This is a genomic window from Micromonospora sp. DT48, from assembly GCF_049844495.1.
Taxonomy (GTDB): domain Bacteria; phylum Actinomycetota; class Actinomycetes; order Mycobacteriales; family Micromonosporaceae; genus Micromonospora.
The window spans coordinates 1-111731 of record NZ_JBNCLE010000010.1; the positions used below are offsets into that span (position 1 = coordinate 1).

Sequence of the window (111731 nt, forward strand, 5' to 3'; positions counted from 1 at the left end):
CCCTCGGCGCGCGCCGCGCGCCGAGGCGTGGGGAGGCGTGGGAAGGCGCGGGGAGGCGACAACTTCGGGGAAACTGCGCGGATCTTGTGGAGCCGGGGTGGCGGGGTGGTTCGCGGCGGGAGCGCTCGACCTGTTAGCCTTGTCGCCGGCCCGCCCGGTGACAGCCGGGTGGGACCGACGCCGGTCGACCGGCGGAGGGGCTGTGGCGCAGACCGGTAGCGCACCTCGTTCGCATCGAGGGGGTCAGGGGTTCAAATCCCCTCAGCTCCACCCACACCATCAATGACCAGCGGAAACGCTGGCCATTGATCATTTGGCACAGATCCGGCACAACTCAACCCAAAAACGCGGCCTCGAGCGTGCTTCAGATGTTCGGCCTTGGGTCATGACGCGGTGAGTCAGTATTTCCAGGTCGGCGATCTTGTGTTGTGGAATCCGTCCAGCACAGTCGCGCAACTGTTCGCCCGCATGACCGCAGCGATGGTGCTGATCGCTGGGCGCCCGTCAGGCGTCGGACCCGGCATCCGACGGGACGAGTACACCATCGACCCGGACGTCTTCGCGGCGTTCGTGGACGCCCTGACCGCGCAAGCCCAACCGGGAAGCGATTCCGCACGCTCTACACGCCGACGGCGAGCCGCCGAATTTGAGAGTCCTGTCGGAAGACTCACTCCCGGACATCGGGTCGGCTGTGGCGGTCGGTCGGTTCAGGCTCTGTCGCCCCAGCGTCGCGCTGGGCTGTGGGATGGCTGAGGTCGGAAAATCAGGTTGCCTGAGGGGCGACGGGTTTGAGTAGTGTTTGCGTCATGTCGAGCCCTGAGGCATCCAAGGTGGGGGCTTTCGGTCACGCCGTCAGCCCCCTGAACCACTGAGTTCCTAGGTCGCTGCCCAGCAGTCTGCGCTGCTGGGGCATGCGCATGCGCGCGTACGCCTGTTGGGGCGCTGGCCGCGGTGACGAGACGCCTTCCCTTCCTCTCGCTCACCTCGGAGTTGTCGATGCCTCTTCCGCTCTACCTGCTTGCCGTGGCGGTCTTCGCCATGGGTACCTCGGAGTTCATGCTCGCCGGCCTGGTGCCGGACATCGCCGCGAGCCTCGACGTGTCGGTCGGGGCTGCTGGGCTTCTGACCTCGGCGTTCGCCGTCGGCATGGTTGTCGGCGCGCCGTTGATGGCGTTGCTGGCGCGTCGCTGGCCTGCCCGGGCCAGCCTGTTGACCTTCGTGCTGGTCTTCGCCGTGGCCCATGTCGCGGGCGCTCTCACGACGAGTTTCGCGGTGCTGCTGGTCAGCCGCGTGATCGCGGCACTGGCCAACGCGGGCTTCCTGGCGGTGGCCCTGACCACGGCCGCGACGCTCGTCGCGGCTGATCAGAAAGGGCGCGCCCTGGCGGTGTTGCTCTCGGGTACGACGGTGGCCACCATCGCCGGAGTACCCGGCGGCGCGCTGCTCGGCGCGATGCTCGGCTGGCGGGCGACCTTCTGGGCGATCGCACTGCTCTGTCTGCCCGCTGCCCTCGGCGTCGTGAAGGGCATCCCCGCCCGCGTCGGTGGGACCGATCTGGACGGTGTGCCCACCTCGTCACTGTGGGAGGAGGTCGCCCAACTCACCAGGCCGAGGCTGGCCCTGGTCATGCTGCTCGGTGCCCTGGTCAACGCCGCGACCTTCGCCACGTTCACCTTCCTGGCGCCGATTGTGACCGACACCGCCGGGCTGGGCGAACTGTGGGTGTCGGTCGCCCTGGTGCTCTTCGGGGTCGGTTCCTTCGTCGGTGTCACCGTCGCGGGGCGGTTCTCCGATCGGCGTCCCGGGATCGTGATCGCAGTCGGTGGCCCGGCGCTGTTGCTCGGCTGGGTCGCGATGGCGAGCCTGGCCGCTCGGCCGATGGCGCTTCTGCCGCTGGTGTTCGTGCAGGGTGCGCTGTCGTTCGCGCTGGGCAGCACCCTGATCGCCAGGGTGCTGTACGAGGCGGCCGGCGCACCCACCATGGGTGGTTCGTATGCGACTGCGGCGCTCAACATCGGTGCTGCCGGCGGGCCTGTCCTGGCCGCAGCGGCTCTCGGCGCCGATTCCGGCGACCTCGGCCCGGTGTGGGTCAGCTCCACTTTGGTCGCAGTCGCGCTGCTCATCGCCCTACCGCTGCTGCGACTCGTCGCGCGGAGCCCCGAGCGGGCGGTGCTGGCCGGCTAGGCGAACTGTGGCGGCTCGGCGGCGACATCACGTGCCGCCGAGCCAGCCCAGGTCACCGACGGGTGGAACCGGCCGAGCAGCGCGGCCCGGGTGAGTTCGGCCTTGTTGCTCACGCCGAGCTTGGCGCGGATGCGTTTGACGTACGTGTCGACGGTGTTCGGGCTGAGGCCGAGCCGGGTCGCGATCTGCCAGTGGGTCAGGCCGTGCGAGATCTGCGTCAGCACCTGACTCTCCCGTTCGGACAGTGCGCGGCCGGGCGGGGAGTCGTCGACGTGGTCCGTCCCACCGAGGGTGCGTACCGCGTCGACGATCTGGTCGGCCGGCGCGTGCCGGTCGACCACCCCGAGGGCACCGGCGCGTAGGTAGGCCGTGCGGTCGTCGGCCGGGCCGCCGTCGAGCACGAGTACGCGTAGCCGCCGGGCGGCGTCGGCGATCGCGCCGACGCCGTCGGAGACCGGAAGCCCGTCGAGGTCGACGATGGCGGCCTCGGCTGAACCGGCCGGTTCCTCGGCGGGTGAGCGACGTACGCCCACGACCTCGACTCCGGCGGCGGCGAGCGTGTGGACGAGACCGATGGTGTAGATGGGAGAGCGGACGAGCAGATCGGTTCGGATCACGTATCACCTGCCTCGATGCCTGCTCCGGCTTATCTGGGTACAGGTGTCGCAGGGGCGGCGGCAAGCCGTACGAGTCGTCGCGGTCGCCGTTCATACGCCCGGCGCTGCCTGACGGCGGGGGTGATCGGTGGCATCATCGCCATCGTGACCCTCCCCGCACAGCAGAACGTGGGCCGGCTGCGCCAGCGGCAGGAGTGGCAGTTCTTCGCCACGACGTTCCGGGCGCGGCCGGGGCTCGCCGGGCTGTGGTGGGCGATCGTGCTGCTGCGTGGCGCGCTCCCGGCGGGCTTCGCGGTGGTGATGGGGTGGCTGATCGGGGCGATCGACGACGGCGCGCCGCTCACCGCTCCGCTGGTCGTCACCGGCGTGATCTTCCTGGGCATGCAGGTGCTCGGCCCGATCCACATGGCGCTGAGCCGTAACCTCGGTGACCAGACCGCCGCCTGGCTCTACGACCGGCTGACCGACTACTGCCTTGAGCCGCCTGGCCTCGGGCACCTGGAGAGCCCGGAGTTGGCCGCCGACCAGGCGGCAGCCCGGGACTTCGATCTCGGCCAGAGCGCGCCGCCGCTGCGGCTGGCGATGGGGTTCATCGCCGACGGCATCGTCTCCTTCGTCAGCGGTGTCGCCTGTGCGTTGGTGCTCTTCGGCTACGCCTGGTGGGCGCCACCGATCCTGGCCGGTTGCTGGTTGGCCACGCACTGGCTGCTGCGGGAGAGTGGGGTCTGGCGGGACCGCAACACCGACGTGGTGCGGCGAGCGCAGCAGGAGGCGGAATACCACTACCGGTTGGCCGTTGATCCCGCCCCGGCCAAGGAGATCCGCCTCTTCGGGCTGGCCGACTGGGTGCTGAATCGGTTCGTACTGCGTCGTCGCAGATTGCACGAACTTCAGTTCGAGGCCACCCGGCTGCGCGAGCGGTCGGTGTTGGCGAGCCTGGCCGTCGTGTTGGCAGGCAACCTGATCGTGTTCGGCGCGATCGGCCGGGACCTGGTCGGGGGCGGGCTCGCGCTCGGCGCGGCGGTGACGTTCGCCCAGGCGGCGATCGGGGCGGTCGCGATCGCGTTCGGTGGGCTCAACTGGTCGCTCGACTCGGCTGCCGCCCCGGTCGCCGCCGTGCTGCGGCTACACGCGCCGATGATGGCCGCCGGTGCGCTACCGGGCCCGCCTGGTTCGCTGACCCCGCAGCCCGTTTCGGGCAGCGGAGAGTTGCGGCTGCGCGGCGTGACCTTCAGCTATCCGGGCACCGACACGCCGGTGCTGCGCTCGCTGGACCTGACGGTGCCGGCCGGCTCGTCGGTGGCGATCGTCGGCCGTAACGGCGCCGGCAAGACGACACTGGCGAAGCTGATCTGCCGCCTCTACGACCCTGACGAGGGCAGCATCGAGTACGACGGCGTCGACATCCGACAGTTCGACGTCAGGCAGTGGCGCGAGCACATCTCGGCGGTGTTCCAGGACTACATCCGGTTCGAGTGGCCGCTCCGCGACAACGTCGCGCCGACCGGTGCGCCGGACAGTGCCGTGTCGGCGGCGTTGGCCGCAGCCGGGGCACATGGCCTGGCCGACCTCGACACCGTGTTGGCCAAGGGCTATCCGGGTGGCATCGACCTCTCCGGTGGCCAGTGGCAGCGCGTCGCGTTGGCCCGTACGTTGGTCGCGGTCCGTGGTGGTGCCGGGGTGGTGCTGCTCGACGAGCCGACCGCGCAGCTCGACGCCCGCGGCGAGTTGGAGATCTTCTCGCGGGTGCTGGCCGAGACCCGGGGCTGTACCACCGTGCTGATCTCCCATCGGTTCTCCACCGTCCGGATGGCCGACCTGATCTGCGTGGTCGAGGACGGCGCGGTGGTCGAGGCGGGCAGCCACGACGAGTTGATGCGGGCGAACGGGCGGTACCGCACCATGTTCGACCTACAGGCCCAGCGTTTCGACGACCCGCAGGAGGCCGGTGACGATGTCCTCGCCTGAGCGGGAGGTCCCACTGCCGCCGCCGTTGCGGTCGATGTGGCGGGTGTGCCGGTTCGGTCTACGCCACGAGCCCCGGTTGATGCTCGCCGCGCTGGGGATCGCGCTGCTGGCGGCGGTACCGGATGCGCTGTTCGCGCTCTGGCTGAAGCTGCTCAGCGACGGTGTGCAGACGGGTGACCGGCGATGGATCTACGCGGCGCTGATCGGTCTGGGTGCGTCCGCGGCGCTGACCTGGTTCCTGTCGGTGATCTCGGCTCGGGTACAGCGCCGGTTCCGCGATCGGGTGACGATCGAGCTGGAGTCGCACGTCGCCCGGCTACAGGCCCGGGTGTCCACCATCGCCCACCACGAACGGCCGGACTACCTCGACCGGCTGGCCGTGCTGCGGGACCAGGTCTTCGTGCTCGACCACATGTACCTGTCGGTGTTCACCACGCTGGGCTGGATCCTGCGGCTGGTCATCACCCTCGCGCTGCTCGCCTCGATCAGCCCGGTGTTGATCCTGCTGGCGGTGTTCGCCGTTCCGACCCTGGCCATGGCCGGCTGGCGTCCGGCTGTCGAGCAGGCCGCCCACGAGCAGGCCGCCGCCGCCGGGCGGCTGGCCCGGCACCTCTACGTCACCGCGACCACCGCCGGGCCGGCCAAGGAGGTACGGGTCAGCGGCGTCGGCCCACGGCTGAGCCGGGAGCGCCGCGCGGCCTGGGACAGGTGGTACGCGATTGTCGCCCGCCCCCGGAACAGGTCGGCGGTGTGGCACTCGTTCGCCTGGATCGTGTTCGGGCTGGGCTACGTGGGCGCCATCGCCTACGTCGCGGAGGTGCTGCGGGCACCGGCGGGCGATGTGCTGTTGGTGCTGGCTGCCGGTGCCCGGCTGTCCGCGTACGTCAGCGCGACGGTGGGGGAGATCGGCTTCCTGCGCGGCATGTGGATCGACGGTGCCCGTCGGCTCAGCTGGCTGGAGGACTACGTGGCGTCCTTCGACCGGGATGCCGAGGCTCCCGCTCCCGATCGCCTCGTCGACGGGATCCGACTGGAGAACGTCTCGTTCGCCTACCCCAACAGCGACCGGCTGGCGCTCGAAGACGTGACGTTGACGCTGCCGGCCGGGTCCGTGGTGGCGTTGGTCGGCGAGAACGGTGCCGGCAAGAGCACCCTGATCAAGCTGTTGTCGAAGTTCTACTCGCCGACCAGCGGCCGCATCCTGGTCGACGGCCGTGACCTCGACACCATCTCGGCGGAGTCCTGGCGTACCCGGCTGGCCGGTGCGTACCAGGACTTCTACCGTTTCGAGCTGCGCGCCGGGCAGGCGATCGGCGTGGGTGACCTGCCCCGGGTCGAGCAGGAGCCCGCGATCGTCGGCGCGGTGGCGCGGGCCGGTGCCGACGAGGTGGTCGCCGCGCTGCCCCGGGGCCTGGACACCCAGTTGGGTAAGGAATGGCCGGACGGCGTCGAAGTCTCCTTCGGACAGTGGCAGAAGGTCGCGCTGGCGCGTGGGTTCATGCGGGACCAACCGTTGCTGCTGGTGCTCGACGAGCCGACTGCGGCGCTGGACGCGGAGACCGAGCACGCCCTGTTCGAACGGTACGCGGCCGGCGCGCGCAGCGACACCGGAACCGGACGGGTCACCGTCCTCGTCTCGCACCGGTTCTCCACCGCCCGGATGGCCGACGTGATCGTGGTGCTCAACGGGGCCCGGGTGGCGGAGGTGGGCAGCCACGAGGAGTTGATGGCCGCTGGCGGCCGGTACGCCGAGCTGTACGCGATCCAGGCGGCCGGCTACCGCAGCGGCTGACCCCGACGAGGTGGCCGGAACCGTTCGTACGCACGGATTCCCGCACACGCACAGTGTCGCCTAGCATCGGCCGCCATGCGGCTGCACGATGACGAGCAGGAGGCGGAGTTCCGGAAGAACCTGCTGGTCTGGCTGCGTGAACACCTGCCGCCCGCGCCGGAGGTGGGCACCCGCCGATGGACCCCGGAGCAACTACGCGCGTGGAACCGGACGCTCTGGGCAGGCGGGTACGCCGGGCTGGCCTGGCCGGTCGCGTACGGCGGTCGTGGCGCACCACCGGCCATCCAGGAGATCTTCGTCGCGGAGTCGGCCCGAGCCGGTGCACCCGACCACGCCAATCTCGTCGGACTCAACATGGTGGGGCCGACGGTGATCCGCCACGGCACGGCCGCCCAGCGCGACACCTACCTGCCGGGGATCCTCCGTGGCGACACCCTGTTCTGCCAGGGCTTCTCGGAACCGGAGGCCGGCTCGGACCTCGCCGCCATCCGCACCCGGGCGATCCCGGCTCCGGACGGCGGCTACCGCATCACCGGGGAGAAGGTCTGGTCCTCGTACGCCGACAGCGCCGATGCCTGCATGTTGCTGGCCCGTACCAGCGGGTCGGCGGGTCGACACGACGGCCTGACCTGTTTCCTCGTCGACATGTCGACGCCGGGCGTGACGGTCCAGCCGTTGCGTCGGATCTCCGGTGACGCCGCCTTCAGCCGGATCACCCTCACCGACGTGGCGGTGCCCGAGTCGGCGGCGGTCGGCCCGGTGGACGGCGGCTGGCGGGTGGCCATGACCACCCTCGCCCACGAGCGCGGCACCCTCGCCGTGACCCTCGTCGCCCGGCTGGCCGTGCAGTTCGACCGGCTGCGGCGGACCGTGGTGGCGGCCGGTGTCGACCGGGACCGTTCGGTCCGCGAGCAGGTGGCGGCCCTGTACGTGGAGGTGGAGGCGCTGCGGTGCACCGCGCACCGGGCGGTGGCCTCCGCGCAGGGCGGCGATCCGGCTCCCGAGGCGACGGTGCTGAAACTCCGTTGGTCCGAGGTGGACCAGCGGGTGTGCGCCCTCGGCTTCGAGGTGGCCGCACCACGGTCGCCCTGGCGGGCCCACTGGGAGCGGGAACTGCTGTGCAGCCGGACGTCGACGATCGAGGGAGGCACCTCCGAGATCCTGCGCGGCATCGTGGCCGAGCGGGTGCTCGGCCTGCCCCGGTCGCGGTAGGGCCTGGTGGAAGTCCCTGGCCGGCTTCGACACAGGAGCTAAGCCCGACAGGCAACGAGGAGCCGGAGGTGGACTGGTGGATCTGACTCTCACCCGCGATCAGCTCGACCTGCGGGAGGCGGCGCGCCGGTTCCTACGTGCGGCCTGTTCGCCCGCGACCGTCGCCGTACTGGCCGACAACGGCGGGTGGGCCAGCGGCACCTGGCCCGAGTTGATCCGGCAGGGGTGGGTGGATCCCGAGCTGTCGGCGGTGGAGCTGACCCTGCTGGCCGGGGAACTCGGGTACGCGCTGCTGCCGGTGCCCTGGTGGACGACGGTCGGGCTGGCGCTGCCGGCGTATCACGCGGCGGGTGAGTCACCGCCCGGACCGGCGACCATGGTGGACGGTCAGGGCGGCGGTGCGACGGTGCCGGCCGCGAGCCGGGACTCCGGTGGCTGGCGGATCGACGGCGTGGCGTCGGCTGTCGACGCCGCCCCGGCGACCGAGTTCGTCGTCGTCGCCGTCGCCGACGGCGAGGTGGCGCTGTTCGCCGTGCCGGCTGGCCCGACCGGCCCGGTCTGTGCCCCGGCCGAGGGCATCGATCCGTTGCGGGTGGTCAGCGATCTCACCTTCGACGGTACGCGGGCGCGGCTGCTGGCCGGTCCGCCCGACGCCGCCGGTTTGCTGGCGCGGATCCGGGATCGGGCGGCCGTGCTGCTCGCCGCCGAGGCGGTCGGGGTGGCTGAGCGGGCGCTGGAGTTCGCCGTGGAGCACGCCAAGGTCCGTACCCAGTTCGGTCGGCCGATCGGCTCCTACCAGGCGGTGAGTCACCGGTTGGCGGAGTGCTACGCCGATGTCGAACTGGCGCGGTCACTGGTCTGGCGGGCCGCTGCGGCCCACGACGGACCGGCGGGGGGACCGGCGGACGCCACCGCCAGCGCGGTCGTGGCCGCCCGCCGGGCAGCGGTGCTGACCTGCGAGGCGGCCGTTGGGGTGTTCGGTGCGATGGGAGTCACCTGGGAGTTCCCGGTGCACTGGTGGTATCGCCGGGCCCTGTCGACCGGCGGGTCGAAGGAGTCGCTGGCCGCGATCGCCGATGTCGTGTTCGCGGGTGAGGCGCGCTGAGCGACAGCGGGGGAGCGTCGGGACCTCGGCGCTCAAGCGGTACGGGCCGACCGGTGGGCGAGGTTCTTCGAACACCTCGTCACCGGCGGCCCGGTCCGTTGGTTCTCCTACGTCAGGAGAGAGCTTTCATGAACGACCAGAGGTGGCCCTCCGGGTCCCGCGCGCTGTACTCGCGGTAGCCGTACTCCTGGTCGACCGGCTCGTGTTCGATCGCGGCACCCTTCTCGCGGGCGTGCCGGAAGTGGGCGTCGACGTCGTCGACGAGGATGGCCATGCTCGCGGTGGCCGCGCCGACGGAGCTGGGCGGGGCGAGCTTCATGTCCTCCTGCACCGGGTGCAGCCAGATGACACCGTCGCCGGCGGTCACCTCACCGTGATCGACGCGGCCCTGGTCGTCCCGGATCACCACACCGGCCTCCAGTCCGAAGACCTCGACCAGGTAGTCATGGGCGGCCGCGATGTCGTCGTACATCATCAACATGATCCGGCCGCGTACGATCGTGTCCGGCATGGTCGGTCCTTCCCAGTCGGGGCAGTAGCAGGCCGTCACCGTACGGCCGGCCACCGGGAAGGCCGCAAGCGTCGCTGCCGAACGCGGGCCGACGCCGCCGGGCCGTTCGACTGCCTCGGCTGCGCAGTCGAACGTTCACCTTGACCGCCGGTACCGGTCCCGGTTGAGCATGGACGCATGAGCATCGAGTCATCTCTGGTCAGATCCCGTGGACTCGTGAAACGTTACGGCGACCGGGTTGCCGTGGCCGGTATCGATCTCGATGTCGCCCGCGGCGAGGCCGTGGGCATCCTCGGGCCCAACGGTGCCGGCAAGTCGTCCACCATGCGGATGATCGGCTGCGTCACCGACATCACCGATGGCGAGTTGACCGTCCTCGGGCTCGATCCACGTCGTGACGGACCGGCCATCCGGGAACGCCTGGGGGTTTGTCCCCAGGAGGACAGCCTCGACATGGACCTGTCGGTTCGGGACAACCTGGTCACCTACGCGCGCTACTTCGGCTACTCGCGCTCGGAGGCACGCCAGCGGGCGGACGCGCAGCTCGAATTCATGCAGCTCGCCGACCGGGCCGACAGCCGGATGGACCAGCTCTCCGGCGGCATGCGCCGCCGACTGGCGATCGCGCGTGCGTTGGTCAACGACCCCGAGCTGCTGATGCTGGACGAGCCGACCAGCGGTCTGGACCCGCAGGCCCGGCACCTGCTGTGGGAACGGCTGTTCCGGCTGAAGCGACGCGGCGTGACGCTGCTGCTGACGACCCACTACCTCGACGAGGCCGAGCAGCTGTGCGACCGGGTGATCGTCATCGACGAGGGCCGGATCGTGGCCGAGGGGGCACCGGCGGCGTTGGTGACGGAGCACGCCCCACGGGAGGTGGTCGAGCTTCGTTTCGGCAGCGACGACCTCGACGCCCACGCCGACAAGCTGACCGACGTCGGCCAGCGGGTCGAGGTGCTGCCCGACCGCATCCTGCTCTACGTCGACGACGGTGACGCCACCGTGCCGGCCGTCTACGCCCGTGGTGTCGCCCCGACCGGGGTGTTGGTCCGGCGGGCCAGCCTTGAGGACGTCTTCCTCAAACTGACCGGTCGCACCCTGGTGGAGGCGTAGATGGCGACCAGCGCCCTGACCCGTGGCCGGGCGGTCTTCGAGTACCACGTGGCGTGCTACCGGCAGACCTGGCGCGGCACGTTGGCCAGCTCGTTCCTCACCCCGGTGCTCTTCCTGCTGGGTCTCGGCGTGGTCCTCGGCGAGTACGTCGACCGTACTCCGGTGCTCGGAGTGCCGTACGCCGAGTTCGTCGCGCCCGGTCTGCTGGCCCACACGGCGATGCAGGTGGCCATGATGGACTCGGCCACCCCGGTGATGAACAACTTCCGGTGGCAGCGGATGTACCACGTCATCGCGGCGGCCCCGCCCGGACCGTCCGACCTGGTGGTGGGTCATCTGGCGTACGCCGCGCTGCGGGTGCTCGTGGCGACGGTGTCCTTCCTCGTGGTGATGGTCGTGTTCGGCACGGTCTCGTCGTGGGGCGCGTTGCTGGCCCCGCTGGTCGGCCTCCTGGTCGGTCTGGCGACGGCGGCCCCGATGTGCGCGTTCTCCGCCACCGCCGAGGACCCCGGGGTGATGGCCATGGTCAACCGGTTCGTGTTGCTGCCCATGATGCTGTTCGCGGGGATCTTCTTCCCGGTCTCCGAGATACCCGGGGTGTTGCAGCCGTTGATCTTCGCAACGCCGTTGTGGCACGGAGTCGAGCTGGCACGGGCCGCGACCGCGGCCACCGAGACCGCCTGGCCGGTGCCGGCGCACGTGGGCTACCTGCTGATCTGGGCGGTCGGCGGCCTGCTGCTGGCCCGGCGTCAGTTCGCCGAACGTCTGGGGGCGTGATGCTGTCGACCGCGATCCTGGCTCGATCCGCCGCGGTGACCGGACGCAACGTCCGGGTGCTGCACACCAAGAAGGGCTACTGGCTCCTGGTCGCCTCGGCGTTCGTCGAGCCGCTGCTCTACTTCGTCGCACTCGGGTGGGGTGTCGGCTCCCTCGTGTCGACCGTGCCGCTCGGTGACCGTTCGGTCTCCTACCTGACGTTCATCGCCCCGGCGATGCTCGCCGCCTCGGCGATGAACGGCGCCGTCGCCGAGGCCACCACGAACTTCTTCACCAAGGCCAAGTACGCCCGGCTCTACGAGGCGGCACTCAACACCCCGCTGCGGCCGGTGGAGGTCGCCTGGGGGGAGCTGGGCTGGGCGACCATCCGGGGCACCCTCTACAGCACGGCGTTCCTGGTGGTGATGACCGCCCTCGGGGTGACCACACCGCTGCGGGCCCTGGTGGCGCTGCCGGCCGCGGTGCTGGTGGGAGTGACCTTCGGCGCGGTCGGGCTCGCCCTGGCCACCTACATGAAGAGTTGGCAGCACTTCGACTACGTGACGCTGGCCCAGATCGCGCTGTTGCTCTTCTCCGGCGCGTACGTGCCGGTGAGCACCTACCCGGCGGTGCTGGAGGCCCTGGTGGCCTGCACCCCGCTCTATCACGGCATCGAACTTCTGCGTGGCGTCACCGTCGGCACGCCGGGGTGGAACACCGTAATCAGCATCGGCTACCTGCTCGTGCTCGCGCTGGTGGCGGTCGGCGTGGCCGGTCGCCGGACGGCGCGGTTGCTCCGCCGCTGAGTCGCGGCGAAACCAACGGCGCGGCGAAACCAAAGGAGAAGAGAATGTCCTCGACAGTCATCCACGTCCTGGCCTACCACGACGCGCCGAAGGCGATCGACTGGCTGGTGGAGGCGTTCGGATTCGAACGCCGCCTGGTGATCGACGCGGGGCCGAGGAAGGTGGCGCACGCCGAACTGACCTACGGCCCCGGCATGCTGATGATCGACTCTGTCGGTGACGACGCGGCACCCCTGGACGCCGACCAGAACCGGCCGGGCGGCGTCTACGTGATCGTCGACGACGTCGACGCGCACGCGGCGCGGGCCGTCGCCGCCGGTGCCCGCATCGTCGACGAGCCGACCGACCAGCCGCACGGCGGTCGGGCCTACTCGTGCGCCGACATCGAGGGATACGTGTGGGGGTTCGGCTCCTACGACCCGTGGAAGGTCTGACGGCTCAGGCCATCAACCGGTAGAGGCGGTGGAAGCGGTCCGGGACCGGCACGACCACGGTGGCGGCGTAGCCGGCCCGGGCGGCCATCGCGCGTACGTCGTCCGGGCGCAGCACCGTGCCGTGACCACCGCCCTCGACCGACCGCGCCGCCGGCAGGCAGTGCAGCACACTCGTCGCGTACTGGAACTGCTCCACGTCGTCGCCGGGCGCGGTGAAGGCCGGTGCCACCTTCGCGTCCATCACCAGCATCGTGCCGTCGGCGGCACACAACTCACGACAGGCGGCCAGCACGCCGACCGGGTCGGTCAACTCGTGCAGCGCGTCGAAGAGGCAGACCAGGTCGTACCCCTTCGTGCCGTGCTGGGCTGCGGCGTCCCCGACGGTGAAGCCGACCCGGTCGGCCAGCCCCGCTCGGGCGGCGTTTCCGGTGGCCAGGGCGATCGCGCTGGCGCTGATGTCGATCCCCGTCACGCTCAGCCCCGGATAGGCGCGGGCGAGGGCGATGCTCGACCAGCCGACCCCGCAGGCCACGTCCGCCACCCGCCGGCCCGGCTCGCAGAGCCGCGCGTGCAGGTCGGGCAGGTAGGTCTCGATCCAGCCGGCGAGCTGATGCCGGTAGAGCGCGCGGTTGGCGCCGGAGTGGCCGTGCAGCCAGTCGTCGCCGAAGACCTCGTCGGCGACCCGGCCACCGGTGCGGTAGGCGTCCAGCAGGTGCGGGAGCGCCATGGCGATACCGCCGACGGGGAGCACGGCCAGCGCCGCCATGGACGCCGGATCGTCGGATTCGGTCAGCACCGTGGCGTGGGTGGCCGGTAGCGCGTAGCGCCGCCGGTCGGGGTCGGCGTCACCGGGAGCCGTGACGGCGACCAGGATGCCCGCCGTGGCCTGCTGCTCCAGCCATTCCCGGGCGTAGCGGGGGTCGACCTCGGCGGCCTCGGCCAGCTCTGCCGGAGTGCGGGGATCACCGTCGCGCAGGGCGTCGTAGAGCCCCAGCCGGACACCGAGGTAGACGGTGAACATCTCCTGGGTGGCGAGCATCGTGCGGAACAGTCGTAGCGAGAACGCCAGGGTGCGGGGATCGGGTTGCGTCATCACGGCCTCACGGATTCCCGGACTAGGGTGTCCACCGTGCACCAGCGCCGTCGATACGACCAGGGTAGCGAGGTGGACGATGACCAACCGACCCGTCACCGTCGATGTCCCGCCGGGCGCGGGCGACGTGGAGTGGGTACGGCACCGACGCGGTGAACTGCGGACGCTGCTGCACACCACCGGGGCGGTGTTGCTGCGCGGACTGTCGGTGCGGGACGCCGCCGACGTGGCCGGGATCCGGGCGGCGCTGGTCGACGTCGCCGTGGGATCGCACGAGCCGTTCGCGCCCCGCCCCGCCCACGGACACGACGTGCACGGCGACTTCCAGTGGCCCGCCGACCGGGAACTGTGCCCGCAGCACGAGCAGAGCTACCGGCTCAGGATCCCCCGGGTGGCGCTGGTGGCCTGCCGTCGTCCGGCCGACTCCGGCGGGCAGGTCGTGCTCGCCGACGCCCGCCGGGTGCTCGACCGGGTCCCGGCCGAGGTCCGGGACCGCCTGCGTACGCAGGGCTGGCTGTTGGCGCGTACGTTCCGGGAACGGATCGGGGTCGGCTGGCGGGAGGCGTTCGGCGTCGACACCCGGGCGGACCTGGCCGAGGCGCTGCGCCGCGAACTCGTCGACCATCGCTGGCTCGACGGGACGACCCTGCGGACCGTACGGCGACGGGCCGCCGTGGTACATCACCCGGAGACCGGAGAGCCGTGCTGGTTCAACCACGCGGGGTTCCTCAACGAGTGGGGACTCGACCCGGTCGAGCGGCAGGTGATGCGCCAGGCGTTTGGGGACGACCTGGCGTTCAACACGCAGGCCGGTGACGGGTCGCCACTGACCGCCACCGAGGTCACCGGCATCGAGGCCGCCTACGCCGAGGTCGCCGTCGAGGTGTCGCTGGCCGCCGGTGACGTGCTCGTGCTCGACAACATCCTGACCGCGCATGGTCGGCGTGCCTACCGAGGTCGGCGGGACGTGCTGTGTGCCTGGGGCGAACCGCTGGACGTCGCCGATTGCCGACCGACGACAGTGGTGTCATCACCGGTGATCTGCTTCGATACCGAGTGACCAGGGCGGCGAGACGACTTGAGGTGCCGACGTGACCCTCCCCGTGCCCAATCCCTCCCAGAACCTGCGGCGGTTCGCCGAGATCGCGGCCGAGCTGCCGGAGTCCGAGTGCGTGGTCGTCGAGGGCTGGGGCGGCGAGCCCACCTTCCGGGTACGCGGCAAGGTCTTCGTCTTCGTGTCACCGCCGGGCACCACGATCTGTGTGAAGCTGCCCCGCGACGAGGCGGAGGCGGTGGTCGCGAGCGACGAGTCCGTGGTGCCGATGCGCTACGGCCTCGGTCGGCACGGCTGGGTCCAGGTCAGCGTCCGCGCCGACGAGGACGACGAGAAGCGCTGGCAGGAGATGTCCGAGTGGATCCGGATCTCCTACACCCTGGTCGCACCGAAGAGCCTGGCCCGGCGCGTCGACGGCCCGCAGTCCAGGTGACGGGGGGTCGGCATGTCGGTCGTCCAGTTCACCGCCGAGTCGCCCTACCTGCGTCGGGCCCGGCGGGCCGCACCCACCCACCGGCTGTTCTGCCTGCCGTACGCCGGTGCCGGTGCCTCCGCCTACCGGGACTGGCCGGCCGCCCTGCCCGACCACGTCGAGGTCGTGGCGCTCCAACTGCCGGGACGTGAGGACCGGCTCCGGGATCGGCCGTTCACCCGGATCGAGCCGCTGGCCCGGGCGGTCGCCCAGGTCGTGCGACCCTACCTCGACCTGCCGGCGGTGTTCTTCGGGCACAGCAGCGGCGGGTTGCTCGCGTACGAGGTGATGCGGGTGCTGGCCGGTCGGGTCGCGGCCGACGGGCCTGATCTGCGGCTGGTCGTGTCGGGCTGTCCACACCCGCGACGTCGCTCCCTCGGCCGTCCGGTGGCGGATCTGCCCGAGGACGAGCTGGTGGCGGAGATCGCCGCGCTCAACGGCACCGCCATGGAGGTCATCGACAACCCGCAACTGCTCAGTCTGGTGGTGCCCGCGTTGCGGGCCGACGCGGCGATGACGGAGTCGTACCGGTTCCGAGCCGGGGCGCTGCTGCCGTGGCCGGTCACCGTGTTCGGTGGCGAGTCGGATCCGCACGTCGACCCGGCCGACCTCGCCGGTTGGGCGGACTACACGAGCGCGCCGTCGCAGGTGCGGTTTTTCCCCGGAGGCCATTTCTTCCTGACCGAATCCGCCGCGGCGGTGTACGCCGCTATCGCATCGGAGTTGACGTGAGCGAATCGTCGTCCCAGCCGGAAGCGGTGACCGTCGACCAGGTCGCCGCCGAGATCGTGTCCCCCGTGTTGGGCGTGCCGAGCGTCGCGCCCGACGAGGACTTCTTCGACCACGACGCCACCAGCCTGCACCTGGTGCGGATGGCTGCCGACGCGTACCAGCGCTACGGCGTGGAACTGCCGCTGCCCGAGCTGTTCGACGAGCCGACCGCCCGCGGCCTGTGCCGGCTGATCCGGGAAGAGCTCGGAGCGGCTGCCGGGACGCCGTGATGAGTCTCGCGCTGTACTGGTTCATCCCGGCCCACGGCGATGGTCGTGACGTGGCCAAGTCGGCCTCCGGTGAGCCGCTGGCCCGCCCGCCGCGACGCGACCCGGACCTGGCCTACCTGACCCAGGTGGCGCTGGCCGCCGACGGGTTGGGCTTCACCGGGGCGCTGGTGCCGTTCGGCATGTTCTGCGAGGACCCCTGGCTGGTCAGCGCCGCGTTGGCCACGCAGACGACCCGGTTGCGGTTCATGCTGGCGCTGCGCACCGGGCTGATCGCGCCGCCGCTGGTCGCGCAGATGGCCGCCACCCTGCAACGGATCAGCGGCGGGCGGCTGCTGTTCAACGTGGTGACCGGCGGGGACCACGACGAGCAGCGCCGCTACGGTGACGCGTTGCCGCACGACGAGCGCTACGCGCGTACGGCCGAGCTGCTCCAGGTCCTCGACCAGGCGTGGGCCGGGCGTGAGTTCGACTTCCGGGGCGAGCACTACCAGGTCGAGCGTGGCCGGTTGACGCGTCCGTACCCGCTGCGTACCCCCATCTTCGTGGGCGGTTCGTCGCCGGCCGCGCAGGCGGTGGCCGCCCGCCACGCCGACGTCTACCTGGCCTGGGGGGAGTCACCCACCGGCCTGGCCGAGCTGATCGGCGCGGCCCGGCGGCTCGCCGAGGAGCACGGCCGGACGCTGGCCTTCGGCACCCGCTACCACGTCATCGCCCGGGACACCGCCGACGAGGCATGGCAGGTCGCACAGGAGTTGCTCGACGGCATGGAGCCGAGCCGGATCGCCGAGGCGCAGGCCCGGTTCCGGCGCTCCGAGTCGGTGGGGCAGCGCCGGATGACCGCGTTGGCGCAGAGCGCGGTGGGGCTGACCTCGCACCCCAACATCTGGGCGGGTTACGGCCTGGTCCGGCCGGGGGCGGGAGCGGCGCTGGTCGGCAGCCACGACGAGGTGGCCGACCGCATCGCCGAGCTGCACGCGTTGGGCGTCGACCATCTGATCCTGTCCGGTCAGCCGCACCTCGAAGAGGTCTACCGGTTCGGCGAGGGAGTCCTGCCCCGTCTGCGGGCGCGTGGCCTGGTGACCGAGATGGAGCCGGCGCGATGACGGCGGTCCGCGCCACGGTGAGCCCGGCGGCGTCCACCGTGGTGGCGTCCCCGCCCCGGGTGGGGGTGGTGGTGGGCAGCGCCCGGCCCGGGTCCCGGACCCGTGGCATCGCGCTGGCGTTCGCCGCCGCGATCCGTGCCGGGCTGGAGCCGTCGAACGGCGACCCAATGGCCCAGTGCGACGTGATCGACCTGTCCGACCTGCTGCCCGCGCTCGGCCTCCACGTGCCCGGGGTCGATCCGGTCGCCGCCGACCCGGTCACCCGGGCGCTCGCCCGTACCCAGGCCGCGCAGCTGCTGGTCGTCGCCAGTCCCACGCTCAAGGGCAGCTACTCCGGTGTCCTCAAGCACTTCCTCGACCTGCTGCCGAGGGCCGGGCTGACCGGCACGGTAGCGGTCGGGATGATGACGGCCGCCAGCGCCGAGCACCGTTTCGCCGTCGACCTGCACCTGCGGGCCCTGCTCGTCGAACTGGGGGCGCGGGTGCCGACCCGGGGTCTGTCCGTGCTGGAGCGTGACTTCGAGCGGTTCGACAGCCACCTGGACCGATGGCTGTCGGAGAACCTGCCGACGTTGTCCGCCCTGCTCGCCGGGGCCCGTTGACGGGGGCGGTGAGCCCCGGCGCGATCTGTGCGGCGAGGCCCCGCCCGGTCCGACTGGTCAGGCCCTCGCCTCGGTGACCATGGCGACCAGGGCGGCCTTGTCGATCTTGCCAACTCCGGTACGTGGCAACCCTCCGACGACGACCAGGCGGTCGGGCAGCTTGTAGTCGGCGACTCCGCGTCCGGTGAGCCAGTCGCGTAGCGCCGCGAGCGTCGGCGGTTCACCGGCGGCCACCACGGCCGCGCAGGTCTTCTCGCCCAACACCGCGTCGGCGATCCCGATGACCGCCACCTCCCGCACCTGATCGTGGGTGAGCAGGTGTTCCTCGACCTCCTCGGGTGGCACCTTCTCACCGCCCCGATTGACGACGTCCTTGATGCGGCCGAGCACCACCAACCGGCCGTCGGCGTCGAGGCGTACCCGGTCACCGGTGCGCAGGTACCCGTCGGCCGTGAAGGCGCGGGCGTTGTAGTCGGCGGCCCGGTAATAGCCGCGCAGCACGGTCGGCCCCCGGGCGAGCAACTCGCCGCTCGCGCCCGGTGACACCGGGCGGTCCTCGTCGTCGACCACGAGGATCTCGTCGGCAGCGGACAGGGGAAGGCCCTCGGTGCTCGTACGGACCTCCAGCGGGTCCTCGCGCCGGGTGAAGACCAGCAGCCCCTCGGCCATGCCGAACCACCGGGTGATCGTGCAGCCGAGCGCCGCCTCGGCCCGCTGGGCGACGGCCGGTGCCAGTGGCGCACCGCCGACCTCGATGGTCACCGCCGACAGGTCGGCGCCGAAGACACCGGCCAGGTCGGACCAGAGCGGCAGGTACGCGGGCATGAGGGTGGTCAGGGTGACCTGCTCCCGGGCGACCAGCGGGAACACCTCGTCCGGGCTGGGACTCGACGCCAGCACGGCCCGTCCGCCCACCCGGAGCGCGCCGAGCAGGCCAGGACAGCCGAGCGCGGCATTGTGACTCACCGGCAGGGCGGCCAGGTAGACGCCGTCGGCGTCGAAACCCATCTCGGCCGCCGTCGCCCGGATCTGGAAGTCGTAGTCCCGATGGGTACGCGGGATCAGCTTCGGCGTGCCCGTGGTGCCCCCGGAGAGCAGGAAGAAGGCCACCTCGGCCGGGTCGACGTCGACCCGCACCGGCGGGCCGTCCACGGCGGACAGCGGGGTGAACTCCCCGGCGTCGTCGTCGGCGATGAGGATGTGACGCAGCGACGGCACCTCCTTGCGCACCTCGGCGGCGAGCCGCCGATGGTCGAAGCCGGCCACCGTGCCCGAGGTCAGGTAGGCGACGGCGTCGGTGTGTGCGCAGAGGTACGCGATCTCACTGCGGCGGTGGGCCGGCAGCGCGAACACCGGAAGGGCACCGAGCCGGAACGCGGCGACGGAGACCGCCGCGAACTCCGGGACGTTGGGCAGCTGCACCACGATCCGGTCGCCGCGCCGGATGCCGAGACGGTGCAGACCACCCGCCAGGCGGTCGGCCCAGGCATCCAGGTGGGCGTAGCTGACCGTCCGAGATCCGCAGACCAGCGCCACCCGGTCCCCGTCGGTGGTGGCCACCTCCCGGAGCAGATCGGCGAGCGTCGCGTCACGCCAGTAACCCGACCGGCGGTAGCGTTCGACCGCCTCCGGTGGCCACGGCTCACAGCCGTCCAGCACCGCGCACCTCCTCGATCGGTTGCCGGGCCGATGCCGACAGGACCCAGCCCAGCGCCTCCGGTAGGTGGTCCTGCCAGGTGGCGAACGTGTGCCCGCCTGGACCGGCCACATGACGGACCGGATTGCCGGCGGCGGTCAGCGCGTCGGCCAGCTGTACGCTCCAGGCGCGGATACGCGGATCGTCACCCTCGGCCGCGTACACGTGGAACCGGGTGCCCGGGGCGGCGTCGCTTCGACGCAGCAGCCAGCCGGGCTCCTCACCGGCTGGCGACCACCACAGCGGACCGGACAGGGCCAGCACGCCGTCGACCATCCGTGGGTGCCGCACGGCCGCGGTGACGGCGGCGACGGCACCGAGGCTGGCACCGGCTGCGACGACCCGTACCCGATCCGGGTCGAGCCCGAGCCACTCACAGGCCAGCGGCACCGCCTCGGCCATCAGCGCGTCGACGAAGGCGACCCCCTCCGACAGTTCGGCCTGGCGTGTCGACCAGTCGGGGTGGGAGACGAACAGCGCCGGAGTCGGTGGTATCCGCCCGGCGTGGGCGAGGTCGTCGAGGACGCCCGGCGCCCGCATCACGTCGACGAAATCCGACCCGTCCGGGGCGACCAGCAGGGTGTCTCCGGCAGCTGGCGAATAGCCCGGCGGCACGTACAGGTCGACCCGCCGGAGGGTGCCCAGCAGTTGGCTGCGCCACTGTCGCCGATGGACGACACCGGTCGGCCGCTCGCCGTCCTGCCGCAGCCGCTCCAGCGCGGCGGCGTACCGGGCCACCGACGGGTGGTCGAAGAGCAGCCGCAGCGGCACGTCCCAGCCCAGGTCGGCGCGGAGCCGATCGGTGGCGTGCACCACGAGCAGCGAGTGTCCGCCAGCGGCGAAGAAGTCGTCGTGCACCCCGACCTGCCGGCCCAGCACCGCCGACCAGACCTTCGTGACCTCACCCTCCAACGAGGTACGGGGTGAGCCGGAGTCCGGGGCCGCCTCGATCCGGGGCTCCGGCAGGGCGTCCCGGTCGAGCTTGCCGTGGATCGACAGCGGGAGGGTCGGCACCGTCTCCACGACCGCCGGCACCGCGTACGGCGGCAGCAGGTCGGCGAGGTGGCGGCGGATCTCCTCCGGATCGGTGGTGGTGCTGTCGTCCTCCGGCACGAAGTAGCCGACGAGGACCGGGCCGGTCTCCGCGCGGTGCACCTTCGCGGCGGCGAACCGCACCTGCGGGTGCGACCGCATCGCGTGCTCGATCTCCTCCAACTCGATGCGGTACCCCCGGATCTTCACCTGGGTGTCCGCCCGGCCGCCGAACTCCATCACCCCGTCCGGACGTTGCCGCCCGAGGTCGCCGGTGCGGTACATCCGGGAGCCGGGGGGACCGAACGGGTCGGGCAGGAACCGGTCGGCGGTCAGGTCCGGTCGGCCCAGGTAGCCACGCGTGACCCCCGCGCCGCCGATGTAGATCTCGCCGCGTGTGCCCCGGGGGACCGGCCGCATCCGGGAGTCCATGACGTACCAGTGCACGTTGGCGACCGGTCGACCGATCGGCACCGGCCCGGTCATCTCCCCGTCGTCGAGGTCGTCCCCGGTGAGGACGGAGGCGATCACCGCGGTCTCGGTCGGACCGTAGACGGGCATGAGACGCCGTGGTGGCTCACCGCAGTGCAGGGTGTTGAAGCTCGACGTGGCGATCACGTCGCCGCCGGAGACGATCCGGCGCAGCGGGGCCAACCTGGCCACGCCCCGGTCGATGGCCAGGTCCAGCAGCGGCGGGACGAGGAAGACGACGGTCACCTGGTAACGGTGCACCAGCGTGGCGAGATCATCGGCGAGCACGTCGACCGGCGCGCTGATGGTGGCCGCGCCCGCGCACAACGGCGCCAGCAGTTCGAGAGTGGCCACGTCGAAGGTGTGCGGGGCGAGCTGGAGCATCCGGTCACCCGGTGCCAGGGCGAGCCAGTGCCGGGCACCGTGGAAGAAGTTGGCGAGAGCGCCGTGCGGTACGGCCACCCCCTTCGGCGTACCCGTCGAACCGGAGGTGAACAGGACGTTGGCCAGGTCGTCCGGGCCCAGCTCGACCTCGGGTGGCGTCGGCGGTTGACCGGCGACGGCCGGGTCGTCGGGTTGGTAGTCGCGCACCGGCACCTCGTCGGTGGCCAGCAGCGAACCCAGGTCGTCGGCGACCAGGAGCGCCGGGCGGGCCTGCTGGAGCGCATGGTGGATGCGGCGCGGCGGGTGGGTGGGGTCCAACGGAAGGTAGGCGGCACCGGCCTTGAGGATGCCCAGCAGTACGACGACCCGGTGGACGTCGCGTCGTCGGCACACGGCGACCACGTCGCCCCGACGGATCCCCGTCTCACGTAGATGTCGGGCGTAGCGGTTGGCCCGCGTGACCAACTCGGCGTACGAGAGGCAACCGGTCTCGTCGACCACCGCCACCGCGTCGGGATGCCGGGCCGCCTGGTCATCGATCATGGCGACGGGCGAGTGGAACGGGACCGGTTCGACCGGCCCGGCGGCCAGCCGTGGTTCGGGCCGCTCCACCGGGCGGACGTCGGACAGGGCCCGGTCGGGCTGCTCGACGACCGCGACGGCGAGGGCGTTCATCCGGTCGAGCAGGGCCCGCATGTCGGCGGTGTCGTAGCTGGCCGACCGGAAGATGACGACGAGCGCGAGCGTGTCGTCGAGCAGTGTGGTGTGCACCTCCACGCCGAAGCGCGGCCCCACCGCCATCGGTGGCTCGTCGCCAGGTCGGTCGAGGGCCGCCGCCAACTCGTCGCCGGAGTGAGCGGTGTGCACCAGCAGCACGTCGGACAGCGGGTTGCGTCCGCCGTCGGACTGCCCACCCATCGTCGGGACGACCAGCTCGTAGGGGGTGTCCTGATGCTGCTGGGCGGTCATCGTCTCGGTGCGCATCCGGCGCAGCAGCGTGCGGAACGACGGGTCGTCGGTCGCGTCGGCCCGCAGCATCACGGTGTTGGTGAGCAGACCGACCAGGTCGGCCATCTCGGCCAGCAGCCGGCCGGTCAGGCTCGACCCGAAGACCACGTCACCGCTGGTGGTGTAGGGGGCCAGGCAGGCCGCGAGGAGGCTGGCGACGGCCGCGTACGGGGTGACCTGTTCGCTGGCGGCCAGCCGGAGCAGACCGGCGGTGACCTCCGGATCCCACCGGGCCGTCACCATTCCCGCGTCGGTCGAGGGGCTTCCGGAGGTCCTGCGGGGGCTGGTCGGCAGTTCCAGTGGTGGGGCACCGGCCAACCGCTCCTGCCAGTACCGCAGCTTCTGGTCGAGCACCTCGCCGGTCAGTTGGCGACGCTGCCAGTGCGCGACGTCGGCCATCTGCGCCGCCGGTTCGGGCAGGGTCTCGCCCCGGTACGCCGCCCGCAGCTCGCGGGTCAGCACCGCCCGGGACCAGGCGTCGACCGCGATGTGGTGGCAGGCCAGCAACACCGTGCAGGCGGTCCGGTCGCGCACCACGATGCCGCGCAGCACCCTCCCGCCGGCCAGGTCGAAGGGCTCGGTGTAGACGGCGGAGAACAGCTCGGAGGTACGCCGCCGCGCCGCGTCGTCGGTCAGGTCACGCAGGTCGTGCCAGGCCAGAGCGGGTGGGTACGGGGCGATCACCACCTGGTGTGGAGTGCCGTCCGGGCCCGCCTCGTAACGGGTACGCAGGGCCTCGTGGCGGCGGATCAGCGTCGCCACGGCCTGCTCCACCCGGTCACGGTCGGCGTCGGCGGCCAGCCGGACGCTGATCGGCACGTTGAACGCGTGCTGTGCCTCGCCCAGCTGGTCGAGGATCCAGAGCGCCTCCTGCCCGTGGGTCAGCGGTGCTGGCGCGTGCCGGTCCGCGTCCGGTCGACGCAGCGGCGACGGCCCGTCGTCCCGGTCGGCCAGATGGCGGGCCAGGTCACGCACGGTGGGGAAGTCGAAGAGCGACGCCAGCGGCAGGGTGATGCCGGTGGCGTCCTGGACCCCGCGCAGCACCGGCAGCGCCAGCAGGGAGTGACCTCCGACGTCGAAGAAGCTGTCGGTGACGGTGAAGTCGTCGATGCCGAGCACCTTCCGCCACACCTCGCCGACCAGGCGTTCGTAGCCGGCGACCCGCTCCGGGTCGGGCGCGGCCTCGGCCCGACGCAGGCGGGCCAGCAGCGCGGCGTGATCCGGCTCGGCGGGCAGGTCCGGTGCGACCTCGGCGTGCTCGGGCAGTGCCGCGCCACCGACCGCGCGGGCGGCACCGGCCAACACGCCGGTGAGCTGTTCGGGCGCGGTGTCGACGAACGCGGCGAGCCGGGTGCGCCCACCGGAGCGGTGGCTGACCACCGCCGCCCGGCGCACCCGTGGGTCGTCGGTCAGTACCCGTTCCACCTCGGCGAGGTCGACCGGGACACCGCCGACGGTCACTCGGCGGTCGCGGCGGTCGAACCAGCGCAGGTTGCCGTCGGTGTCGACGAACGCCCGATCGCCGGTGTCGAACAGGCGCCCACCCGGCGGTCCGAACGGGTCGGGTCGGTACCGCTCGGCCGTGCGGGCGGGCTGCCCGTGGTACCCGACGGTGACGCCCGACCCTCCGAGGTAGAGGCGTCCCACCATGCCCGGCGGCACCGGGCGCATCCGCTCGTCCAGCACGTGGGCGGTCGCGCCGTCGACCGGCGTACCGATGATCCGAGGCTCACCCGCCGGGGCGGTGCACGCGGTCGCGATCCCGGTCGTCTCGGCGCGGCTGTGGGTACGCCGTACCGGCTGGGGCACCGGCAGCTCGGCGAGCGCCACCGGGTCACCGGCGACGACGACGGTGTCGACCGGATCCAACGCGTCGGGGTCGGCGTCGATGACGTCGGCCAGTTGCTCGGCGGTCAGCAGCAGGGTCGACGGCGCGTGCCGGGACACCTCGCCCACCACGTCGCCGCTGTCGGCTAGCAAACAGGTCCCACCGGCCCGCAGGACGGCCCAGAAGGCGAGCGGGAACCCGTCGAGGAGCAGCACCGGCTCGTCCGGTCCCAACTCGACGCCGGCCGACACGGCCGCGAGATTGCCGTGGTCGACCAGCACCGGGCCGTCCGGGGTGACCTGGAGGACCGCCACGTCCAGCGGCGTCGGCCAGTCCTCGCCGGGGTCGGCGTCGAGAGCCGCCACCGTGTCGGCGTGGTGCGTGACGCCGGGGACCGGCGGATCGCCCGGGTCGACGAGCGTGTAGGCCGCGCCGCAGCGTAGGACGGCGAGCGCGTCGACGATCGCCTCGGGACGGAGCGGTCCGGACACCGCCACGACGTCGCCTCGACCGACGCCCGCCTGCCGCAGCCCGGCGGCCTTCCCCTCCGCCGCGTGCACGAGTTCGGCGTAGGTCAACGCGCCGGAGTCGGTGGCCACCGCCTCGGTGTCGGGGCGGTGCCGCGCGTGCTCGGCGATGGCCGCGAGCAGCGTGACCTCCGGGGCGGGTGGCGGCTCGGCGGGCAGTCCGGCGGCCAGGTCACCGGTCAGCGGCAGGTCGAACAGGGGCGTGTCCGGCTCCCGGGCCACCTGCCGGGCCAACGCCACCAGGTGGTCGCGGAGCCGTTCGATGGTCGGCGCGGCGAACAGGTCGGCCCGATAGATGAGCAGGCAGGAGAGCTGACCGTCGACCACGGCGGTCTCCGCGTCGAGGTCGAAGTGACTGGCCACGACGGCGGCCGTCTCCTGAGGTTCGAGCCGGATCGCCCCGTCGTCGTCGGCCGCCGCGCCGGTGAACTCCTGATGCGCGATCACCACGTTGAACACGGGCTGTCGGTGCAGGTCGCGTCGGGGCGCGAGGTCGGCGACGACATGGTGGAACGGGGCGTCCGCGTGTCGCATCGCCTGGAGGACCTTGGTGCGGACCCGCCCCAGCAGTTCCCGGAACGACGGGTCGTCGGTCAGGTCGACCCGCAGCGCGACGGTGTTGACGAAGTTGCCCACCACGTCGGTGAGGGCGGCCATGGTGCGCCCGGCGGTCGCGGTGCCCAGCAGCAGGTCACGCTCGGACGTCCAACGGGCCAGCAGCGCGGCGACCAACGCGGTGGTGGCGACGAACCCGGTCGCGCGGGCCGATCGGGCCACGGCGAGCAGGTCGGCGGTGACCTCGGCGGGCAACATCATGGTGGCCACGGCCGCGGTCGCGGTGGTCATCGGCCCCGGCGTGAAGTCGGTAGGCAGCACCAGCGGGGTCGAGGTGGCGAGTTCGTCCCGCCAGTAGGCCACCTCGGCGTCGAGCGCCTCGCCCCGCAGCCAACCGCGCTGCCAGGTGGCGAAGTCGGCGAAGGTCACCGGTAGCCGGGGCAGTTCCGTCCCGGAGTGCAGCGCGGCGAGGTCACGTGAGATGAGCCGTACCGACCAGCCGTCGGCGACGATGTGCGGGATGGCCAGGCACACCCGGTGTCCACCGCCGGGTGCGGGTGCGCCGACTCCGCGTACGAGGCGACCGCTGGTCAGGTCGAAGGGTTCCCGCATGACCTCGGCGACCAGCTCGTGCCACCGGTCGTCGTCGACCGTCTCGTGCCAGCGCACCTCCGGCAGGTAGCCGGGGCCGACGCGGAGGGTCGGCGCGTCGCTGCCGTCGGCCTGGAACCGTAGCCGCAGCGCGTCGTGCCGGTCCACCAGTGCGGTGAGAGCCGCCTCGAAGCTCGTCCTGGTGACCTCGGGGGCCAGCCGCAACGACAGCGGGACGGTGTAGGCGGTGTTGGCCGCGTCGAGCTGCTGGAGGAACCAGAGCCCTTCCTGCGAGTACGCCAGCGGGGCGCTCTCCGGCGCCGGGTCGGCCGGTAGCAGCGGCGGTTTCCGCGTCATCGCACACCCTTCGGATAGTGGCGGACCCCGGCACCGAAGTAGCGTTCCCGCTGGGTGCTCTCGGCCGGGTCGTAGGCGGTACGGAACAGCCCTCGGCGCTGCAACTCCGGCACCAGCAGGTCGCAGATGTCGTCGATCGCGACCGAGGGTGGGCAGGGCACCAGGTTGAATCCGTCGACGTCGGCGATTTCGAGCCACTGCTCCATCCGGTCGGCCACCTCCTCGGCCGTGCCGAACAGCATCATCGGCGCGTCACGGCGGGCCCGGCGGGGCCGGGAGGCGATGTAGCGGATGTCGCCGACGGTCCACTCCCGGTCGGGGCTCAGCCGACGCAGGAAGTCGAGGAAGGAGTGGCTGGCCTGACCACGGATGTCGCTGACCGGGGCGTCGTCGGGATACGCGGCGATGTCGAAGTCCATCCAGCCGCACCACTTGGCCAGCTGTCCCTCGCCGCTCCACAACTGGGAGTAGAGCTTGGCCCGGGCGCGGGCCTGCTCCCGATCGGCGCCGACCATCGTCATCGAGCCCTGCAACGCTTTGATCGACCGGGGATCGCGGCCCGCCCGGCTCGCCGCCTGCCGCAGCTCGGCGACCTTCTTCGCCCCGGTCTCCGGATCGGCCAGGGTGAGGAAGACGACCTCCGCGTGGCGGGCCGCGAACTCGATGCCCCGGGGTGACGCGCCCGCCTGGAACAGCAGTGGTGTCCGCTGTGGTGACGGCTCGCACTGGTGTGGGCCCCGGACGGAGAACCACTTCCCGGCGTGGCCGATCTCGTGCACCCGGTCCGGGTCGGTGAAGGTGTCGTTGGCCGCGTCGCGGACGACCGCGTCGTCCTCCCAGCTTTCCTCCCACAGCGCCCGCACGACCTCCACGTACTCGTCAGCGCGGTCGTAACGGACGTCGTGGTCGAGGAACTCGCCCATCCCGTTCTCGGCCGCCGACCGCAGATAGGAGGTGACCATGTTCCAGCCGACCCGGCCGTCGGTCAGGTGGTCGAGCGAGGAGAACAGTCGGGCTGCCTGGTAGGGCTGGTGATAGGTGGTGGAGTAGGTGACCGCGAAGCCCAGGTGCCGGGTGACCGCGGCCATCGCGGGCAGCAACAGCGTCGGATCGATCATCGGGACCTGCACACCGTGCCGGACGGCCGCCGCCCACGACCCCTGGTAGACGTCGTAGAGGCCGAAGACGTCGGCGAAGAACAGCGTGTCGACGCGGGCGTCCTCAAGCCGTCGGGCGAGCGCGGTCCAGTGGGACAGGCTCTTGTAACCCTCTGCGGTGCGGTCCTGCGGATCCCGCCACATGCCCTTGAACTGCGGTGCGGGCGAGCACTGGGTGAACACGGCGAGATGCATGCGTGTTGTCCCCTCGTCGGGCCGAAGATCGAGCGAAGTCTACGGTCGACGCCCGTCTAGGACACCGGTGTGCGAGCTGCGCGCAACCGCACTGGGCAGGGACGACGATTAGCATCCGGGCTGTGGCCGTTCTCGATCCACCGCTCGACCGCATCCCCACGAGCGCCGTCCTGATCGGCGGGGACCACGTCCCGTCGGCGACCGGCGGCATCTACCGTCATCACTACGCCGCGACCGGTCGACCCACCGTCGAGGTGGTCGGCGGCGGGGCGGCCGAGATGTCGGCGGCGGTCGCCGCCGCCCGTTCCGCCCTGCCCCGTTGGTGGGCGATGCCGCCCGCCGGTCGACGCGACGCGCTGCTGCGACTGGCCGACCTGATCATCGAAGACGCCGAGACGCTCACCGAGTTGCAGGTCCTGGAGATCGGCCTGCCCCGTCAGTTCGCCGCCGCCACGCCCCAGGTGGCCGCCGACTTCCTGCGCTACAACGCGGGCTGGATCGACAAGTCCGGCGGCGAGGTGGTGGCCGGGGCGGTCGGTCACGGCTGGAGCCACACCCTCGACGAGCCGTACGGTGTGGTGGCCGCCCTGCTGCCCTACAACGGCGCGGTGGCCATGCTCGGGCAGGTGCTCGGGCCGGTGCTGGCGGCCGGTAACGCGGTGGTGGTGAAGCCGTCCGAGTTGGCACCGTTCACCGCGGTGCGGATCGGTGAGCACTGCCGGCGGGCGGGCCTACCGACCGGCCTGGTCAACGTGGTCACCTCCGACGCCGTCGGGGGCGAGGCGCTGGTGCGTACCGCCGGGGTCGACAAGATCCACCTGACCGGCGGTGTCCCGACCGCCCGCCGGATCCTGACCGCCGCCGCCGAGCGGCTCACCCCGGCCAGTCTCGAACTCGGTGGCAGCTCCGCCCACCTGATCTTCGCCGACGCCGACCTTCGGGCGGCGGCCCGGCAGGCCCTGTCCGGTGCGGTGATCCTCAACGGGCAGGCCTGTGCGCGGGCCAGCCGGATCCTGGTCGAGGACTCCGTCTACGACCGGGTGCTCGACCTGGTCCTGAGCCGGCTGTCGAAGCTGGTGGTCGGCGACCCGCAGCGGCCGGGCACGGTGCTCGGCCCGCTGGTGTCCCAGGCGGCCGTCGACCACTGCACCGAGGTCATCGACCGGGCCCGCCGGGACGCCGCCGTGGGCAAGTTGGTCATCGGGGGCGAGCGGCTCGGCGGCGACCTGGCTGACGGGTACTTCGTGGCTCCCACCGTCTTCTCCGGCGTCGAACCGGCCGCCGAGCTGGTGCAGGAGGAGGTCCTGGGGCCGGTGCTGGCCTTCTCCCGATTCTCCACCGAGGACGACGCGGTGGCCGTGGCCAACGGCACCCGCTACGGGTTGGCGGCCTACCTGCACACCACCGACCTGCGTCGGGCGCACCGCCTGGTCCGGGCGTTGGACGCGGGGGCGGTGTGGGTCAACGGCTTCTCCGGGCTGTCCCCCGCGACGCCGTTCGGGGGGACCGGGCACAGCGGGTACGGCCGACTCGGCGGCCGGGCCGGTGTCGAGGAGTTCCGGCGTCCGAAGGCCGTCTGGTTCGGCCGCTGAGCGCGTGTAGAGCAGGGCACACGCTCCTACAGAGACGTCACCGCCAGCGGGACCTGGTGGTGTCCACGCAGGTTGAAGTGGGGGCGGAGTACCGCCTCGCCGGCGGGTTCGAGCGAGTCGACGCGGGAGGCCAGCCGCTCGAACACCACCGTGCCCAGAGCCCGCGCCAGCACCGTACCGAGGCAGGTGTGCGGGCCCCCGCCGAAGCTGACGTGCGGGTTGGGGTGGCGGGTCAGGTCGAGCCGGTCGGGGTCGGCGAAGCGCCGTGGATCGCGGTTGGCCGAGGCGAGCAGCAGCAACACCGCACGGTCCTTACGGATCGTCCGGTCGGCGATCTGCACCGGCGCCGACGTGAGACGGGCGACCCACTGGATCGGCGCGTCGTAGCGCAGCAGTTCCTCGACCGCGTTGGCCGCCAGCTGCGGCCGACCACTGAGCTGCCGCCAGGCGTCGGGATGCCCGGCCAGAGCGGCGCAGCCTCCGGCAACCAGGTGGATCGTGGTCTCGAAACCGGCGAAGAGCAGGAACACCGCGTTGTCGACGATCTCGTCGTCGGAGAGCACGGTGCCCTGGTGGCGTACCCGGGTGAGACGGGAGATCAGGTCGTCACCGGGCACGCGGCGTCGGGCGGCGACCAGCTCGGCCACGTAGTCGCGCAACCAGCCGATCGCCTCGTGCTGCGCGGCGATCCCACCTTCGGCGACGTACGGGATGAGGATGAACGCCCGGCCGACGTCGATGGCCCGGCGGACGATGTCGGGCCGGTCGGCAGCCGGTGCGCTGAGCAGCTCACACGCGACGGCGGTTTGCAGCGGTAGGGCCAGGTCGGTCATCGCGTCGAATCCGCCGCGCTGTACGGCGTCGTCGAGGAACCGGTCCATCCACGTGCCGACGTCCGCGGCGATGGCGCGTACGGCGGCCGGGTTGAGGGCCTGGGCCATCAACCGGCGAACTCGCACGTGGTCCTTGCCGGGCAGCCGGGGCACGATCCGGGTGAGCGCGGTGTCCGCCCGGCCACCGGCGACCGAGTAGGCCAGCCGCAGCAGGTTCGACTCACCGGTGGCGGCGAAACCGTGCCCGAGCCGGGGATCGCGCAGCAGCTCGGCCACCTCCGCCCATCGGGGCACCACCCAGGTGGCCGGGCCGCCCCGGCACACGGCGGCCTGTTCGCGCAGGCGGGCATAGGTCGGGTACGGATCGACGAGCAGCGCCGGATCCAGCGCGTCGAATCTGGCTGCGGTGACGGGCACCGTGACCTCCAGTTGAGTTCCCTGATCGCGGCCGACCCGCGCCGGAGGATCAGGCCGCCTCATCGGCCGCCGTCGTCCGGTGTCTCACCGACCAGCGACGCCCCGAGCGCGGCGAAGGACTGGCGGCCGGCCACGAAGTGTTGAGCGGCGGTCCGCATGTCGCGGAAGCGGCGCTGTAGCGGGCACGAGTCGTAGACGGCGGTGCCACCGGCGAGCCGGTAGGCCGTGTCGACGACCGCGGTCGCCTCGGCGATGAGATGTGCGGCGGTGGCCCGGGTGCGTGCCCGGCGACGTGCGGGTGACGCCTCGATCTGTTGCTCGGCCGCCCGTGCGGCGTCGAGCAGGACCGTCCGGGCCGCCCGACAGCGCACGTCCGCCTCGCCGAGCTGGTCCTGGAGCTGCGGCGACCGGGACAGCGGCACCCGGCTCAACGCCGGTCGCTTCCCGGACATGACCAGCTCGATCAGCTCGGTGGTGGCACCCTCGGCGATACCCAGGGCGACGGCGGCGATGATCAGACTGGACGTGGCGACCCGGTCCGCGACCACCTCCGCCCCCGGGTCGGTCCGCGACCCGGTGAAGCCGCGGTGGTCCGGGCAGAGCGCCCGGGTGACCGTGACGTCGTGGCTGCCGGTGCCGCGCAGGCCGAGCGCCTGCCAGGAGGGCTCGATCGTGACAGCGGACGCGGGCAGCACGACCATCCGGCTCGACACCTCGCCGTCCGGCCCACGGGCCAGGCTCCTGCCGTCCTGCACGGCGCAGTTGAGATAGAACCAGGACGCGTGCCGACATCCGGAGACGAAGGGCCAGCGACCGCTAACCTGCCATCCGTCCGCAGTCGACGCGGCCCGTCCCTTGATCGCCACCGCGCCGGCCGCCACCACGTCGGGTCCGTCGGCGTAGACCTCGGCGGCTGTCTCCGGACCGCCACAACCGATGATGAGCTGCGACAGCGCCACCTGGCCGACCACCCAGCCGACCGACGGGTCGGTACGGGAAAGGGCGGCGAGCACCGGCAGCACCTCGCTGACGGGCAACTCGTCGCCCCCGTACCGGGCCGGCACGACCATCCGGAACAGCCCCGCCGTGCGCAGGGCGGTCACCGTGTCGGCCGGCAGCTGGGCGCTACGTTCGGCCTCGTCGGCACCGGCGGTGAGCGCGCCGACCACCGCGTCGACGCGGTCGAGGGCATCGGTCCGCACGGTGGATCAGGCCCGGTCCGTCACCGGAGCCGAGGGTGCGCCGTCCCGCTCCGCGATCCGCTCCAGCACGGTCTCGACGACCAGGCCGACGGTGGTGATCCGCCGGGCGGTCTGCTCGTCGATCGGCTCCAGGTCGAACTCGTCCTCCAGGGCGAAGGCCAGTTCGAGCAATGCCAGCGAGTGGTATCCGAGATCCTCGACGAGCCGGGTATCGGGTCCGAGGTCGTCGTTGGGCGCGGGGGCGAGATCACGCACGATCGCCGTGATCTGGTCGGCCGTCACGGTCGGTTGGCTCATCACTGCTCCTCGGTCAGGGTGGGGGATGGTCGTGCTGCCTCGGTGCGGGCGAGTTGGCTGACCGCGTCGCCGACCGGGTCGTCGGGCTGCCGTCCGAACCGATCCGCGAGGTACCCGAAGTCGCGGACGAAGGCCCGCGCGGTCGTGTCGTCGAAGAGCCGGTCGGTGTACCGGAGCTGGACGACCAGCGAGTCGCCGATCGGCACCACGAGCAGTTCGAGGTCGAAGCGGGTGTTGCGGGTCTGCGGCTCCAGGTCGGCCAGGTGGTCACCGCGCATGTCACCACGGGTCGTGCCGGGGTCGAGCATCTGGAAGACCACCTGGTCGGCCCGGCCGCTGGGGGACTGCACGATGCCCGGCGGCAGCATGTGGAACGGCAGGTCCTGGTGCGGCAGGGCGCGGATCGTGGCGCCCCGGACCCGCCGCACCAGCGCGGTGAACGGCTCGCCGCTGTCGACCTGGCTGCGCAGTGCCACCTGGTTGACGAAGAAACCCAGGGTGTTGGCCACCTCGGAGCGGGCCCGGTTCGCGAAGAGCGAGGTCACGGTCAGGTCCGCCTGGCCGGTGCGCTGGTGCAGCAGGGTGTAGAAGACCGCCAGCAGGACGGCGAACATGCTGGTCCGGTGGGTCCGCGCGAGGGCGCGCAGGGACCGGACCACCGGCTCGGCCAAACGTACGCGGGCCGAACCGGAGTCGACCGGCTCCGGGTTCCGGACCGGCAGCATCGGCAGGCTGGCTCCGTCGAGGGTGTCCCGCCAGAACGTGTCGAGCCGACGGCGGCTCTCCCCGGCCAGCCGTTCCCGCTGCCACTGCGCCCAGGTGGCGTACTGCCAGGTGACCTCGGGTAGATCGGGCGGTGTGGCCTCCGCGAGGGCTTCGTAGATCGTGCGCAGGTCGCGCAACACCAGGCCGTTCGACGAGTGATCGGTGATCAGGTGGTGCATGCTCAGGCAGACGACGGCCCGGTCGGGCAGGCGGTAGAGCGTGGTGCGGGTCGGCCACTGCTCGACGGGCACTCGCTGACGCAGGTCGGTGGCGAGCGCGTCGCGCAGGGCGTCGACCGGGTCGCGTACGCCGGTCAGGTCGACGACGTCGAGGTCCGGCTCACGGTTCGGGCAGACCTGCTGCATCAACTGGCGGCGACGCTCGACCAGTCTCGTCCGCAGTGCTTCGTGGCGGTCGCCGAGCAGGGTCAACGCCTCGCGGAGCCGACCGACGTCCACCGTGTCGCGCCGCAGCAACACCTGCTGCGTGAGGCTCCGCCGGCCGCCCTGGTAGTGGTCCATCAACCAGAGCAGTCGTTGGCCCACCGAGGCCGGCGATTCACGCATGGCCGGAGCGTAGGTCGGCGTCGGTCGGATACGCACCGCTGAGAAGGCCGTACACCATCTCAGCGGTCCGCGGCGTCGCGGGCGAGCGCCGCACGGAGGCTGCGCGGCGTCATGTCCGTCCAGATCCCGGCGATGTGGTCGAGGCACTGCTGCCGTGAACCGGCCGTGCCCTCCCGCTGCCAGCCAGGGGGCAGCTCCTGGTCGTCGGGCCAGATCGAGTACTGGTCCTCGTCGTTGTGCACGACGGCGAACCGGTACCGCTCGCTCTCCTCCATGATGGGCGCTCCTTTCATCTGCCGGTCGACCTGGGCGCGGGCTCCAGCGCGGCCGGCATCGTCTTGATCCCGTTGACGAAGTTCGACTGCAACCGGACCACCGGGCCGGCGAGTCGCAGCCGGGGCAGGTAGGGACGGATGGCGGTCAGCAACTCGGCGAGTTCCAGTCGGGCCAGATGGGCGCCGAGGCAGAAGTGTGGGCCGATGCCGAAGGCCAGGTGCGGGTTGTCGGGGCGGTCCGGCCGGAACCGGTGCGGGTCGGCGAACACCCGCTCGTCCCGGTTCGCCGAGGTGAAGTAGAGGACCACCTTGTCGCCCTCGGCGATCCGGGTACCGGCCAGTGTGGTGTCGCGGGTCGCCGTCCGGCGGAACTGGGTGATCGGGCTGACCAGGCGCAGCAACTCCTCGACGGCACCCGGTCCGGACGCGTCGACGCGCTCGTCGATCAGCAGGGCCAGCGAACCGGAGATCAGGTGCCGGGTCGTCTCGTTACCGGCGACGATCAGCAACAGCCAGATCTGGCAGAGCTGGGCGTCGGTGAGTCGGCGTCCCTCGACCTCGGCCGCCACCAACGCCGAGACGAGGTCCTCCCGGGGCCGCCGCCGACGGTCGCGGACCAGTGCTGCGGCATAGGCCAGTGCCTCGCCCAGCGCCTGCCGGTACGCCTCGATGTCGCCACCGCCGAACTCGGGGTCGTCGAAACCCACCAGGTGGTTGCTCCAGCGCAGCAGCAGCCCCCGGTCGGCCGGTGGCAGGCCCAGCAGGTCGGCGAGCACCAGCAGCGGCAGTTCGGCGGCGAGGTCGCGGACCAGGTCGATGTCGTCGCCTGCCATCGCCCGTGCCACGGTCGACCGGGCGTGCCCGCCCACGTCCGCCGCCAACCGCTGGACCGATCGTGGGGTGAACGCGGGGGAGATCGCCCGGCGGATCCAGGTGTGCTGCGGGGCGTCCATGTTGACCAGGAGTTGCCGGGCCCGTTCCAGGTCGGCCTTGGTACGCGGGTCGACCAGGAACGCGCCCCGGCGACTGGACGAGAACTCGTCCCGCCGCCGACAGACGTCGACGATCTCCGCGTGGGTCGTGACGGCCCAGAAGCCAGTGCCCCGCTGCACCGTCGACCCGGCGGTCGAGCGGCGGACGAGAGTCGGTTCGGTGACCCAACCGACCGGCTCCTCGCGTCGGCGTCGGGCGAACTCGTCGTGCGGAACCCCCCGCGCGTAGGTGGCGGGGTGCGCGATGTCGGCTGTGGGCAGGCTGACGTTCATGAGCCACCGCCCGGCAGGTCGGCCAGCATCCGCCGGACGAGTTGTTTGCGGAGCTTGCCGGTGTCGTCGCGGGGCAGCGTGTCGACCAGCCGGTACGCCCGCGGCGCCTTGAATCCGGCCAACGTCTCCCGGGTGTGCCGGTCGAGGCGTTTCGGCAACTCGTCGGCGTGGTCCGGCTCGGCGGCCACCACCACCGCGACCACCCGCTCGCCGTACTCGTCGTCGGGCACCCCGACGACGGCCGCGTCCCGGACCTCCGGATGACGCAGCAGCACCGCCTCGACCTCGGCGGCATGCACGTTGACCCCGCCGGTGACCACCACGTCGCGGGCACGTCCGGTCAGGTAGAGGTATCCGTCGTCGTCGAGGTGACCGATCTCCCCGACGGTGAACAGGTCGGGGGCGCGATGCGCGGCGGCGGTCTCGGCCGGGGCGTTGTGGTAGTGGAACCCGCTGCCGCCGATCCGTCGCGCGTAGACGGTGCCGGTCTGCCCGGCCGGTAGTGGGCGTCCGGCCGGGTCCAGGATGACGATCTCGTGCGGGGGCACCGCCCGGCCGACGCTGCCCGGCCGCTGGCCGGCCTCGACCGAGTCGATGACGGTGAGCGCCCCCGACTCGGTGGCGCCGTAGTACTCCAGCAGCACCGGACCCCACCACCTGATCATCCGGTCCTTCACCTCGACCGGGCAGGGGCCGCCGCCGTGCCAGACCAGCCGCAGGTCCCGGGGGGTGAGTTCGGCGCGTACCGCCGGGTCGAGCGCCAGCATCCGGACGAAGTGGGTGGGCACCAGATGTGCCGTGGTGACCCGGTGTCGGGTCATGGTGGACAGCGTGCGGACCGGGTCGAACCGCTCCTCGATCACCAGGGTGCTGCCGCGCAGCAGGGGAAGCAGCGCGAAGAAGAGTTGCGCGGAGTGATACCAGGGGGCGACGACGAGCGTCCGTCCCCCCGCCGGGAGCCGCAGCGTCCGCGCGGCGTAGTCACCCAGGCGGCCCACGCGGGAGAACGGGGCGTCGGCGACGAAGAGTCGATTGGCCACCCCCCGGGGTCGGCCGGTGCTGCCGGAGGTGTAGAGCAGCAGGGCGCCGCACCGCTGGCCGTCCGGCTCGGTGGTGTCCGGGGTGGGCGTCCGGTCGTCGATCACGAGCGGGCGCGGGCCGTCGCAACGGGCCACCGCGTCGGCGGCCACGGCGGCGCGGGGTGCGTCGACGACCAGCAGACGACACGCGGCGTCGGTCAGGATGTGGGCCACCTCGGCGGCGGTGAGGTGCCAGTTGACCGGCACCACGGTCGCCCCGAGGTGCAGCCCGGCCAGCACCACCTCGAAGGTCTCCCGGCGGTTGCCGGCCATCACGGCCACCGCGTCACCGGCTGCCACCCGGTGCCCGCGCAACTCGGTGATCCACCCGTTGACCCGGTCGTTGAGCTCCCGCCAGGTGGTCGAGCCGCGCTCGTCGACCAGCGCCGTCTCGGCTGGCGAACGTGACGCGAGGTCGATCAACAGCTCCGCCATGTCACCCCCATCACTCAAGAAGATCGGGTTGCGTACGCACGATGTCGGCGTACAACGGCCGGAAGTTGAGTCGGGCGATCCCGGGGCTACCGATCGTGTCGCGGGTGGACCGCGCGGTCTCCGGGTCGAGAGGTATCGGGGTGCCGGCCGCCTCGGCCAGCAACTGCACCTGGCACGAACGGTCCATCGAGATGAACCACCAGGCCGCTTCCTCCACCGAACCGCCGACCGTGAGCAGTCCGTGGTTGCGCATGATGACGGCCTTGCCCGTGCCCAGGGAGTCGGCGATCTGCCAGGCCTCCTCTGTGGCGAGCACGACGCCCCCGTACCGGCCGTAGACGGAGTGATCCTCGAAGAAGGCGCAGGCGTCCTGGGTGATCGGATCGAGTAGGCGACCCAGCGTCGACCAGGCCCGACCGTAGGTGGAGTGCAGATGCACCGCGGCCACCGCGTCCGGCCGCCGATGGTGCACGGCGGTGTGGATGACGAGACCGGCCGGGTTGACCCGGCCCTCCCCGGAGATCACCGAGCCGGTCTGGTCGACCAGGAGCAGGTCACTGGCCCGGACATGACCGAAGTGGACGCCGAACGGGTTGATCCAGAAGTGGTCGGGGTGCTCCGGGTCACGGGCCGTCATGTGTCCGCCCGCGCCCTCGTCGAACCCGAGCCGGGCGAACAGCCGCAGCGCCGCCGCGAGGCGCTCGCGCCGGTGTCGCCGTTCCTCCTCGACGGTGCGCCGCCGCCGGCCGCCGCTAGCCACAGCCACCCGCCGTGTCCGCGTCGTACGCCGTGGTCACCGGCGGTGGGCTCGGGGGCTCGGTCGGTCGCGGCCAGGTCGCGAGGAACACGTCGAGCCGGTCGTAGCCCCAGAACCGGTGGTGTCCCAGCTTCAGGTAGGGCACCCCGAACACGTCGTCGTGGTAGGCGTGCGACAGGCACTCCACGCCCTCCGCGCGCAGCTCTGGGTCGTCGGCGCAGGCCGCCGCGACGTCCGGGTCGAGTCCGGCCTGAGCGGCGCAGGCGGCCACCACCGCCGGGTCGGAGATGTTCTCCCCGCGCTCCCAGCGGGCGGCCGTGACGGCGTCGTAGAACGGTTCGGCGCGGCCGGACCGGCGGGCCCACAGCCAGGCCAGGTGCGCCGGCTCCCACCACGGATCGACGTCGACCGGCCAGGCCATGGCAGCGCCGTCGGCGGTGGCCAGCCGCTTGGTGTCCAGCAGGATGTACCGGTGCTTGGACCGGCTCATCTGGCCGTAGTGCAGGTCGACGCCGCGTTCGGCGAGCAGCCCGGCGGTCGTACCGTCAGGGTCCCAGTAGGGCAGCCAGTCGAGCGCGTCGAACGCGTCCGGCACGGCGGCCCGCAGCCGTCGCACGGTCAGCCAGCTGTAGGGGCTGCGGAAGGAGAAGTACAACCGGGCCCGTCGGGTCATCGCGCACTCCCGGTGAGCGTGGCGACGATGTCCGGTCCCAGCCGGGCGACCTCGCCGGCCCGGTCGCCCCGGCTGATCGCGTAACCGTGCAGCACCCGGCCCTCGGCCACCGTCAACAGCCGATCGTCGCGCACCACGTGGCAGGTGAGCCGGACCTCGAACAACTGCTCGCGCAGCACCGAGTCGACGTCGACGACGGTGTGCACCGTCTCCTCCATGTACGCGGCCTGGTGGATCCGCACCCGGGCCCGCGACACCACCGGAATCCAGGCACGTTCGGCCAGCAGCCGGCCCACCGAGATGCCGCGCGCCTCCAACAGCCGGTCCACGGCCGCCTCGACGCAGCGTACGTAGGCCGAGTGCTGCACCCGGTCGGAGTAGTGGCAGTAGAAGTAGCGGGCCCGCCAGGGCCAGTACAGGGCCGGTGAGTCGGGGTCGACGAGTTGGTCACGCACCGGCCGCCGAGGGTCGTAGGGGCGTGACCCGGGTGCGTCGGCCGCACCGCCCAGGTCGTCGACCACCCACGGGGCGAGGTCGGGGGCTACCGGTGTGGACTCCTCGGCCGTGCGCTCGCGTACCAGGGCAAGTCGCACCGAGGCGCGGGCCACCGTCACGTCCCGACCGTCGCGGCGGACCCGGAGCGTGACGTCGAGCCGGTCGCCGCGCTCCCGATCCACCTGTGCGTCCACCTCGTCGTCGATGTCGAGTACGGCGGGTAGCTGCACCGAGCAGTCGACGATCTCCACGCCCAGCCCGTGCCGGTGGAACAACTGCCCGGGTGGGTGGCCGTGGTCGCGCAGCCACTGCAACACGGCCTCCTCGACCAGGTACATGAAGTGTTTGAAGCCGATCCAGGTGCGGATGTTGGCCCCTTCGAAGCGGGGGCGGCCCGCCACGACGGTCGGGGTCACGGGACCTCCTCGAATTCCGGGCGTGCGGCGAAACGGCACAGCCGGGCCGCGACCTCGGCCGGGTGCCGCAGGTGGCAGAAGTGGTCGTAGCGGTCGTCGACGACGAGTCGGGCGTCGGGCAGCGCCCGGGCGAGGGCACCGGCCGCCGCCGGGCTGAGGGTCGGGTCGTCACCGCCGCCGAGCACCAGCACCGGCGGGCGGACCCGGTCCAGCGGTAGCGCGGCGCTGGTGACGTACTGCTCGAAGACCGCGAGGAAGCCGGCCGGTCCGGCCCGGTCGATCGCCTTGCGGGTCATCGTCGCCAGCACGTCGTCCGGCGTACGGGCCAGACGCTCGCCCTGGCGGCTGCGCAGCGACTCGTGGATGTGCCGTTCGAATGCGGCCCGTGCGCGGTCGAACAGCGCCCACGTCACCGGGCGGCCGGGAGGGCGGTAGAGCGGGCAGATCAGCGCCACCTGTCGGGCCGGCAGCGCGTCCCGGCACAACAGGTGCAACGTGGCGTTCGCGCCGTAGGAGTGGGCGACCAGCAGATCGATCTCCGCGCCGAGCCCGTCGACCGCGTCGGCGAGCGCGTCGGCAGCCGGCCGGTGCCGCCACCGGTAGTCGGTGCCCGGCCGCCACGGCAGGTCGAGTGCGGCCACCCGCCACCGCTGCCCGAGGACGTCGGCCAGCGGCAGCCAGGTACGCCAGGAGTCCTCCAGCCCGTGCGCGAGCACCGCGAGGGGCGCATCGGGCGGGCCGTCCGCCAGCCACCGAGGGCCGTTCGCCGCCGCGCTCACCGGGCACCCACCGATCCGGAGGACACGGTCAGCGACCGGTAGCCGTCGGTCCCGCCACCGCAGGACACCTCGACCGGGCCCCCGGTGGCGCGGACGCGGTCGGCCGCGAGTGCGACGCCGACCAACCCCTGCGCGCCGTAGCAGTCGCCCCACGACGCCGCCGTGACCGGCGCGGGAACGCTGCCGTTGAGCCGCACCCGCACCCCGTCCGGGGCGGACTCGACGATCACGCACGCCGCACCGCTGGTGAGGGACTGCCCGTACAGGGCCGTCGCCGTGCCGGTCGCCGCCTCGGCACCCACCACGACCACCCGGCGGGCGCGCCCGGCGCGCAGCAGCAGCGCGGCGGTCGCCAACGCGTCATAGCTCGCGGCGGCACCCGAGCAGACCATGAGGTTGGGGCCGGCGAACCGGAACCAGATCGCGACCACACTGGCGATCACGTTGCTCGACGCGTTCGGGGCGGCGAGCGGGCTGACCGCCCGGACGCCGTCGGTCGTCGCGGTCCGGGCCAGGTCGGCGACGGTGTCGACGTTGCCGAGGTTGCCGCAGGCCACCACCGCGACATCGGTCCGTGCGTCGCCACCGGGCCGTACGCCGGCCTCCAGCCCGAGCGCGCGGTGCACCGCGCAGAGCGCCAGCCGGGTCGCGTCGTCCCGGCCGAGCAGGCCCTTGCGGCCCAGCAGCCCGGCGGCGGCGTCGGGCCGGCAGGCGGACGGGTCGCTCTCCGGCAGGTGTACGCCCCACCCGCGCAGCGCCAACGTCGCGGTCAGCATGCCGGCTCCAGCAGCGTCACGGCGTTGACCCCGCCGAAGCCGAACGAGTTGACCTGGGTGAGCGAGCCGGGCACCGCGACCGGGTGGTCCCGGACCAGCCGTACGCCGTCCGCCTCGGCCAGCGGGTTGCCCAGCCCGACCACCGGCGGCACCGCACCGAGCCGCAGCCCGCGTACGGCGATGTCGACCCCGCACAGCGCGGCGGCCCCGGAGGTGTGTCCGATCGCGCCCTTGAGCGCGGTCACCCACGGATCACCCTGGTCCGCGTGGATCACCTCGCGGATCGCCTGGCACTCGGTCGGGTCGTTGAGCGCGGTGCCGGTGCCGTGCGCCACCACGACCCGGACGTCGCGGGCTTCCCGGTCGGCCCGCAGCAACGCGTCGCGCATCGCCCGGGTCATCCCGCCGACGTCGGGCGCGGTCTCGTGCACCGCGTCGCAGGACAACCCGGTGGCCAGCAGGTGGGCCAGGCGCGGACCCGGGCGTTCGACGGGGGTCACCACCACGGCGGCGGCGCCGTCACCGAGCAGCACCCCGGTGCGGTCGCGGTCGAAGGGACGTACCCGTGCGGTGGGCCGGTCGGCCACCTTGCCGATCATCGCCTGCATCGACAGCGTGGCGGTGTCCGCGGCGGCGGCGACCGCCACGTCGGCCTCACCGGCCTCGACCAGGTCCTGGGCCAGGGCCAGCGCGTGCCCACCCGCGCTGCACGCGTTGGCGAGGGTCACCACCTCCCTCACGCCGGGCAGCGCGGCCCGGACCGCCGACCCGAAGTGGAGCTGGTCGACCGGGCACGGGGTGTCGTCCAGCGCCCAGCGTTCGACGTCGGCCAACTGCCGCAGGCCGGTGCCGACCACCACCACGACCCGTTCCCGACGGGCGTCGACACCCGCCTCGGCGGCGGCTGCCCGCAGCACCGTGGCGAGCCAGTCGGCCGCCCGTCCCCGGTCTGCCCGGCCGGCGATCGGATAGGTGGCCCCGACGTTGAGCCGGGCCGCCGTGGCGGCGTCGAAAGGGCGGGCACCGCAGCGGCCGTCGGTCAACGCGGCCCAGGTCCGTGAGCCGTCGCCGAAGCAGGTCAGCTGGGTGGTCGCCGCGATCACCGGCACTGCGGGCTCCTCACCAGCGCCGCCGCCGCAGCACCGTCGAGGCCCTCGGCGACGAGCAGGGCGGTGGTGCCGGGCTTTTCGGGACGGGCCCGCCGGTTGAGGATCAGCTGAGCCAGACCGACCGCAGGCGTCGCGGCGTCGCAGTCGCCGAACGCGGCGGTGACCTGCCGGTGCCGGGGGCGGTGTCCGAGCGCCCGGGTGGCCGCCTCGAACTGACCGTGATCGTCCGGGCCGGTCTCGGCGGTGACGACCAGGTCGACCTCGGTCGCGGCGACACCGGCCCGGTCGAGGGCCCGACGCACACAACCGGACAACGCCTCGGCCCGGCGACCGTCCGGGCCGTACCCGGCCGCAGCGGCCAGGATCCGCGTCCCGGTCCCGCCGGTCGAGCCGTCGTCGTCGCGGCCGACCACGAACGCGGCGGCCGACTCGCCGCAGGCCGCGCCACTGCCGCCCCGGGTCAGCACCTGCGACCACACCCGGTGCGGCGACAGCTCTTCGGCCGCGCCGACCACCATCAGGTCGGCGTAGCCCCGGGCGAGGACATCGGCGGCGTAGCGCAGCGCGTGCAGGAAGGCCACCGGTCCGCCGGCCACGGTGGCGTTCACCCCGCGCAGACCGAGCCGGATCGCGGACTGCCCGGCCGCACAGTTCATCACCGTGTTGGGGAAGAGCATCGGGTTGACCAGGTACGGCCGTTCCTGCACCAGGGTCTCCCGGGTGAAGTCACTGGTCGAACGGAAGCTGCCCAGCGTGGTCGCGAGTACCACCCCGATCCGGTCCTGCGGTTGCTGCGCACCGGCGTCGACGCCAGCGTCGCGCAGGGCGTCGGCGCAGGCGGCGACGGCGAGGGCGGTGGTCCGGTCGAAGAAGCTGGTGCCGCGACGGCCGAGGCGTTCCCGCACGTCGAAGCCGTCCACCGCGTGCACCGGCCGGTCCGGGAACGACGGGTCGTCGGGGGCGGTCACCGACGGCAGCAGTACGCCGAGTCCGCGTACCCGCAGCGCGGTCACCGGACCGCTCCGAAGATGACGATCGAGTTGTTGCCGCCGAAGGCGAAGCCGTTGTTCTGCGCCACCCGGACCGTCGCCGGTCGGGCCACGTTGGGCACCGGGTCGACTCCGGCGAGTTCCGGATCGGGATTCGACCAGTTCACCGTCGGTGGCAGGAACCCCTGGTCGATGGCGAGCACACTGGCGATCGCCCCGAAGCCGGACGCGGCACCCATCGTGTGCCCGATCAGGGATTTGATCGAGCTGACCGGTGGCAGGGCCGCGCCGAAGACCTCGACCAGGGCTTTCGCCTCGACCGCGTCGTTGGCCGGGGTGCCGGTGCCGTGCGCGCAGACGTAGTCGACGTCGGCCGGGCCGACACCGGCGTTCTGGTGGGCGATGCGGATGCAGCGGGCGATGCTGGTCCACTCCGGAGCCACCGGATGCTTGGCGTCGCAGTTGAGCCCGTGTCCGAGCAGCTCGGCGTAGATCCGCGCGCCCCGGGCCCGCGCGTGCTCGAAGGTCTCCAACACCAGCACAGCCCCGCCCTCGGCGGTGAGGATGCCGTCGCGATCGCGGTCGAACGGTGCGCAGTCCTGCGCCGCCAGCGCACCGAGCCGGAAGAAACCGGCGTGCGCCCAACGGCAGACCGAGTCCGCGCCACCGGCGAAGACCACGTCCGCCTCGCCGCTGACGAGCAGGTCGAAGCCGTACCCGAGGGCGTAGTTGCTGGCCGAGCAGGCGGTGGCGAGCGTCACCGACTCCCCGGCCAGCCCCAGCTCCTCGCTGACCCCGTGCGCCAGCCGCCCGGCCGGAAGCTGGGCCACCAGGTCCGGGTCGATGCCCGCGAAGCCGTCACCATCGGCGACACGAGCGGCGGTGAACGCCTCCACCGCCACCGACTCGCCGCTGGTCGTACCGATCACGGCGTGCGCCCGTTCCGGACCGCCGGGCAGCCGGTCCAGGTCGAGCCCGGCGTCCTGGGCCGCGAGCCGGGCGGCGGCCGCCGCGAACTGGCTCGACCGCCCCCAGTGCTCCGGCTTCAGCCGCCGCAACGAGCGGTGCGGGTCGAACCCGCGAACCTCACCGGCCCGACGGCGCGGGAATCCGCTGGCGTCGAAGCTGGTGATCTCCGAGATACCGGACCGGCCGGCACGCAGCCCGGCGGCGAACTCGGCCGGGCCGATCCCGATGCTGGAGACCGGGCCGAGCCCGGTGACCGCGACGCGCACGGAAGTCAGTCCCGCCAGCCCGCGTGCCGGCTGAGGCTCTCGTAGACGGCCTTGAGATTGGTCAGCTCGGGAAGCTCCGACTGGGGGATCTCGACGTGGTACCGCTTGTCCAGCCGGGCGAGGATCTCGATGGCGCGCAGCGAGTCGGCGTCGTGGTCCTCCATGAAGTCGCTGTCGTCAGCCAGCTCCTCGGGCTCGATCTCCAGGACCTCGGCGATGATGCCGCGCAGCTCCTCCAGCCGCTCGCGCGGGTCGCCGGCCTCGTCGGTGTTGCTCATGGGCGTACCTCTCTGCTCGTTGGGTGCAGGGGGTTGCTCAGCGCAGCTGCTCGTCCGGCCGCTGCGCCGCCATCAGGGTTTCGACCCGGGCGATCCGGCGGTCGCCAACCCAGCTCTCGCCGTGGCAGAACCCGGTGTCGGCGACCACCTGGTCCAGCCGCACCACGTGGCGGACCACGTCGCCGGGGTATGCCTCGCCCGACACCTCGTAGCCCCGGGCGGTCAGGAACAGCAGGTGGCGGCGTGGTCCGCGCTTCTCGGCCGGCGACTCGCTGTGCTGCCACAGCAGCGCGGCGCTCTGCCCGAGCGACTCGACCAGCAGCGACACCGGGTACGCGAAGCACGACGGCGCGGCGTCGTCCGGCAGATCGGCGTAGCAGGGCTCGTTCGCGGTGATCGCCTTGGTGGTGGTGATGGACTCACCCGCCCGCAACTCCAGCACCCGGTCGACCAGCAGCATCGGAAAGCGTTGCGGCAGCAGGGCGCGGATCTGGGAGTGCTCCAGCACGCCGTCGCCGGCCGGTGTCGACCCGCCGGCGGTGGTGCAGGTGACCCGCATCGTCGCGCAGACACTTCCGTCCCGTCGGGTGCCGGTCGCCGACACCTCCCAGGTGGACCCCTCCTGCGGTCGGGCGGTCGCCTCGATCGACAGTTCGTCACCGACCAGCAGCGGCGCGATCAGCCGCAGGGACGAAACCCGGCACACCCGTGCCGTCCCACCCGGCAGCCCGGCACGGATCAGCTGGCTGAGCGTCTCCAGCACGAAGACGCCCGGGTAGATCGGGAAGCGGGGAAAGTGGCCGCGCAGCGACGGCTCGGTGGCCTCGACCACCTTGCGGGCGTGCAGGACCAGCGGTCCGGTCGTGGCACTCGGCCACCACCTGTCGTACGCCGCCAGTGGCGCGGCCGTCGGAATCTGGATCGTCACAGCGCGATACCTCCGTCCACCCGGAAGACCTGGCCGGTGATGTAGCCGGCGTCCTCGGAGAGCAGGAACGAGACCAGCGGAGCGACGTCCTCGGCGGCACCGAATCGGCGCAGCGGCACCCGGCGCAGGGCGTCGTCGCGCAGCCGGCCGCTCAGCCCTGCGGTCATGTCTGTCTCGATGAAGCCGGGGGCGACCACGTTCACCCGTACCCCGTAGGCGCCGACCTCCTTGGCCAGCGACCGACTGAGCCCGATGACGCCGGCCTTGGTGGCGGCGTACGCGGTCTGGCCGTTGTTGCCGGTGACACCGGCGACGGACGACATGTTCACGATCGCACCGGCCCGCCGCTTCATGAACCGGAACGCGGCCCCCCGACACACGTTGCGGGTGCCGGTGAGGTTGGTCGCGATCGTCGCGTCCCAGTCCGCCGAGGAGGAGAGCACCAGCGGGGCGTCGCGGGTGATCCCGGCGTTGTTGACGACCGCGTCGAGGCCGCCGAGTTCCTTCTCCACCGCGGTGATCAGGTCGTCGACCGCGTCGGGGTCAGCCACGTCGCAGACCCGCATCATCGCCGGCACGCCGAGCGCCTTGAGGTCGATCGCGGTCCGGTCCGCCTCGTCGCTCTCCCGGGCGTGACAACCGGCGACCGCGTAGCCGCGCCGGGCCAGGTCGAGCGCGACGGCCCGGCCGATTCCTCGTGAGGCACCGGTCACGAGCGCGACGCGCCGAGTCATCTCGCCTCCCGACGGGGCAGGGTGCTGGGGGTGCTGCCCGACAGCTCGGGCTGGGTGCACCATCGCCCAGGAAATCCGCCGGTGGCAACGCGTTCGAGCAGCGGAGACCACACGCCACTCAGGCGTCGGCGGCCCACTCCTCGAGCACCTCGGCCGTGTCCGCGCCGGCCGCCGGGGCGGCCCGGCGGATCCGGGTGGGAGTGCGGGAGAACTTGGCGGCCGGGCCGGTCAGCTCGGCCTCGGTGCCGTTGTGCAGCCGGGTCCGCTGCAACATCTGCCGGGCCCGTACCTGCGGGTCGTCGGCGACCTGGCGCAGCTTTCGCACCTGCGACACGGCCAGGCCGGCCTCGGTGAGCGCGGCCACCGCCGCCGACACGGTCACCGTCGCGCACCAGCCCGCCACGATCGCGTTGACCAGGCTCCGGTTGGCCAGGCGGTCCCGGTTGGTGGCGAACGCCGGATCGCGGGCCAGCTCCGGGCGGCCCATCAGCTCGGCCAGCCGCCGCCAGTGACGGTTGAGCGATACGGCGAGGTAGATGTCGCCGTCGCGGCAGTGGTAGACGTTGGCCGGCACCACGAAGTCGGTCTGGTTGCCCATCCGCTGCGGTGGGGCACCGGCCGCCGCCAGCGACAGCAGGCCGCTGCTGCTGAACAGCAGCGAGTCGAGCATGGCGACGTCGACGTGCTGACCCTCGCCGGTACGCCACCGGTGTGCCAGCGCACCGAGCGCCGCGATGGCGGCGTGCAGCCCGGCCAACTCGTCGGCGAGGAACGTCGGGGCGCGTACCGGCTGCCCGTCAGGCGGTCCGTTGAGCGCCATCCACCCGCCGTCGGCCTGCACCACCGGGTCGTAGGCCGACCGGTCGATGCCGGGACCGTACTGACCCCAGCCGGACACCGAGACGTAGACCAGCTCCGGTCGGACAGCCCGGCACTGCGCATAGCCGACGCCCCACCCCTCCAGCACGCCGGGACGGTAGTTCTCGACCAGCACGTCGGCCACGCGTACCAGGGAGAGCAGGGTGCGTCGGCCCTCGTCGGTCCGCAGGTCCGCGCCGACGCTGCGCTTGTTGCGGTTGACGCTCTCGCGGAACCAGGACAGGCCGGTGCCCGGGATCGCGGGTGGCACCTCACCGTCGCGGCCACCGGGCAGCTCGACCCGTACGACGTCGGCACCGAGATCGGCCAGCACACAGGTGGCCAGCGGCCCGGACCAGACCTTCGTCACGTCGAGGACCCGGACGCCGTGCAGCGGCCCGTCGAGGTCGTCGCGGGCGTCACGGAAGAACTGCTCGCGGTCCATCGTCAGACCCGTTCGAGCAGGCTCGCGGTGCCGAGGGAGCCACCGCAGCACATCGTCACCAGGGCCGTGGCGGCGTCCCGGCGTTCCAGCTCGTGCAGCGCGGTGACCAGCAGGCGGGTGCCGCTGGCCCCGAGGGGATGACCGAGCGCGATGGCACCGCCGTTGACGTTGACCCGCCCCGGATCGACGGGGAAGGCGGACAGCCAGTTGAGCACCACGGCGGAGAACGCCTCGTTCACCTCGAACAGGTCGATGTCGTCCGGCCGGGCACCGGCCCGGTCGAGCAGCCTGGTGGTGGCGGCCACCGGTCCGTCGAGGAGGAAGTAGGGGTCGGCGCCGGTCACCACCTGCTGCGCCAACCGCGCCCGAGGGGTCAGGCCGTACGCGCGGGCCCGCTCCGCCGACATCCACAGGATCGCCGCCGCGCCGTCGGAGAGCTGGGAGATGGTGCCGGCGGTGTGCAGCCCGTCGTCGACGACCGGGCGCAGCGCTGCCAGCCCGGCCGGGGTGGTCGCCCGCAGCCCTTCGTCACGGTCGACGCGGCGGGTGCCGTCGGCGGTCGGAGCGTCGACGGCGACCAGCTCGGCGTCGAACCGACCGGCGGCCCACGCGGCGGCGGCTCGTTCCTGCGACCGCACTCCGTACGCGTCGAGTTCGGCCCGGCTCAGCCCCTGCCGCCGCGCGATACGTTCGGCCCCGCCGAACTGCGCGTGCGGTGGGTCGTCCCAGGGATAGTCGCGGGTCTTGTAGTGGCCGGGCCCGAGGTGCAGGTTGCTGCCGATCGGCACCCGGCTCATCGACTCCACCCCGCAGGCGATGCCGACGTCGATCGCGCCCGCCGCGATCAGAGCCGCGACGAGATGGTTGGCCTGCTGCGCGGACCCGCACGACACGTCCACAGTGGTGCACCCGACCGCCGGGCTGAAACCGGTGCTCAGCCAGGCGTTGCGGGTGACGTTGAGGCTCTGCTCGCCGATCTGTGTCACACAGCCACCGACGACCTGGTCGACCTCGTCCGGCTGGACACCGGCCCGGTCGAGGACCTCGCGCTGCACGATCCGCAGCAGCTCGACCGCCTTGAGGCCGGACAGCCAGCCGTCCCGACGACCGATCGGGGTGCGGGCGGCGGCGACGATCACCGGCTCACGGCCGCTGACCGACGTCACCGCTCCACCAGTTCGATCGCCAGCTTCGGGCACGCCCGCACGGCCTCCTCCGCTGCCGGTAGCTGCGGTGGGTCAAGCGTCGGTGTCCGTACGACGAGGACGTCGTCGGCGTCGAGGGCGAAGATCTCCGGTGCGATCTGCGCGCACAGACCGGTGCTGTCGCACTGATCGGTGTCTACCCGAACCCGCATTCTCCGCACGCTACCCGCGCCCTCCGGGGCCGCCTAGTGTGCTCGACAGTGGAGGCGTACACCGAGGTGGGGCGGGCTGTGGACATCGACTTGCTGGCCTGGACGCGACGCCCCCGCCCCGGCGGGTGGGTGCGGTTCGCGACCGCCGAGGGGTGGGACGAGTGGCCCTACGACGCCCTCGCCGCGCTGACCCGCCGGTCGGCCGGTGCACTGGTCGCCGCCGGAGTGCGGCCCGGTGACGTGGTGGCGCTCGGGCTGGCGGGCGGTCCACGGTTCGTCGCCATGTTCTTCGGCGCGCTGCTCGCCGGGGCGACACCGGCCCCGCTACCGCCGCCTGCGGCCTTCGCCAGCGCCGACCGCTACGACGCGCACGTCGACCGGATGCTCGGCTGGTCGACGCCGATCCTGGTGGTGCACGACGAGGCCGCCGTCCGCGCGGGTGAACTGGCGGCCGTGCGGGGCGTCGACGCCGCCCCGGTGGACGCGCTCCTCGGCGCGGCCCCCGACGCCGATCGCGAGCCGGGTCGGCCGCTGCCGGACGTGGCGGTCGTCCAGTTCACCTCGGGCACCACCGGTCCCGCCCGGGGCGTACGGGTCGCCACCGGCTCGTTGACCGCCAACCTCGGCGCGATCGCCCGCTGGCTGGGCATGACACCGGCCGATCCGACCGCGTCATGGCTGCCCGTGCACCACGACATGGGGCTGGTCGGATGCCTGCTGCTGCCGGTGACGGTCGGTGGTGACCTGTGGTCGATGCCGACCGTCGAGTTCCTCCGCCATCCACTGCGCTACCTGGAGTGTTTCGGGCGGCACGGGGCCCGGCTGACCGCGATGCCGGCGTTCGGCCTCGACTACGTGACCCGACGGGTAGGCCCGGAGAGCCTCGTCGGCCTCGACTTCGGCGCCTGGCGCTCGGTCATCGTGGGCGCGGAACGGATCCCGCCGGCCACCCTGCGCCGGTTCGCGGAGTTGCTCGGACCGTTCGGTCTGCGCCCGACCGCGCTGCGACCGGCGTACGGCCTGGCGGAGGCGACCCTGGCGGTCACCGGGGTGCCGTCGGGCGCGCCCTGGCGCGCGGTGACCTCGCCCTCCGATGGTGAGGTGGTGGGGTGCGGCACGCCGCTGGCCGGGGTCACCGTGTCGGTACGCGACGCTGCCGGGCAGCCGGTGGCACCGGGACGGGTCGGCGAGATCGTGGTCGGTGGTACCGGCGTCGGGTCGAACCCGGTCCACACCGGCGACGCCGGTTTCCTCCTCGACGGGGAGCTGTTCCTGGTCGGTCGGCTCGGCGACGGGGTGAAGGTCCACGGCCGTTTCGTCTTCGCCGCCGACGTGGAGACCGCGATCGCCGCCGACGGTGACATTCCGCTGGGGCGGGTGGCCGTGCTGGCCGGTAGCCGGGGCGGCCGACCGACCGTGGTCGTCGTGCTGGAACGTCCGCAGCCCGGCTGGTGGCAGCGGTCCGCCGCGGCGCTGACCGGCCGGTTCGTCGGCGCAGACCTGGTGGGGGTGACCGCCACCGCCGGAGGCATCGCCCGCACCACCAGCGGGAAGCCGCGTCGAAGGGCGATGTGGGAGGCGTTCCTCGACGACCGGTTGGGCCCGGTTCAGCCGCTGACGCCGAGCCCGAGTTCGAGCGCCGAGACCACGGCGTCGAGTTCGTCGACGAGATAGAAGTGGCCGCCCGGCCGCACCAGCTGCCGGTACCGGCCGGTGGTGAAGCGCGCCCAGTCCGCCAGATCGGCCGGATCGACATCCGGGTCGTCGTGCCCGCCGAGGGCGGTGACCGGGCAGGACAGCGGGGGAGCGGGCGCCGGCCGCCAGGTTTCGATCAACTGGTAGTCGCCGCGCAGCGCCGGCATGATCAGGGACCGCAGCTGGGGATGGTCCAGGGTTTCCGCGCTGGTGGCGTCCTGTCGGCGCAGCTCGTCCCAGAGCGCGTCGTCGGAGCCCAGGTGCAGATCGCCGCCATGGTGCCGGGCGGGCGACGGGTGAGCGGAGACGAACAGGTGCCGTACGGCGAGGCCACGCCGGTGCTCCAGGCGGCGGGTCACCTCGTAGGCGACCGCGGCACCCATGCTGTGCCCGAACAGCGCCACGCCCGTGTTCCGGGTCAGCGGCAACAGGGCCTCGGTCACCCGGTCGGCCAACTCGTCCATGTCGGTGACGCAGGGCTCCGACAGGCGATCCAACCGGCCCGGGTATTGCACTGCCCAGGTCTCGACACCGTCGGGCAGCAGGGCACCCCAGTCGCGGTAGAACAGCGCGTTCCCGCTGGCGTGTGGCAGGCAGACCAGGCGTACCCGGGCGGTGGGGCGGGGGTGGAAGCACCGCAACCACTGGTCGACGAGGTTACTCACCGGCTGCGGCCTTCCCGGCCTGCGCCAGCGCGGCGACGTCGGCCGCGCCCAGCGGGTCCAGCTCACCACCGGTGATCAGTTCCGGCGGCCCGAGCAGCGCGCTGACGTCCTGCCAGAGCTGGCACAGGGTGAGTTGGTACTGACCGTCGGCCCGGGCCGGACCACCGGGGATGTCGCGTCGCAGCTGGTCGACGGCGGCGGCAACACCGGCCGGCCACATGGTGGCGAACAGTTCCTCGTAGGAGGCCGAGGTGTCCGGTCCGAGCACGACCGTGCTGGGTGCGGCCCGGACGTCGACCGCCTGGTCGAAGTGGGCGGACGCGCCCGGGTCGGCCACTGTACGGGGGAAGACCGGCCGGGCTGACCAGACGACCGGGCCGTGGGTGCCGACGAGCGTGAGGTTGCCCGCGTCGGTGCCGATGGTGACCCGGTGCAGCAGGTGGGCGTAGTTGTCCGGATCGGCGGGATCCAGCTCGTTCTGGATGCGGATCGTCGTGGGTACGCCGGCGAGCACCCCCTCCAGCGTGCGGAACGGTGGCGTCCGATCGGGCCGGACCGACGCCCCGGGCACCGCTGGTGGGTCGAAGGACCAGGGGCGCAGGCCGGACAGGGCCAGCCCGAGGATGTCGAACAGCGAGTACGCGAGTTGGAAACCGCAGGCCGCGTCGACGTAGCGGGGGCGCTGCCGCCGGAGCAGTTCGCGGACCGCGCCGACGAACCGCCGGACCGGGGGCATGTGCCGGTAGAACGGGTTGAGCCGGTAGATGACCCCGTGTCGCCGGGCGGTCCGCAGGCAGTCGGCCAACTCGTCATGGTGCAGCGGGTGTTCCTGTAGGACGTGCACTCCGCGCGCCATGAGCCGGCCGGCGAGTTCGGTGCCGGGGCCGCCCAGCAGCCCGCCCCGGATCACCACGCAGGCGATGCGGACGTCGTCGGGCAGCTCGTCGGGGTCGCGGTAGAGCGGGACACCGTAGCGCGCGGCGCACGCCTGGGACCGCTCACTGCCCCGGGCCAGCACGCCGGCCAGCCTGATCGGCGCGTCGGTGGCCCGGAAAGCCTCCAGGTAGACCTGCCCGAACCGGGTGCCGGCCACGACCACGGGGGTACGACTGTCACCGGTCACAATGTTCCCTCCCGCCAGTGGAGACCGTCGGTGCTGTCGACCTCGACGATCCGGGTGACCGCGTCGGCCTGTCGGAGCGCGGTGACGGTGGTGACCGGATCGAGCAGATCGGCGGCGTGGTGGGTGCCGGGCGGCCCGCCCTCGTCACGCAGCAGGATGGCGCAGTGGGCGACCATCGCTCCGGTCAGCTCGCTCGCCCCCCGCCCCCACAGCGCCACCGACCGTGCCGACCCGTCCGCCCCGCCGACCTCGACCACGATCACCTGGTACGGAGTGCGGCCGAACAGGTCGAGTCGGGCGGCCTGACGCAGCGCCTCGCCGGTCGGGCGCTCGGGTGACGCGGCTCCGCGCAGCAGTGCCGCCACATGACCGTCGACGAAGGCCGAGTGCCAGCGCACCTCGGTCAGTCCGGCGGCGGCGGCGATGCGGGCGGCCTCGGTGCTGAGGAAGGGCATCGACAGCACGGGTTCGGGGAAGAACGGCACGGTGACCGCCCGGCCGGTGGGTGCCGACGGCACCAGGCGACCGGCGTGCCACTCGACGTGCGCGGTGCCGAACTCCTCGGCCCGCAGGTAGTCGGCGGCACCGGCCGGGCTGAAGTGGTCCCGGCCGCCCACGTGGCCGGTCAGCCGGTGTACCGGCGTCGGCGTGGTGGCGATCAGGTAGCGCGGCAGGACACCACTGAGTCCGGGCATCATGCCGGCGGAGAGCACGGCGCACCGGTCAGTGCCGGCGGTCAGGGGCGTGATCAGGTCGGCCAGCCGGTCGTCGCCGGCCGGGTCGACGTAGTGCGCGCCGACCGCGAGCGCGACCCGGGCGACCCGGTCGCCGACCACCGTCGACGGCCCGGCGCAGTTGGCGACCACGGCGGCACCGGAGCAGAAGTCGTGCAGGGCTGCCGTGTCGTCGACGTCGAGCCGGGTCACCGGGGTGCCGTTCTCCGCCGGTCGACGTGCACCCAGGCGCAGTGGTCCGCCGCCGCTGGCGGCCAGGTGACGAGCGGTGGCGCGGCCGACCGCCCCCGAGGCACCGACGACGGCGATGACACCGCCGTCCGTGGTGGTGCGCCGGACGCCGATCACGTTCGCGTCCCGCCGTCGGACAGGGCCGCCGCGAGGGTCTCCGGCGCGGCCGGGAGGCGATGGCGGGGCGACGCCACCGTGACGACCTGCGCGGGGTCGAGACACAGGTCCGCCCAGAACTCGTCGGCGTCCTCGTCGTCGACCGGGCGGACGAGCGTGACGTCCCCGGCGTAGAGGGTGGGTCGGTGGGCGGCGAGGGCGGTGTGCAGCGCGGTGAAGGTGGACAGCTCGTCGGGCGACGGTTCCCGGCCGGTCTCCTCGACGAACTCGGCCCGCATCGCCTCCGGATCCAGCGACCGGTGGGCGGGTCGACCGCCGACGATCACCAGCTGGTCGACCACGATGCCGCTGTCGGCCAGCGCCCGGCCGATCTCCATGGCCAGCAGCGCCGTGTACCCGTAACCGACCAGCCGTACCGGTCCCGGGTCGGCGGCGCTGACCGCTCGGGCCAGCTCGGCGGCGAGGTGGTCCAGGTCGAGGCCGGTGCCGAGGGCACGCACCGTCGAGGCGTCCACACCCTGCACGAACGCCCCGTCGGCGGCTGCCGCGAAGGTCTGCCACAGGGCCAGGGAGCCGGCGCAGTCGTGCACCACGGTCAGCGTCGGACCGTTGTCCGTCCGGCTCCGCAACGGCACCACCGGGGAGCCCTCACCGGTCACCGGTTCGTCACCGGCCGCCGGGGCGGTCGAGACGGTCCGGTCGGCGCCGATCCACCGGGCCAGTTCCCGTACGGTCGGATGCTCCAGCAGTTCGCGCAGCAACTCGTCGAAGTAGAGACCTTCGGCTTCCGGAATCTCGGCCTGCACCTGGCTGGCGATCCGGGCCGAGATGAGGGAGTCACCGCCGAGCGCGAACAGGTTCGCGGTCGGCTCGACGGTGGAGAGCCCGAGCGCGGTGGCCCAGATGGCGGCGAGCCGGCGTTCCAGGTCGCTGCCGGGTGCGGCGGCGGAGATCCCGGTGGTGTCGGTCCGCGCGCCCTCGACGGCGGGTCTCGGTGCCAGGTCTCGCAGCGCCGCCCGGTCGATCTTTGCGTTGTCGGTCAGCGGCAGCGCGTCGAGCACCTGGAACGCGGACGGCAGCAGGTAGGCCGGAAGCCGCTCGGCCAGGTGCGCGGTCAACTCGTCGGGGGTGACGGCGGCCCGGTTCTCCTTGAACCGCGTGGCGAACAGTCCCATGCCGAGGGTGCCGGCGGGTTCGTCGCCGTCGGGCAGACTGACCGTGCTCGTGCCACCGGCCCCGGCCAGTACGCCGACCCACGTCGCCGGGTCGAGGAAGGTGTCGCCGGTGTCGGCGCGTACGTCGGTGAACTCGCCGGCCGCCCCGTCGGGGGAGAGCAGGAGTTCGAGCGAGGTCATGATCTGGTAGTGGTCGCGGGTCATCTCCAGCGCCACCAGCCAGCCGCCGGGTACGACCAGCTCGGCCAGGCTGCGCAGGGTGCGGTCCACGTCGGTGCACGCGTGCAGGACGTCACCGGCGATGACGAGGTCGAAGGTGTTGGGCGACAACCCCTGGTCGCGGGCCGGGAGGTTGAGGTCGAGGGTGGCCCAGCGCATCCCGGCTTGTTCGGCGAACCGTTCCCGGCTGTGCGCGAGGAAGAACGGGGACAGGTCGGTACACAGGTAGTCGACCTCGATCCCGTCGAGGGCGGCGAGGATCGCCGCCGTGGTGCCGCCGGCACCGGCACCAACCTCCAGCACCCGCAGCGGCGAGCCGGTCGGCCGGTCCGCCGCGATACGGCGTACCGCACCGGCTGCGGCGGCATTGGCCCACCTGTTGAACGGCGCGTCCTCGTAGAGCCTGCGGGAGATGTCGATCGACCCCTCCGGGAAGAGCAGGTCACGTGCTCCGGCGTGGTCGAGGAGCAGGTCCGGCAGCCGGTCCAGGCTGGCCCGGAAGTAGCCGACCAGGCTGGCGTCCTCCGGGGCGGTGAGCCGATCGACCTCCTGCCAGGCGGCGTCCACATCGGACTGCTCGACCGGCCGGTCGAGCCGTAGGCCGGTGCCGGTGGACGCGAGGTAGCCCTCGGCGGTGAGCGCCCGTAGCCAGCGACGGACCAGACGGCGTCGGGGGCCGGCCACCGCGGCGATCTCGTCGGGTGTGTGCACCGCGTCCGGGGCCCCGAACAGCCCGAGCCGCCGCAGTGCCAGCACCATCCCGGGCAGCGCCGCCCGGTCGAGCGCCGAGGTGAACCGGCGGTACGCCCCGAGGTCCACCCCGGGCAGCGCCTCGGCACCGGCGTCGCGGGCGCTGGCGGCGACCGGTGCCTCGGCGGCGGCACGGTCGGTCGGCGGGCGGCCCGGTTGGTGGGCCGGTTCGACGAAGGACACCAGCCGACGCCCGAGGGGTGGTTCGCCGACGGCGATCGTCACGGCGCGGCCGACGGCTGGATGGGTGACCAGCGCGGCGTCCACCTCGGCCGGTTCGATCCGGTACCCACGGATCTTGACCTGGTGGTCCTCGCGGCCGAGGAACTCGATGTCGCCGTTCGGTAGGTACCTGCCCAGGTCGCCGGTGCGGTAGAGCCGCTGCCCGGTCTCCGGGTGGATCGGGAAACGTTCGGCGGTGCGGTCGGCGTCGCCGAGATACCCGTCGGCCAGGCCGACGCCGCCGATGAAGAGTTCGCCCACCACGAGATCGGGACGGGGGCGCATGGCCTGGTCGAGGACGTGGAACGACTGGTTGGTCAACGGCCGCCCGTAGGGGATGCTCGGCCAGTCCGGGTCCACCTGGTCGATCGGGTGGAAGATCGACCAGATCGCCGCCTCGGTGGCGCCGCCGAGGCTCACCACGCGGGCCGCCGGTAGGTGCCGACGGACCGCGTCCGGCAGCGGCACCGGGATCCAGTCGCCGGAGAGCAGCACCAGCCGGAGGGCGTCGAGACCGGGGGTGGGCGTCGCGGTCAGGTAGTCGACGAGCAGCTGCATCTGGGCCGGGACGGAGTTCCAGATCGTCACGCCGTGGGCCACGACCAGCGCGGCGAGGTGCGACGGATCGTTGCGCCGGTCGGTGGCCGGCACGACCAGGCAGCCACCATGGCTGAGCGGGCCGAACATGTCGTAGACCGACAGGTCGAAACCGAGCTGGGAGAGGCCGAGGATCCGGTCGTCGGGTCCGACATCGAAGCGGACGTTGACGTCGGCGACGGTGTTGAGGGCGGCCCGATGGCTGATCATGACGCCCTTGGGCACGCCGGTCGAGCCGGAGGTGTGGATGACGTAGGCGAGCCCGTCGGGGTCCACGGGCGGGATCTCCGGCGGCCGGGCGGCGGGCGGACAGGTGGCCACGACGATCGAGGTCGTCCCCGGGCCGGTCGCGTACCCGGGATCGGTGAGAACGAGCCGGATGCCGGCGCGTTCGATGATCTCGGCCCGGCGACGGGGCGGATGGGCCGGGTCGACGGGCACGTACACCGCGCCGGCCAGCAGCGTTCCCAGCACGGCGACGAGCTGGTGACAGCTGCGGTCGAGGGTGATGCCGACCAGCTCACCCGGGCGGCAGCCGGTCTTGAGCAGCGCGTCGGCGACACCGTTGGCGTGCACCAGCAACTCGCCGTAGCTCATGGTGCGGTCGGCGTCGATCACGGCCGGTCGGTCGGGGTGCCGGGTGGCCTGCGCGACGACGCCGTCGTGCAACAGACCGGCGGGCACCGGCCCGGCCGTGTCGTTGACCGTGGCCCGGCGCCGGGCCTGGGCTTCCGGCAGCCCGACCGGGTACGCGGCCGACCAGGCCGAACCGTCGGCGAGCCGGGCCAACAGGTCCTCGTAGGCGGCGAAGGCGTCGTCGAGCAGGGCGTCGGGAAGCACTCCCTCGCGGGCGTCCCAGGTGGTGGAGAGCCCGCCGTCGCGCTCGATGTTCTGGCAGTCGATCCAGACCTGCGGGGTCTGACTGATGCCGTGGCCGAGGGTCGGCGCGTCCACCGGGGTGGGCGTGTCCAGCCCGATCGCGCTGGTGAACACGATCGGGAAGATGGCGGCCCCGGCACCGCTGCGTCGGGTGATCTCACGCATCACCTCGACGCCGCTGAACGCGCGGTGGTCGATGTCCTGCCACAGCCGTAGCTGCGTCTCGCGGGCACGGTCGGCGAAGGTGGCCCCGGTGCCGTCGCGGGCCAGCAGTGAGACCGAGGTGAAGTCGCCGACGAGTTGCGACACCTGCGGATGCAGGGGCAGCCGGTTGAGCAGGGTGACGTTGATGGTGAAGGCGGGATTACCGCTCCACGCCGCGATGACCTCCTGGTACGCGGTGAGCACCGCGGTGGACGCGCTCACCCCGTGGCGGCGTGCCTGGTCACGCAGCCGGTCCCAGTTCTCCGGCGACACGACGGCGGCCCGCCGCCGGAACCGGGGCTCGGGAGGCGACGGGAGCACGGGCAACGCCGGTGCCGGAGGCAGGTCGGGCAGCCGGTCGAGCCAGTAGCGGCGGGCCGCCTCGTGGTGCGCCTCCCGCCAGCGACGTTCGGCCGCCAGATAGTCGCGGAAGGTCAGCTCCAGCCGGGGCAGCTCCGCGTCGGGCTCCAGGTAGAGCCGGTGTACCTCGTCGAGGATCACCTGCACACTGACGAAGTCGGCGACCAGGAAGTCGATCGAGGCATGCACGACCGCGGTCTCGTCGTGCAGGGTGAGGCGTACCTCCACGAGCGGCCATCGGGTCGGATCGGCCACCCGGTGGTCCAGTTCGGCGCGGTTGCGCCGCACGGCGGCCTGGTACTCCTCGACCGGCTTGCCGCGCAGATCGCAGACGGTGACCGGTAGTGGTGGCGGATCGGGCAGCACCCGCTGGGTGCCGGCCAGGTCGACGACGGCGCGGAGCATGTCGTGCCGGCGTACGACCTCCTGCCAGGCGCGGACCATGCGTGCCTCGTCGACACCCGGGTAGGTCAGCTCGCCGTAGCCGTGGCAGGCCACCCCGCCGTAGGCGAACGTGCCGGTCCGGCCGAGCAGGTAGGCCGACTGGACGTCGGTGACCGGGAACGGCTCGTGTCGGGCGGCCGGGTCGGCCACGACCTCGGGGGTGCCCTGCTCCAGGTACGCGATGATCTCCTCGCGTACGGCCCGGACCGCGTCGCGCGCGTTGTCGTCGAGTACGCCCTGTGGTGCCCGGAACCGTAGCTGCCCGTCGTCGACCCAGAGCCGTACGCCCTGCTCGGCCAACGATCGCACCAGCCGCGCCGCCGTAGTGTTCACAGCACCCCCTCGTCCACCGGCCCGCTGGTCAGCCTCGACTGCTGGTTCACGACGGCCGCCATCTCCGCCAGCGTCGGCGCGGCCAGCACATCGCGTAGCGTCAGCTCGACGCCGTGTTCGCGGCGCAGCAGATCGACCAGCCGGGTGGCCAGCAGGCTGTCACCACCGAGTTCGAGGAAGTTGTGTCGGCGGCCGACGCACGGGATGTCCAGCAGCCGGGTCCACGCCGCAGCCAGCAGGTTCTCCGCCGGACCGTCGGGTGGCTCGTCACCGTCGGTCGACGGCGCGTCGAAGAGCCGGGCCACGCGGCCCCGATCGACCTTGCCGTTCGCGGTGACCGGGAAGCGGTCCACCGTCACGATCAGCTCCGGAACCATGTACGCGGGCAGTCGCGCGGCGAGCTGACGACGGATCTCGTCGGGCTGTGCGTGGTGACCCGACTCCACCTGCACGGCCAGGACGAGCCGACGGCCCCGCGCGGCCGGCACCGCGAGCGCCACCGCGCCGGTGACTGACGGCTGTCGTACCGTCATCGCCTCGACCTCGCCCAACTCCACCCGGTAGCCGCCGATCTTCACCTGGAGATCGGTCCGGCCGAGTAGTTCGAGCGTGCCGTCCGGCCAGTAGCGGCCCAGGTCGCCGGTGCGATACCAGCGACCGCCCGGACCGTCGACGAAGGACGCCGCGGTCAGCTCCGGTGCACCGCGATAGCCGAGCGCCAGGCCGACCCCACCGATGTGCAGCTCGCCGGCCACCCAGTCGGGGCAGTCGAGGCCACGCGGATCCACCACCCGGAACCGTTGGTTGCGCAGCGGCCTGCCGTACGGGATCGAACGCCAGCCGTCCTCGACGGTGCTGACCTCGTGGAGGTTCGACCAGATCGCCGCCTCGGTGGCACCGCCTAGCGAGACGAACCGAGCCCCGGACGCGGCTGCGGCGACGAACCGGCCCGGCAGGTCCAGGGAGATCCAGTCACCGGAGGCCAGGCCCAGCCGCAGGGTCCGCAACTCACCGGGGTCGGCTGCGGTCAACAGCATGTCCAGCAGGGCCGGCGCGGAGTTCCAGACGGTCACTTCTCTGGCCGCGACCAGCGCCGCCCACCGTCGGGGTTCCTGCCGCTCCTCCTCGGCCACCAGCACCACCGTGCCGCCTGCGCCGAGGACGCCGAACAGGTCGTAGACCGACAGGTCGAAGTCGAGGGCGGACACCGCGAGCACCCGGTCGTCGGGGCCGACCGCGAACCGGCGGTTGATGTCGGCGATGGTGTTCAACGCGGCCCGGTGGGTGATGTCCACGCCCTTCGGCGTGCCGGTCGAGCCCGAGGTGAAGATGGTGTACGCCAGCGCGTCCGGTGCGACCGGCACGGCGGCGGGCAGCGGGTCGGCCGCCAGGTCGAGGGTGACCACCGGGACGACCTCGGTCGCGCCGGGCAACCCGATGACCAGCCGAACGCCTGCGGCGCGCAGGATCCGGTCCCGGCGGTCGGCGGGCTGGTCGACGCCGAGCGGAAGGTAGCTCGCACCGGCGGCCAGTACCCCCAAAACGGCCACCACCTGAGCAGGTCCACGGGGCAGGCTCACCGCCACCCGGTCACCGGTCACCACTGCGGCGTCGCGCAGTAGGCGGGCGACCCGCAACACCGAGTCGGCCAGGTCGCCGTAGCTCAGACCGCCGTCGTCGGTGCCCCAGGCCAGGGCCGGCGCGTGCGGCCGACGGGCCGCCTGGGCGAGGAACCCGTCGAGCAGGCTGCCCTCGGGTAGCGGGCCGACGGTGTCGTTGATCGCGTCGCGGACCCGTCGCTGCGCCGCCGGTAGGAGGTCGGGTGCGGGCTGCTCCCACGACGCGTCGGCGAGCCACTCCAGCAGTTGGCGATAGGCGTCGAAGGCATCATCGAGCAGCCCCTCGGGGAACAGCTCGTCCACCCCGTCCCAGGTCAACACGAGCCCGCCGTCGCGCTCCATCACCTGGTTGTCGAGCCACACCTGCGGGGTCTGGGACAGACCGTGCACCAACTCGCCGAACGGGAACCGCAGCTCGGTCAGCTCGTCCGCCACGCCGAGGGCGCTGGTGAACACCACCGGCATGGTCGAACCGGCGTCGCGGTCCCGGCGTTGCCGCTCGCGCAGCACCCACAGAGCCGACACCGCGCCGTGCTCGACGCTCTCCCACATCGCCTGCTGCACCTGGCGGACCGTCGCCGTCCACGCCGTGCCGGGTGCGAGCCGAGCCGGTACGAGGGCCAGCGACGTGAAGTCGCCGAGGACCCGGTCGACGTGTGGGTGCACGTCCCGCCGGTTGAACATGGTGACGTTGAGGGTGAGTTCGGTACTGCCCGACCAGCGTCCGAGCACCTCTGCGTACGCGGCCAGCAACACCCCGGCGGGGGTGACCCCGGCCTGCCGGGCCCGGTCCCGCAGGGCCTGCCACTGCCCGGGGGTCAGCCGCGCCTCCCGCCGACGGAACCGGGGTCGTCGCACGGTGTCCGGATCGCGGGCCAGCGGCAGCGCCGGTGGCGGGGGTAGCTCGGCCATCCGCTCGTGCCACCAGGCTTCGGCGGCGGCGCGTACCTGCGGGGCCGGGGCGGCCTGGGTGACGTAGTCGCGGAAGGTGATGTCGACCGGTGGGAGTTCGGCGGTCGGGTCGCGGTAGAGCGCCGACAGTTCGGCGAAGAACCGCACGATGCTCAGCGCGTCCAGCACGATGTAGTCGAAGCTGAACCCGATGGCCGTGCGATCGCCGCCGTAACACACTGCGCGGACCTCAAGCAGCGGCCACCGGTGCGGGTCGGGAACCCGCTCGGAGAGCGTGCCCCGCATCCGGGTGACGGCGTCGGCGTCGGCCCAGGTGACGCCGATCCGGAAGGCCGGCACCCGGGCCAGTACGCGTTGCCGCCCGTCCTCGTCGAAGATCGCCCGCAACATGTCGTGCCGTTCGACGAGCCGACCGATGGCCGCCTCCAACCGTCCGATGTCGACACCCTTGCCGTCGAACTCCCAGTACCAGTGCGAGCCGACCCCGCCGAGCGCGAAGTCGTCACGGCGGCCCAACCAGTAGGCCCGTTGCACGTCGGTGGCGGGGAACGGGTCGTGGCGGTGCGCCGGATCGGGCACCACCGGGGCCACCTCGCAGTGACCGGCCGGTAGGTCGGAGAGGCCGGCGGCGAATTCCGCGAGCACCGGCGTGGCGTACAGGCGGCTCAGTTCGGCACCGCCGAAGCCGTCGGCGGCCAACCGGGCCAGCATCCGGGTGGCGACCAGGCTGTCACCGCCGATCGCGAAGAAGCTGTCATCGCGGCCGACGACGTCGAGCCCGATCAACTCGGCCCACAGTTGCGCCAGCCGCTCCTCCCGCGCGCCCACCGGGTCGCGGTGAGCCGGGCGTACCGGGGCGGAGGCGAGCAGGTCGGTGATCCGGCGACGGTCGAGCTTGCCGTTGGCGGACGAGGGCAACTCGGCGAGCACGGTGAACGACTGGGGCGTCATGACGCTCGGCAGCCGGTCCCGGACCCATTCCTGCAGCGCCTGCGGGTCCACCGTCCGTGGATCGTCGGCGGCCGGCACCACCGCCGCCGCCAACCGTTTCTGCGCCGCCGTGCCGACAGCCACCACGACGGCGTCGGCAACGGCCGGGCAGGCCCGCAGCACGGCTTCGATCTCGCCGGGCTCGATGCGGTGGCCACGAAGTTTGATCTGGTGGTCGGCGCGGCCGAGGAACTCCACCGTGCCGTCCGGCCACCAGCGGGCCAGGTCACCGGTGCGGTACCAGCGCAGACCGTCCCGGTCGACGAAACGATCGGCGGTCAGGGCGGGGTCGGCACGGTATCCGTGCGCCACCGACGCGCCGCCGATCCACAGCTCTCCCGGAACCCAGTCGGGGCGGTCGGCACCCCGTCGGTCGACCACCCGTAGCCGTTGGTTGGCCAGCGGTCGCCCGTAGGGCACCGCCGACCAGTGCGCCGGCGGTACGGGTGGGACCTCCTGGATCGTGGAGTGGATCGCGGTCTCGGTGGTGCCGCCCAGCGCGACGAGGCGTGCCGCCGCCGCGACCCGGGCGAGCCGTGTCGACAGGGCGGGGCTCACCCAGTCCCCACCGACCAGGGCCAGCCGCAGCGGCACCGGTTCGCCCTGTTCAGCGGCGGTGGTCAGGAACGTGTCGAGCAGCAGCGGCACCGACTGCCAGACGGTGACCTGCCAGGTGGTGACGAGCCGCCACCAGGCCGCGACGTCGCGCCGCTCCTGCTCGTCGACGACGGCGAGGGACGCCCCGGTGCCGAGCGCCCCGAAGATGTCGAACACGGACAGGTCGAAGTCGAGGGCCGACACGGAGATCAGCCGGTCGTCCGGCCCGATGGCGAACCGGCGGGTCAGGTCGTCGATGGTGTTGAGGGCGGCGGCGTGACCGACCTCGACGCCCTTGGGTTCGCCGGTCGATCCGGAGGTGAACAACACGTACGCCACCGGGTCGGTGGATGGCGGCACCGGGGCATCGGCGCTCGGCTCGGCCGGGGCGATCGTCTCGACCACCGGTTCGGTGTCGGTGTCGGCGGTGATCGTCAGCCGTACGCCCGCCCGAGCCAGGATGGCGGCCCGGCGCGGAGCCGGCTGGTCCGGTCCGACCGGCACGTACACCCCGCCGGCCCGCAGCACGGCGAGCACCGCCGCCACCTGCCAGAAGCCCTTCGGCAGGGTGACGGCCACCCGGTCGCCGTCGCGTAGGCCGCGACCGGTGAGCGTCGCGGCCAGGGCGTCGGCCCGCCGGGCCAATTCGCCGTAGTGCCATCGGCCGCCGCTGCCGCAGAGCGCCACCCGGTCGGGTTGCCGTTCGGCGTACGTGAAGAAGTCGTCGGGCAGCCGCCGTCGCCGCACCGGGGCGTCGGTGTCGTTGACCGCCGCCCGGCGGGCGACCACCGCCGGGTCGAGCGTCACCGGCAGCGGTCGGTCCCAGTCCTGCTCGGTGACGAGCCGGTCGACCAGTCGTTCGTAGGCGTCGAACATCGCGTCGACCAGGCCGGATGGGAACAGCTCCTCGACCACGTCCCAGTTCAGCAGCAGGCCACCCTCGCGCTCGGTGACCTGGAAGTCGAGCCAGACCTGGGGTGTCTGCGATGTCGTCCAGCCCGGCGTGCCGAAACAGTGGCGGACCTCGGGCGCGAAGAGGTCGCCGAGGCTGAGCGCGCTGGTGAACACCACGGGCGCACCGACCGCCTCGGTGCCACGGGTCCGGGCCAGCTGGCGGAGCACCTCGACACCGCTGACGCCGCCGTGGGACAGGTCGCGGCGCAGTTGGTCCTGGAGGGCGGTGGCCCGACCGGCGAACGTCTCCGCCACGGCCACGTCCACCTCGAGGAGGACGAGGTTGGTGAAGTCACCGACGACCGCGCCGATGTCCGGGTGCACCGGGCGGCGGTCGTAGCGCGGCAGGCCGAGCACGAACCGGTCGTCCGCGCTGAACGCGGCGAGCACGTCGGCGAAGGCGTTGAGGAAGGCGACCGCCGGGGTGAGTCCGTGTCGGTGCGCGGTCTCGCGTACCGCCGTCGCCGTGGCCGGGTCGAGACTGCGGTGCCGGCGGCCGACGCGGTGGCCGTGGACGGCGGCGGGTGGGGCCGCCAGTGGTAGCTGCGGCGGGCCGGGCAGGGTGTCCTGCCGCCCACGCCAGTAGGCCACGTCCTCAGCCGGGGGTTGTTCGGCGCTGGTCGAGGCCAGGTACTCGGCGTACGACAGACCGATCGGGGCCAGGTCGTCGCGGCCCAGGTAGAGAGCGGCCAGGTCGGCCAGGAGCACCCGGAAGCTGTGAGCGTCGGCGACCAGCATCTCGATCTGCACGTGGACCCGGGTGCGGCCGTCGGGCAGCAGCGAGAGCTGCACGTCGAACACCTCGCCCACCTCCACCCGCATCCGGCGGTGGGACATGTGGTCGCGTACCCGCAGCAGCGTCTCGTCGCGCTGCTGCGGCGGCAGGTCGCGCAGGTCGTGGACGGTCAGCTTCCAGTCGGAGTCGGGCAGCACCCGCTGCTGGGCGTCCGCGAAGGTGGCCCGCAGCATCGGATGGCGACGGATCAGCGCGCGGACCGCCTCCTCCAGCCGGTCGGGGTCGACGCCCGCGCCGTCGAACTCGTTGCAGAAGTGGGCACCGACCCCGCCCAGCGGTACGCCGTCGGAGCGGCCGACCCAGTAGGCGTGTTGCATGGTGGCGAGCGGGAACGCGGCGGTGGCGTCGACCGGCTCGACCGGTGGTGGCGCGGTCTGCGGGGCGGTTCCGGGCAGCGCGGACATCAGGTCCCACCACTGCCGGACAGTGCGCCACTGGAACAGGTCGCCGTAGGTGATCGGCACCCCGGCAGCCTGCCAACCTGCCGCCAGCCGCATCACGCTGATCGAGTCCAGCCCCAGATGCAGCAGATCGCTGTCGTCGTCGAGCTGTGTCGGCGAGCAGCCGAGCAAGTCGGCGACATCGCGCCGGACGTCCGCGAGGGTCATTGCGCTCGCGTCGGTGGGATTCTGCACCGCGCCTCCCAGCATGACCGGAACGGGCGCTAGCTAATCAAAGGGGGTGGGTGCCGTCGAGCGGATCGACCACACGGCGGCGGTCCACGGAGAGCATCACTTGGCCGGGATGGACTGTCCGCTGAGACTGGGCCGATGCCGACCAACCTGCCACCCAAGGTCGATCCCCTGGAGATCCTCGACGACCCCTATCCGACGTACGCCGAACTGCGCGCGGCCGGGCCGCTGTGCCGCTTCGGACCGGGTGTCTGGGGGGTGACCCGCCACGCCGACGTGACCGCGCTGCTTCGCGATCCCCGGCTGGGCAGCGAGTTCCCCGCCGACTACCACCGGATCTCCGGTGGCGGTGGCGCGGCCACCCAACTGCTGCGGCGGATCCTGCTCTACCGCGACCCTCCCGCGCACACCCGGCTGCGCCGGCTGGTCGGCAAGGCGCTGACCCCGGCCGTGGTCCGCAGGATGCGGGCCGACATCGCCGCGCTGGCCGACGAACTGCTCAGCGCGGCCTGGGCCCGGGGCGAGTTCGACGGGGTGGCCGAGGTGGCCTACCCGCTGCCGGTGCGGGTCATCTGCCGCCTGCTGGACCTGCCCGTCGCGGCCGGCGACGAGCTGCGGCAGCGCGCCACCGACCTGGGCCGCGCCTTCAACCAGATCGTGCCGCAGGAGGCCGGGCCCCGGGCCGACAGCGCCGCCACCTGGCTGCGGGGCTACGTGGCCGACCGACTGGCGGGCCGCCGTGCCGACCCCGACGGCGATCTGCTGTCCCAGCTGTTGGCGGCCGAGGACCAGGGCGACGCGTTGACCCACGAAGAAGTAGTCGACAACGCGGTGTTCTCGTTCTTCGCCGGCTTCGAGACGACGGTCCACCTGATCGCGACGGGGCTGGCCGCGTTGGCGGGCGACGATTCCCGGCAGCGGCAGCTGCACCAGGATCCGACGCTGGTCCCGACCGCGGTCGAGGAGTTCCTCCGCTACGACAGCCCGATCCAGGGCGTCGCCCGGTTCGTCCGGGAGCCGATCGAACTCGGCGGACGGATCATCCGTCCGGGGCGGGTGCTGGTGCTGATGCTCGGCAGCGCCAACCACGACGAGGCGGTCTTCGCCGACCCGGGACGGCTCGACATCGCCCGCCGACCGAACCCGCACGTGGCCTTCGGCGGTGGCGCCCACCTGTGTCTCGGCGCGTACCTCGCGCGGGAGGAAGCCACCGCGGTCCTCGGCTGGCTGGCGCGCCGAGGCGAGTTGTTGCGGCCGTCCGGTGCGGCGGCACGTGAGCCGGGCAGCCCGTTCCGGGGCTACGCGCGGCTGCCGTTGCGGGTCACGACCGGCTGACCCCGGGGTCGGCCGGCGACACCTCCAGGACGGACAGGGTCGCGGTCGGTATCACCCGCAGCAGACGTAGTCCGGCCTCGACGAGTAACCGCTCCATGTGCTCGGGCGACCGGTGGGATCCGCCCGTCAGCACCAGGGTGTGCACGTCGAAGAGTTTGGCGACGTCGAACACGTCGCCGGGGGGCAGCACCGCCTCGATCAGGATCAGCAGTGAGTCGTCGCGCATCGCGGTGCGGACCCGGCGCAGAATCGACACGGTGTCCTCGTCGTCGAAGCCGGGCAGCACGGTCTTGAGCAGGTAGCCGTCGGCCCCGGCCGGGAGCGGGTCGAAGAAGCTGCCGGGAACGATCCGGCAGCGGTCGGCCACGTCGGCTGCGGCCAGCACGTCCGGGGCGGCCTCGACGACGTGTGGCAGGTCGACCAGGACACCGCGCATCGCCGGGTTCCGGGCCAGCAGACCGGCGAGGAACGCGCCGGTGCCACCACCGACGTCGACGACGGTGCCGAACCGGGCGAACGGGTAGGCCGGCAGGACGGTGCGCAGGTGCAGCCGGTTGACGCTCTGCATCCAGCGGTCGGTCCGCGCGCTCTGCTCCGGCTCGGCCGCGAGGTAGCTCCAGTAGTCGACGCCGTGGGCGAGCGGAAAGCCGGGCTCACCGGTGCGCAGCGTCTCCGCGAAGAAGGCCCACGCCCGCAGGTCCGCCGGCAGCAGCGGATAGGCGTCGCGCAGCGACAGCGGGTGCTCGGCGCGCAGCGGGCGGGCCAACGGGGTGAGCCCGAACGTCTCCGGCTCGACCTCGGTGAAGACGCCCCGCGCGGCCAGTGCCCGCAGGGTCCGCAGCAGCGTCGGCGCGTGCACGCCGAGCCGCTCGGCGAGCTGGTCGACCGGCAGCGGTCCGTCAGCCAAGTGGTCGGCGACGCCGAGTTCGGCGACCGCCCGCAGCGCCAGGGGAGTCACGTAGTCGGCCAGGTCGGCGAGCTTCGCCACGGCGGGCAGGTCCAGGGGGATCCGGTCGGCGCTCACCGGGTCACCGCCCCGGGCGGCGGCAGCAGGTCGAGCCCTTCCAGACCTCGGACGACCCGGTCGGTGAGCAGGTCGACCTGCCGCAGCGCCCGGCACACCCGGGAGAAGATGGCCTGTCGATAGCGGACCATCAACGGGTCGGTGGCGGCGAACTCGGCACCGTCCCGAGGGTCGACCTCCAGCCGCTCCCAGACGTCGACGAGCAGAAACCGACGCCGGATGAGTTCGGCGGCGTCCAGCACCAGTTCCTCCCGTTCGGCCCGCTCGGCGCTGGTGAGTTGCTGATAGAGCCCTTCCAACGAGAGCACGCCGAAGGAGACGTGGCGGGCCTCGTCACGGCCGACCCGACGGGTCAGATCCTTGATGAGTTCGTCGTGGAACGTCGACTCGGCCAGCCGGAACGCGGCCATCGCGACCGCCTCGACCATGATCTGCATGCCGAGTGCGGTGACATCCCAGCGCGACTCGGTGAGTACGTCGTCGAGCAGGTCCCGCAGCGGCGGTGAGACCGGGTAGGAGTTGTCCACCTTCTCCCGCAGGTAGCGGGAGAAGACGTCGAGGTGCCGAGCCTCGTCGATCGCCTGACTCGCGGCGCACAGTTTGCTGTCGAGGTCGGGGAGGCTGCCGACCAGCCGCCCGGCGACCACCATCGCCGCCTGCTCGCCGTGCAGGAACTGGCTGACCATCCACACCTGCAGCTCCCACCGGAAGGCGTCCCACATCGGTCGGCCCCGATCGGCCAGCGGTGAGGCGCGGAACGCCGACATCGCGAAGGCCGAGTCGTCGGGCAGCGGCGACCCGTACGGCACGGTCAGGCTCCAGTCGACGTCGTCGGCGCTCCACTGCGCCCGGATGCCCCGTTCGTACAGCGTGCGGAAGGTCGACCCGAGGTGGTCGGCGTAGTTCCAGTCAAGATGTGTGTCGATGGATGACGAGACAGAATGCCTGGACACCCTGGCGACGCTAGCGGAGGCGGGGCCGGCAGGGTACGGGTGTGGGATGACACCCATCCTCGCTCCCGGCCCCGACAGCGTGACGGCACCGGCATCGGTGTCCCAACGTCTGCTGTGGATGATCCAGCACTACCGTTCCGACTTCGGGGCACTGAGTTGCCCGCTGCTGTGTCGCATCAGTGGTCCGGTCGATCTCGACCGGCTACGGGCCGCGCTCGACGAGGTGGCGCGTCGGCACGCCTCGCTGCGGACCACCTTCCAGGGCCGGGGTGCCCGGCTGTCCCAGGTGATCCACCCACCCCGGCCGATGCCGTTCGAGGTTCGGGACCTGTCGGCGACCGCCGACCCGAGTCGGACGCTGGCTCAGGAGACGGTCGAGGAACTGGCCCGGCCGGTCCCGGTCGACCAGTGGCCGACCAGGGCGACGGTGTGGCGGCTGGCCACCGACCACCACGCGCTCTGCCTCAACCTGCACCATCTGGTGACCGACGCGTACTCGACCGGGGTGCTGCTGGCCGACCTGGCCACCTGCTACGGCGATCCGGGCGCCCCGATCGGCGACAGCTGGTCCTACGCGCACTTCGCCCAGTGGCAGCACGACCGGCTGCGCGGACCCGAGTTGGACCGTCAGCGGAGCTACTGGCGTGACCGGTTGGCCGGCGGGCAGTTGCCGTCACTGGGTCGGCCCACCGGAGCGCGTCCCGGTGGGCCGGCGGTGGCCGAGGCCGGCTTCCCGGCCGGGGTCCTGCCGGCGGTGCGGGAGTTGGCCGCCCGGATCGGCACCACGCCCTTCGTGGTCCTGCTGGCCGCGTTCTACACCAACCTCCACCGGCACACCGGTCAGACCGACGTCTGCGTGGCCTCGATGTACGCCAACCGGTCGCGGCCGGAGGTCCGCGAGACGGTGGGGCTGATCGCCAACATGGTGCTGCTGCGGACGTTGGTGGACCCGGCGGCGAGCTTCCTGGACCTGGTGCGTGCCGCCCACCGCACCGCCGTCGGCGCGCTGGTCAACCAGGACCTGCCGGTGCAGATGCTGCCGGCCGGTGCCGCCCCGACCGGGCCGGGGCGTCCGGACGACGTGGTCTTCAACGTGATGGCCGATCTCGCCCGTGCCGCGACCGTCCGCGATGTGACGTTCGAGCTTGAGCTTCCGGTGCAGTTGGGCAGCCGGTTCCCGCTGGAGCAGACCGTGGTGCCGATCGGTGCCGAGCCACGCGCCGTACTGTTCCGGGCCGACGACCGGATGACCGACGACACCGCCGCCGAGTTCCTCGCGGGATACGTGCGGATCGTCGGCGACGGGGCCGTCGATCCCTCGCGGCGGGTCGTCGATCTCGCCGGTCGGTCAGCTGGCCACGTCGTGTGACGCCGGCTCGGTGTCGTCGATGATGGCCTGCAACTCCTCGGCCAGCTGCTGCCACGCCTGGGCGCAGCCGACCGCCAGTTCGGCGATCGTGTACCCGCAGTGTGGCGGGATGTGCGTGACGATCCGATTCCAGTCCGGTGTGTCCACCACGTGTGAGTCGAGCCAGCGCAGGATGAACCGGCCGGCGTCGGTGTAGCGCAGCGACGGGTCCTTGCGCAGCACGTCCATCACGATCGAGGTGGGTCGGGGGTGGGCGAAGGCCGTCGCCCGTGGTCGGTTGCCTCGCCGCCGTGTCGACTGGCCGGCCCGGTCCGTCGCCGAGTCGTCGTCCGCGGGTCGCATGCTCGCCGGCAGCGGGTTCTCCCCGGAGCTGATGCGGAGCCGTACGTCCCGGGCGGTGCTCACCGACACCCCGGCTGCGCTGGCGATGTCGCGCAACGACGCCTCCGGTCGGCGGGCGATCACCTCGGCGGCCCGCAGTCGCCCCTGCGCCGGCTCCAGCGGTCGGGTCCGGCCGTCGCGCCCGATCCGCATGTTCGACTGCGCAATCGAGTCAGTCGAACTGCGGATCGTGGCGACCGTCCGTGGTCCCAGCCGGGTCACCTCGGCGACCGCCCGGTCCGACCACTCCGGGAACAGGGCGATGATCCGCCGGGCCGCCTCGCGCCGGTCTTCGAGGGTGAGCGGCAGGCCGTGGGAGGTGTTGGCCTCGACCGCCCGTACGAACGCTTCGCGGGCCTCGCCGGTGAAGAAGACGACGGCGATGTGCTGTTGCCCGTTGAGCCGTGCCACCTGCACGCGGTGCTGGCCGTCGACGACCCGCATGGTCTCCCGATGGACGAGGATCGGCGGCAACTCGGTGCCCGCCTCGGCAAGCGTCTGGATGTGGCCTGGGTCCTCCCCGGCGAGCCGGGGGGAGTCGCCCAGAACCAGTGCGGAGATGGGAACCATGGTCGGTCGGTCGGTCGGTCGGCTCGATGCGTCAACAGAAGTGATCACGTCTGGCTCGCTTTCGCTCTGGCCTTTGTGCACCCTCAGCCGAGCCTGCGACCGTCCAACATTGGTCACTTATCGTCGTGCTATCGATAGCTGTCGCATCAATAGGCGGCGATGCGTACGGAGTACGCGGCCGGAGCCAGCACGACCTCCAGGTGGTAGCTCTCCACCTCGTCGGCCACCCGGAAGACGGCGATCACGGCCGGAAAGCTGGCGACCATCCCCAGCCCGACGAAGTAGTGGTCGCAGTCGAGCACCAGCCGGTAGGCGCCGGCCCGGGGTCCGGCAGCCGGCCAGAGCCGGACGAATCCGTCGCTGTCGGTCTCATCCCAGGCGATCGGTCGCCAGCCGTCGTCGTCGCGTTCGAAGCGGATCCGTAGTCCCGCGGCGGGCCGACCGAGGACGCCGTCGAGTGCCCGTGCCGATACGGCCATGGCGTCACACCGAGCCGGCCCTGCGCCCCGGAGACGGTGGCTCAGGCGGATCGAGGGCCTCGCGATGGGCGAGCAGCCGGCGCAGCTCGCTCACCTCGTCGGCGCGTTCGTGCGCGTCATCGGTTTCGCCGGACAACGCCATCGCGCGCAGCAGTTCGCGGACCGCGTCGGCGGTGCGCCGCTGCGCCGTCGACAGGGCGGCCGAGGTGTACAGGGCGGCGGCCTCACCGCACTGGTCACCGACCCGTCGGGCGGCGGAGAGGGCGATCCGTTGCGCCTCCCGGGCGTGGCCCGCGTAGGGCAGCGACTCGGTCGCGCGGACCACGGCGGCGGCCAACTGGATGCTCGTACCGACGAGACCGGCCTGCGCGGCCTGGCGTACGGCCGCGAGGACCATGCTGTGCTCCAACTCGTACCACTGCTCGATCGGGGTCACGATCCGGTCGGCCGTCTGGTCGGAGAACAGGCGTACGGGTGGGCCGCAGCGGGGTCGCCGCGCGGTCCGTTCGTTGCACCGCTCCACCGCCGCCAGCAAGGTCAACACGGCGTCCAGATAGCGCTCCAGCGCGGCATGCCGGTCAGCCGGGCGCTCCTCCGCGGCGAGCCGTTCGCGGGCGAACACCCGCACCAGTTCGTGCAGGCGATAGCGGGGATACCCGCCGGGCCCCTGCGTCGTTTCGAGCAACTGCGCGTCGGACAGCTCGTCCAGCACGTCCTGGGCGCGCTCCAGCGACACGTCGAGGACCGCGGCACCGACCCAGGGCGACACCCACGACCGGCCGACCAGCACCAGCAGCCGCAGGAGCTGGCGGGCGTTGTCGCAGAGCGCGTCGTACGCGAAGGTCAGGCTGCTTCGGACACAGATGCCCGCGTGGGCCAACTCGTCGAGCCGGCGTCGTTCGTCGGCCAGCCGGTCCACCAGGTCCGCGACGTACCAGTGCGGGCGTGACGCGAGGCGGGCACCCGCGACGCGCAGGGCGAGTGGCAGGTGACCGCAGAGCCTGGCCAGGTCGAGCACGTAACCGGGCTCCCGGTCGACGCGATCCGAGCCCACGATGTGCCGCAGCAGGGTGATCGCGTCCCGGGGCGGTAGCGGGCCCACCGGGGCGGTGGTCGCCCCGGGAATAGCGGCGAGGGGAGACCGGCTGGTGACGATCACCGCCGAGCGGCAGTCACCGGGCAGGAGCGACAGCACCTGGGACTCCCCGGCCGCGTCGTCGAGCACGATGAGCAGCCGTCGATGGGCGAGCCGGTCGCGGAACACCTCGGCCCGCTCGTCCACGCCGTCCGGGATGGCGTCGGGCGGCACCCCGAGGGCGCGCAGGAACCGTTGCAGGGCCTCACCCGCCGACACCCGCTCCGGTCGGCGTCCGTGCAGGTTCACGAAGAGCTGGCCGTCGGGGAACCGGTCGCGGAGCCGGTGCGCGACGTGCACCGCGAGGGTGCTCTTGCCCGTGCCGGGACCGCCGGTGAGCACCACCACCGGCACCGCCACCCGGTCCGGGTCACCGCCGGTCAGGTGTTCCTCGATGAACCGCACCTCGTCGTCGCGGCCGGTGAAGTCGCTGATGTCGGTCGGCAGCTGGCGGGGCACCGGTTCTGCTTCCGCCGGTTGGCTCGCCACGACCGAGACGGGTGTGGACGGTAGGGTCAGCGCCGGATCGCCGGTCAGGATGCCGTGCTCCAGCCGACGCAGCCAGTCGCCGGGCTCCAGCCCCAACTCGTCGATCAGGGTGCGGCGGGCGTCCCGGTAGGCGTCCAACGCGTCAGCCTGCCGCTCCGATCGGTGCAGGGCGATCATCAGCAGCCCCCGCAGGCGTTCCCGTAGCGGGTGCGCGATGACCAACTCGGTCAGCTCGGGAATCACCTCCCGATGCCGACCAAGGCTCAGGTCCACCTCGATGCACTCCTCGATGGCCGTCAGGCGGCGCTCGTCCAGGCCGTGCGCGATGGCCCGGATGGCGGCGCTCTCGACGTCCCGCAGGGCCGGCCCTCGCCATTTCCCCAACGCGGTGCGGTAACCGCGCTCCGCCTCGGCGAACCGCCGGGCGTCGCGGGCCTGACGGGCCTCGGCGATCAGGGCCTCGTACTGGTGCAGGTCGAGGGCGCCCGCCTCGACGTGGAGCCGGTAGCCGGTCGGGTAGGTCTGGATGGCGTCGGCGTGGCCGTGCCCGGCCAGCAGGCGGCGCAGCGCGGAGACGCAGATCTGGATCTGGACGCGTGAGGTGGGCGGGGCGTTGTCGCCGTAGATCGCCTCGACGAGGTGCCCGAACGACACGACCCGGTTGGCCTGTAGGACCAGGCTGGCCAGCACCGTGCGTTGACGCGGCGCGCCCAGGTCGATGCCTTCGTCGCGGGCCCGCACCTCCAGCGGCCCGAGGATGCGGAACTCCACCGCTGCCCCCGGTCCGGCAGCACCGTCGGCGGTGTCGTGCACGTCCTCGACCTGAGCCATCGACCTGCTATCCATCCCGCTCACGACCAGCCGGTTCGGTCGGCTGGACTGACGATCCAATTAACCGAGATAGGGGTGGACGAACCGTAACTTCTGAACCGGCGGTGGGACAGGAACCGAACGACAGATACCTAACAGCAACCTTGACCGTCGACCATGGACGTACCCGCCTTCGATGTTCGAGTCGCCCCGTCACGCGGGGCAGATCTCCAGGATCGGCAGGGTGAGGGTGCCGATGGTGCGTACCAGTCGCAGATCCGCGTCGCGCGCCAGGTTCTCGATCGCGGAGACCTCACGTGCGCCACCACCGGCCATGGTCAGCAGCAACATGTCGTACCGCAGCCCGGTGACGTACGCCTCGCCCTGCACGACGGGATCGACCACCGGTTCGATGATGAGCAGCCGACTGTCCGGGCGCATCGCGGCGCGGGCCTTGCGCAGCAGGACCGTGGCGCTCTCGTCGTCCCAGTGGTAGAGCACCCGCTTGAATAGGTAGGCGTCGGCCCCGGCGGGCACCGGTTGGCCGTCCGGTTCGAGGAAGCTGCCGCCCACCGCCTCGGCCCGGTCGGAGACTCCGGCGTCGGCGAACACCTTCGCCGCGCCGGACGCGACGTGCGGCAGGTCGAAGAGGGTGCCCCGGAGATGCCGGAACCGAGCCAGGATGCCGGCCAGGAACCCGCCGTCCCCACCACCCAGGTCCACCACCGTGTTCAGCTCGGACCACGGGTACGCGCCCAGCACGCTGCGCAGTTCCAGTCGTGTCGCGGCCCGCTGCGAGGCGTCGAACCGGCGGCTCTCGTCCGGATGCGTCGCCATGTACTGCCAGTAGTCGGTGCCGTGCACCAGGTCGAACGCGGCCTGGCCGGTACGCACGCTGTGGTCCAACCGCCCCCAGGCGGCCACGTCGCAGCTCAGCAGCGGGTAGGCGTCGGCGAGGGAGAGCGGGTGGTCACTGCGCAACGGCTGGGCGAGATCGGTCAGGGCGAAGACCGTCGGCGTGGTCTCGGCGAACACCTCGCGGCTGGCCAGCGTACGGAGCAGGCGCAGCAACGGGCCCGGTCGAGTGCCGGTGAGGTCGGCTAGTTCCTCCACACTCCGGGGACCGTCGGCGAGGTGGTCCGCCAGTCGTAGGTCGCAGGCCACCCGCAGACAGAACGGCACGACGTAGTCGGCCAACTCGGTGAGCCGGACCATCGCACGCAGATCGACCCGATGTCGTGGGAGTTCCATGTCGGCAATCCTCCGCTCGGCGCTGGCTGAGCCAGACGTTAGACCGCGCATCAGGTGTGTGTCATGGTGCTGGTCACGACAGACCCGACGCGCCGCGAGTACCGAGGAGGTGCGGGATCACCGTGACATGTGTCCCTCCGGAAGCGGGCGTCGACGCGGTCGCCATGGATCTGATGCCGGCCGTGGTGCCGCTCGGCGGCTCGCTCTGGGGCGCCTCGTTCAAGCTGATGAAGATGCTGCCCGCGCATCACATCGTCGACGCGGCCCTCGCCTCCGGCGAGATCGGCCCCAACACGATGATCGTGGAGTCGACCAGCGGCACCTTCGGCGTGGCGCTCGCCGTGAAGGCCGCCCTGATCCGCCGCCCGCTGACCCTGGTCACCGACCCGGTGATGGACCGGCGGCTCTGCCGCCGCCTGGCTGACCTGGGTGCCAGCATCGAGATGTGCGCGACGCCGTCGCCGCGCGGGGAGTTCCAGACGATGCGCTTGACCCGCCTCGCCGAGATCCGCGAGCGCTATCCCGACCACTTCTGGCCGAGGCAGTACGACAATCCGCGCAACCCCGCCTCCTACGCGGTGCTCCTCGACCACTTCGCCGGCCAGCTCGGCCGGGTCGACGCCCTGATCGGGCCGGTCGGCTCGGGCGGCTCGATGTGCGGCACCGCGACCGCGCTGCGGGCCTGCTTTCCACACCTGGTCGCCGTCGGGGTGGACACCCCCGGCAGCGTGCTGTTCGGCCAGCCCGACCAGGTACGGGAGCTGCGTGGGCTCGGTAACAGCGTGCTGCCGCGCAACCTCGACCACACGGTCTTCGACGAGGTGCACTGGTGCCCGCCCGGGGTCGCCTATCGGGAGACCCGCCGGCTGCACCGCCGGCATGCGCTGTTCCACGGCCCGACCTCGGGGGCGGCTCTGGCGGTGGCCCGCTGGTGGGCGGCGTCCCACCCCGGCAAGGTCACCGTGGTGATGCTGCCCGACCAGGGCGACCGCTACATCGACACCGTCTACGACGAGGCTTGGCTCGATGCCGACCCCCGTCGTCGGGTGCCCGCCGATGTCCGCCCCCGGGAGGTGCCGACACCGTCCGGCGATCCCGACTGGACCTGGATGCGGTGGGGACGTCGCACGCTGGCCGAGGTCTGCGGCGAACAGGCCCTCGCCGGATGAGCGGACCGCTCGCGTCGTCGGACACCGGCCGAATCGCCCGCCCCCTCGCCGGCAAGGCACAGCGGCTCTGCTACGAGGCCCCCGACCCGGTGGTCGACCGGGCGCAGCTGCGCCTGATCGCCCAGGTCGACCGGGCGCACCTGGTGATGCTGGCCGAGCGCGGGGTCATCGTCGGCGAGAAGGCGGCCCGTCTGCTGCGCACCGTACGTCAGATCGAGGCCGAAGGCTTCGCCCCGGTGCTGTCGCTTCCCCGGCCGCGTGGCATCTACCTCGCCTACGAGGAGGCCGTCACCCGTCGCTGCGGCCCCGACGTGGGTGGCCTGCTGCACACCGGCCGGTCCCGCAACGACCTGAACGCCACCACCACGCTCCTGGCGTTGCGGGAGCGTTGCTCCGACGTGGTCGCCGAGGGCGGCAGGTTGGTCACCGCGTTGCTCGCCGCCGCCGGCCGCCACCTCGACGACGTGATGGCGATCCACACCCACTACCAACCGGCCATGCCGATCACCTACGGCTACTACCTCACCGGGGTGGCGCTCGCCCTGCTTCGAGAACTCGACCGGATGGTGGCCTGTCTCCGCTCGATCCGTCGATGCCCGCTCGGCGCACACGCGGTGGCCGGCACCGACATCGACCTCGACACCGAGCGAACGGCGGCGTTGCTGGGCTTCGCCTCCGGTCCCCTGCACGCCGTGGACGCGATCGCCTCCCGCGACACCTCCCTCGATGCGCTCGGCGTCGCCGCCAACCTGGGTGTCACGGTGTCGCGGCTCGCCGCCGACCTGCAACTGTGGAGTGCGGCCGACCTGGGTTACGTGCACTTTCCCGACTGGCTGGTGGGCGGCTCCTCGGCGCTTCCGCAGAAGCGCAACGCCTTCGTCCTGGAACACCTCAAGGCGCGGCCCACCCGGGTGCTGGGTGCCTGGGTGAGTGCGACGAGCGCGATCCGCTCGGCGCCGTTCACCAACTCGATCGAGGTCGGCACCGAGGCGATGGCGTCGGTCGGGCCGGCACTGCGGACCACGCGGGACGTGCTGGCCCTGGCCGCCCTCGTGGTCGCGGGGGCTCGGCCACGTCCGGACACCATGGAGTCCGTCGCCGCCCGCAGCTTCGTCGAGGCCACGGCGGTCGCCAACGACCTGGTCCGCCAGGGGGTGCCGTTCCGCGAGGCCCACCACCGGGTCGGTGCTGCGGTGCTACGGGCAGTGGACGAGGGCGCGGACTGGCCACCGGAGGGGTTCGCGCGGATCGACCCGCGTACCGCCGCCGACCGTGCCCGCTTCGGCGGTGGCCCCGGCAGCCGGGCGGAGGCACTCGCCGCCGCCTGGACGCTGCGGCACCGGCTGCGCGCGGAGCTGCGGGACCTGCGCCGGGGATGGAACCGGGCGTCCGATGCGCTCGCTGCGGCCAGCGAGGCGATCTGTCGTGGCTGAGCTGCTGATCCTGGTGGAGAGCAACACGACCGGCAGCGGTCGCCTCTTCGCGGAACGAGCCCGCGACCTGGGTCTCGTCCCGGCGCTGCTGTGCGCCGATCCGGCCCGTTACCCGTACGCCGCGGAGCTGGACCTGCCGGTGCACCGGTGCGACACGGCGGCGCTGCCCACGGTGCTGGCGCACTGCCGTGACCTGGCCCGGTCGCAGCAGGTCGTCGGAGTGACCTCCAGCTCCGAGTACTTCATCGCCACCGCCGCCGCCGTGGCTCGCGCCCTCGACCTGCCGGGGGAGGACCCGGACCGGTTGGCCGCTGCCCGGAGCAAGAGCGTCCAGCGTGCGCGGTTCGCGGCCACCGGCGTCGCCTCACCCGGGTTCCAGGTGGTGACGTCGGCCGCCGACGCGGTCGACGCGGCGCAGCGACTGGGCCTGCCGGTGGTGGTGAAACCGGTCAGTCGTTCGGGCTCGATCGGGGTACGCCGTTGCGACGACCTGCGCGGGGTGGCCGCCCACGCTGCCGACCTGCTCGCCACCAGGACCGACGAGCGGGGCCTGCCGTTGCCGTCCGCCGTGCTGGTCGAGCGTTACCTGCCCGGCCCGGAGTTCTCCGTCGAGTTGCTCGACGGCGAGGTGCGGATGGTGGTGGCCAAGCATGTCGACGAGACCCGGGGGTTTCTTGAGATCGGGCACGATGTTCCCGCCCCCGTCGAGTCCGGCACCGCCGAGCTGCTCGCGGAGAGCGCCCGCGCCGCGCTCGCCGCGCTCGGGCTGCGGTGGGGCGCGGCCCACGTCGAGCTACGGGTGACCGGCGGCCGGGCGGTCGTGGTGGAGGTGAATCCCAGGCTGGCCGGCGGCATGATCCCGCAGGCGATCCGGGTCGCCACCGGACAGGACCTGATCGCGGAGCTGGTGGCGCGCAGCGCGGGTCGTGTCCCACCACCGCAGACGGTGCGCAACGGGTACGCCAGTGTCCGCTTCCTCGTGCCGACGGCGGACGGTGTCGTCGAGACGGTGCCCGACCCGGCGTCAGCGTTGGCGCTGCCCGGTGTGGTCGACGCGGTGGTCACCGCGCGGCCGGGCCGACGGATCGTCCGGCTCGGCTCGTTCCTGGAACGGCTCGGCTACGTGATCGCCCAGGGGCGATCAGCGGCGGAGGCCGGCGCGCGAGCCGACCGGGCGGTCGCGGCGCTGCCGGTGGCGATCGGCTGACACCACCCCGCCGGACCGGTTCCGACCCGCACGCTATCCGGAGACGTCGGTGTCCTCAAGACGAAGCGCGATCTCACGCAGTGTCGGACCGGCCAACATGTCGGACAGCGACAGCCGGTGTCCCAGCCGGGTCAGCAGGTGGATCGCCGCCAGCGAGGTGCCGCCGGACTCGAAGAAGTCGTCGTCCCGGCCCACCCGCTCGACCGGCAGCCCCAGCACCTCGGACCACTCCAGTGCCAGGCGGCGCTCGACCGCCGTGTGTGGCGGCTCGGCAACGGCGGTACCGGCGGTCGCCTCCCGGGCCTGCCGCCGCAGTCGGGCCAGGTCGACCTTCCCGTTGTCGTTGAGCGGCAGCGCGTCGAGCCGGACGTGGTGTGCCGGGATCATGTAGTCCGGTAGCCGCGTGGCGAGCTGCTTGTCGAGGTCGTCCGACGAGATCTCGTCAGTGGCGACGTGGAAGCCCACCAGCCGGGCCCGGTTGCCCTCCCCGACGGCGACGACAGCGGCGTCGAGCACCCCCGGTACCGCCGCCAGCGCGGCCCGGACCTCCTCGACCTCCACCCGCAGACCTCGGATCTTGACCTGGTGGTCGCGGCGGCCCAGGAACTCCAGCCGCCCTTCCGGCAGCCAGCGGCCCAGGTCACCGGATCGGTAGAGCCGCTCGCCCGGATGGTACGGGTCGGTGGTGAACACCTCGGCGGTGCGTTGCGGGTCGTTGAGGTAGCCGTGCCCCACGCACACCCCGGCGAACACGATCTCACCCCGGGCACCCTCCGGCATCAGGCGCAACCGGTCGTCGACGACGTAGACCCGCATGTTGCGCAGGGCCCGGCCGACGCTGACCACGGGCAGGTCCCGCTCCCCGGGCCCGTCGAGCACCTCGTGCATGGCGTCGTCGGAGGTCTCCGTCGCTCCGTACGCGTTGAGCAGCCGCACTTCCGGCAGCACCGCGAACCAGCGACGGACCAGGTCCGAGCGGAGCGCTTCACCGGTCACCGACACCGACCGGAGCCGGGGCAGCCGTACCGTACCGGTCTCCAGGTGGGTGAGCAGCACCTCCAGATAGGAGGGTACGACCTGGATGGTGGTCACCTGGTGCCGCAGCAGCAGCGCGGTGAAGGCGGCCACGTCGAGTTGCCGGTCGACGTCGACCACCACGCAGGTGCCACCGACCAGCAGGGGCGCACAGACCTGCCACAGCGAGATGTCGAAGCACTGCGAGGCGGTCTGAGTCACCACGTCGTCGGGCCCGAGGTCGTGGTCGTCGACCTTCGCCCACAAGTGGTTGATCATCCCGGCGTGGGCGCAGACGGCACCCTTCGGCTGCCCGGTCGAGCCCGAGGTGAAGTACACGTACGCGGGACGCTCACCGGTCGGCGGCGGCAGGTCGACCGGGACCGGGTCGGCGCCGGAGTCGGCGATCGGCGCCACCGCGCCGGACCAGCCGTCGGTGCCGACGACGTCGGACATGAGGATCGAGCCGGGTTCGTCGACCAGCGCCAACCGACAGCAGGCCCGGTCGAGTTGGCCCTGCACCCGTGCCGGCGGGAAGTCCGGCCGCACCGGTAGGTACACCGCGCCCGCGCGTAGGACGCCCAGCATCGCCACCACCCAGTCGAGGTGCCGGTCGCTGACGACGGCCACCGTGTCGCCGTCGCGGACGCCGAGCCCGCGCAGGCGATGGGCCAACCGACGGGAGGCACGATCGAGTTCGCCGTAGGTCAACGTGCCCTCGCGGTGGCGGACCGCCGGACGGTCGGGTACGGCCGCCGCCCGCGACTGGAAAGCCGCGACGAATCCGTCGGGACCGTTGTGCACCCGGGCACCGCACAGGTCGACGAGCTGACGCCGTCGCTCCTCGGGGCTCAACATGTCGCCGAGATCCACTGCCGCGTCCGGCGTCTCCGAAAGCCGTCGCAGGGCGTGGAGCAGGTAGCCGAGCACCCGCTGGGCGGCGTCGTGTCCGACGTGCTCAAGGTCGTAGGCCAGCTCCAACCCGGCGCAGCCGGGTCCGAGCCGTACCACCAGGTCGGCGGTGTCGTCGGCAAGCGTGCCCCGGGCGTCGACGGCGCTGTGTGGTCGACCGTCCAACGGAACCCGGCGCAGCGCTGCTGCCAGGTCGGCCCAGGTGAGGTCACCGACCTGGCTGCTGACCTGGTCGAGACCCCCGGTCGCACCGATCACCGCTGTGCTCACCGTGGGCTCGCCGACCGACCGCGACAACACCGCGAGCCAACCGGTGAGCAGCATCCGCTCGCGGGCGGCGGTGTCGTCGCGTACCCCGGTGAGTGCGTCGCGCAGCGCCACCGGCAGCTCGCGGGTCAGGCGGACGCGGCCCGGCTGTGCGCCGGGCAGGGACCACGGTGGCAGGGCTGTCGTCCCGGATGGACCAGGTGCCATGTCTCGACGGTACGGGCCGGTCCGTGCCCGGTGGTGTCACATAAATCGGGGAGGCGCATCGTGCCGCCCTTCGTGCACGGGGAAGTCGTCCCGGGTGGGTCGCCAGGTGCCTGCCCGCGCGGACTCAAGCTGCCTGCGGGTCAGTACGGTGCCGCGCGGCATCGTGATCCGGGTGAGCCGGCGCAGGCCGTCCGGGGCTCCGGTAGCGCTGTCCGCCGCCTGGGCGTTGATGTCGTCGAGCAGCCGGTCGATCAGCAGGGCGAGACAGCTCGGCCCGAAGCCCGGATACCCCCAGCCGATTCCCCAGAAGGAGCCCTGCGGAGCGGGGTAGAGCGTGCCGTCGGCGGTGCGGACCCAGATCGGGTGGTCGAGGATGATCTCGGCCAACGGCGAGGTCGTGGGTAACCGTTGCGGTGCGGCGGCGCGCAACTCGGTCCCGTCGCCGTCGCGGCGGCGGACCACGGGAGCTTCGGTGGCCGGGTCACGCAGGGTCTCGTGGTCGGTGCCGACGTCGCCCAGCAGCCGGAACGCGGCGGTACGCACCGTCGGCTCCAGCCGTGCGGTCCACTCGTCGGCGGTCGGGCTCGCGCGCCTGACCGTGAACCGATGGCCGAAGGGGCAGTCCGCGCCGTTGTCCCACTTCAACATCTGCGACAGGCAGTGTTCGGCGAGGGCGTCCTGCCGACACAGGATCTCCCGCCAGCCCGCACGGCGGGTGGCCTCGTCCAGCTGGTCCCGATCGACCAGCGGTACGGGCAGCGGCCGGGCGGCGACGACGGTGGTGCCGGCAGCCACCGTCGGCGCCACGGTGTCGATCTCCCGGCCCGCGGACTCGGCTTTCCGGCGGAGGATGGTGCGGGCGAGTGTGACCAGGAGGCGGGCGGCCGGATGGTCCGTCGGGTACAGGATGGCCAGCTCAAGTAGCGCGTCGGTGTCCAGCTCCGAATCCCCGGCGAGCGCCTGGACCGTCGGCTGGCCGGGCCGCCAGCGAGTGATCAGCACTTCCCGCCGCAGTGGCAGGGGCCAGTACGGCAGTGGTTGGCCGACCAGCGCCGACAGGTCCGTCCAGCTCAATGCGGCCTCGTCCTGCGCTGGAGTCATCGGCAGCGGATCGACGTCCGGCCCACCGTCGCCGAGCCCGGGGGCCACCGCCGCCGCACCCACCACACCCCAGGCACGCAGCAAGGGAGGCAGGTGGGCGCGTGGTGTGGGGCGCCGCCCGGAGACCGGCCACACGACGGCCATCGTGCCCACCTGGGTGGCCCACAACAGCGCGACGTTGCCGGCGACCAGACGGGCGCCCAGGTAGGGACGGGGGCCGGTGGCTGTCGGCCAATGGCGCAGCGGCACCCGGTCGGCCAGGTGCAGCGGAGAGGTCGCCGCCCATTCGTAGAGGTCGGTGCGACACCATCGACGGTGGGTGCCCTGACCGGTGCGAGGTGGGGCGAACTGCCCGGTGGAGTCCCACCGTTGCACCTGAAGTCTGCTCACCCCGAGGGTCGCGGCACACCCGGCGAGGTCAAGGACTGGCATCTCCGAGCCGATCGATGAGTGACTCTCAGCAAGCGGGCGACCGCACATGGTGTCGACCATGCCAGAGTCCGCCGACACTTTCCGACCTGCGGCTGTTCCGGTGCGAGGTTCTCACCCCGCGAACGTCCGTGCGGTGTGGACGCTGCTGTGGATCCGGCGCGGGTGGTGCCCCAGCGTAGCCGTTGCCGACCGGATGGGTGTTCCCGTTCGGTCGATCAGTGACCCGGAGCACGGCTGTCCTGAGTCGACTGTCAGGATTGTGGCATGACGGTTCAACTCGCCGGCAGGGTCGCACTGGTCACGGGTGGCAGCAGAGGCATCGGAGCGGCCGTCGCGCGCCGGCTCGCCGCGGACGGCGCAGACGTCGCGTTCACCTACCGCAGCGCCGAGGACAGCGCGAAGTCCGTCCTGGCCGACATCGAGGCGTACGGACGCAGCGGCCTGTCGATCTGTGCGGACAGCGCGGACCCCACGGCGGTGGTCGGTGCGGTGGAGCGCACTGTCGCCGAGTGGGGGCGACTGGACATCCTGGTCAACAACGCGGGGGTGTTCGCGGGCGGGCGGATCGAGTCGGTCGGCATCGCCGATCTCGACCGGGCGATCGCGGTCAACGTGCGCGGGGTCTACCTGACCACCCAGGCGGCGGTGCGGCACATGGGCGAGGGCGGCCGGATCGTCAACATCGGCAGTAGCTTCGCCAGTCGGGTCCCGGCCCCGGGAGTGAGCGCGTACGCGATGACCAAGAGTGCGGTCAACGGGCTGACCCGCGCGCTGGCCCGGGAGCTCGGCCCGCGCGGGATCACCGTCAACCTGATCCTCCCCGGGTCGACCGACACCGACATGAACCCGGCCGACAGCGCCGGGGCTGACGCCCAGCGGACCCAGATCGCCCTCGGCCGGTACGCGGCGCCCGCCGACGTGGCGGCGACGGTCAGTCACCTGGTGGGTGAGGGTGGCCGACACATCACCGGCGCGTCGATCGCCGTCGACGGCGGCGCGACGGCCTGACGCGGCTGCCCGGCCCGCCGCCTCTCCGGGTGCGAATCTCGACCTGACCGCCGGTCGTCCTATCGATGATCGTCTCTTGACGGCGATTGTTGTGAACGTTAACAATGGCCGGTGGGCGCTCCGGTCGACGCCGCGACGGTGTCCGCTCCGGTCCGACGGCGGAAGGACGACGACGATGACAGCTATCCGAAGCGGTGTCAGACGGGTGTTGGCACTGGTCGCGGCCCTGGCCACGGCGGTGACCGGCGCAGTGGTGGTGGCGGACGCACCGGCGCGGGCGGCGGCTGTCACCTTCACCAACCCGCTGGCCGAGCAGCGCGCCGACCCGCACATCTACCGGCACACCGACGGCTACTACTACTTCACCGCGACGGTCCCGGAGTACGACCGCATCGTGCTGCGACGCGCCACCACCCTCCAGGGCCTCGCCACCGCCAGCGAGCGGGTGATCTGGCGTCGCCACGGCAGCGGCGAGATGGGCGCGCACATCTGGGCCCCGGAGATCCACTTCATCGACGGCCGGTGGTACATCTACTTCGCCGCCGGGCGCACCGACGACATCTGGGCCATCCGGCCGTACGTGCTGGAAAGCAGCGCCGCGAACCCACTCGACGGGCCGTGGGTGGAACGCGGCCAACTCCAACCCGCGCGCAACAGCTTCTCCCTCGACGCGACCACCTTCGTGCACAACGGTCAGCGCTACCTGGCCTGGGCCGAGTACGCGGGCAACAACTCGAACATCTACCTCGCCCGAGCCGTCAACCCCTGGACGTACGCGGGCACCCCGACCCTGATCGCCACCCCGACCCACGCCTGGGAGACCCGGGGTTACCGGGTGAACGAGGGACCTGCGGTGCTGATCCGCAACGGCCGGGTCTTCATGACCTACTCGGCGAGCGCCACCGACGCCAGCTACGCCGTCGGCCTGCTCACCGCCGCAGCCGGCAGCAACCTGCTCGACCCGGCCTCGTGGACCAAGCGCGCCACGCCGGTGCTGGCCAGTGACAGCCGGACCGGGCAGTACGGGCCGGGGCACAACTCGTTCACCGTCGCCGAGGACGGCAGCGACGTGATCGTCTACCACTCACGCAACTACGAGCGGTATCTCGGCAACGGCTACGACCCGCTGAGCGATCCGAATCGGCGGACCCGGATCCAGCGGGTCTACTGGAACGCCGACGGCACCCCGAACTTCGGCGTACCGGTGCCGGACGGCCTGACGCCGGTCCGCCTGCGCGCCCACGACCTGCCCGACCGCTACCTGCGGCACTGGGAGTTCCGGGTCCGGTTGGAGCCGAACGTGACCAACCTGGCCGACTCGCAGTTCCGGATCGTCACCGGCCTGGCGAACTCCTCGGGCATCTCCCTGGAGTCGACCAACTATCCCGGCTACTACCTGCGGCACCGCAACCACCAGATCTGGGTGGAACGCAACGACGGCTCGAACCTCTTCCGGCAGGACGCCACCTTCACCCGCCGGAGCGGGCTCGCCGACGCGGCGAAGGTGTCGCTGGAGTCGGTGAACTTCCCCGGCCAGTACGTCCGTCACCGCGACGGGCTGCTCTACCTGGAGGCGGTGCCGGACGCGGCCGGACGGGCGTCGGCCACCTTCGCCCTGGAGTAGGCCGTCGCGGCTCGACCCGGGGCCGCCGGCAGGTCGTGTGGGCACCTCAGCACGACCTGCCGGCGGGGCTCACCTGGTGGTGGGGCTCACCTGGTGGTGGGGCGGCGGGTGAGAGCGAAGCCGACCACGCCCGCGATCGCGGCCAGCATTCCGCCGGCGGTGGTCCAGATCCAGCGGGAGCCGGCCTCGGGCAGCCAACCGGTGAGGTTGAGGTTCCAGCCGTCCTCCTCGTCGTCCTCCGGTGCGACCGCCGGTTCGGCGTCCAGGACGGCACCGGCGTTGGTCGGCGGCACCAGCGCCTTCTCCAACCTGCCGTCGTCGGCGGAGGTGCCGACGTCGTCGACGGTCGAGATCAGCAGGTCCACGTCGACCGGTAGGCCGAGGTCGGCCTCGGGGACGTCGACCACGGCCAGCCGCACGTAGTAGGTGCCGGGCAACGGGTCGCCGGACCACGGCTCCGCCCACGGGCGCACCCGCCGCAACGTGCAGCCGAGCCCGACGGTACGCGCCGAAGCGTCGGCGGTCGGGGTCTGCGCACCGGCCGTGCACGCCTGTCGGCGTCGCAGCCCGTCGAAGACCTCCACCGTCCAGGTGGACCGGCCGGTGCGGTTCTGCGCGAGGGTGACCGTCGCGGTGATCTCGTGGATCTCGCCCGCCTCGGCCGGGAACGACCAGTAGAGGTACTCACCGGTCGAGGCGGCGACCCGGACGGGCTGCCCGGCGGCCACCGGGGTGGCGCTCAGGTACGAGGTGCCCGCCTTGGTGACGGTGACGGCACCGGGGGAAGGGGTGGGGGTGGGGGCCGCGAGTGCCGCACCCGGAGCCAGGGCGACACCGACGGCGAGCAGGGCGGCGACGGTTGCCGATCGGGTGAGCATCTCTCAGTTCCTCCAGGTGGCTACCCACCAGCGGGTCAGCAGGCCGGTGATGAGCCCGGTGAGCAGGCCGGCCAGGGTCAGCAGAAGCAGCAGGACCCAGCCACGGCCCAGGTCCGGGCCGTCCGGGGCGGACGAGGCGGCGACCACGTCGACGGTCAGCTCGACCGGCATACCCGGGTCCGCAGCGGTGCCCGCCCGAGGCGAGAACATGTTGCTGACCACCAGGCAGACGGTGGTGTAGGCCGGGGGCGTCGTTGCCGCCTCGGTGTCCTCGCTGTCCTCGGCGTCGTCCCCAGCGGACCAGCGCAGACCGGTCGAGACCACGTCGGTACGTCCACTACCGGCGTCCACGCCCCGGACGAGTTCCCGGCCGTCCGTCGCGGTGGCCCGCAGCAGCACGCCGTAGTCGGGGTTGACCGGCCGGTCGAGCGCCACGCTGACCGAGGCGCGCAACTCCTGCCCCGGTCGCACCGGCACCCGGTACCAACGGTGTTCGGAGAAGCTCTCCCGGTCGGTGTAGACGCCGGGGGAGAGCAGCGGCGCACCCTGGCAGGCGTCCGTCCCGTCGACCTTCGCCGGGGTGGTGGCGTACGTGTCGCGGGCCCGGTCCACCAGTTGCTTCAGTCGGTCGGTCAGACCCTCGGCGCTCTGCGCGGCGGTGTAGGTGCCACCGGTGGCGGCGGCGATGCAGAGCAACTGCCGGCGTACCTTCTCGTCGGGTGCGAGGCCGAGGGTGTCCACCACCAGCGTGGTGCCCTGCGCGGCCAACTCGCGGGCCACCTGGCAGGGGTCGGGTGGGGCGCAGGTGTCCTCGCCGTCGGTGATCAGCACGATTCGTCGGGCGGTGGTGCCGGTGCCGAGGTCCTTGGCGGCTTCGCGCAGGGCGAGTCCGACCGGGGTGAAGCCGGTCGGCCGCAGCGTCGCCACGGCGGCCTTGGCCTGCTCCCGGTCGACCGGGCCGACCGGCACGATCTGCTGGGTGTCCAGGCAGCCCTGCTGCTTGTTCTTGCCCTGGTAGGTGGCGCCCAGCACCCGGATACCCAACTGTGTCTCGTCCGGCAGGGCGTCCACCACCTCGCCGAACGCCTGCTGAGCAACCGAGATCCGGCTACGTCCGTCGATGTCGGTGGCCCGCATCGAGCCGCTGACGTCCAGGACGAGCTGGACCCTTGGCGGCTCAGCGGTTGGTTCCGTCCGGTCGTCGGCAAACGCCGGCACCGGGCCGGCCAGCGTGGTCGCCGCCAGCAGCCCGAGCAGGGCGGCTGACGACCATTTCTTGTTGATCACCGGGCGGAGTGTAGACAAGTCCACTCAGGACAGATCATCCGGCCACCATGCGGCCGTTCGGTGACCCGGATTCAGCCTCGGACCCTAGCGGACGGCGAGCGTGGCGGCGGTGCGAACCAGGCCCGCCTCGACCGCGAAGCGGCCGGTGACCAGCGCGGGCGGATGGTCGACCGGCGCTTCGGCGATCCGCGCGGGGGCGATCCGCGCGGTGAACGTCCCGGCCTCGGGGTCGAGGCGCACCAGCGCGTCGTGGAAGTCGAGCCAGGTGCCGACGACCGGATGCCACACCTTGTACACCGTCTCCTTCGCGCTGAAGACCACCGCCGGCCAGAAGACGTCGGTCGGCAGTCGCGCGATCTGCTCGTCCTCCTCGGGCAGGCAGATCAGGCGGCGTACGCCCGCGCTGAGTTCCCGGTGCTGCTCGGCGTCCATGCCGACGGCCCGGATCTCCTCGCGGCGGGCGACGGCTGCGGCACAGTAGCCGTGGGTGTGGGTGATGGTGCCGACCGTTCCCGTCGGCCAGACGGGGGAGCGGTCGGCGGCGGCCGGTACGGCGACCGGCGGGAGCCCCAACGCGGCCATGGCGCGCCGGGCGCACACCCGGCCGGCTGTGAAGTCGCGGCGGCGGCTTTCCACCGCACGATCTCCCAGACAGGCGGCCTCGGCCTCGTGCAGCTGTCCGGTCCAGTCGCCCTCAGCTGCCACGGCCACCGCGACGGTGGACGGGAGAAGATCACGCACCGGTGGCTCCCGGCTGGTATCTGCGGTCGGTGGAGCCGGTGCGGGTGCCCGGCGGTGACGGCATCCGGTTGGGGCGGTTCGCGGCGGCCATGGTTGGTCAACGTACCGCAATCCTGTAACACCGGAGCGTCCCCGTTCGCTGACTGTGTGCACGGGGAGGGTCGACCCGACGGCGGGCGGCGGCCCGCCGTCGCCGGTGGAGGCGGAAGGGAACGCGATGACGGGTGTTGCGGATCGACCGGGTGTCACGGTGGCGGAGGCGGAGGGCAGCACCCCACCCGGTCGGGCGGACGAACACGCCCCGGTGACCCCCGGATGGATGTGTGGCACCTGTGACGCCCAATGGCCGTGTGAGCCCAAACGAGAGCAGTTGCTGGCCGAGTACGGCATGGACCGCGCGATGCTCAGCGTCTACCTGGGTGCCTGTCTCGCCTCTGCGGTCGAGGATCTGCACGCCGCCGGTTCGACGTCATTGCAGGACCGGTTCTTCGGCTGGTTGCCGCGTCGCCCCAAAGGGCACTGAGTTCCCATCCCGGATGATCGTTCAAGCGGGGCGGAAATCGCTGTCCGGCGATTCGGTGGACAGCTGCGTGGCTGGACGGAACGGTTCAGCCCGATGTCGTCCGGTCACTCTTCGACGGCGCATAGTCGGCACGGAGTAACCCAGCGGCAGCGGTCACCTGACTTCTTGTCGCATTCGGCATTCGTCGGAAATCTGACCGGTGCTGCCCCGTTGTGCCCCCGGTCGCGGGTGGTTAAGCTGCTGGTGCGCGCCCCAATCGCCCGCTTCCCCCGTGGCAGGCGATCGGGGCGCGTCCTATGTGTCGACGATGGGCCCGTACGCCGAGGCGTACGGGCCCATCGCGTTGTCAGATCCAGCGACCGTCCAGCCACATCCGCGCCGACCAGTCCTCGTACGGCATCGTCAGGCCCACGAAGATCGGGTAGAAGTACGCGAAGCAGAGGACGACCAACACCACGTACGCCCCGGCGACCACACTGCCGACCAGTCGGCGGTCCCGACTCGCCTCCTCGTCTGGGCCGGTCACCGCTCGGGTGCCGCTCATCCCCGCTGGCGAGGCGACGGCACCCAGCACGTAGACCACGGCGAGCACCAGGAACGGCACCACGGGCGCGGCGTAGAAGGAGAACATCGTCCGGCCCTCGAGGGCGAACCAGTACCAGGGCAGCAGCCCGGCCGCCACGGCGAGCAGGATCGCCCCGGCCCGCCAGTCCCGCCGGGCCAGCCCGAGCCAGATCAGCGCCACCAGCGCGGGCAGGAACGACCACCACAGCAGCGGGGTGCCCAGCAGCAGCACCTCCTCGGCGCAGCTCGCCGCGCCGCAGGGGCCGTCGCCGGTCCAGTGGAACGCCACCGGGCGGCCCAGCAGCAGCCACTGCCATGGCCACGACTGGTACTTGTGCGGGTCGTCGAGCTGGTTGTGGAAGCCGAGTGCGGCCTGGTGGTACTGCACCAGGTTCCACAGCGGGCCGATGATCGGCTTATCGCTGAGGTTGGCGTCCGGGTACCGCTCGGCGAGCCGGTAGTAGCCCTCCTGGCTGAACAGCCAACCGGACCAGGTCGCGACGTAGGTGACCGCCATCGCCAGGCCGGCGAGCACCATCCACGGCACGCCGTCGAGCAGCGTGTCCCGCCACGGCCGGCGTACCCCGGCCGACTTTCGGGCACCGACGTCCCAGAGGAACATCAGCAGCGCGAAGACCGGTACGAAGAACAGCGCGCTCCACTTCACCGCGAAGGCGCAGCCGAGCAGCACGCCGGTGGCCAGCCGCCACCAGGGCCAGTTCCGCCAGCCGCCGGGCGGTCGACCGGCGCGCCCCGGAGCGGTCGGATCCAGCCCGGACTCCAGGGCCCGCGCCCAGCGGCGGCGGGTGGCGTCCCGGTCGAGCACCAGCGCGCCGAAGGCGGCCAGCACGAAGAAGAGCAGGAAGATGTCGAGCAGCGCGGTACGGGAGAGCACCAGGTGGAACCCGTCCACCGCGAGCAGCAGACCGGCGGCGCAGCCGAGCACCGTGGAGCGGAACATCCGGCGGCCGATGCGGACCAGCAGCAGCACCGACAGGGTGCCCACCAGTGCCGCCGAGAAGCGCCAGCCGAACTCCGGTGCGGTGGTGAACAGGTTTCCGGGCACCAGGATGCCGTGCTCGGCGTCGCTGTAGCCGAAGGCCCACTCGCCGAGGCCGATCAACCACTTGCCCAGCGGCGGGTGGACGACGTACGACGGGGCGTTGTTCTGGTAGTTCCACTCGACGCCCTTGTCGACCAGCCCCCAGGCGTCCCGGGCGTAGTAGACCTCATCGAAGATCTTGCCCGGTGGATGACTGAGGTTCGCGAACCGGAGGACCGCCGCGATGGCCACCACGACCGCCGTGGCCAACCACGACCGGTCGTTCAACCCGGCCTCGACGGTGGCCAGCCGGCGACGGATCGCCGCCGGTATCCCGCCCGTCGGCGGATCGGTGCCGGCGGCTGTGGTCGCTGTCGGCTCCGAGGGCTGGTCGGGGCTCGCGCTCTGTGCTGTCGACGCACTCGTCACCCGGCGATCGTAGGCTGCGGAAGGGGTCGGTGGTGCCTGTCGTCCCCATATCCGGTACGACCTTCGATGAAGGAGCGCGGCACATTGGGTGAAATGTCCGAAATTGGCCGCCTGGTCCTCCTCGGCGCGCCGCTCGGCAACCCCGCCGACGCCTCCACCCGACTCCGGGAGGTGCTCGCCGCCGCCGACGTGGTCGCCGCCGAGGACACCCGTCGGCTGCACCGGCTCGCCCGCGACCTCGACGTGACCATCGCCGGTCGCGTCGTCTCCTACTTCGAGGGCAACGAGGAGCGGCGTACCCCGGAACTGGTCGACGTGCTCACCGAGGGATACGTCGTCGCGCTGGTCACCGACGGTGGCATGCCCAGCGTCTCCGACCCCGGCTACCGCCTGGTCCGGGCCGCCCTGGACGCCGGGGTGCCGGTCACCGCCGCGCCCGGTCCCAGCGCCGTCACCACCGCCCTCGCCCTCTCCGGGCTGCCCTGCGACCGGTTCTGCTTCGAGGGGTTCCTGCCCCGCTCCGCCGGTGCCCGGCGGGCCCGGCTGCGGGCGCTCGCCGCCGAGGAGCGCACGCTGGTCTTCTTCGAGGCGCCGCACCGGATCGCCGCCACGCTGACCGACCTGGCCGACGCGTTCGGCGCCGATCGCCCCGCCGCAGTGTGCCGCGAGCTGACCAAGACGTACGAGGAGGTGCTGCGTCGCCCGCTCGGTGAACTCGCCCGGTGGGCCACCGACGGCGAGCCGCGCGGCGAGATCACCCTGGTCGTGGCCGGCGCTCCGGCCACCCCCGCCGCCCGTCCCGACGATGACGCCCTGCGCGCGGCGGTGGCCGAGCGGGAGGCGGCCGGACTCAGCCGTCGGGACGCGATCACGGACGTCGCGACCGCGTACGGGCTGCGTCGCCGCGACGTCTACACGCTCGTGCACCAGTGAACCGCGCTCGGGTATCCCGCGACCGTCGGCGATCACCAGGCCGCGATCAGGAACCCGAACGTGGTCAGCAGCGGACCGGCCACCGAGGCGGCGATCGCCCAGCGCCGTTCGGTGGGGTCGGGCAGCCGGGTCGCGCCGGTCCAGCGGGCGATGCCCACCGCGCAGCCGAGCACACCGAGCATCCCGAGCAGCCAGCGCAACTGCGCGCCCACCCCGCGGTCGGCGTACGCGACGTGCCCGTCCGGGCCGGTCACCCGGGCGGGTAGGGCGGAACCGGGCGCGGTGCGGTCCCGGGGTACCCCGCTGACTCGTACGCCGTGGGTCCGGAACTCCTCGTCGGCCGCCGTGAAGATGCCCCGGCAGCGCTGGGTCAGGCCGTCGCCGGTGCACCCGGTGACGATCACCGTGCCGGAGGTGGCGTGCCCGACGGCGACCCAGAGCGGTCCGGCGCTGACCCAGGCGAAGAAGGCCGCCGCGAGGCTCAACCCGATCATGGCGGACAGCCCCGCCCAGGGGTCCGGTGGATGGTTGCTCCGTTCCCGGCGGCGGACCGGCCGCAACCGCCGCCACCACGGCTCACCCCTGCCGGGCGTCTCCGGTCGGACCGGTGTGCCGTCCCAGTGCACCTCCTCGATCGGTGCCCAGAAGGAGTCCTCCTCCGGCGGATCATCGTCGAACGACACCTGTCGGCGACGCGGGCGTCCGCTCGCCCGGACCGGAACCCGACGCGGCAGCGTGTCCACCGGCGCGCCGGTCGTCGGCTCCACCTCGACCACGTGCCGCAACTCGACGGTGGCGGGCTCGGCCCGGTCCGGCCCGGTCTCGCCATCGGGCGACGGCACCGTGCGGGGTTGCGGCGCCACCGCCGGGGTACGCGGCGGCGCGGTGGTGTCCGGCCCGGCGTCGGAGGGAGGGCCGTCGGAGTGCTCTCGGGCGGCTCGGCTGCCAGTCACGCGTTCATTGGACACCGGTACGGGGGGATGATCGGGCAGCTCAGGCAGCGTGTCGGCGACATTTCGGACGAATTGCTGACCCGGTCTGGGGCACCACACCGACCGACGGGCCCTATTGGTTCGCGGGCCCTGCGCGAGGGTCACTAGGCTTTCTGTCCATGAGTCACGTTCTCGCGGCGGTGGCCTGGCCGTACGCCAACGGCCCACGCCACATCGGCCACGTCTCCGGTTTCGGCGTACCCTCCGACGTCTTCGCCCGATACATGCGGATGGCCGGCCACGACGTACTCATGGTGTCCGGCACCGACGAGCACGGCACGCCGATCCAGGTGCAGGCCGACGCCGAAGGGCTGAAGCCACGGGAACTGGCCGACCGGTACAACCGGGTGATCGTCGAGGACCTGCACGGCCTCGGCCTCTCCTACGACCTGTTCACCCGCACCACCACCGGCAACCACTACGCCGTGGTGCAGGAGCTGTTCGAGGGGATGTACCGCAACGGGTACATCGTGCCGAAGACCACCATGGGCGCCATCTCGCCGTCCACCGGCCGGACCCTGCCCGACCGGTACATCGAGGGCACCTGCCCGATCTGCGGCTACGACAGCGCCCGGGGCGACCAGTGCGACAACTGTGGCAACCAACTCGACCCGATCGACCTGGTCAACCCGCGATCGAAGATCAACGGGGAGACGCCGGAGTTCGTCGAGACCGAACACTTCTTCCTCGACCTGCCCGCCCTGGCCGACGTGCTGCGCAAGTGGCTGGACACCCGGGAGGGCTGGCGGCCGAACGTGCTGCGCTTCTCCAAGAACCTCCTGGACGACCTGCACCCCCGCGCCATCACCCGGGACCTGGAGTGGGGCGTCCCGATCCCGCTCGAAGGCTGGCGCGAGCGCACCGACAAGCGCATCTACGTGTGGTTCGACGCCGTCATCGGCTACCTCTCCGCGTCCATCGAGTGGGCCCGCCGCACCGGAGACCCGCAGGCGTGGCGGAAGTACTGGAACCACCTGGACGGGCCGGACCTCGCCGCGTCCGGTGACGCCCAGGCCTACTACTTCATGGGCAAGGACAACATCGTCTTCCACTCGGTCATCTGGCCCGCGTTGCTCGCCGGCTACTCCGGTGAGGGCAGCCGGGGCGGCGAACCGGGCCGACTCGGGCAGCTCAACCTGCCCACCGAGGTGGTCTCCAGCGAGTTCCTGACCATGGAGGGCCGCAAGTTCTCCTCGTCCCGCCGGGTGGTCATCTACGTCCGGGACTTCCTCCAGCGGTACGACGCCGACGCGTTGCGCTACTTCATCGCGGTGGCCGGGCCGGAGAACAACGACACCGACTTCACCTGGGCCGAGTTCCTGCGCCGCAACAACGACGAACTGGTCGCGGGCTGGGGCAACCTGGTCAACCGGTCCATCTCCATGGCGGCGAAGAACTTCGGCGAGATCCCGCCGATCGGGCCGGACGGGCTCACCGAGGCCGACGAGACGCTGCTGGCCGTGGCGCGCGCCGGCTTCGGCACGGTCGGCGACCTGATCGCCCGGCACCGGCAGAAGCAGGCCATCGGCGAGGCGATGAAGGTGGTCGCCGAGGCCAACAAGTATCTCTCCGAGCAGGCGCCGTGGAAGCTCAAGGACGCGGCGGACAAGCCCCGGATGGGCACCATCCTGCACGTCGCCCTTCAGGTGGTCAGCGACGCCAACACGCTGCTCACCCCGTTCCTGCCGCACTCCGCGCAGAAGATCCACGAGCTGCTCGGCGGCACCGGGGTGCACGCCCCGATGCCGGTGATCGAAGAGGTCGACGACCTCGACGGCGGGCCCGGGTACCCGGTGCTGACCGGCGACTACACCCAGGGCGCGCGCTGGGAGTCCGTACCGCTCGTGGTGGGTCGCCCCCTCGCGGCGCCCAAGCCCGTCTTCCGCAAGCTCGACCCCTCGATCGTGGACGAGGAACTGGCCCGGCTGGAAAGCTGACCGACGCCGCGATGGGCGTGACCCCGACCGGGTCGCGCCCATCGCGTGGCCCCGCGGCCCGGCGTGACCCGGTCCACGCCCGCACCCGCCCCTGACCGGATCAGGCGCGGGCCATGGTCGGCGAGCCGATGAACTCCATGATCGCCTGGTTCACCTCGGTGGCGTTCGTCCACGGAATGCCGTGCGGCGCGCCCTTGAGGGTGACCAGCCGGCTGTCGGCGAGCATCGGCTGCAACCGCTGGCCGGTCTTCGGGTACGGCAGCACGTTGTCCTGGTCGCCCTGCACGATCAGCACCGGCACGTCGATCCGCGACACGTCGGCCCGGAAGTCGGTACCCCAGGCGTCCACGCAGTGGTACGTGGCGAACGCCGACGCCTGCGCGCCGATCTGCCAGTGCGCCCGGTGCGCCTCCTCGCTGACCAGCTTGCCCTTGTTCTCGCTGTAGTTGAAGAAGGCTTCGCAGAACTGGGTGAGGTAGGCGAACCGGTCCTGCTGGATCGCCTGCTTGAACCCCTCGAAGAGGCTCGCCTCGACCCCCTCGGGGTTGTCCGGCGCCTGCCGCAGATACGGCGCCAGCGGTGCCAACAACACCGCCCGGTCCACCCGCTCCGAGCCGTACGCGCCCAGGAAACGGGTCACCTCCCCGGTACCCATCGAGTGGCCGACCAGGATCGCGTCGCGCAGGTCCAACTCCGTCATCAGCACGTCGAGGTCGGCGGCGAAGGTGTCGTAGTCGTACCCGAACGCCGGCTGCGCCGAGTTGCCGAAGCCGCGTCGGTCGTACGTGATCACCCGGTAGCCGGCGTCGAGCAGCGGTCCGGAGACCTTCTCCCAGGTCGCCCCGTTGAAGGGGAACCCGTGGATCAGCACGATCGGCTGACCCGACCCGTGGTCCTCGTAGTACAGGTCGATGGGCGCGGAGTTCTCCGTCCCCACGGTGATGAAGGGCATCTCGGTCCTCCTGTCAGCGGAAAGACCGAGCCTTCCCGGCCGGGCGGGTGATATTCCTGCCCGGCCCGGGTCCGGCTGGCCGACCCACCACCCGATCCGCACCGCCGGGGCCGGTGCCCCGCCCCGCCCCGTTCGGGGCACTCCGGGTGGCGGCCGGTGCACTCGTCCCGTGTGTGATGCTGTCGAGGAGATGAGCGAGCCAACCGAATCCCGTAGCCAGCGCGCCGCCCGCCGCGCCGGAGAGTTCCCACCCGCGCCCGAGCCGCTGCCCCGGCCGGTACTGGACAGCCACACCCACCTCGACATCACCGTCAGCGAGGCCGGGGTGCCCGGTGGCGGCAGCGCCGACGACCCGGTCGCGGCGGCCATCGACGTCGCCGCCGCCGTCGGGGTGGACCGGCTGGTGCAGGTCGGCGTCGACGTCGCCTCCTCCCGCTGGGGTGCCGAGGTGGCCAGCCGCTACCCGGCGGTGCTGGCCACTGTCGCGCTGCACCCCAACGAGGCGCCCCGGCTGGCCGACCTCGACGAAGCCCTGCGCGAGATCGAGGCACTGGCGGGTCAGGACCGGGTACGCGGCATCGGCGAGACCGGCATGGACCACTTCCGCACCGGTGACGACGGCCGCGCCGCACAGGAGGAGAGCTTCCGGGCGCACATCGCCATCGCCAAGCGGTACGGCCGGACGCTGGTGATCCACGACCGGGACGCGCACGCCGACGTGCTGCGCATCCTCGACGACGAGGGCGCTCCCGACACGGTGGTGTTGCACTGCTTCTCCGGTGACGCCGAGTTCGCCGCCGAATGCGTCCGCCGGGGCTACCTACTCAGCTTCGCCGGCACGGTCACCTTCGCCAGCGCCGGGGCGCTGCGCGAAGCAGCCGCGCTGACCCCACTCGACCAGATCCTGGTGGAGACCGACGCGCCGTACCTCACCCCCGTCCCGCACCGAGGCCGCCCCAACGCCTCGTACCTCATCCCGCTGACCGTCCGGGCGTTGGCCGCCGTCACCGGCGCCGACCTCGACGAACTCTGCGAAGCCATCTCGGCCACCGGCGAACGGGCCTTCGGTGGCTGGCGCTCGGCCGACGTCACCGGCTGACCCGTACGCTGTCGGGTTATGGCCGCAGACCTGCTCGGCCCGGCGGAGATCCGGGACCTCGCCGCCCGGCTCGGCGTCGCGCCCACCAAGAAGCTCGGCCAGAACTTCGTACACGACCCCAACACGGTGCGCCGGATCGTCGCCACCGCCGCCCTCACCCCCGACGACGTGGCGTTGGAGGTCGGCCCCGGGTTGGGCTCGCTCACCCTCGCCCTGCTGCCCGCCGCCGCCCACGTGCACGCCGTCGAGATCGACGCCACGCTGGCCGACGCGCTCGCCGACACCGCGGCCCGCCACGCCGGCCCGGCCGCCGAGCGGCTCAGCGTGCATCACGGGGACGCACTGCGGATCACCGCCGCCGACCTGGCCGACCCGGCACCCACCGCGTTGGTGGCGAACCTGCCGTACAACGTCGCCGTGCCCGTGGTGCTGCACCTGCTCGCCGAGCTACCCAGCCTCCGGCACGGCCTGGTGATGGTGCAGAAAGAGGTCGCCGATCGGCTGGTGGCCGGTCCCGGCTCCAAGGTCTACGGCATCCCGTCGGTGAAGCTCGCCTGGTACGCCCACGCCCGCCCCGCCGGGAAGGTCCCGCCGAACGTGTTCTGGCCGGTGCCCAACGTCGACTCGGGTCTGGTCGCCTTCACCCGCCGCGAACCGCCCCGCGCCGACGTCCCCCGCAACGAGGTCTTCGCGGTGGTGGACGCCGCCTTCGCCCAGCGCCGCAAAACCCTGCGAGCGGCCCTGGCCGGCTGGGCCGGCGGTGCCGACCGGGCCGCCGCCGCGCTCACCGCCGCCGGCGTCGATCCGGGCGCCCGTGGCGAGTCACTCACCGTCGAGCAGTTCGCCGCCGTGGCCGCGTCGGCTCCGAGCCGCGCGACGGCAGCACAGTAGGCTGAGGCCGTGCCCGAGGAGCTGATCGTGACCAAGCCGTTCGACCTGCGGTTGCCTGTTCGGGGCAGCACCCCGTGACCGAGGCCTGGCGTCCGGATGACGATGAGCCGCGCGGGGCGAGCGGTCCCGTCCGGGTACGGGTGCCCGCCAAGGTCAACCTGCACCTGGGGGTCGGCCCGCTGCGTCGGGACGGCTACCACGAACTGAACACCGTCTACCACGCGATCTCGATCTACGACGAGTTGACCGCCCGACGTGGTGACACGCTGACCCTCACCATGGAGGGCGAGGGCACCGGGGAACTCGCCCTCGACGACTCCAACCTGATCATCCGGGCGGCGCACGCCCTCGCCGGATACGCCGGTGTGATGCCACACGCCCGACTGCACCTGCGCAAGCAGATCCCGTTGGCCGGTGGGCTGGCCGGCGGCAGCGCCGACGCCGCAGCCACCCTGGTCGCCTGCGACGCGCTCTGGGGCACCGGGCTGTCCCGTGACGAACTGGCGAGCATCGCCGCCGACCTCGGCTCGGACGTGCCCTTCCTGATCCACGGCGGTACCGCGCTCGGCACCGGCCGGGGCGAGGCGGTCAGCCCGGTGCTGGCCCGCCCCACCTCCTGGCACTGGGTGGTCGCCATCGCCGACGGCGGGCTGTCCACCCCACAGGCGTACCGGGAACTCGACCGGCTCCGCGAGGCCGGTGCCGCCGGGCCACCCCTGGGCAGCACCGACGGTCTGCTCGCCGCGCTACGGCAGCGTGACCCCCGGGTGCTCGCCCCGACCCTCGGCAACGACCTCCAGGACGCCGCCCTGGCCATGCGGCCGTCGCTGGCCACCACGCTGAAGGCCGGCGAGGCGGCCGGTGCGCTGGCCGGCATCGTCTCCGGTTCCGGGCCCACCTGTGTGTTCCTCGCCACCGACGCCGCCCACGCCGAACGCGTCGCCGCCGAGTTGGAGTCCGCCGGGGTGTGCCGCCAGGCCCGCACCGCCCACGGACCGGTACCCGGCGCCCGGATCACCTGACGCCCCCCGGCCGCCGCCGACCCGTCCGCGTACCCTTGAACGACAGGCGTCCCCAGGTGCCCCCCGGCACCGGGACGCCTTGATCATGAAAGGTGGGTATGTGGCCAACATCGTCAACCTGGACCGGGTATCCAAGGGCTACGGCGCGGCCGGGCCACTGCTGACCGATGTCTCGCTCGGCCTGGACGACGCCGACCGGATCGGCGTCGTCGGCCTCAACGGGGCCGGCAAGTCCACTCTGCTGCGCCTGCTGACCCGCACCGAGGAACCCGACGACGGCCGCGTCACCCACCGCCGCGACCTGCGGGTCGCCTGGCTGCCGCAGAACCTCACCCTCAGCCCCGAGGCCACCGTCCGCGACGTCGTCCTCGGCACCGAATGGCTCACCGAGAGCATGGGCGCGGAGCACGAGTGGGCCGGCGACGCCGGGGTACGCGGCATCCTCGCCGGGCTCGGCATGCCCCACCTGGGCCTCGACGCCCCGGTCGGGCCGATGTCCGGCGGTGAGCGCCGCCGGGTGGCCCTGGCCGCCCTGCTGGTCCGCGACGCCGACCTGCTCATCCTCGACGAGCCCACCAACCACCTCGACGTCAGCGGTGTCGACTGGCTGGCCCGGCACCTGCTCAGCCGCAAGGGTGCCCTGGTCGTGGTCACCCACGACCGCTGGTTCCTCGACGCCGTCTGCACCACCACCTGGGAGGTCGCCGACCAGACCGTACGCGCCTACGAAGGCGGCTACGCGGCCTGGATCCTCGCTCGGGCCGAACGGGAACGCGTCGCCGCCGCCACCGAGGCCCGCCGACAGAACCTGCTCCGCAAGGAGATCGCCTGGCTGCGGCGTGGCCCACCGGCCCGCACCTCCAAGCCGAAGTTCCGCATCGACGCCGCCAACGCCCTCATCGCCGACGTGCCGCCGCCGCGCGACACCATGTCGTTGCAACGGCTGGCCACCGCCCGGCTCGGCAAACAGGTGTACGACCTGGAAGACGTCCGGCTGCACGCCGGTCCCAAGACCATCCTCGACGGCGTCACCTGGCAGGTCGGCCCCGGCGACCGGGTCGCCATCCTCGGTGCCAACGGCGCGGGCAAGACCACCCTGCTGCGGATGCTCGCCGGTGTCACCCGCCCCGACGGCGGTCGACTGATCACCGGCAGCACCGTACGTCCTGCGTTCCTCTCCCAGGAACTCGCCGAACTCCCCGGCGAACTGCGCGTACTCGAAGCGGTCGAGGAGGTCGCCCGACGGGTTCGGCTCGGTGACCGGGAGATCTCCGCCGCCCAACTCGCCGAGGTGTTCGGCTTCGACGACCGGCGGCTCTGGACCCCGGTCAGTGACCTCTCCGGTGGTGAGCGACGTCGGCTACAGATGCTGCGACTGCTCGCCGGCGAACCGAACGTGCTGCTGTTCGACGAGCCCACCAACGACCTCGACACCGACACCCTGGCCGCCCTGGAGGACCTGCTCGACTCCTGGCCCGGCACGATCGTGGTGGCCAGCCACGACCGGTACCTCATCGAGCGGGTGGCCGACTCGGTGTACGGCATGTTCGGTGACGGCCGGCTGGTGCACCTGCCCGGCGGGGTCGAGGAGTACCTCGCCCGCAGCACCGACCGGCCAGGACCCGGGCGTACCCCGGCACCCGTGGCCCCGACCACCCCGCCGGCCGGCGGCGGTGGGATGAGCGCCGCCGAGGCCCGGCAGGCCCGCAAGGAACTAACCCGCCTCGAACGGCAGATCGGCAAGCTGGAACAGAAGGAGGCCGCGCTGCTCGACCAACTCGCCGCGAACGCCACCGACTACACCAAGGTCGCCGAGTTGGACGCCCAGCTCACCCAGGTACGCGGCGAACGGGAGGCGGCCGAGCAGGCGTGGCTCACCCTGGCCGACGAGATCCCCGCCACCTGAGCCACCCGACTCGGCTGTTCCTACGGCCGAGGTTGCGGCACCCGGTCCACCAGCGGTCGACGCCGCTGCCAGGACCCCGTGTGCGGCGTCACATGGCCGGATGCGGGAGAATCCTCGTCGACCCTCACCCAACGGCGTTGGAGACACAGACATGGCCCACACCCCCGTCAACCACCCCGCGCGGCCGATCTACCGGGCGATCGGCGGCCTGATCGGCCTGTACCTGGTGGCCTTCGGTGTGATCGGCCTCCTGACCAGCACCGGTGAGCCCTTCTTCGGCCAGGGCGACATGCGGGCCCTGGGGCAGGGCACGAACCTCGGCTTCTCCGTGTTCAGCCTCGCGATCGGCGCGCTCGTGCTGGCCGGCACCGCCATCGGGCGCAACCTCGACGTGCTGGTCAACCAGTGGTCGGCGTACCTGATCATGGTGGTCAGCCTGGCCGGGCTCGCCTTCATCCGCACCGAGGCCAACATCTTCAACCTGAGCGTCGCCACGGTGATCGTCAACATGGTGCTCAGCCTGGTGCTGCTGATGGCCGGCATGTACAGCAAGGTCGGCACCGACGAGGAGCACGAGGCGTGGCAGCAGGCTCGGCTCGTGCTCTGAGCTGTTCCTGTTCTGGTTGGGTTTCCGCCGGAGCCCGGCCCGCTCCGGGCGGTCAGGCTTGATCCCTGCGCGGGCCGGGCTCCGGCGAAAACCTGTCCGGGTTGCGCATCCGTACGGAGCGCACGGCCGGGAGCGGTGATCTTGGGGATGCCGGAGGGGGCTCGGGCAACCTTGCGGCCGGGATTCGGTGTTTGAGGGACGCGAACCGCGTGGTTGGGGGACGATGTCGTTATTGTCCCGCTTCGCGTGGAGGAGCCGATGCCGCACTTTCCGGTCAACCATCCGGCGCGGCCGTTCTACCGGGCGCTGTCCGGTCTGATCGGGCTCTACATCCTGGTCTTCGGCGTCTGGGGCACCGCCCTCACCTGGGGCCAACCGCTCTTCGGGCGCAACGGCGACTGGGCCCTCGGTCTCCGCACCAACCTGGCCTTCTCACTGGTCTCCATCGTCTTCGGAGCCGTGCTCATCATCGGCGCGTCCCGGCGTGGCAACCTCGGCCACTACATGAACCTCACCGCCGGAGTCGTCTTCCTGGTCACCAGCATCCTGATGATGTCGGTGCTACAGACCGACGCGAACTTCCTGAACTTCTCCATGTCGACGGTGGTCGTCTCGATGATCTTCGGGCTGGTGCTGCTCGGCACCGGCCTCTACGACAAGGTCGGCCCACACGAGGACGCCGAGGCCGAGCGGAACCGCCGGTACCACCCCGTCGCCGAGATGCACCGCCGCCGCTGACCGTCAGTGGCCGCCCGCGGTGATCAGTCCCGGCTTGGCCTCCAGGTTCGACAACCCGTTCCAGGAGAGATTCACCAGGTGCGCGGCAACCGTCTCCTTACGCGGCTTCCGCACCTCCAGCCACCAGCGGCCGGTCAAGGCGACCATGCCCACCAGCGCCTGCGCGTACAACTCGGCCAGCTTCGGGTCGTACCCACGACTGGAGAACTCGGCGCCGAGGATGTGCTCCACCTGGTGCGCGACGTCGTTCATCACGCTGCTGAAGTTGCCGGTCGCCGAGAGGACCGGCGACTCCCGCACCAACACCCGGAAACCGCTGGTCTCCTCCTCGATGTAGCCGAGCAGGGCCAGCGCGGCCTGCTCCAGCAACTCCCGGGGATGACCTGCGGTCAGCGCCGTGGTGATCCGGTCCAGCAGGGACCGGACCTCCCGGTCCACCACCACCGCGTAGAGCCCTTCCTTGCCGCCGAAGTGCTCGTAGACCACCGGCTTGGACACCTTCGCCCGCGACGCCACCTCCTCGATGGAGGTGGCGTCGAAGCCGCGCTCGGCGAAGATCTGCCGACCGATCGAGATCAGCTGCTCGCGACGCTGAGCGGCGGACATGCGTACCCGGGACGCCGGCTTGGCCGACGCGGGCACCGCCCGCCGCCGCTTGCCGCCTGCTGCCTTGGGAGCCTCGACCATCTCGTCACCTCGCTGGCGCTCGGTGACGCCCTGTCGTGGGATGCTGCCTGCTTTCCGCCCGTCCACCCGGACATACTGCCAGGTAACTTGCGGGGTGGCTGCCCGGTAACCCTGGCCGCGCCTACGCCGCCGGCTTCGCCAGCTTCGCCGCGATCCGTTCCGGCTTCGGCCAACGCACGTCCCATGCCGCGCCCACCTTCTCGAACAACCAGATCACCCGGGCCGAGATGTCGATCTGCCCCCGTAGGACGCCGTGCCGGGCGCTCGTCGGATCGGCGTGGTGCAGGTTGTGCCAGCTCTCCCCGAAGGACACCAGTGCCAGCGGCCAGAAGTTCGCCGCCCGGTCACCGTGGCGCATCATGAACGGCCGCTCCCCGTACACGTGGCACACCGAGTTGATCGACCAGGTGACGTGGTGCAGCAGCGAGATGCGGACCAGACCGGCCCAGAACAACGCGGTCAACGCCCCCTGCCAGGACCACGTCAACAGCCAACCCATCGCCGCTGGCCCGAGCACCGAGACGATCACCAGCACCGGGAAGAACTTGTCCATCCGCCGGATGTCCCGGTCGGCCAGCAGGTCCGGGGCGAAACGCTCCCGGTTGGACAGCTCGCGACCGAACAGCCAGCCCATGTGCGCATGGAACAGCCCCTTGATCAGGCCCCGCACACTCTCACCGAACCGCCACGGTGAGTGCGGGTCCCCGTCCAGGTCGGAGAAGGCGTGGTGCCGCCGGTGGTCGGCCACCCACTGGATGATCTCGCCCTGCACGGCGAGCGAGCCCGAGGCGGCCATCGCGATGCGCAGCCACCGCTTCGCCTTGAACGAGCCGTGGGTGAAGTAGCGGTGGTATCCGACCGTGATGCCCAGGCCCGACACCACGTACCAGAAGGCCGCGATGCCCACGTCGACCCAGCTGAGCCAGCCACCCCAGGCCACGGGAACGGCGGCGATCAGCGCCGCGAACGGGATCACCACGAACGACCACAGCGCGATCAGGATGCCGCGTGACTGGGTGCCCTGAGTAAGGGGTTTGGGGCCGGCCGGGTGAGGGTCGAGAAGGGCGTTGGACATGGCACCTCACAGGAACGTCGGATCGCGAATCTACGCCTACGTCACCGTAACTTACGCCCCTGGTAGATCACATCAGGCAGCGACAAGAATGGATGCCGGATCTGTCGTACGCTCGTCCTGACCTGCACCACATGACTGGTTTCGACGCCACCGAGGTGCGCCGACTGCGCACCGAGGAGCAACTGTCGGTGCGTGAGATCCGCGCGCGTACGGGGCTTGGCCGCAACCGGATCTACGACCTGCTGCGGGGCGTCCCGGCTCCGCAACGGGTACGACGCCCCAGGGCGAAGGACGACCTGCGTGCCGAGGCGGCGACGCTTCGGTCGACGGGGCATTCGGTTCCGGAGATCGCGAGACGACTCGGGGTGAGCCGGTCTACCGCCTACCTGTGGACCCGGCAACTTGCGTCCGAACGGGACTCGCAGAGTGAGCGGGAGCGTCGGCGTCAGCGGGGGAGGGCGATGGCCGAGTCGTGGTGGTCGGCCCACCGTGCGGCACGGGACGAGGCGCAGGCGGAGGCGCACGGGCTCGCCGCGCGGGTGGTCGGCGAGCTCGACGAGCGGGACCTGCTTCTCCTCGGAGCGGCGATCTACTGGTGCGAGGGCACTAAGTCGAAGCCGTGGCGTCGGGATGACCACGTCCAGTTCGTCAAGCGATCCGGGGCTGCTTTCGCTCTTTCTTCGCTTCCTCGAAGCCTGCGGAGTCGACCGCGCTGCACCGACCTACCGGGTGAGCATCCACGAGACGGCCGACCCGGACGCGGCCGCCGAGTGGTGGGCGGCCGAGCTGGCGGTGCCGCGCGAGCGCTTTCGCCGGGCGAGCCTGAAGAAGCACAACCCCACGACCGTCCGCCGGAATGTCGGCGACGGGTACCGAGGCTGCCTCGTGATCAACGTGCCGCGTAGCCGCGAGCTCTACTGGCGAATAGAGGGTATGATCGCCGAGCTGTTCCGGTCCGCGGCTGGGCGTACGTTCGTCAGTTGATGCGGGCTGTTGGCTTGACATGTCAATGGGGTGTGGGGTAACGGCAACCCGCAGGCCTTTGGAGCCTTGAGCTCCTGGTTCGAATCCAGGCACCCCAGCAGATACCCGCAACTGCCGATCCTCGTGCCCCTGCCGACCAGGCCGGTTTGTCCGGTTAGCATGGCCGCGAGACTGTCCGCGTTCCGACGGGAGCCACGTCGTGTCCGAGCCCCACCCCCGTACCGTCGTCGTGCTTGCCGCGGGTGAGGGCAAGCGGATGAAGTCTTCGCTGCCCAAGGTGTTGCACCCGATGCTTGGGCGGACCCTGGTGGGTCACGTCCTCAACGCGGCCGACCCGCTGGAGGCGGCGCGCACCCTGGTGGTGGTCGGGCACGGTGCCGACCAGGTCCGCGCCCACCTGGCCGAGATCGCCCCGGAGGCCACCGCGGTCCACCAGGCGGAGCAGCTCGGCACCGGGCACGCCGTGCGGATCGCGCTGGAGGCGGCTCCCGAGGTCACCGGCACTGTGGTGGTGCTCAACGGCGATGTGCCGCTGCTGCGGCCCGAGACGGTCGTCGAGCTGGTCACCGCCCACGAGAGCGAGGGTGCCGCCGCGACGGTGCTCGCCGCGGAGGTGCCGGACCCGACCGGGCTCGGCCGCATCGTGCGGGACGCGTCCGGTCGCCTGGAACAGATCGTGGAGCAGCGGGACGCCACCCCGCGCCAGTTGGCGGTACGTGAGATCAACGCCGGCATCTACGCGTTCGACGCGGCCCGGCTGCGGGATGTGCTCGGCAAGTTGTCGACCGACAACGACCAGGGCGAGGAGTACCTCACCGACGTCTTCAAGCTGCTGGTCTCCGCTGGCGAGCCGGTGGGCGTGCATGTGGCGGCAGACCACACCGAGACGCTCGGTTGCAACGACCGGGTGGAGCTGGCGGCGCTGCGTCGTCTGCTGCGCGACCGGGTCAACGAGCACTGGATGCGTGCCGGGGTCAGCCTGCTCGACCCGGAGACCACCTGGATCGACGTGACGGTGGCGCTGGATCGCGACGCGGTGGTGGATCAGAACACCCAGCTGCGTGGTGGTTCGGTGGTCGGCAGCGGTGCGGTGGTCGGGCCGGACGTGACGCTGATCGACACGGTGGTGGGGCCCGGCGCGACGGTGCTGCGCAGCCACGCGGTCGGCGCCGAGGTGGGTCCGGAGGCCAGCGTCGGGCCGTACGCGTACCTGCGGCCGGACGCGCGGTTGGCGGAGCGGTCGAAGGTCGGCACGTTCGTCGAGGTGAAGAACTCCGAGGTGGGTGCCGGCGCCAAGGTGCCGCACCTGTCCTACGTGGGTGACGCGACGATCGGGGCTCGGGCGAACATCGGCGCGGCGACGATCTTCGTGAATTACGACGGGGTGAACAAGCACCGCACCGTGGTCGGCGAGGCGGCCTTCGTGGGGTGCGACACGAACCTGATCGCGCCGGTCGAGGTGGGTGCCGGGGCGTACGTGGCGGCGGGTAGCGCGATCAGCAAGGACGTGCCGCCGGGGGCGCTGGGGGTCAGCCGGGCGACGCAGCGCAGTCTGGAGGGGTGGGTGGCGCGCAAGCGTCCGGGCACGCCTTCCGCGGCTGCGGCCGAGCGCGCCTTGCGGGGTGCGCAGGGTGCTCCTGCGACGCCGTCGTCCGCAAGTCAAGGTGAGGCAATCCACGGCACCGCCGAGTCAGTAGGCGGGACGCCCGAGGCGGGAGATACTGCAACCGAATAGCCCCGGCCGCACCACCACCGCGCAGGCCGGGTACCGCCTACCGAATACGGGAGCAGACGGGCCCATGGGCAGCATCGTCGCCGAAAACCGCAAGAGCCTGATGCTCTTTTCCGGACGTGGCTTTCCGGAGCTGGCCAAGGAGATCGGTGAGGTGCTCGGCGTCGCGCCGACGCCTGCCGACGCGTACGAGTTCGCCAACGGCGAGATCTTTGTACGGTTCAAGGACTCGGTGCGTGGTTCGGACGCCTTCGTGGTGCAGTCCGTCACGCACGGGGTGAACACGTGGGTCATGGAGACCCTGATCATGATCGACGCGTTGAAGCGTGGTTCGGCGAAGCGGATTACGGTCGTCCTGCCGTTCTATCCGTACTCCCGGCAGGACAAGAAGCACCGCGGTCGGGAGCCGATCTCGGCGCGGCTGGTCGCGGACCTGCTGAAGACCGCCGGGGCGAACCGGATCCTCACCGTGGACCTGCACACCGCGCAGATCCAGGGTTTCTTCGACGGCCCGGTGGACCACCTCTTCGCGATGGACATCCTGGCCGAGTACGTGGAGCGCAAGTACGCGGGTCGGCCGATGACCGTTGTCGCGCCGGACTCGGGTCGGGTGCGGGTGGCCGAGCGGTGGACGGACCGGTTGGGCGGTTGCCCGCTGGCGTTCATCCACAAGACCCGGGATCCGATGAAGCCGAACCAGGTGGTGGCGAACCGGGTGGTCGGTGAGGTCGAGGATCGGGTCTGCCTGATCGTCGACGACATGATCGACACGGGCGGCACGATCTGCAAGGCGGCGGACATCCTGCGGGAGGCGGGTGCGGCGGACGTGATCGTGGCGTCCACCCACGCGTTGCTCTCCGATCCGGCGACCGAGCGGTTGAAGAACAGCCCGATCAGCGAGGTCGTGGTGACCAACACGCTGCCGTTGCCGCCGGAGAAGCAGCTCGACAAGCTCACCGTGTTGTCGATCGCGCCGCTGCTGGCCAGGGCGATCCGCGAGGTTTTCGACGACGGTTCGGTTACCACCCTCTTCGGTGGGCTGAGCTGAGCACGTCGCGCGGTTGATCCGTCGGGCTGGTGCCGGGCGGGGGTTACGGGGACTGCCGGAAGGCTTGGAAAGCGCTCGGGTAGACTGGTGCGGTTGCCACGGCGAGGGTGCCCTGCGGGCCGCTGCGAAGCGCCGCACGGAGGCACCGTGATCGACGCGGTGCTCCGGGCAGTCTTCTGACGCATGAGCCCCTGCGAGCCCCCCGCCCAGCACCGCCAGACGACAAGCTGCCGCAGCGAAGCATCAGGAGTTTCCCCGTGTCCGAGGTAAAGATCAGCGCCGAGCCCCGTACCGAGTTCGGCAAGGGTGGTGCCCGCCGTACCCGCCGGGCCGGCAAGGTGCCCGCCGTGCTGTACGGCCATGGCGAGAAGCCCAAGCACATCGCGCTGCCGGCCCGCGAGTTCGCGGCCGCGATCCGTAAGGGTGGCGCCAACCAGCTCTTCGCCATCGACGTCAGCGACGGCACCCAGGCGCTGGCCCTGCCGAAGGCGATCCAGCGTGACCCGATCAAGGACACGTTCGAGCACGTCGACCTGCTGCTGGTGCGTCGCGGTGAGAAGGTCACCGTGGATGTGCCGGTGCAGCTCACGGGTGAGGCGGCCCGGGACACGCTGATCGTGCACGACCACGACACCCTCTCGGTGACCGCCGACGCCACCAAGGTGCCGGATTCCCTGGAGGCTTCGGTCGAGGGTGCCGAGGCGGGTTCCCAGGTCACCGCCGCCGATGTGGCGCTGCCGGCGGGTGTGGAGCTGGCCGCCGACCCGGAGTTGGCGATCGCGACGGTCACCGCCGCGCCGACGGCCGAGCAGCTGGAGGCGACGCTGCCCGAGACCGAGGAGGCCACCGAGGAGGCCGAGGCCGAGGTTGGCGAGGTCACCGAGGGTGCTGCCGAGGCACCGGCTGCCGAGGGCGAGGCGGGCACCGAGGCCCGTACCGAGGCCTGATCGTCTCGCGGTTCAGTTTGCGGCAGGCGTCCCCGGATTTCGGGGGCGCCTGTCGGCGTATCGGGTGATCGACACGGTGGTGGGTGGTTGACCGCCGTCGGGAGCGGGAAGGTCGGGCGATGACGGACGAGACCGGGCCGTGGTTGGTGGTCGGCCTGGGTAACCCGGGTCGGGAGTACGCGGGCAATCGGCACAATGTCGGGTTCATGGTGGCCGACCTTCTGGCGGACCGGCTGGGTGGCCGGTTTGGCCGCCATCGCCGGGTGATGGCGGATGTCGCCGAGGGGCGGCTGGGGTTGGGCGGGCCGAAGCTGGTGCTGGTCAAGCCGCTGACCTATATGAATCTGTCGGGTGGGCCGGTGGCTGGCCTGGCGCAGTTCTACAAGGTGCCGCCGGGGCGGGTGATCGCGGTGCACGACGAACTCGACATCGGTTTCGGCCAGGTTCGGGTCAAGTGTGGTGGTGGCGAGGGCGGGCACAACGGCCTTCGGTCGATGTCGAAGTCGTTGGGCACGAAGGATTACGTGCGGGTGCGGTTCGGGATCGGCCGTCCGCCGGGGCGGCAGGATCCGGCGAACTACGTGCTGTCGGATTTCGGCACCGTGGAGCGCAAGGAGTTGGACTTTCTGGTGGACCGGGCCGCAGATGTCGTGGAATCCGTGGTCATCCGGGGTGTGGAGCCCACGCAGAACCTGTACCACGGGGCCTGATCCGACCGTCGATGTCGGCTGCCTGGGCTCGGCCTGGGCGTCGCGTTGTGTCAAGGGGCGGACTACGGAGGCCGGGTTCGCCGATTGCCCGGTAGGGTGCGGGTTCGGCGGTCGGGCGGGGCCGGCTGCTCGGCGTACGCGGCTGGTGGCGACGGGAGCGGAAGCATGAGCGGTCCACCGATGAGCGACGGGGCGTTCGCGCGGTGGCTGGCGGATCGTGCCGGGCGGGCGTTGTTGGGCCTGCGGGCGGAGTTGGGTTTCGCCGATGCCGGTGCGTTGAAGTCGGCGGGGGACAAGGTCTCGCATGAGCTGATCCGTACCGAGTTGGCGAGGTGGCGTCCGGGTGACGCGGTGCTCTCCGAGGAGGACGAGGGTTCCCGGCTGGCGTGGGCGGCCGAGGTGGATGCCGGTGCGGTGTCGCGGTTGACCGCCGACCGGGTGTGGATCATCGACCCGTTGGACGGCACCCGGGAGTTCAGCGAGGAGGGGCGCGCGGACTGGGCGGTGCACGTGGCGCTCTGGGCCCGGGACGCGACCGCGTCGCATGGGCTGGTCGCAGGTGCGGTCGGGTTGCCGGCACAGCGCCGGGTGCTGGGGACGGACCTTCCGCCGGTGACGCCGGAGCCGGTGGCTGGTGGTGCGGGGCCGGTGCGGTTGGCGGCGAGTCGTAGCCGACCGCCGGTTTTCCTGACCGATCTCGCTGCGGATGTCGGGGCGCAGTTGGTGCCGATGGGTTCGGCCGGGGCGAAGATCGCCGCTGTGGTCACCGGTGAGGTGGATGCGTACATCCATGCCGGCGGGCAGTACGAGTGGGATTCGGCGGCGCCGGTGGCTGTGGCGACGGCCACCGGGCTGCATGCTTCCCGGATTGATGGTTCTGCGCTGAAATACAACGAGGCGGACCCGCGTCTGCCGGACCTGTTGGTGTGCCGCAAGGATCTCGCCAGCCGGTTACTTGCGGCGTTGCAGCGGCATTGCGGGTAGCCTGTCGTCAGTTCCTGACATCTCCGACCGGAAAGGTCTGGAAAGCGGATGACTGAGCGAATCGAGCCGGTGTCATGACCAGCGCTGCGTACCAGGTCACCCATCTCGACGCGCTGGAGGCGGAGAGCATCTTCGTGATGCGCGAGGTGGTCGCCGAGCTGGAGCGACCGGTGCTGCTCTTCTCCGGTGGCAAGGACTCGATCGTCATGCTCCGGTTGGCGCAGAAGGCGTTCGCGCCGAGCCACATTCCATTTCCGGTCATGCATGTCGACACCGGGCACAACTTCCCCGAGGTGCTGGACTACCGGGACCGGCGGGTGGCCGAGTTGGGCCTGCAACTGGTCGTGGCCAGTGTGCCGGAGGCGCTGGCCAGCGGCCTGGTCCGCGAGTCCGCCGACGGGACGCGTAACCGGATCCAGACCCCGGTGCTGCTGGAGGCGGTGGAGAAGCACCGCTTCAACGCCCTCTTCGGCGGTGCCCGGCGGGACGAGGAGAAGGCCCGGGCCAAGGAGCGGATGTTCAGCTTCCGGGACGAGTTCGGCCAGTGGGATCCGAAGAACCAGCGGCCCGAACTGTGGGCGCTCTACAACGGCCGGCATCATCCGGGCGAGTCGATCCGGGTCTTCCCGCTGTCCAACTGGACCGAGTTGGACGTGTGGCACTACATCGCCCGGGAGCAGATCGAGCTGCCGTCGATCTACTACGCGCACGAGCGTGAGGTGGTCGAGCGCGACGGGATGCTCTACGCGGTGAACGAGTTCCTGCCGGCACGGGCCGGTGAGGAGCGGTTCAAGGCCCGGGTGCGCTACCGCACGGTGGGTGACGCCTCCTGCACGGCGGCGGTACGGTCCGACGCGGACACGGTCGAGAAGGTCATCGAGGAGGTCGCCGCGACTCGGATCACCGAGCGCGGGGCGACCCGGGGCGACGACCGGGTCAGCGAGGCCGCGATGGAGGACCGCAAGCGGGAGGGCTACTTCTGATGACCACCGAGACGCTCGCGCCGACCGGTTCCGAGACGGCCGGACGGCCGATGGACCTGTTGCGCTTCGCCACCGCCGGGAGTGTGGACGACGGCAAGTCGACCCTGATCGGTCGGCTGCTCTACGACACGAAGTCGCTGTTCTCCGACCAGTTGGCGGCGGTTGAGGCGGTCAGCGCGGCCCGGGGCGACGAGTACACGGACCTCTCCCTGCTCACCGACGGGCTGCGGGCGGAGCGGGAACAGGGCATCACGATCGACGTGGCGTACCGCTATTTCGCCACCCCCCGGCGAAAGTTCATCATCGCCGACACCCCCGGGCACATCCAGTACACCCGCAACATGGTCACCGGTGCTTCCACCGCCGACCTGGCGCTGATCCTGGTGGACGCCCGCAAGGGCCTGGTCGAGCAGTCCCGCCGGCACGCCTTCCTCTGCTCGCTGCTGCGGGTGCCGCACCTGGTGCTCTGCGTCAACAAGATGGATCTGGTCGACTTCTCGCAGGAGGTCTTCGAGCGGATCGCCGACGAGTTCACCGCCTTCGCCGCGAAGCTGGACGTGCCGGATCTGACGGTCGTGCCGATCTCCGCGCTGCGGGGCGACAACATCGTCAGCCGTTCGGAGAACATGCCCTGGTACGAAGGCCCGGCGTTGCTGCACCACCTGGAGCGGGTGCACATCGCCAGCGACCGCAACCTGGTCGACGTCCGTTTCCCGGTGCAGTACGTGATCCGTCCCCAGTCGACAACGGTCACCGACTACCGGGGCTACGCCGGTCAGGTGGCCTCCGGGGTGCTCAAGCCGGGCGACGAGGTGATGGTGCTGCCGTCGGGCTTCACCAGCCGGATCGCCGCGGTGGAGACCGCCGACGGGCCGGTCGCGGAGGCGTTCCCACCGATGTCGGTGACGGTACGCCTGGCGGACGAGATCGACATCTCGCGCGGTGACATGATCTGTCGACCGAACAACGCGCCGGCCGTGGCTCAGGACATCGAGGCGATGGTCTGCTGGATGGACGAGACCCGTCCGCTCCAGATCGGCGGCAAGTACGCGATCAAGCACACGACCCGTGCCGCGCGGGCGATCGTTCGGGGTTTGCACTACCGCCTCGACATCAACTCGCTGCACCGTGACGAGTCGGCGAACGAGTTGCGGCTCAACGAGATCGGCCGGGTCCGGCTGCGGACCACCGTTCCGTTGCTGGCCGACGAGTACCGCCGCAACCGCACCACCGGTGGCTTCATCGTCATCGACGAGACCACCAACCGCACCGTCGGTGCTGGCATGATCGTCGAAACCCCCTGACCCACTCGCCCGGAGCCCCCCGAAAACCCTGGTTGATCAAGAGCTTTTGGTCGGGATCGCGCGCGGTACCGACCAAAACTTATTGTAAGCAGGGGCGGGGGGAGGGCCAGCCGGGGGGCGGCGGGGGCGGGGGTGTCCG

Annotated in this window: 90 protein-coding genes, 2 tRNA genes and 1 pseudogene; 45 read left to right on the forward strand and 48 right to left on the reverse strand. The window is 72.0% G+C overall.

Features of this window, described 5'->3' with window-relative positions; translation table 11 throughout:
• The first annotated feature begins 196 nt into the window (after window positions 1–196).
• The 3 genes from ACLQ2S_RS13435 (at window position 197) to ACLQ2S_RS13445 (ending at window position 2184) form a co-directional block, all read left to right on the forward strand.
• Window positions 197–270 (forward strand) — tRNA-Ala (locus tag ACLQ2S_RS13435).
• A 123-nt stretch (window positions 271–393) separates the two neighbouring features.
• Window positions 394–753: a DUF6086 family protein gene (locus tag ACLQ2S_RS13440; RefSeq protein ID WP_375335290.1), complete on the forward strand. Its 360-nt coding sequence runs from the start codon at window positions 394–396 to the stop codon at window positions 751–753.
• Window positions 754–996: 243 nt separating this feature from the next.
• Window positions 997–2184 carry a Cmx/CmrA family chloramphenicol efflux MFS transporter gene (locus tag ACLQ2S_RS13445; protein ID WP_155215254.1) on the forward strand — a complete coding sequence of 396 codons (1188 nt, stop codon included), beginning with the start codon at window positions 997–999 and terminating at the stop codon, window positions 2182–2184.
• On the opposite strand, the gene ACLQ2S_RS13450 is transcribed toward ACLQ2S_RS13445, so the two are convergent.
• Window positions 2181–2801, reverse strand: coding sequence for a response regulator transcription factor (locus ACLQ2S_RS13450; RefSeq protein ID WP_309222742.1), 621 nt, complete (start codon window positions 2799–2801; stop codon window positions 2181–2183). The genes ACLQ2S_RS13445 and ACLQ2S_RS13450 overlap by 4 nt on opposite strands.
• A 144-nt stretch (window positions 2802–2945) precedes the next feature.
• Here ACLQ2S_RS13450 and ACLQ2S_RS13455 point away from each other — a divergent pair, with 144 nt between their 5' ends.
• The 4 genes from ACLQ2S_RS13455 to ACLQ2S_RS13470 all read left to right on the forward strand — a co-directional run bounded on the left by ACLQ2S_RS13455 (window position 2946) and on the right by ACLQ2S_RS13470 (window position 8878).
• Window positions 2946–4769, forward strand: coding sequence for an ABC transporter ATP-binding protein (locus tag ACLQ2S_RS13455; protein WP_309222741.1), 1824 nt, complete (start codon window positions 2946–2948; stop codon window positions 4767–4769).
• Window positions 4756–6561, forward strand: coding sequence for an ABC transporter ATP-binding protein (locus ACLQ2S_RS13460; RefSeq protein ID WP_155215252.1), 1806 nt, complete (start codon window positions 4756–4758; stop codon window positions 6559–6561). The genes ACLQ2S_RS13455 and ACLQ2S_RS13460 overlap by 14 nt, the downstream gene beginning before the upstream one ends.
• 75 nt (window positions 6562–6636) lie before the next feature.
• Window positions 6637–7773, forward strand: coding sequence for an acyl-CoA dehydrogenase family protein (locus tag ACLQ2S_RS13465; RefSeq protein WP_155215251.1), 1137 nt, complete (start codon window positions 6637–6639; stop codon window positions 7771–7773).
• A gap of 76 nt (window positions 7774–7849) precedes the next feature.
• On the forward strand, window positions 7850–8878 hold the full coding sequence (locus ACLQ2S_RS13470) for an acyl-CoA dehydrogenase family protein (RefSeq protein WP_155215250.1): 1029 nt from the start codon (window positions 7850–7852) through the stop codon (window positions 8876–8878).
• Between the two features lie 112 nt (window positions 8879–8990).
• Here ACLQ2S_RS13470 and ACLQ2S_RS13475 read toward each other — a convergent pair whose 3' ends face one another.
• A complete protein-coding gene (locus ACLQ2S_RS13475) occupies window positions 8991–9389 on the reverse strand; it encodes a VOC family protein (RefSeq protein WP_155215249.1) in 399 nt (132 codons plus the stop codon).
• A gap of 177 nt (window positions 9390–9566) precedes the next feature.
• Between ACLQ2S_RS13475 and ACLQ2S_RS13480 the strand changes: the two genes are divergently transcribed.
• From ACLQ2S_RS13480 to ACLQ2S_RS13495, 4 genes are read left to right on the forward strand one after another with little or no spacing between them, the layout of a single operon-like run.
• The gene (locus ACLQ2S_RS13480; RefSeq protein ID WP_155215248.1) at window positions 9567–10502 is read left to right on the forward strand and encodes an ABC transporter ATP-binding protein; all 936 of its coding nucleotides are present in this window, start codon (window positions 9567–9569) and stop codon (window positions 10500–10502) included.
• The gene (locus ACLQ2S_RS13485; RefSeq protein ID WP_155215247.1) at window positions 10503–11279 is read left to right on the forward strand and encodes an ABC transporter permease; all 777 of its coding nucleotides are present in this window, start codon (window positions 10503–10505) and stop codon (window positions 11277–11279) included. It abuts the gene before it with no gap.
• Window positions 11279–12064, forward strand: coding sequence for an ABC transporter permease (locus tag ACLQ2S_RS13490; RefSeq protein WP_155215415.1), 786 nt, complete (start codon window positions 11279–11281; stop codon window positions 12062–12064). The genes ACLQ2S_RS13485 and ACLQ2S_RS13490 overlap by 1 nt, the downstream gene beginning before the upstream one ends.
• A gap of 44 nt (window positions 12065–12108) precedes the next feature.
• Window positions 12109–12498 (forward strand): VOC family protein, encoded by a 390-nt coding sequence (locus tag ACLQ2S_RS13495; RefSeq protein ID WP_155215246.1) that lies wholly within the window; start codon window positions 12109–12111, stop codon window positions 12496–12498.
• Between the two features lie 4 nt (window positions 12499–12502).
• On the opposite strand, the gene ACLQ2S_RS13500 is transcribed toward ACLQ2S_RS13495, so the two are convergent.
• A complete protein-coding gene (locus ACLQ2S_RS13500) occupies window positions 12503–13591 on the reverse strand; it encodes a class I SAM-dependent methyltransferase (RefSeq protein ID WP_155215245.1) in 1089 nt (362 codons plus the stop codon).
• A 79-nt stretch (window positions 13592–13670) separates the two neighbouring features.
• On the opposite strand from ACLQ2S_RS13500, the gene ACLQ2S_RS13505 reads away from it, so the two are divergent.
• The 6 genes from ACLQ2S_RS13505 to ACLQ2S_RS13530 are packed head-to-tail and all read left to right on the forward strand — an operon-like array spanning window position 13671 to window position 17823.
• Window positions 13671–14651, forward strand: a complete 981-nt coding sequence (locus ACLQ2S_RS13505; protein WP_155215244.1) for a TauD/TfdA family dioxygenase — start codon at window positions 13671–13673, stop codon at window positions 14649–14651.
• Between the two features lie 31 nt (window positions 14652–14682).
• Window positions 14683–15078, forward strand: a complete 396-nt coding sequence (locus tag ACLQ2S_RS13510; RefSeq protein ID WP_309222740.1) for an MmcQ/YjbR family DNA-binding protein — start codon at window positions 14683–14685, stop codon at window positions 15076–15078.
• 12 nt (window positions 15079–15090) lie between these two features.
• Entirely contained in the window at window positions 15091–15849 is a 759-nt protein-coding gene (locus ACLQ2S_RS13515; RefSeq protein ID WP_155215243.1) for a thioesterase II family protein, read from the forward strand.
• Entirely contained in the window at window positions 15846–16118 is a 273-nt protein-coding gene (locus ACLQ2S_RS13520) for an acyl carrier protein (RefSeq protein ID WP_196222465.1), read from the forward strand. The genes ACLQ2S_RS13515 and ACLQ2S_RS13520 overlap by 4 nt, the downstream gene beginning before the upstream one ends.
• Window positions 16118–17221 carry an LLM class flavin-dependent oxidoreductase gene (locus ACLQ2S_RS13525; RefSeq protein ID WP_155215241.1) on the forward strand — a complete coding sequence of 368 codons (1104 nt, stop codon included), beginning with the start codon at window positions 16118–16120 and terminating at the stop codon, window positions 17219–17221. The genes ACLQ2S_RS13520 and ACLQ2S_RS13525 overlap by 1 nt, the downstream gene beginning before the upstream one ends.
• On the forward strand, window positions 17218–17823 hold the full coding sequence (locus ACLQ2S_RS13530) for an NADPH-dependent FMN reductase (protein ID WP_155215240.1): 606 nt from the start codon (window positions 17218–17220) through the stop codon (window positions 17821–17823). Before ACLQ2S_RS13525 ends, ACLQ2S_RS13530 begins: the two co-directional genes overlap by 4 nt.
• A gap of 57 nt (window positions 17824–17880) precedes the next feature.
• Here the strand turns inward: ACLQ2S_RS13530 and ACLQ2S_RS13535 are convergent, their stop codons facing one another.
• From ACLQ2S_RS13535 to ACLQ2S_RS13545, 3 genes are read right to left on the reverse strand one after another with little or no spacing between them, the layout of a single operon-like run.
• The gene (locus ACLQ2S_RS13535; protein WP_196222473.1) at window positions 17881–19482 is read right to left on the reverse strand and encodes a (2,3-dihydroxybenzoyl)adenylate synthase; all 1602 of its coding nucleotides are present in this window, start codon (window positions 19480–19482) and stop codon (window positions 17881–17883) included.
• Entirely contained in the window at window positions 19466–26272 is a 6807-nt protein-coding gene (locus tag ACLQ2S_RS13540; RefSeq protein ID WP_425701786.1) for an amino acid adenylation domain-containing protein, read from the reverse strand. The genes ACLQ2S_RS13535 and ACLQ2S_RS13540 overlap by 17 nt, the downstream gene beginning before the upstream one ends.
• On the reverse strand, window positions 26269–27624 hold the full coding sequence (locus ACLQ2S_RS13545; protein ID WP_155215237.1) for an LLM class flavin-dependent oxidoreductase: 1356 nt from the start codon (window positions 27622–27624) through the stop codon (window positions 26269–26271). Before ACLQ2S_RS13545 ends, ACLQ2S_RS13540 begins: the two co-directional genes overlap by 4 nt.
• A gap of 122 nt (window positions 27625–27746) precedes the next feature.
• On the opposite strand from ACLQ2S_RS13545, the gene ACLQ2S_RS13550 reads away from it, so the two are divergent.
• The gene (locus ACLQ2S_RS13550; protein ID WP_309222739.1) at window positions 27747–29216 is read left to right on the forward strand and encodes an aldehyde dehydrogenase family protein; all 1470 of its coding nucleotides are present in this window, start codon (window positions 27747–27749) and stop codon (window positions 29214–29216) included.
• Window positions 29217–29242: 26 nt separating this feature from the next.
• Here ACLQ2S_RS13550 and ACLQ2S_RS13555 read toward each other — a convergent pair whose 3' ends face one another.
• From ACLQ2S_RS13555 to ACLQ2S_RS13655, 21 genes are all read right to left on the reverse strand, one after another.
• Window positions 29243–30466, reverse strand: coding sequence for a cytochrome P450 (locus ACLQ2S_RS13555; protein ID WP_425701787.1), 1224 nt, complete (start codon window positions 30464–30466; stop codon window positions 29243–29245).
• Window positions 30467–30525: 59 nt separating this feature from the next.
• A complete protein-coding gene (locus ACLQ2S_RS13560; RefSeq protein WP_309222737.1) occupies window positions 30526–31668 on the reverse strand; it encodes an acyl-CoA dehydrogenase family protein in 1143 nt (380 codons plus the stop codon).
• A 6-nt stretch (window positions 31669–31674) separates the two neighbouring features.
• The gene (locus ACLQ2S_RS13565) at window positions 31675–31965 is read right to left on the reverse strand and encodes a phosphopantetheine-binding protein (RefSeq protein ID WP_155215235.1); all 291 of its coding nucleotides are present in this window, start codon (window positions 31963–31965) and stop codon (window positions 31675–31677) included.
• Window positions 31965–33296 (reverse strand): condensation domain-containing protein, encoded by a 1332-nt coding sequence (locus ACLQ2S_RS13570; RefSeq protein WP_155215234.1) that lies wholly within the window; start codon window positions 33294–33296, stop codon window positions 31965–31967. Before ACLQ2S_RS13570 ends, ACLQ2S_RS13565 begins: the two co-directional genes overlap by 1 nt.
• A gap of 59 nt (window positions 33297–33355) precedes the next feature.
• Window positions 33356–33571, reverse strand: coding sequence for an MbtH family protein (locus ACLQ2S_RS13575; RefSeq protein WP_155215233.1), 216 nt, complete (start codon window positions 33569–33571; stop codon window positions 33356–33358).
• Between the two features lie 14 nt (window positions 33572–33585).
• Entirely contained in the window at window positions 33586–34836 is a 1251-nt protein-coding gene (locus ACLQ2S_RS13580; RefSeq protein WP_155215232.1) for a cytochrome P450, read from the reverse strand.
• The gene (locus ACLQ2S_RS13585) at window positions 34833–36350 is read right to left on the reverse strand and encodes an AMP-binding protein (RefSeq protein WP_425701788.1); all 1518 of its coding nucleotides are present in this window, start codon (window positions 36348–36350) and stop codon (window positions 34833–34835) included. Before ACLQ2S_RS13585 ends, ACLQ2S_RS13580 begins: the two co-directional genes overlap by 4 nt.
• Before the next feature lie 10 nt (window positions 36351–36360).
• The gene (locus ACLQ2S_RS13590; protein ID WP_375335289.1) at window positions 36361–37116 is read right to left on the reverse strand and encodes a class II aldolase/adducin family protein; all 756 of its coding nucleotides are present in this window, start codon (window positions 37114–37116) and stop codon (window positions 36361–36363) included.
• On the reverse strand, window positions 37103–37780 hold the full coding sequence (locus ACLQ2S_RS13595; RefSeq protein ID WP_425701789.1) for a 2-hydroxychromene-2-carboxylate isomerase: 678 nt from the start codon (window positions 37778–37780) through the stop codon (window positions 37103–37105). The genes ACLQ2S_RS13590 and ACLQ2S_RS13595 overlap by 14 nt, the downstream gene beginning before the upstream one ends.
• The gene (locus ACLQ2S_RS13600) at window positions 37777–38691 is read right to left on the reverse strand and encodes a thioesterase (protein ID WP_425701790.1); all 915 of its coding nucleotides are present in this window, start codon (window positions 38689–38691) and stop codon (window positions 37777–37779) included. The genes ACLQ2S_RS13595 and ACLQ2S_RS13600 overlap by 4 nt, the downstream gene beginning before the upstream one ends.
• Window positions 38688–39470 (reverse strand): alpha/beta fold hydrolase, encoded by a 783-nt coding sequence (locus tag ACLQ2S_RS13605; RefSeq protein WP_309222735.1) that lies wholly within the window; start codon window positions 39468–39470, stop codon window positions 38688–38690. Before ACLQ2S_RS13605 ends, ACLQ2S_RS13600 begins: the two co-directional genes overlap by 4 nt.
• On the reverse strand, window positions 39467–40246 hold the full coding sequence (locus ACLQ2S_RS13610; protein ID WP_425701791.1) for a beta-ketoacyl synthase N-terminal-like domain-containing protein: 780 nt from the start codon (window positions 40244–40246) through the stop codon (window positions 39467–39469). Before ACLQ2S_RS13610 ends, ACLQ2S_RS13605 begins: the two co-directional genes overlap by 4 nt.
• Window positions 40240–41355 (reverse strand): beta-ketoacyl synthase N-terminal-like domain-containing protein, encoded by a 1116-nt coding sequence (locus ACLQ2S_RS13615; protein ID WP_425701792.1) that lies wholly within the window; start codon window positions 41353–41355, stop codon window positions 40240–40242. The genes ACLQ2S_RS13610 and ACLQ2S_RS13615 overlap by 7 nt, the downstream gene beginning before the upstream one ends.
• Window positions 41346–42368, reverse strand: coding sequence for a beta-ketoacyl synthase N-terminal-like domain-containing protein (locus tag ACLQ2S_RS13620; protein WP_425701793.1), 1023 nt, complete (start codon window positions 42366–42368; stop codon window positions 41346–41348). Before ACLQ2S_RS13620 ends, ACLQ2S_RS13615 begins: the two co-directional genes overlap by 10 nt.
• Window positions 42365–43579, reverse strand: a complete 1215-nt coding sequence (locus tag ACLQ2S_RS13625) for a beta-ketoacyl-[acyl-carrier-protein] synthase family protein (RefSeq protein ID WP_309222732.1) — start codon at window positions 43577–43579, stop codon at window positions 42365–42367. Before ACLQ2S_RS13625 ends, ACLQ2S_RS13620 begins: the two co-directional genes overlap by 4 nt.
• 5 nt (window positions 43580–43584) lie before the next feature.
• Entirely contained in the window at window positions 43585–43857 is a 273-nt protein-coding gene (locus tag ACLQ2S_RS13630; RefSeq protein WP_425701794.1) for an acyl carrier protein, read from the reverse strand.
• Between the two features lie 37 nt (window positions 43858–43894).
• Window positions 43895–44785, reverse strand: coding sequence for a hypothetical protein (locus tag ACLQ2S_RS13635; RefSeq protein ID WP_425701795.1), 891 nt, complete (start codon window positions 44783–44785; stop codon window positions 43895–43897).
• Window positions 44782–45519, reverse strand: a complete 738-nt coding sequence (gene fabG, locus ACLQ2S_RS13640; protein ID WP_155215225.1) for a 3-oxoacyl-ACP reductase FabG — start codon at window positions 45517–45519, stop codon at window positions 44782–44784. Before fabG ends, ACLQ2S_RS13635 begins: the two co-directional genes overlap by 4 nt.
• Window positions 45520–45637: 118 nt before the next feature.
• Window positions 45638–46822, reverse strand: coding sequence for a CaiB/BaiF CoA transferase family protein (locus ACLQ2S_RS13645; protein WP_155215224.1), 1185 nt, complete (start codon window positions 46820–46822; stop codon window positions 45638–45640).
• Window positions 46823–46824: 2 nt separating this feature from the next.
• Window positions 46825–48021 carry a steroid 3-ketoacyl-CoA thiolase gene (locus ACLQ2S_RS13650; protein WP_425701796.1) on the reverse strand — a complete coding sequence of 399 codons (1197 nt, stop codon included), beginning with the start codon at window positions 48019–48021 and terminating at the stop codon, window positions 46825–46827.
• Window positions 47985–48179, reverse strand: coding sequence for a ferredoxin (locus ACLQ2S_RS13655; RefSeq protein WP_155215223.1), 195 nt, complete (start codon window positions 48177–48179; stop codon window positions 47985–47987). The genes ACLQ2S_RS13650 and ACLQ2S_RS13655 overlap by 37 nt, the downstream gene beginning before the upstream one ends.
• Before the next feature lie 78 nt (window positions 48180–48257).
• Between ACLQ2S_RS13655 and ACLQ2S_RS13660 the strand changes: the two genes are divergently transcribed.
• A complete protein-coding gene (locus ACLQ2S_RS13660; RefSeq protein WP_425701797.1) occupies window positions 48258–49853 on the forward strand; it encodes an AMP-binding protein in 1596 nt (531 codons plus the stop codon).
• On the opposite strand, the gene ACLQ2S_RS13665 is transcribed toward ACLQ2S_RS13660, so the two are convergent.
• The 5 genes from ACLQ2S_RS13665 to ACLQ2S_RS13685 are packed head-to-tail and all read right to left on the reverse strand — an operon-like array spanning window position 49787 to window position 64430.
• Entirely contained in the window at window positions 49787–50539 is a 753-nt protein-coding gene (locus ACLQ2S_RS13665; RefSeq protein WP_425701798.1) for a thioesterase II family protein, read from the reverse strand. The two genes, ACLQ2S_RS13660 and ACLQ2S_RS13665, sit on opposite strands and share 67 nt — an antisense overlap.
• On the reverse strand, window positions 50532–51662 hold the full coding sequence (locus ACLQ2S_RS13670) for a Gfo/Idh/MocA family oxidoreductase (RefSeq protein ID WP_425701799.1): 1131 nt from the start codon (window positions 51660–51662) through the stop codon (window positions 50532–50534). The genes ACLQ2S_RS13665 and ACLQ2S_RS13670 overlap by 8 nt, the downstream gene beginning before the upstream one ends.
• The gene (locus ACLQ2S_RS13675) at window positions 51659–52744 is read right to left on the reverse strand and encodes an NAD-dependent epimerase/dehydratase family protein (RefSeq protein WP_425701800.1); all 1086 of its coding nucleotides are present in this window, start codon (window positions 52742–52744) and stop codon (window positions 51659–51661) included. Before ACLQ2S_RS13675 ends, ACLQ2S_RS13670 begins: the two co-directional genes overlap by 4 nt.
• Window positions 52741–57927 (reverse strand): amino acid adenylation domain-containing protein, encoded by a 5187-nt coding sequence (locus tag ACLQ2S_RS13680; protein WP_425701801.1) that lies wholly within the window; start codon window positions 57925–57927, stop codon window positions 52741–52743. Before ACLQ2S_RS13680 ends, ACLQ2S_RS13675 begins: the two co-directional genes overlap by 4 nt.
• Window positions 57924–64430, reverse strand: a complete 6507-nt coding sequence (locus ACLQ2S_RS13685) for an amino acid adenylation domain-containing protein (RefSeq protein WP_425701802.1) — start codon at window positions 64428–64430, stop codon at window positions 57924–57926. The genes ACLQ2S_RS13680 and ACLQ2S_RS13685 overlap by 4 nt, the downstream gene beginning before the upstream one ends.
• Window positions 64431–64565: 135 nt before the next feature.
• On the opposite strand from ACLQ2S_RS13685, the gene ACLQ2S_RS13690 reads away from it, so the two are divergent.
• Window positions 64566–65762, forward strand: coding sequence for a cytochrome P450 (locus ACLQ2S_RS13690; RefSeq protein WP_425701803.1), 1197 nt, complete (start codon window positions 64566–64568; stop codon window positions 65760–65762).
• Here ACLQ2S_RS13690 and ACLQ2S_RS13695 read toward each other — a convergent pair.
• Together ACLQ2S_RS13695 and ACLQ2S_RS13700 are read right to left on the reverse strand one after the other, a co-directional pair.
• Window positions 65749–66786 carry a methyltransferase gene (locus ACLQ2S_RS13695; protein WP_425701804.1) on the reverse strand — a complete coding sequence of 346 codons (1038 nt, stop codon included), beginning with the start codon at window positions 66784–66786 and terminating at the stop codon, window positions 65749–65751. The genes ACLQ2S_RS13690 and ACLQ2S_RS13695 overlap by 14 nt on opposite strands.
• Entirely contained in the window at window positions 66783–67739 is a 957-nt protein-coding gene (locus tag ACLQ2S_RS13700; protein ID WP_230462280.1) for a ferritin-like domain-containing protein, read from the reverse strand. Before ACLQ2S_RS13700 ends, ACLQ2S_RS13695 begins: the two co-directional genes overlap by 4 nt.
• A gap of 46 nt (window positions 67740–67785) precedes the next feature.
• Between ACLQ2S_RS13700 and ACLQ2S_RS13705 the strand changes: the two genes are divergently transcribed.
• Entirely contained in the window at window positions 67786–69108 is a 1323-nt protein-coding gene (locus tag ACLQ2S_RS13705; protein ID WP_425701805.1) for a condensation domain-containing protein, read from the forward strand.
• On the opposite strand, the gene ACLQ2S_RS13710 is transcribed toward ACLQ2S_RS13705, so the two are convergent.
• The 4 genes from ACLQ2S_RS13710 to ACLQ2S_RS13725 form a co-directional block, all read right to left on the reverse strand.
• Window positions 69088–70059 (reverse strand): ParB/RepB/Spo0J family partition protein, encoded by a 972-nt coding sequence (locus ACLQ2S_RS13710; RefSeq protein ID WP_155215216.1) that lies wholly within the window; start codon window positions 70057–70059, stop codon window positions 69088–69090. The genes ACLQ2S_RS13705 and ACLQ2S_RS13710 overlap by 21 nt on opposite strands.
• Before the next feature lie 146 nt (window positions 70060–70205).
• Window positions 70206–70538: a hydroxyisourate hydrolase gene (locus ACLQ2S_RS13715; protein ID WP_155215215.1), complete on the reverse strand. Its 333-nt coding sequence runs from the start codon at window positions 70536–70538 to the stop codon at window positions 70206–70208.
• A gap of 4 nt (window positions 70539–70542) precedes the next feature.
• Window positions 70543–72993: a BTAD domain-containing putative transcriptional regulator gene (locus ACLQ2S_RS13720; protein WP_425701806.1), complete on the reverse strand. Its 2451-nt coding sequence runs from the start codon at window positions 72991–72993 to the stop codon at window positions 70543–70545.
• Between the two features lie 192 nt (window positions 72994–73185).
• Complete coding sequence (locus ACLQ2S_RS13725; protein ID WP_155215213.1) at window positions 73186–74223, reverse strand: methyltransferase; 1038 nt, start codon at window positions 74221–74223, stop codon at window positions 73186–73188.
• A gap of 122 nt (window positions 74224–74345) precedes the next feature.
• Between ACLQ2S_RS13725 and ACLQ2S_RS13730 the strand changes: the two genes are divergently transcribed.
• Genes ACLQ2S_RS13730 through ACLQ2S_RS13740 form a run of 3 tightly spaced genes read left to right on the forward strand, consistent with a single transcriptional unit; the run spans window position 74346 to window position 78032 of the window.
• On the forward strand, window positions 74346–75392 hold the full coding sequence (locus ACLQ2S_RS13730) for a pyridoxal-phosphate dependent enzyme (RefSeq protein WP_309222725.1): 1047 nt from the start codon (window positions 74346–74348) through the stop codon (window positions 75390–75392).
• Window positions 75389–76825, forward strand: a complete 1437-nt coding sequence (locus ACLQ2S_RS13735; RefSeq protein ID WP_425701807.1) for a lyase family protein — start codon at window positions 75389–75391, stop codon at window positions 76823–76825. Before ACLQ2S_RS13730 ends, ACLQ2S_RS13735 begins: the two co-directional genes overlap by 4 nt.
• Complete coding sequence (locus ACLQ2S_RS13740; protein ID WP_309222724.1) at window positions 76818–78032, forward strand: ATP-grasp domain-containing protein; 1215 nt, start codon at window positions 76818–76820, stop codon at window positions 78030–78032. Before ACLQ2S_RS13735 ends, ACLQ2S_RS13740 begins: the two co-directional genes overlap by 8 nt.
• A 33-nt stretch (window positions 78033–78065) precedes the next feature.
• Here the strand turns inward: ACLQ2S_RS13740 and ACLQ2S_RS13745 are convergent, their stop codons facing one another.
• Window positions 78066–80432, reverse strand: a complete 2367-nt coding sequence (locus ACLQ2S_RS13745) for an amino acid adenylation domain-containing protein (RefSeq protein WP_155215210.1) — start codon at window positions 80430–80432, stop codon at window positions 78066–78068.
• Between the two features lie 36 nt (window positions 80433–80468).
• Complete coding sequence (locus ACLQ2S_RS13750) at window positions 80469–81965, reverse strand: hypothetical protein (protein ID WP_196222462.1); 1497 nt, start codon at window positions 81963–81965, stop codon at window positions 80469–80471.
• 264 nt (window positions 81966–82229) lie between these two features.
• Here ACLQ2S_RS13750 and ACLQ2S_RS13755 point away from each other — a divergent pair, with 264 nt between their 5' ends.
• On the forward strand, window positions 82230–82973 hold the full coding sequence (locus tag ACLQ2S_RS13755) for an SDR family NAD(P)-dependent oxidoreductase (RefSeq protein WP_155215208.1): 744 nt from the start codon (window positions 82230–82232) through the stop codon (window positions 82971–82973).
• Window positions 82974–83148: 175 nt separating this feature from the next.
• Window positions 83149–84597, forward strand: a complete 1449-nt coding sequence (locus ACLQ2S_RS13760) for a family 43 glycosylhydrolase (protein ID WP_425701808.1) — start codon at window positions 83149–83151, stop codon at window positions 84595–84597.
• An 86-nt stretch (window positions 84598–84683) separates the two neighbouring features.
• Here the strand turns inward: ACLQ2S_RS13760 and ACLQ2S_RS13765 are convergent, their stop codons facing one another.
• The 3 genes from ACLQ2S_RS13765 to ACLQ2S_RS13775 all read right to left on the reverse strand — a co-directional run bounded on the left by ACLQ2S_RS13765 (window position 84684) and on the right by ACLQ2S_RS13775 (window position 87503).
• Window positions 84684–85475 (reverse strand): peptidase, encoded by a 792-nt coding sequence (locus tag ACLQ2S_RS13765; RefSeq protein ID WP_425701809.1) that lies wholly within the window; start codon window positions 85473–85475, stop codon window positions 84684–84686.
• Between the two features lie 3 nt (window positions 85476–85478).
• The gene (locus ACLQ2S_RS13770; protein WP_425701810.1) at window positions 85479–86762 is read right to left on the reverse strand and encodes a VWA domain-containing protein; all 1284 of its coding nucleotides are present in this window, start codon (window positions 86760–86762) and stop codon (window positions 85479–85481) included.
• Between the two features lie 84 nt (window positions 86763–86846).
• Window positions 86847–87503, reverse strand: coding sequence for a 4'-phosphopantetheinyl transferase family protein (locus tag ACLQ2S_RS13775; RefSeq protein ID WP_425701811.1), 657 nt, complete (start codon window positions 87501–87503; stop codon window positions 86847–86849).
• A 250-nt stretch (window positions 87504–87753) separates the two neighbouring features.
• Between ACLQ2S_RS13775 and ACLQ2S_RS13780 the strand changes: the two genes are divergently transcribed.
• Window positions 87754–88026, forward strand: a complete 273-nt coding sequence (locus tag ACLQ2S_RS13780) for a hypothetical protein (protein WP_425701812.1) — start codon at window positions 87754–87756, stop codon at window positions 88024–88026.
• 346 nt (window positions 88027–88372) lie between these two features.
• Here ACLQ2S_RS13780 and ACLQ2S_RS13785 read toward each other — a convergent pair whose 3' ends face one another.
• A complete protein-coding gene (locus ACLQ2S_RS13785) occupies window positions 88373–90061 on the reverse strand; it encodes a dolichyl-phosphate-mannose--protein mannosyltransferase (protein ID WP_425701813.1) in 1689 nt (562 codons plus the stop codon).
• Window positions 90062–90127: 66 nt separating this feature from the next.
• Here ACLQ2S_RS13785 and rsmI point away from each other — a divergent pair, with 66 nt between their 5' ends.
• Entirely contained in the window at window positions 90128–90994 is an 867-nt protein-coding gene (rsmI, locus tag ACLQ2S_RS13790; protein WP_375335286.1) for a 16S rRNA (cytidine(1402)-2'-O)-methyltransferase, read from the forward strand.
• A gap of 32 nt (window positions 90995–91026) precedes the next feature.
• Here rsmI and ACLQ2S_RS13795 read toward each other — a convergent pair whose 3' ends face one another.
• Window positions 91027–91947 carry a hypothetical protein gene (locus ACLQ2S_RS13795; protein WP_309222721.1) on the reverse strand — a complete coding sequence of 307 codons (921 nt, stop codon included), beginning with the start codon at window positions 91945–91947 and terminating at the stop codon, window positions 91027–91029.
• 158 nt (window positions 91948–92105) lie between these two features.
• On the opposite strand from ACLQ2S_RS13795, the gene metG reads away from it, so the two are divergent.
• Window positions 92106–93923 (forward strand): methionine--tRNA ligase, encoded by a 1818-nt coding sequence (metG, locus tag ACLQ2S_RS13800; RefSeq protein ID WP_155215203.1) that lies wholly within the window; start codon window positions 92106–92108, stop codon window positions 93921–93923.
• Between the two features lie 100 nt (window positions 93924–94023).
• Here metG and ACLQ2S_RS13805 read toward each other — a convergent pair whose 3' ends face one another.
• The gene (locus tag ACLQ2S_RS13805; RefSeq protein WP_155215202.1) at window positions 94024–94875 is read right to left on the reverse strand and encodes an alpha/beta fold hydrolase; all 852 of its coding nucleotides are present in this window, start codon (window positions 94873–94875) and stop codon (window positions 94024–94026) included.
• A gap of 190 nt (window positions 94876–95065) precedes the next feature.
• Here ACLQ2S_RS13805 and ACLQ2S_RS13810 point away from each other — a divergent pair, with 190 nt between their 5' ends.
• The 6 genes from ACLQ2S_RS13810 to ACLQ2S_RS13835 all read left to right on the forward strand — a co-directional run bounded on the left by ACLQ2S_RS13810 (window position 95066) and on the right by ACLQ2S_RS13835 (window position 101138).
• Window positions 95066–95974 carry a TatD family hydrolase gene (locus ACLQ2S_RS13810; RefSeq protein WP_155215201.1) on the forward strand — a complete coding sequence of 303 codons (909 nt, stop codon included), beginning with the start codon at window positions 95066–95068 and terminating at the stop codon, window positions 95972–95974.
• An 18-nt stretch (window positions 95975–95992) separates the two neighbouring features.
• Entirely contained in the window at window positions 95993–96865 is an 873-nt protein-coding gene (rsmA, locus tag ACLQ2S_RS13815) for a 16S rRNA (adenine(1518)-N(6)/adenine(1519)-N(6))-dimethyltransferase RsmA (protein ID WP_155215200.1), read from the forward strand.
• Window positions 96866–96939: 74 nt separating this feature from the next.
• Window positions 96940–97887: a 4-(cytidine 5'-diphospho)-2-C-methyl-D-erythritol kinase gene (locus tag ACLQ2S_RS13820; protein ID WP_309222720.1), complete on the forward strand. Its 948-nt coding sequence runs from the start codon at window positions 96940–96942 to the stop codon at window positions 97885–97887.
• Between the two features lie 100 nt (window positions 97888–97987).
• Window positions 97988–99793: an ABC-F family ATP-binding cassette domain-containing protein gene (locus ACLQ2S_RS13825; RefSeq protein ID WP_309222719.1), complete on the forward strand. Its 1806-nt coding sequence runs from the start codon at window positions 97988–97990 to the stop codon at window positions 99791–99793.
• 151 nt (window positions 99794–99944) lie between these two features.
• Complete coding sequence (locus ACLQ2S_RS13830; protein WP_155215198.1) at window positions 99945–100400, forward strand: DUF4383 domain-containing protein; 456 nt, start codon at window positions 99945–99947, stop codon at window positions 100398–100400.
• A 258-nt stretch (window positions 100401–100658) separates the two neighbouring features.
• The gene (locus ACLQ2S_RS13835) at window positions 100659–101138 is read left to right on the forward strand and encodes a DUF4383 domain-containing protein (RefSeq protein WP_155215197.1); all 480 of its coding nucleotides are present in this window, start codon (window positions 100659–100661) and stop codon (window positions 101136–101138) included.
• 3 nt (window positions 101139–101141) lie between these two features.
• On the opposite strand, the gene ACLQ2S_RS13840 is transcribed toward ACLQ2S_RS13835, so the two are convergent.
• Window positions 101142–101825, reverse strand: coding sequence for a TetR family transcriptional regulator (locus ACLQ2S_RS13840; protein ID WP_425701814.1), 684 nt, complete (start codon window positions 101823–101825; stop codon window positions 101142–101144).
• 121 nt (window positions 101826–101946) lie between these two features.
• Complete coding sequence (locus tag ACLQ2S_RS13845) at window positions 101947–102900, reverse strand: acyl-CoA desaturase (protein WP_155215195.1); 954 nt, start codon at window positions 102898–102900, stop codon at window positions 101947–101949.
• Between the two features lie 131 nt (window positions 102901–103031).
• Here ACLQ2S_RS13845 and ACLQ2S_RS13850 point away from each other — a divergent pair.
• The 10 genes and pseudogenes from ACLQ2S_RS13850 to cysN form a co-directional block, all read left to right on the forward strand.
• A pseudogene (locus ACLQ2S_RS13850) lies at window positions 103032–103247 on the forward strand (resolvase); the annotation flags it as partial.
• Between the two features lie 283 nt (window positions 103248–103530).
• Window positions 103531–103884 (forward strand): hypothetical protein, encoded by a 354-nt coding sequence (locus tag ACLQ2S_RS13855; RefSeq protein ID WP_425701854.1) that lies wholly within the window; start codon window positions 103531–103533, stop codon window positions 103882–103884.
• Between the two features lie 26 nt (window positions 103885–103910).
• Window positions 103911–103982: transfer RNA gene (locus ACLQ2S_RS13860), tRNA-Gln, on the forward strand.
• A 101-nt stretch (window positions 103983–104083) separates the two neighbouring features.
• A complete protein-coding gene (glmU, locus tag ACLQ2S_RS13865) occupies window positions 104084–105619 on the forward strand; it encodes a bifunctional UDP-N-acetylglucosamine diphosphorylase/glucosamine-1-phosphate N-acetyltransferase GlmU (RefSeq protein ID WP_425701815.1) in 1536 nt (511 codons plus the stop codon).
• Window positions 105620–105683: 64 nt separating this feature from the next.
• Window positions 105684–106664 carry a ribose-phosphate diphosphokinase gene (locus tag ACLQ2S_RS13870; protein ID WP_155215193.1) on the forward strand — a complete coding sequence of 327 codons (981 nt, stop codon included), beginning with the start codon at window positions 105684–105686 and terminating at the stop codon, window positions 106662–106664.
• A 257-nt stretch (window positions 106665–106921) separates the two neighbouring features.
• Window positions 106922–107611, forward strand: a complete 690-nt coding sequence (locus tag ACLQ2S_RS13875; protein WP_309222717.1) for a 50S ribosomal protein L25/general stress protein Ctc — start codon at window positions 106922–106924, stop codon at window positions 107609–107611.
• A 119-nt stretch (window positions 107612–107730) separates the two neighbouring features.
• Window positions 107731–108321 (forward strand): aminoacyl-tRNA hydrolase, encoded by a 591-nt coding sequence (pth, locus tag ACLQ2S_RS13880; protein ID WP_155215192.1) that lies wholly within the window; start codon window positions 107731–107733, stop codon window positions 108319–108321.
• A gap of 165 nt (window positions 108322–108486) precedes the next feature.
• Window positions 108487–109305 carry an inositol monophosphatase family protein gene (locus ACLQ2S_RS13885; protein ID WP_155215191.1) on the forward strand — a complete coding sequence of 273 codons (819 nt, stop codon included), beginning with the start codon at window positions 108487–108489 and terminating at the stop codon, window positions 109303–109305.
• 74 nt (window positions 109306–109379) lie between these two features.
• Complete coding sequence (cysD, locus tag ACLQ2S_RS13890; protein ID WP_155215190.1) at window positions 109380–110288, forward strand: sulfate adenylyltransferase subunit CysD; 909 nt, start codon at window positions 109380–109382, stop codon at window positions 110286–110288.
• A complete protein-coding gene (cysN, locus tag ACLQ2S_RS13895) occupies window positions 110288–111592 on the forward strand; it encodes a sulfate adenylyltransferase subunit CysN (RefSeq protein WP_155215189.1) in 1305 nt (434 codons plus the stop codon). Before cysD ends, cysN begins: the two co-directional genes overlap by 1 nt.
• The last annotated feature ends 139 nt before the right edge of the window (window positions 111593–111731 follow it).

Excerpts from the sequence above, each read along its gene's own strand:
- ACLQ2S_RS13840 (WP_425701814.1), bottom strand. The coding sequence starts at position 101,825 with ATGGTCGAGGCTCCCAAGGCAGCAGGCGGCAAGCGGCGGCGGGCGGTG.
- ACLQ2S_RS13735 (WP_425701807.1), top strand. The coding sequence starts at position 75,389 with ATGAGCGGACCGCTCGCGTCGTCGGACACCGGCCGAATCGCCCGCCCC.
- ACLQ2S_RS13485 (WP_155215247.1), top strand. The coding sequence starts at position 10,503 with ATGGCGACCAGCGCCCTGACCCGTGGCCGGGCGGTCTTCGAGTACCAC.
- ACLQ2S_RS13655 (WP_155215223.1), bottom strand. The coding sequence starts at position 48,179 with ATGCGGGTTCGGGTAGACACCGATCAGTGCGACAGCACCGGTCTGTGC.
- ACLQ2S_RS13725 (WP_155215213.1), bottom strand. The coding sequence starts at position 74,223 with ATGGAACTCCCACGACATCGGGTCGATCTGCGTGCGATGGTCCGGCTC.
- ACLQ2S_RS13835 (WP_155215197.1), top strand. The coding sequence starts at position 100,659 with ATGCCGCACTTTCCGGTCAACCATCCGGCGCGGCCGTTCTACCGGGCG.
- ACLQ2S_RS13585 (WP_425701788.1), bottom strand. The coding sequence starts at position 36,350 with ATGGCGGAGCTGTTGATCGACCTCGCGTCACGTTCGCCAGCCGAGACG.
- ACLQ2S_RS13715 (WP_155215215.1), bottom strand. The coding sequence starts at position 70,538 with ATGGCCGTATCGGCACGGGCACTCGACGGCGTCCTCGGTCGGCCCGCC.
- cysN (WP_155215189.1), top strand. The coding sequence starts at position 110,288 with ATGACCACCGAGACGCTCGCGCCGACCGGTTCCGAGACGGCCGGACGG.
- ACLQ2S_RS13445 (WP_155215254.1), top strand. The coding sequence starts at position 997 with ATGCCTCTTCCGCTCTACCTGCTTGCCGTGGCGGTCTTCGCCATGGGT.
- ACLQ2S_RS13645 (WP_155215224.1), bottom strand. The coding sequence starts at position 46,822 with ATGGACCGCGAGCAGTTCTTCCGTGACGCCCGCGACGACCTCGACGGG.
- ACLQ2S_RS13755 (WP_155215208.1), top strand. The coding sequence starts at position 82,230 with ATGACGGTTCAACTCGCCGGCAGGGTCGCACTGGTCACGGGTGGCAGC.
- ACLQ2S_RS13595 (WP_425701789.1), bottom strand. The coding sequence starts at position 37,780 with ATGACCCGACGGGCCCGGTTGTACTTCTCCTTCCGCAGCCCCTACAGC.
- ACLQ2S_RS13565 (WP_155215235.1), bottom strand. The coding sequence starts at position 31,965 with ATGAGCCAACCGACCGTGACGGCCGACCAGATCACGGCGATCGTGCGT.
- ACLQ2S_RS13480 (WP_155215248.1), top strand. The coding sequence starts at position 9,567 with ATGAGCATCGAGTCATCTCTGGTCAGATCCCGTGGACTCGTGAAACGT.
- ACLQ2S_RS13465 (WP_155215251.1), top strand. The coding sequence starts at position 6,637 with ATGCGGCTGCACGATGACGAGCAGGAGGCGGAGTTCCGGAAGAACCTG.
- ACLQ2S_RS13745 (WP_155215210.1), bottom strand. The coding sequence starts at position 80,432 with ATGGCACCTGGTCCATCCGGGACGACAGCCCTGCCACCGTGGTCCCTG.
- ACLQ2S_RS13495 (WP_155215246.1), top strand. The coding sequence starts at position 12,109 with ATGTCCTCGACAGTCATCCACGTCCTGGCCTACCACGACGCGCCGAAG.
- cysD (WP_155215190.1), top strand. The coding sequence starts at position 109,380 with ATGACCAGCGCTGCGTACCAGGTCACCCATCTCGACGCGCTGGAGGCG.
- ACLQ2S_RS13505 (WP_155215244.1), top strand. The coding sequence starts at position 13,671 with ATGACCAACCGACCCGTCACCGTCGATGTCCCGCCGGGCGCGGGCGAC.
- ACLQ2S_RS13530 (WP_155215240.1), top strand. The coding sequence starts at position 17,218 with ATGACGGCGGTCCGCGCCACGGTGAGCCCGGCGGCGTCCACCGTGGTG.
- ACLQ2S_RS13750 (WP_196222462.1), bottom strand. The coding sequence starts at position 81,965 with ATGCCAGTCCTTGACCTCGCCGGGTGTGCCGCGACCCTCGGGGTGAGC.
- ACLQ2S_RS13720 (WP_425701806.1), bottom strand. The coding sequence starts at position 72,993 with ATGGCTCAGGTCGAGGACGTGCACGACACCGCCGACGGTGCTGCCGGA.
- ACLQ2S_RS13710 (WP_155215216.1), bottom strand. The coding sequence starts at position 70,059 with ATGGTTCCCATCTCCGCACTGGTTCTGGGCGACTCCCCCCGGCTCGCC.
- ACLQ2S_RS13540 (WP_425701786.1), bottom strand. The coding sequence starts at position 26,272 with ATGACGCGGAAACCGCCGCTGCTACCGGCCGACCCGGCGCCGGAGAGC.
- ACLQ2S_RS13610 (WP_425701791.1), bottom strand. The coding sequence starts at position 40,246 with ATGCTGACCGCGACGTTGGCGCTGCGCGGGTGGGGCGTACACCTGCCG.
- ACLQ2S_RS13475 (WP_155215249.1), bottom strand. The coding sequence starts at position 9,389 with ATGCCGGACACGATCGTACGCGGCCGGATCATGTTGATGATGTACGAC.
- ACLQ2S_RS13490 (WP_155215415.1), top strand. The coding sequence starts at position 11,279 with ATGCTGTCGACCGCGATCCTGGCTCGATCCGCCGCGGTGACCGGACGC.
- ACLQ2S_RS13845 (WP_155215195.1), bottom strand. The coding sequence starts at position 102,900 with ATGTCCAACGCCCTTCTCGACCCTCACCCGGCCGGCCCCAAACCCCTT.
- ACLQ2S_RS13545 (WP_155215237.1), bottom strand. The coding sequence starts at position 27,624 with ATGCATCTCGCCGTGTTCACCCAGTGCTCGCCCGCACCGCAGTTCAAG.
- ACLQ2S_RS13515 (WP_155215243.1), top strand. The coding sequence starts at position 15,091 with ATGTCGGTCGTCCAGTTCACCGCCGAGTCGCCCTACCTGCGTCGGGCC.
- ACLQ2S_RS13580 (WP_155215232.1), bottom strand. The coding sequence starts at position 34,836 with ATGAACGTCAGCCTGCCCACAGCCGACATCGCGCACCCCGCCACCTAC.
- ACLQ2S_RS13500 (WP_155215245.1), bottom strand. The coding sequence starts at position 13,591 with ATGACGCAACCCGATCCCCGCACCCTGGCGTTCTCGCTACGACTGTTC.
- rsmI (WP_375335286.1), top strand. The coding sequence starts at position 90,128 with ATGAAGGAGCGCGGCACATTGGGTGAAATGTCCGAAATTGGCCGCCTG.
- pth (WP_155215192.1), top strand. The coding sequence starts at position 107,731 with ATGACGGACGAGACCGGGCCGTGGTTGGTGGTCGGCCTGGGTAACCCG.
- metG (WP_155215203.1), top strand. The coding sequence starts at position 92,106 with ATGAGTCACGTTCTCGCGGCGGTGGCCTGGCCGTACGCCAACGGCCCA.
- ACLQ2S_RS13690 (WP_425701803.1), top strand. The coding sequence starts at position 64,566 with ATGCCGACCAACCTGCCACCCAAGGTCGATCCCCTGGAGATCCTCGAC.
- ACLQ2S_RS13870 (WP_155215193.1), top strand. The coding sequence starts at position 105,684 with ATGGGCAGCATCGTCGCCGAAAACCGCAAGAGCCTGATGCTCTTTTCC.
- ACLQ2S_RS13760 (WP_425701808.1), top strand. The coding sequence starts at position 83,149 with ATGACAGCTATCCGAAGCGGTGTCAGACGGGTGTTGGCACTGGTCGCG.
- ACLQ2S_RS13630 (WP_425701794.1), bottom strand. The coding sequence starts at position 43,857 with ATGAGCAACACCGACGAGGCCGGCGACCCGCGCGAGCGGCTGGAGGAG.
- ACLQ2S_RS13525 (WP_155215241.1), top strand. The coding sequence starts at position 16,118 with ATGAGTCTCGCGCTGTACTGGTTCATCCCGGCCCACGGCGATGGTCGT.
- ACLQ2S_RS13575 (WP_155215233.1), bottom strand. The coding sequence starts at position 33,571 with ATGGAGGAGAGCGAGCGGTACCGGTTCGCCGTCGTGCACAACGACGAG.
- ACLQ2S_RS13855 (WP_425701854.1), top strand. The coding sequence starts at position 103,531 with ATGACCACGTCCAGTTCGTCAAGCGATCCGGGGCTGCTTTCGCTCTTT.
- ACLQ2S_RS13460 (WP_155215252.1), top strand. The coding sequence starts at position 4,756 with ATGTCCTCGCCTGAGCGGGAGGTCCCACTGCCGCCGCCGTTGCGGTCG.
- ACLQ2S_RS13810 (WP_155215201.1), top strand. The coding sequence starts at position 95,066 with ATGAGCGAGCCAACCGAATCCCGTAGCCAGCGCGCCGCCCGCCGCGCC.
- ACLQ2S_RS13885 (WP_155215191.1), top strand. The coding sequence starts at position 108,487 with ATGAGCGGTCCACCGATGAGCGACGGGGCGTTCGCGCGGTGGCTGGCG.
- ACLQ2S_RS13705 (WP_425701805.1), top strand. The coding sequence starts at position 67,786 with ATGACACCCATCCTCGCTCCCGGCCCCGACAGCGTGACGGCACCGGCA.
- fabG (WP_155215225.1), bottom strand. The coding sequence starts at position 45,519 with ATGACTCGGCGCGTCGCGCTCGTGACCGGTGCCTCACGAGGAATCGGC.
- ACLQ2S_RS13765 (WP_425701809.1), bottom strand. The coding sequence starts at position 85,475 with ATGCTCACCCGATCGGCAACCGTCGCCGCCCTGCTCGCCGTCGGTGTC.
- ACLQ2S_RS13805 (WP_155215202.1), bottom strand. The coding sequence starts at position 94,875 with ATGCCCTTCATCACCGTGGGGACGGAGAACTCCGCGCCCATCGACCTG.
- rsmA (WP_155215200.1), top strand. The coding sequence starts at position 95,993 with ATGGCCGCAGACCTGCTCGGCCCGGCGGAGATCCGGGACCTCGCCGCC.
- ACLQ2S_RS13830 (WP_155215198.1), top strand. The coding sequence starts at position 99,945 with ATGGCCCACACCCCCGTCAACCACCCCGCGCGGCCGATCTACCGGGCG.
- ACLQ2S_RS13570 (WP_155215234.1), bottom strand. The coding sequence starts at position 33,296 with ATGCGTGAATCGCCGGCCTCGGTGGGCCAACGACTGCTCTGGTTGATG.